Origin of the sequence: Streptomyces sp. NPDC028635 (genome assembly GCF_040637635.1) — a bacterium.
Lineage (GTDB): Bacteria > Actinomycetota > Actinomycetes > Streptomycetales > Streptomycetaceae > Streptomyces.
Map to the genome: position 1 here is coordinate 1 of NZ_JBEZWX010000003.1, position 113,659 is coordinate 113,659.

Consider the following 113,659-nt stretch of genomic DNA (forward strand, 5'->3'; position numbering starts at 1 on the left):
CGCGCTCCGCGCGGGATGCGACGGGACTCCGTCCCGTCGAACGGGCCCACTCCGTGGTCCCGTTGGCCCGGCACAGCCGGGCGGGTTCTGTACTGGACTGCTCCGCAGTCCGGTACAGAACCTGACGCGCGCTCCGCACGCGTCAGGGCTGGCGGGAAGGCTGGGTGTCTGGGGGTTGACGGCTTGTCACCTTGTCGGCTGGTCGCTCCTTTGACTCGCACGTGCCGATGGGATGGCAGCTTGGTGCGTCATTTTCGGATGGTGCTTAGTTCTGGGATAATGACTGGGTGTCCCTCCCCCGGCTCGAGCCTTGCCGGGGAAGATCCCGGCTTTCGTAGCCGGTGCGGTTTTTCCGGTGGTGTGCCTGGAGAGGTGAGCAGTGGGAATGAGTGTCATGGAATTGCGTCCGCATCAGGTTGAGGCAGTGGACGGCGTGTTGAGGGTTCTCGGCACGCCGCCCGGTGGGCACATGCCGCCTGAGGGGCTGCGGGCGCAGGTGATCTCGGCGACGGGCTCGGGGAAGACGCTGATCGGTGTGGAGTCGGCGCGCCGGCTGTCTGCCCGCCGGGTGCTGGTCCTGGTGCCGACGCTGGACCTGCTGACGCAGATGGCCGGCGCGTGGCGGCGGGCGGGTCGGCGTGGGGCGATGGTCGGTGTGTGCTCATTGCGTGCTGAGGAGAGTCACGGGGTGCCGTGCACCACCGATCCCGACGAACTGGTCGAGTGGACACGGGGCGTGGACGTCGTCACGGTGTTCGCGACGTATGCCTCGGTGGGGCTGGGCCTTCTCCAGCGGGCGCATGCCGGCGGTCTGCCGGTGTGGGCCCTCATGCTCGTTGATGAGGCGCACCGTACAAGTGGGGATGCGGGGAAGCCGTGGGCGGCGGTGCATGACCAGCAGCAGATTCCTGCGGTGCGGCGGTTGTACATGACGGCGACGGCGCGCGTGTGGGAGTCCGACGGCGGGGGTGCGTCGCGGCTGGCGGCCAGCATGGACGAGGACTCCGCCAGCACAAGCTGACACCAACGCGAGAACGGGTGGCAGGCGGTGGCTTGTGGCGCTCACGCGGCGGCATGTCGCCCGCTGGCACCAACACCTGGGGCGGCCGGCATAGCCCCGGCCGCCCCAGGTGAACGCCGGGAAGGTGGTGGGTCAGACGCGCCCGAAGAAGAGGCTGCCGGGAGCGTCCGGGTCGTTGGAGAGGAAATACTCACGCACCGTCCGGATGAACTCCTGGCGTGAGATCGCGCCGTCGCCGTCGATGTCGATCATGGAGAACACATCCATGGCATCGGGTGCGTCGCTCTTCCAGACGTCCCTCAGGAAGCGGGCGAACTCGTCCTTGCTGATCTCGTTGTCGCCGTCGACGTCGATGACGTCGAAGATCGCGTGGCCGCCGCCGTCGGTGATGTTGAGCCGACTGGTGTCGATAACTGCGAGACGGTTGGCTGTGACGAACTCATCCTTCGTGAGTCGGTCGCCGTCCACGCCCGCGTGACGCAGCAGTTCCAGCCAGTAGATCTGGCAGAAGCTCTGGATGGCCCTGGCCCGCCGGTCGTCTTTGCTGAAGCCGTAGGCCTGGAGGTAGCGGTCGCCGAGCTTCTGGTAATCCGCCCACTCCAGGTAGCCGTTGTGGTTGGCGTCCATGGCATCGAAATTGCGCTCGAGCTTGATGGTGATGATGTCCTGCACCGTGGTGGTCATGAGCCGACCTTTCATGATCTTGTCTTGCGGGCTTCTCCAGCATGGGACTGATCGCGTGCAAGGCCGGCCCATTTGCGCGCATGACACCCGATCCGGTGATCGTCTTGCTGTGGCTGCCGCGTGAAGTACTGCGGTCGGCTAAGCGGAGTCGCTGGATCCGAGCTGTCGGAACGGATCACCTCGCGGCGGGCCGAGCTGGATGAACTCGCAACGGATGGCCAGGCGGCTGGCGGAGGTGCGGGACGAGCTTGATGGGCTGCGGGCCCGTCAGTCGGTATCAGCGGTCACGAACGGCACGGCGGACGCGCTCGCGCATGGGGTACGGGCGGTGAGACGTGATCACCATGCCGTTGTGCTGACAGCCGTTCTTTGGTCCTGGCAGTGTCGTTGCGCTGAAGGACCAAGGCGTTGCCTGGGAGGGCAACAGGCCACGAGGGATGGGGCGATGACGGACGCCGCCGCAAGGGTGGGCAAAAGCCGGACATGGCTGTCTCGGGGGCTGAACGCCCAGGGCAGCTCCAAGGACGTCGCGCAGATGTCCAAGCGGGACTTCGTCAAGCGCGTCCTGGATGCGTGCGAGGGTCAGCGACGAGGTGCGTGAGCGGACCCAGCAGCTGTACATGGAGGCGCTGGCCACGGTCGATGAGGTGCAGCACGCCGCCTACCAGGTTGCCGACCGGACGGCGGCCGCGGAGGGCCACGCCAACGAAGCGCAGCGGGTGATAGAGGATCTGCGCGCACGCCTCACACAGCAGGAGGAGCAGCACGCGCGCGAGGTAGCCCGCTGGAAGAGCGAGGCGGAGCAGCACGCGCGCGACGTTGCGCGGCTGGAAAGTGAGGTGGAGCGGCGAGAGGAGGAGAGGGCTGCGGATCTGGGCGCAGCGCAGGCCAGGATCGGTGAGCTGACCGGGCAGCTCGCTGCTGAGCGTCGTGAGCGACGGGTGGACCAGGGGACGATCGCGCGTTGCGTGAGCAGCTGGAGCAGGCCCAGGCCACGATCAAGGAACTGAGGGAGGGGCCTTGTCGGCATGACCGTGAGGAGGCCGTCCTGGCCGAGGCCATCGCCATCACCGAGCAGGCTCTGGCCGCGGAGCAGGAGCGTGGCTGCACCCATCGCATCGCTGTCCGGCGCGCCTTCGGAGCCGGGTAGCGGTACTCTGGCCCATTGTCCGGGGTGCGATGTAGTTCTCCCCGTTGGATGGTGGAGTCATGAACCATCGCCATCAGTCCCAGCGGACGATCGAGATCAACACTCGGCTCATCACAGCCGGTGCCGTGCTCACTGCGGCCGGTGCCGTGGTGGCGGGCGCTGGCATGGCCCTCGCGGCCTCCGCCGTATTCGCAGCGGGCCGGCGTCTGATCCGCGACATGGACGTGCCCCCGTCCCAGCAGGCGGCCATGAAGTGGCAGCAGGCCAAGGAGGCGTCCCGAGCGGGCATGAAGGCGTGGCACTCCGCGTCTGACGCCCACAGCTGATCGCACCCGGCTTCGCTGAGCCGCGGCGCCACTACACCGCTCCTCCACGATCGGCCTGCGGGGCACTGGCCGACGCTCAGCCTGCCGCTGGCCCCGGTTGTGCCGCATCCGGCTCGCCGGCGCCCGCATCGCCTCGTACAGAGCGCCTCGCCCACCAGGCCCAAGCCATCTCCCCCCTGCCGACCACCCCCGCCCGCGCCACCGCCGGCCTCTACCTCAACCTGCAGCCACACCTCCACCTGCGCCCCACCGACCACACCTGATCAGGAGGCTGCAGCGTCTCCCCCGCACGGCGCGCGCAGCAGGAACACCCGGCGGCGAAACGTCCCACGAGCCACAGCTGGCCGCTGGGCGCAGAACTGACGCTACGGGCTGCGGTGCTGGCCCCGCCAGCTGGTCGCTTGGAGAGACGGACGTAAAGCAGATCGAGGAGGGATTGAAGCGCGCGTTGCGCACCCGACCCGTTCCTTCCAGCGCCGAGGCACGCCTGCGGACGGCGGATGGTGGGCGGGGGCGGTGTGCGGATGCAGCACGTCGTCGTGCGGTCGAGAACCACCATGACGGGCGGCAGCGGCGGGGCGGGGGCATGGGCGGCGTGGTCAGGCGAGGCGGCTGAAGGCCCAGCGCAGTAGCTCCGGGTCAACGCGGGCGCGGCCAGTGCGGTGCGGGCGTGGGCGGTCAGCTGGGCCCAGGCTCCGAAGTTGCCGTGGGTGGCGCGGCTGTCGGCGAAGGCGATGTCGTCGGGTCCGGCACTGTGGCCCCGGGTGTGGTTGGCGCGGAAGCGGCTGCCGGCCCCCGCCGACGGTGACGCCCGCAGGAGTTGAATCTCCCCTAAGAGGAGAACCTACCGTCCGGGCTGGTCACAGAACCGAGTGAAGGAGCCGACCATGGCGACGTTTTTGCTGGTGCCGGGATTGTGGATGGGTAGCTGGGCGTGGGATGCCGTGTCTGCGGAGCTGTCCGCGCGGGGGCACCGGGCGACAGCGGTGACCCTGCCCGGCCTGGGGGAGGCCGACGAGGACGCCACCGAGATCGGGCTGGCCGATCACGTGGATGCCCTGACCGAGCTGCTCCGTGCGCAGGAACAGGACGTCGTGCTGGTGGCGCACAGCTACGCCGCCTTCCCGGCGGTCGGTGCCGCCGACCGTGTGCCCGAGAAGGTCGCGCGGCTGGTGTTCGTGGACACGGGGGCTCCCGAGTCCGGTGAGTCGGTGGTGACCCAGATGCCGCACCTGCTGGACCTGGCCGACGGCGGGCTCCTCCCGGTGCCGGGCGGGATCGACGCGACGCACGGCGTGCCGGACACCGAGTGGGAGCGTTACCGACGCCTGGCGAAGCCGCATCCCCTGCGCACTGTCACCGACCCGATCACACTGACGGGCGCGTGGCTGAAGGCGCCGACCACAGGCGTCTTCTGCCTGGCGGGCAGCCGCCTGAGCCTGGAAGTCGTCCGTGCCCTGTACGTCACGGGCGACCCCAGGTTCGCCAAGCTGGCCGAACCCGGGGTGACCTTCTTCGAACTGGCCACCGGTCACTGGCCGATGCTCTCCACCCCGACCGAACTGACCGACGTACTGGTGCGTGCGGCCGCGGGCGAGGGCGAGAGCCTCTTCCACGAGGACTAGGGGGAGTCCCGCCAGGTAGATCCTGGCCGTCTTCTCGCAGCGGGTGGCAATGCCGCGCCACTGCTTCAGGCGGTTGAAGCACCGCTCGACGGTGCTGCGCTGCTTGTAGGCCTCGCGGTCGAAGGCCGGCGCCTGCCGCCCCGGCTGCCGCGTCGCAGCCGGCGGCCCGCTGATCTGCTGGAGCCGGGATCACGCCCGGATGGCACCCTTGCGCAGGTGGCCGCAGATCGCGCGGGAGGAATCGGCCTCGTCCGCCAGGACCATGTCCGGCCTGGTGCGAGGGCATCCGCGATGCCGGGGAACAGGCAGGCGGGCCATGACATCGGCGAAGGCCGGTGCACCGCCTGCTGGTCCGGTGGTGAGAAAGACGACGTGCACGATCGTTGCCTGCCCATGGATATCCCCTGACCGGAACTTCAGGACTCGTACCGGCAGCGGTAGCCGGCGGCAGCCAGGTGCTGGGGTCCTGGTCCGCCTTCGACCGGTGCCGGAGTCCCAGGCCTCCGCGAGCGGGACCAGGTGGTCGATGTCCAGGCCGCGGGGGCCGTCGATGTACCGGTCGTCGTACCGGGAAGTACCACTCCCCTCCGGTCAGCGTGCAGCGCGGGCCCTCGGGGGGCGATGACGGCCTCGGCCTTGAGGACCTCGGCGCGGGTGTTGTAACCGTCCTTGTCGGCATCCACCCAGTGCTTGACGCACAAGGGCGAGACCCGCGAGGAGCGGCTGACGGAGTTCCTGGGAGAGAACGGCGTGCCGGTGCTCGGCCTGCGGGAGGGCTCCTGGCTGCGCGTGGCCGGCGCGCGCCACGATCGGGGGCGAGCGGGACGCGCGGCTCTTCGCGCGCGGTGCGGTCGCGCGGGAGGTCCCGGTCGGCGCGGACGTCTCGGAGCTGCTCACCGTGCCGGGGCGGTTCGGCGCTCCCGCTTAGGCCCTGGCTGCCGCCGCATATATTTCAGGGCTAAGATTTCTGTGCAGGTCCGTACTGGCCGGTCCGTGGAGGCGGGTCCGTACAGGCCGGACAGTAGGGGCGGGTCCGTGTGTGCGGTGAGGTCAGGAGGGGCGCTACATGGCGGGGAAGAAGGCTGCGGTCCAGCGGGACGCCGTCGCGGCGATCATCGACGACTGGGCCCGGGAGCGTCCGGAGCTGGACACCTCCCCGCTGGAGGTGCTGGCCCGGCTGCACCGCACCTTCCTGCGCTACCAGACCGGGCTGACGTCCGCCATAGAGCGGCACGGGCTCGGCGTGGCCGGCTTCGACGTCCTGACCGCGCTGCGGCGGGCCGGGAAACCGTACCGGCTCACCGCGGGGCAGCTCGCCGACTCGGGGCTGATCTCCTCGGCCGGCGTCACGCTGCGCATCGACCGGCTGGAGAAGGACGGCCTGATCGTGCGCGAGCGCGACGCCGACGACCGCCGCGTGGTGTACTCCCGGCTCACCGACGCCGGTCTCGCCAAGGTGGACGAGGTGTTCGCCGAACACCTGGACAACGAGCGGCGCATGCTCGCCGAGGTGTCCCCGGCGGAGCGGCGCCAGCTCGCCCGGCTGCTGTCCAAGCTGGAGCGGTCCATCGTGCACGCGGCGGAGTCCGGGGAGGACGCACCACCGGCCTGAGAGGCGCCGCGCCTCCTCTCAGCGCGCCGCCTGCTGCTCCGCCTGCTGCCGGAACAGCCGGCGCAGCCGGACCACGCCCAGGTCGTGCTGGTAGAGGTTCTCACGCTGGTCGGCGTCGGCCGGTATGGCCTCCAGCATCACTCGGTCCTGCTCCAGCACCTGCCAGTGCCGTTCCTCGATGAGCGTGCGGTACAGGAAGCGCCAGGTGTCGCGCTGCCAGCCGGAGACCTTGCGGTAGCGCCAGAAGAAGACGCCCGTGCGCCCGGCGTCCACCGGGCAGGCCATGCCGACGATCCCGAAGGCGCCGCCGGGGCCGGCCGAGGGCGGGTACGGAATGGACAGGTCGACCCAGTCGACCCCGGTGCGGCACAGCTCCACCCAGTCGAAGTTGACGCCCCGCTGGTCGGTCTTCTCGAAGAAGTAGCCGCGTTCGGTCTCCCGGATGCGGAAGCGGGCCCGGGTGTCGCCGTCGTACATGGTGTGCGACTCGTGGTGCAGGAAGGCTCCGTGCATCGGGTCGAGGAGGTTCTCCATGGCGAACCGCCACGGCACGTTCCACTCGGCGTAGCACAGGAACGAGGCGGTCTCCGGATCGGTCAGCGGTTCCGGCAGCGTGAGGTCGACCGGCTCGGGGTGCTGCTCGTCGCCGAAGTAGGCGAGGATCGCGCCGCCGACCTCGCGCACCGGCAGGGAGGTGACGAGCCTCTTGCCCTCCAGGTTGCAGCCGGGCAGTCCGGGCACCGACGTCACGGTGCCGTCACCGCCTACCTCCACACCGTGGTACCAGCAGGCGACCCGGTCGCCGAGGTGCTTGCCGAGGGAGAGCGGCGCGCCGCGGTGCGGGCACCGGTCGGTGAGCAGGGACAGGGTGCCGTCGGTCCTGCGGAAGAGCAGCCAGTTCTCGCCGAGGGCGGTGACCTTGCGCATGCCGCCGGGCGCGACGAAGTGCGAGGGGACGACGGGGTGCCACTGGTTGCGCAGGCCGTGGGCGTAGACGTGGTCGGCGGTGACGTCGGTGGTCAGGGTCATCTCAGGCTCCCAGGCGGTGCATCTCGGCGCGGAAGGTGTCCTCGGTCCAGGGCGTGCCGTCGGGCGTGCGCACCTGCCGGGCGTTGAGGCCGGCGACCACGTCGGCGAGTTCGTGGCCGTCGTTGGTGAAGATCTCTTCGAGGGTGCGGGCGAGCTTCAGCTCGTAGGGGGTGGGCTCGTGGGCGCGGGACTGGTGGGGGTCGAGGAATGGCCGGTCGGTGGTCATCGGGGCCCTTCAGAAAGTCACGGTCGGGGGGTTCACAGGTCGAGGACGAGCCGGTCGGAGGCGCAGCGCGAGACGCAGATCATCATGGTGGCGCTCGCGGAGTGCTCCGCCTCGGACAGCAGGAGGTCGCGGTGCTCGGGGGTGCCGGCGAGGACGCGGGTCTCGCAGGTACCGCAGATGCCGTCGCGGCAGGAGGAGGGGACGGCCACGCCCGCCGCCTCCACGGCGTCCAGCACGGAAGTGTCCGCGCCGACGGTGACGGTCAGTCCCGACCGGCGGCACTCGACCTCGAAGGCGCTGTCGTCGCCGGTGCGTTCCACGGCCGGCGCGGCGAACCGCTCGAGGCGCAATTGCTCTCGCGGGCAGCGCTCCTGTACGGCGGTCAGCAGCGGCTCGGGGCCGCACACGTAGACGAGCGCGTCTCCGGGCAGACCGGCGAGGGCGGCCTCCAGGTCGATGTGGCCCTGCTCGTCCTGCGGGACGAGGGTGACCCGGCCACCGGTGAGGGCGTCGAGTTCCCCGCCGAAGGCCATGGAGGCGCGGGAGCGTCCGCCGTGCACCAGCCGGTACGGGATGCCGTCGCGTTCGGCCCGGCGGGCCATGGCGAGGATCGGGGTGATGCCGATGCCGCCCGCGATGAAGACGTACGACGCGGCCGGCTCCAGCGCGAAGTGGTTGCGGGGTCCTGCGGCCCGGATCCGCTCGCCGGGGCGCAGCCGGGTGTGCACGTGGCGGGAACCGCCGCGCGAGGAAGCCTCGTTGAGGACGCCGACCCGGTACACGCCGAGGTCTTCCGGGTCGCCGCACAGCGAGTACTGCCGCACGTGTCCGGCGACGTGCAGGTCGATGTGGGCGCCCGGGGTCCAGCCCGGCAGGGGCTTGCCGGCGGGGTCGACGAGTTCGACGGACAGGACGCCGTCCGCCTCCCAGGTCATGCGGCGCACGAGGAGTTCGAGCTGCTGCTCTTCGGTGACGCTCATGGGGCGGCCTCCCTACGCGGTGGGGATCTTCACGGGTGGGGTGAACGGGGTCTTCATCGGGCCGAGCGCGGCGAGGTCCACCTCGACCAGAACCGGCCCGTGAGAGGCGAGCGCGTCGCGGATCACCGGGTCGGCGTCGGCCTCGGCGGCGATGCGCGCGTACGGCAGGGCGCAGGCGGCGGCGAGCTGTTCGAAGTCGGGGGTGAACAGGTCGACGCCGCTGCGGCGTTCGCTGTAGCGGTCCTGCGTGTTGCGCAGGACGCCGTAGCCGCCGTCGTTGAAGACGAGCAGCAGCAGGCGGGGCCGCTCCTGGGCGAGGGTGAGGAGTTCGCCGAGGTGAACGGCGAGCCCGCCGTCGCCCGCGATGACCACGGTGGGCTCCTCGGGGCGGGCGAGGGCGGCGCCGATGCCCATGCCGAGGCCCTGGCCGATGCCGCCGCCGCGCGGGAAGACGTTGCCGCGCGGGTCGTGCATCGGCAGCAGCCTGTTGCCCCAGGTGGAGGAGGGGATGGTGACGTCGCGGGCGACGACCGCGCCGGGCGGCAGGGCCGCGGCGAGCGCGTCACAGATCGCCGCCTGCGGGCCGACGGCGTCGCGCTGGGCGGCACGCACCTCGTCGCGTACGGCGGTGACGCGGGCGCTCCAGCCCGGTTCGGCGGGGACGGCCGCCGTGGTCAGCTCCGGCAGGACTTGGGCGGCGTCGCCGTGCAGGCAGTGCGTGGCCGGGTGGACGCGGCCGAGGGCGGCGGCGTCGATGTCGATCTGGAGGTGTGCCCCGGGCAGACTCAGCGTGTAGTCGGCGGTCTCGTTGGAGCGGAAGTGGGTGCCGACGCTGACCAGGACGTCGGCGTCGCCGAGCAGGGCGCGGACGGCGGGGGTGGTGGCGAAGTTGCCGATCACGTGCGGGTGGTCCTCGGGGACCGTGCCCCGGCCGGAGTTGGAGGTGATCAGGCCGGCGCCGGTCTCGGTGAGCAGGTCGTGCAGGGCCTGCCGGGCGCGGGTGGCGCCGCCTCCGGCCCAGATCAGCGGGCGGCGGGCGGCCGCCAGCAGCTCGCGAGCGGCGGCGAGTTCGCCCGGGTCGGGAACCGGTACGCGGGCGCTGGGTGCCCCGTCGGTGTCGTCCTGCTGGGCGGCGTACTGCAGATCGATGGGCCACTCGAGGCTGGCCGGTCCCCCGGGCGCGGTCAGGGCCGCGGCGGCGGCCTCGCGCAGCAGGCTGCCCGCGCTCTCGGTGTCCGGGACGGTCGCGGCGTACGAGGAGACCGCGCGGAGCATGCCGAGCTGGTCCTTGGTCTCGTGGATGAAGCCGCGTCCGCAGCCGAGGTACCGGCTCTCGATCTGCCCGGTGACGTGCAGCACGGAGGTGCCGGCGGCGAGCGCCTCGATGAGGGAGCCCGCCGCGTTGCCGGCGCCGGTGCCGGTGGAGGTGAGGGCGCAGCCGAGGCCGCCGCGGGCGCGGCCGTAGCCGTCGGCGGCGCTGACGGCGGTGGCTTCGTGCCGCACGGGCACGAAGCGCAGCTCGCGGTCGACGGCCTCGACGAGGGGGAGGTTGTGCACGGACACGATGCCGAAGACCGTGTCGATGCCGAGTTCCTTCAGGACGGCGACGAGGAGGTCGCCTCCGGTGCGGTACGTCATGCGTGCCTCTCAGTGCCTCTGTGACCAGTGGCTTCAGAAGACGCCGCGGCTGATCCCGCCGCAGACGTCGATGGCGGTTCCGGTGATATAGGAGGCGCGCGGCGACAGCAGGGCCACGATCGCGTAGGCGACCTCTTCGGCGCGGCCGAGGCGGCCCAGGGCGACACCCCGGTCGGCGGCGAGTTCGGCCTGCCAGTCCTCGTAGGACAGGCCGGTGTCCGCGGCGGTGTGCCGGCGGGTCCACTGGCCGGTGTCGATCAGGCCGAGGCAGACGGAGTTGACCCGGATGCCCTCGGGGGCGAGTTCGGTGGCGAGTGACTTGGAGAGGTTGAGGATGCCGGCCCGGGCCGCGCTGGTGGTGATCAGGCGGGTCTCGGGCTGCTTGGCGAGGACCGCGTTGACGTTGACGACGCTTGCCGCGTCCGAGGCGCGCAGGTGGGGGCGTGCGGCGGCCAGCGGGTTCAGGACACCCGCGAACTTCAGCTCCAGTTCGTCGCGCCAGTCGGCGGAGGTGGTGTCATCGAGCCGCTTCATACGGGACTGGCCCGCGTTGTTGACCAGTGCGTCGAGCCGGCCGAAGTGTGCGGCGGCCCGCTCGGTGAACGCGGCCGTGGCACCGGCGTCGCGTACGTCGCACGCACCGGTCAGCAGCCGGTCGCCGGCGCCGAGGCGGGCGGCGGCCTGGGCGAGTCGGTCGGCGTCACGGCCGCACGTGGCGACGTGTGCGCCTTCGCCGAGCAGCGCGCGGACCGTGGCCAGGCCGACGCCCGAGCTGCCGCCGGTGACCAGGACGGCCCGGTCGGCGAGACCCAGATCCATGAGGTTCTCCGGTTCTTAAGGGGGGATCAGTGCATGGTGAAGCCGCCGTTGACGGCGATCACCTGTCCGGTGAGGTAGCGGGACTCCTCGCCGAGCAGGAAGGAGACGACTCCGACGAGGTCGTCCGGCTGCTGCGGGCGGGAGATCGCGCGGTGGCCGGCGTACAGGGCGTGCCGTTCGATGGGGACCGTCTCGGTGGCCTCGCACTCGGTCAGGCCGGGCGCGACCGCGTTGACGGTGATGCCCTGCTCGCCGAGTTCGCGGGCCATCGAGCGGGTGAGGGCCAGCACTGCCCCCTTGGAGGCGACGTAGTGCGCGAGGCGCGGCGAGCCGTACAGGGCGGCGTCGGAGGCGATGTTGACGATACGTCCGGGCCGGGCGAGCAGCGGGTGCAGTGCCTTGGTGACGAGCCAGGGGCCACGCACGTTCACGGTCATCAGACGGTCCCAGGTCTCGATGTCGATGTTCTGGAACTCCTTGCCGCCGACGCCGTTGGCGAGGGCCGCGTTGTTGACCAGTCCCCATACGGGACCGAACTTGCGTATCTCTTGGACCAGTTGCTCGACCGAGGCGGGGTCCGCCACGTCGCAGTGCACGTAGTGTGCCGCGCCGCCCGCGGCTCGGATCGCGGCAGCGGTGCGCTGGCCCCATTCGGCGTTCAGTTCGGCGACGACGACCCGGTGGCCGTCGGTGCCGGCCCGGCGGGCCATGGCCTCTCCCAGGCCACGGCCCGCCCCGGTCACGACGACCGTGCGCGGCACGTCAGTCACGGGTGACGCCGTACAGCGGTGAGTACTCGGGGTAGGTCGGCACCTGCGGCTTACGGGTGCCGATGATCACGCAGAACAGCGCGTCGGTGTCGCCCTCGTTCTTCAGCGAGCGGGTGACGCCGGCCGGGACGACGATCATGTCGCGGTAGCCGAGGGTGCGGTACTCGACCTCGTCGGGGCCGCGGTGGATACCGACGCGGACCTGCCCCTCCAGGACGAAGAAGGCTTCCTCCACGTCGTGGTGGGTGTGGGCCGGGCCCTCGGCGCCGGGCGGCAGCAGCATGTTGGAGAAGGTGAAGCCGCCGGAGGGGATGATCCTGTTGTCGTTCTCGTGATTGCCGGTGGCGCCGGAGCCGATGTAGCGGATCTGGGCGCGGCGGTACTGCGGTCCGGCCTTCTCCTGGAAGGACAGGGTGCCCCAGTCGGGCTCGCGGGAGTCGCGGCTCGCAATCAGCGCGTCGGTGTACTGGGCGAGGTCGCCGCCGTTGTCGTACTCGGTGGTGGTCAGTGGCATGGCGGGTCAGCCTTTCGTGCGGGGGTTGGTGACGATGTGCAGATGGGCCAGGACCCAGGCGTTGAAGTGCTCGGGCTGTTCCTGGTGGGCCAGGTGGCCGGCGTCCTTGACGACCACACCGGCACTTCTGGGCAGGCCACCGGCCAGGGCCTGGGCGGCGACCGGGCCGGTGACCCGGTCCTTGTCACCGCACAGCACGAGGGTCGGTGCGGTGATGCGCGGCAGGTCGGCGCGCAGGTCGGCGCAGGCCATGGTCTCGGCGGCGTACGCGTAGCCGGGCAGGCGGACCGCGTCGGCCATGGTGTCGACGACCCGCTGGACCAGCCGTGGGGGTGCCTCGGCGGAGACCAGGCGGGGACCGCGCTGTTCGGCGAACGCGCGCGGACCGAGCCTGTCCAGTTCCGGCACGCGGGCCCGCATGGCGGCGGCCTTGTCCGGGTCGGTGCCGGAGCCGGGGCTGGAGTCGGCGACGATCAGGGAGGCGACGAGGTCCGGGTGGCGCAGGGCGAGCCGCAGGGCGATGACGCCGCCCCAGGAGACGCCGAGCACATGGGCGTCGCCGCCGCGGCCGCGGATCACCGCGGCCGCCGCGTCCGCGTAGCCGTCGAGGTCGAGCGGACCGTCCGGGTCGGGTGAGCGGCCGTAGCCGGGAGCGTCCCAGGCCACGACCCGGAACTCGTCGCCGAATGCGGCGAGTTGGTGAGCGAAGGAAGCGGAGGAGGACCCGATGCCGTGCAGGCACAGCAGCAGCGGTCCGTTCGCGCCGGCCTCCTCCACGTGCACGTCGGCGGCGGTCACAGGATCTGCCCCGGGCGCCCGGCGATCGCACCGAGGGAGCGCAGCACCGCGTACGGCACGACCCTGCTGGTGGCCGGGTTGTCCGCGTCGGGCGTGTGGGCGGCCTCGAACCGGTACGCGCCGTGCGGGCCGGACGCCTCGATGACGTGCCGGGTGCGTACGGCGGCCGGGTCGGCGACGACACGGACCTGTACGGCGTCCAGGTCGCCGACTGCGAGCGCCACGGAGGCGGCGACGTTCGTCGAACGGGGGAACTTCACGGGGATGTCCCGCGCGGTGCCGCTGAGGACCTCGATGGGGCCGGTCGCGGTACGCAGCCGGTGCAGCAATGCCTCGTCCATCCACGCCTGTTCGAGGGTGGCGGGGAGTTTGGTGGTGGTCAGCCGGACCTCGTCGAGCGGCCCGAAGGCGCGGACGGCCTGGAGTAGGTCGAGGCCGCCGACCGCACCGCCGGTGAAGTAGACACGGCCCGGTCCGGCGGCGAGGAGCCGCTTGGCGAGGTCCTCGTCGGTGAGGGCGCCGGTGGAGGCGATCAGCAGATCGGTGCCGGAGGCGAGAACCCGCTCGCCCCAGGCCCGGACGACACCCTGACCGGCGGCCTCCACGATCAGGTCGCAGCGGTCTACGGCGTCCTCGAAGGGCACTTGTGCGGCGGGGACGGCGCCGCCGAGCGGGCGGTTGTCGACGACGCAGGCGAGGGTCGCTCCGGGGACGTCACCGGCGGCGAGGGCGGTGCCGACGACGCGGCCGATGGCGCCCCAGCCGACCAGGCCGACCTTGAGCGGGGTGGGGTTCATGCGCAGGCTCCTTGCGGGGCGGGCTCGGCGTCGGCCGACGCCGTGAACAGGCTGCCGTCCGCGGTGGCGTCGACCGGCGGCACGACGGGGCTGCCGTCCGGGGTGCCGGCCATGTGGGCGCGGATCAGCTTCGAGGGCGGTCCGGCGGTCCCCCACAGGTCGGACAGCTCCGGGACGCGCCGCCACACCTTGCAGATCCAGCGGTCCTCGACGACTTGGGCGACCTCGGAGGTGTACTCGCACACCAGGCCCGTGGGGTCGGTGAAGTAGGAGAAGGTGTTGTTGCCGGGGCCGTGCCGCCCGGGGCCCCATTGGGGGGTGACGCCATGGTGGCGCAGGCGCCCGATGCCGCGCATGAAGTGGTCCAGTGAACGCATCTCGTACGCCACGTGGTTGAGGGAAACCCAGGGCGCCTGGTTGAAGGCGACGCAGTGGTGGTCGGCGTTGCAGCGCAGGAAGGCCATCTGGTGCTCGGACCAGTCCGAGACGCGCAGGCCGAGCACGTCGCGGTAGAACGCGACGGAGGCGTCGATGTCGGGGGTGTTGAGGACGACGTGGGTGACACCGACGGGCACGGCGGAGTCCTGGCCCCGCGGCGGGACCGCCCAGGTGTCGGCGGACAGTTCGATCAGGCGGCCCTCGTGGTCGTGGAAGCGCAGGCCGTAGCCGCCGCCGACCTGGTCGAGCGGGCCGGGCCCGGTGAGGGCGCGGATGCCGTGACGCTCCAGCCGGCGGGCCGCCTCGTCGATCTCGGCGGGGGTGGCGACGGCGAAGGAGAGCGTGCCGAGGCCGACGCGGTCGGCGCGGGTCAGCTTCAGGGAGTGGTGTTCCTCGCCGGTACCTCGCAGCCAGCTCGCGCTGTGGCCGGCCTCGACGACCTCCAGGCCCCAGGCCTCCTCGTAGAAGTCGGTGGCCTCGCTGAAGTGCGGGGTGTGCAGTTCGACGGAGCGCAGGGCGCGCAGGCGGGCGACGGGGGGTCCGGGCGGGGCGGTGGGGTGGGACATGGGTACTCCGGTGGGGTCAGCCGGCCCAGGGCAGCGGCGTGGTGGAGGTGCCCCAGTACAGGGACTTCTGGCGCTGGTAGGCGCGGATGCCGTCGCGCCCCTTCTCGCGGCCGAGGCCGCTGTCCTTCATGCCGCCGAAGGGCGTGGAGATGCTGAACTGCTTGTAGGTGTTGATCCAGACTGTGCCCGCCTCGATCCGGCGGGCGATCCGCCAGGCGGCGCGGTGGTCGCGGGTCCAGATGCCGCAGGCGAGGCCGTAGACGGAGTCGTTGGCCTGCTGGACGAGGTCGTCCTCGTCGTCGTAGGGCAGGGCGACCAGGACCGGGCCGAAGATCTCCTCCTGGCAGGTGCGGGTGTCGTTGGGCAGGCCGTCGAGGACGGTGGGCAGGTAGTAGGCGCCCGAGTCGTACTCGGGGCCCTCGGGGGCGGCGCCGCCGCACAGCACGCGGGCGCCTTCCTGGCGGGCGAGGTCGACATAGGCGGCGACGCTGTCCCGGTGCTTGTGGTGCACCAGGGGGGCGACCTGGGTGTCGGGGTGGGTGCCGGGGCCGACGCGCAGCTTGCGGACGCGTTCGACCAGGGCGCCGAGGAAGTCGTCGTAGAGCGGACGGGCGACGAACAGGCGGGATCCGGCGATGCAGGACTGGCCGCTGGAGGAGAACACCCCGTACATGACCCCGGCCAGGGCCTGCTCGACGTCGGCGTCGGGCAGGACGATCGTGGGCGACTTGCCGCCGAGCTCCAGGGAGAGCGGCATGAGTTTGTCGGCGGCGGCCCGGGCCAGTGCGCGCCCGGTGGAGGTGCCGCCGGTGAAGACGACCTTGCCGACCCGCTCGTCGCGCACGATCGCGTCGCCGACGACGCGGCCGGGTCCGGGCAGCACCGACAGCAGGGCCGGGGGCAGTCGGTGCTCCTCCAGGGCCGTGGTGATCAGGCGCCCCAGGGCGAGGGAGACCAGCGGGGTCCATTCGGCGGGCTTGAGCAGGACCGCGTTGCCGGCGGCGAGTGCCGGGGCGAGTTTCTGGGCGTCGCTGGCGACCGGGGAGTTCCAGGGGTTGATCGCGCCGACGACGCCGAGGGGTTCGTGCACGCTCATCGTGACGTAGGCGCCGCGGGAGGGTGTGAGGGCGTCCTCGGCGGTCTCCAGCGCGGCGGCCGTGTAGCGGAACGTGGCGGCCGCGCTGGCCACCAGGGCTCGGGTCTCGGTGAGGGCCTTGCCGGTGTCGGCGGTCTGCAGGGCGGCGAGGTGCTCGGCGTGCTCCTCGATCAGTGTGGCGACACGGTGCAGGAAGCGGGCCCGCAGGTGCGGCAGCAGATCGCGCCAGCGGGGGTCGGCGGCGGCCTCGGCGGCGGCGCGGGCCGCCTCGGCCACCTCGTCCGGGGTGACGGCGTGCACGGTGGCGAGCGGGGAGCCGGTCGCGGGGTCGAGGGTCCGGGTCGGGGCGCCGCCGCCGCGCCGCCACCGGCCCGCAACGAGTGCCTCGTCCGGGGGAGTTCGGAGCATACGGGGCCTCCTGAACGCAGGGTCGGGGGGGCTACTTGAGTAAGCGCTAGAAATCTAAGGGCTTAAATATCTGGGACGCAAGAGGGTGAGGCTGATGGATTCGGCGGTTAAATCGCTGCTCCAGCCCTTGACGACGTCCGGGCGTCGGGAGATACAACTTAAGCGCTTAGAAGCTTGGCGCTTATCTGATGTTGCGGTCGGCCCTGGTGCGGCTCCGGTGCGCTCTGCGACACTGGCCCGCGTCGCCGGCCGGACACCCCTTCTCCTCCCCATCCGCTCCCCATCCGCGCTTGTCGTCCCCCTGCCCCCGTGACCAGCGGAGTTCCGCATGACGACCGAAGCAGTACCCGACAGTTCGCTCAGAGCCTCCATCGCCGCCCGCTTCGAACGGCTTCCTCTCTCCCGCTGGCACGTCACCGTGCGGCTCGTCGTCGGCGCCGTCACCTTCTTCGAGGCCTTCGACCAGCTCCTCATCGCCTACGCCCTGCCGGAGCTGCGCTCCGACTGGCACCTGACCACCTCGGCCGCCACGTTGCTGCTCACGGTGGGTTCGATCGGGATGCTGGTCGGCGCCCTGGTCTCCGGGCGGGTCGCCGACCGGATCGGCCGGGTTCGGGTGATCGCGCTGTGCGTGGCCGTCTCCAGCCTCGCCAACCTGGCGCTCGCCCTGTCCCCCTCCCCCGATGTGTTCATGGCACTGCGGTTCGTGCAAGGCCTCGCGATCGGCGGGGAGGTGCCGGTGGCCGCCACCTTCATCGCCGAGATCACCCGCAGCCACCGGCGCGGCCGCTTCGTCCTGCTCTACGAGCTGGTCTTCCCCGCGGGACTGACACTGGGCGCGCTGGTCGCGGCCTGGGTGGTGCCGCTGCTGGGCTGGCGGTGGATGTACGGCCTCGCGGCGCTCCCCGGCCTTCTCGCCTACGTCGTGCACCGCGTCGTACCCGAGTCACCGCGCTGGCTCGCCGATCGGGGCCGCACCGAGGAGGCCGCGGCCGTGATGACGAGGATCGAGGCCGCCGTCGAGAAGGGGACCGGCTCGCCGCTGCCGGCCGTGCCCGACCGGCCCCCGGCCCCCGCGGCGGCCGACGGGAGCGAGCGCTTGTCGGGGCTTCGGGGTCTGTTCACCGGCCGTTACCGCCGCCGCACCCTGGTCGTCGGCGTCCTGTGGTTCGCCGGGTACTTCGTGAACTACGGCATCACCTCATGGCTGCCGACCATCTACAAGAACCGCTTCGGCCTGTCCCTGTCCGACGCCCTGCTGTACTCCACGGTCACCTCCGTCGCGGGCCTGGCCGGCTGCCTGGTCGCCGCGCTCACCGTCGACCGCCTGGGCCGGCGCCGCGTGATCACCGGCTGCCTCGCCGGTTCGGCCGCCGTGCTGTGCGTGCTCGCCTACCTGGGAGCCGGTACACCGGTGCAGGTTCTGGTGTGGACGTCCCTCGCCGCGGTGTTCTTCTTCGGCTCCAACATCAGCCTCTACCTGTACACACCCGAGCTGTTCCCGACCCGGATGCGGGCCTTGGGCAGCAGCGTGGGCGGCGCCCTGAACCGGCTCGGCGTGATCCTCGGCCCGATCGCCGTGGGCGCCGTCTACGCGGGCGGTCACATCGGGACGGTCTTCCTGACCCTGGGCGCCGTCTCCCTGGTCGGCGCCGTCGTCGCCGGTGCGGGCGCGGAGGAGACCGCGGGGCGGCGCCTGGAGGAGGTGTCGCCGTGACACCTGCGGCACTCCCGGCCTGACGGTCCGACCTGCGTGAGCCCCGGCGTGTACGACGCCGGGGCTCACGCAGGTCAGCAGCCGCCGCAGTTGTGACAACCATTCAAAGAGACACACTCTGGCCGGTGCTCAGGGGCCGTGCGTTCCTGCCAGGCCAGCCAGCAGGCGTGCAGGCGGGCGACAGCGACGGGGTGTTCACACCACAGGTGGCACCAGCGGGCGTCGGCCCCGGCTTGGCGGAGGTCTAGTCGAGGCGCTGTGCCGCCGCGAGGAGTTCCTCGAGCGCCGCCAGTGTCAGCGTCGCCAGTTCACCGGGGGCGTCGTCCCGTGCCGGGTCGGCCCAGCGGGTGAAGCCCAGCTTGAAGGCCAGGACGCCGAGTTCGGCCGCGACTTGGGCGGTCGCCTCGGGGACGTCGCGCTGCTTCAGGGCGCCCACCATCGCGGCGGCCATGCCTATGATCTTGAGCGCGTTGCGCTCCTGTAGCTCCTCGTTCGCCTCGATCGCCGCGTGCAGGAGCGGACTGAGCTCACGGTTGAACGAGGTCATCTCCCCCGAGGCGCGCTCCAGGCCCGCAGCGACGGCGGCGATCGGCGACGCGTCCGCGGGGGCGTCGGTGATGCCTTCGACCAGGAGGCGACTGAGGGTCTTCTGCCCAGCCGAGAGGATCTCCCGCTTGTCGGTGAAGTGCCGGTGGAAGGTGCTGCGGGTGAGGCCCGCGCGCTCGGCGATCTGGGCGACCGTCGTGTCGTCGTAGCCCTGTTCCGCGAACAGGCTCAGCGCCGCCACGACCAGGCGTTGCCGGGCGTCCGGCTTCCATCTCGGCATACGACCACTCTAAGTGATGCGACACGTGTCGCATCATCGGGTGTAGCGTGGCGAGTGATGCGACATCTGTCGCATCACTTGTCCCCTCGCACCCTGGAGTCCGCCATGCGCGTCTTCATCACCGGCGGCACGGGCCTGATCGGCTCCGCCGTCGTCGCCGAACTGCTCTCCGCTGGACACACGGTCACCGCCCTGGCCCGCTCCGACGCCTCCGCCGAGAAGGCCCGGGCGGCCGGCGCCGACGTGGTCCGCGGCGGACTCACCGACCTCGACGTGCTGCGCGGCGAGGCGGAGAAGGCGGACGGCGTCGTCCACCTCGCCTTCAGCAACGACTTCAGCTCACCGGAGGCGCTCGCACAGGCCGTCTCCGAGGAAGGCGCCGCGCTCGGCGCGCTCGGTGACGCCCTCGTGGGTAGGGGCAAGCCGCTCGTCACCGTCTCCGGCACGCCCCTTGCACAGGGACGCCCCGCCACCGAGGAGGACCCGCTGCCCACGGACGGGCCGGTCGGCGGGCGCAGCGTCTCGGTGGAGCGCGCCCTCGGCCTGGCCTCGCGCGGCGTGCGCAGCTCGGCGGTCCGGCTGCCGCGCACCGTGCACAACGAGGGCGACGGCGGGTTCGCCGGGCTCCTCACTCAGATCGCCCGTAGCACGGGCGTGGCCGGCTACCCGGGTGACGGCACCCAGCGCTGGCCCGCCGTGCACGCGCTCGACGCCGCCGTGCTGTTCCGGCTCGCCCTGGAGAAGGCCCCGGCCGGCACCGCCTGGCACGCCGTCGCCGACGAGGGCGACGCCGTACGGGACATCACCGCGGTCATCGGGCGGCGCCTCGGCATCCCCTCGCAGTCCGTGCCGGAGGAGAGCTTCGGCACGCTCGGACCGATCTTCGCGGCCGACCAGCCGGCGAGCAGCGCACACACCCGCGCGGCCCTCGGCTGGCAGCCGACCCGACCGAGCCTCCTGGAAGACCTGGAGAAGATCCAGCCCTGAGGCACGGCCAACTCCCTCAGTCCCGCGTGCCGTGCAAACTCGGCGGCGACCGCGCGTAGCCCCCGTAGCCAATCCCGATGACGGTCTCGGCCTGGGGGACGACGTGCGGGGGTGTGGTTGCCGGGGAATGCCGGGGCGCGGCTGCGCCGGGGCCTCGCCCTCGAACGCGGCGCAGCGACCAGGCCCGGCACGACCAGGACCACCTCCAGCTCCGTCCTCGACCTCGAGGACGTCGTGAAGCGCACGCCCTCCCACACGTGCCCCGGCCCCGCCGGCCGCAGGCGCCCGGCCAGCTCGCGCGCAGCGTCCGGGCGCAACGGCGTGCTCGCCCCACCGGCGAAGCCTGCCGGCATCGTCGTAGCGGCCCAGGATGAGCGTCCCCGCCTCGCCCGGGCTTCCGGTGACTGCACCGACGACCGCTTCGGTACAGTCCCAGCGGCGCACCTTGTACAAGAAGCGGCGCCACGCAGATACCGCTGCTCCCTCCCCCGGATGATCAGCCCTTCCACGCCGCGGACCTGCGTCCAGGACATGAGCCATTCCTGCGCCGCCGCCGGGTCGCCCGCCTCCGGGCACAACATCCAAGCAGCGCGCAGATCACGGTCGGTGAAGAACTGCTCCAGGCGGCGGCGCTCGGCATGCGGAACGTGCAGCAGCTCCTCACCGCCGACCTGCAAGGCGCCGGACACGATCAGGCGCGCGGGCGACTCCTGCGCGAGCTGTGGGGCACGCTCCGGGGCCGACGGCCACGCGCCCCTGCAACGCCTAGAACCGCATCCCCTCCCCCGCCCACACGACCAGCTCACCATCGAAGATCAAACCCTCAGACAGAGCCGGGGCCGCGTCCACCAGCTCGGGAAACCGGGCCTGAACACGCTGCCCGCCAGGCAAGCAGGCTCATGCGAGCCGTTGCCGCCGCGATGCCCGATGAGTAATGCCGCCATGCCGGGCCTACAGCACAGTTGAGCCAGTCTGGATCGAAACGACAGGAGGTCGAAGTGTCCGCATCAGTGCTCGACATGTCGATGTCACTCGACGGAGATATCGCCGATCCGAACGATTTTCCAGGCGGCGAGGATGGCGAATCGACTGCACAAGTGGGCAGGCCTGGAGGCCGAGTCCGGCCCGCCGTCCGGGCCGGCCGCGCGATTCCAGGACGAATGGAACACAGCCGGTGCAGTGCTCGTGGGACGACGCACTGCCGAGCTCATGGATCACTGGGGCGGTGATCACGGTGGTCTCCCGATCTTCGTGCCCAGTCACCGCCCGCCCGGCCCCGCCGCTCGCTGGGGCTATCCGTTGGTGACCTCGGTGACCAACGGGATCGAAAGCGCGATGACACAGGCCAAGGCCGCCTCCGGAAACAAGGACGTGCAGGTGCGTGGCGCGTACACGGCGCAACGGGCGCTTGAGGCCGGAGTGCTGGACGAGGTGCAGATTCATCAGATCCCGGTGCTGCTCGGCGATGGCCGTCGCCTGTTCGACGTCTTGGCGTCGCCGATCGAGTTGGAGATCATCCGGGTGATCGACACGCCGGAGGCCACTCACATCCGCTACCGCGTCCGTCGCTGAACTCATCGCCGACAGGTACGGACTGACGCGGCTGCTCGGCCGGGGCGGCACGACCAAATACGAGGTCAAGGGCCGCTCTCGCTGTTCTCAACTCTTAACGCGGAGGCGGTGGGACTGACCCCACAGTGACATCGCCGCCACGACGGTGTTCAAGATCGCTTCGAATGGGTCATGAGTAGAAGTTCGCCCAGTACTCCTCGTGACTCCTGGTGAAGTCGGCTGGACGTTCCCGTCGCAGCACCTCGTAGCGGGCGACGTAGGCGTCGAGGGCTTCACGCAGAGAGCATTCGCGATGCTCACGTAGCTCCATCAGGCCGAGGATGATGCGCCCGGCGACGATCATGTCGTCGGCGACCCCTGCCTCCGTCTCGCTGTCGCCAGGACCCATGGGGTGATCACACCCCAGCCCCCATGGCCAGGTCAACGCGTTATCCCGTGCTGCCCGCTGGGCCGTCCCCCGGCCGTCCGAGGCCGCTCAACGGCGACCGGCAACGACCACTACCGACAGTCGTTGCAGCCGACAGCCGCATGACCAAGCCCCCGGAACAACCGCCGCCGCGTCGCCCGCGCGCTCTAGGCGCTGTTTTCGGCGGGCCGTTAGGGTGCCGTCATGAGCAGGCGGACACCGACCCTGGAGGACGTCGCACGCGAGGCCGGGGTGTCGCGGGCGACGGTGTCACGGGTCGTGAACGGCGTGCGCAACGTCGATCCGGCGATTCAGGAGCTGGTGCACCGGGCGATCGAACTCACCGGTTACGCCCCCAACAGGGCCGCCCGGTCACTGGTGATCCGGCGCGCCGAGACGGTCGCCCTCGTCGTCTCGGGGGTGGGGGACGTCGCGGACGAAGACTCCCGCAACGCCTTCGCCTCCCGGGTCTTCACGGACCCCTTCTTCGGCCGGGTCGTCGGCGGCGTCGTCGGGTTCCTGCGGCCGCGGTCCATGCATCCGGTGCTGATGTTCGCGGAGTCGCCGGAGGACCGGCAGGAAGTGCTGACCTATCTGCGCCAGGGCCGGGCCGACGGTGCGCTCGTCGTCTCGACGCATCCCGACGACCCGCTGCCCGCCCAGCTGGCGGGGGCGCGCCTGCCCGCCGTGCTGTTCGCCCGCCCGGCACGGCTGGTCCCATTGAGCTGCGTCGACCTCGATCACCGGGCCGGCGGCCGCCTTGCGGCGCGGCATCTGCTGGCGCGTGGCTGCCGCAGGCCGGCCACGGTCACCGGGCCGCTGGACGTGCCCGCGAGCCGTGAGCGGCTGGCGGGCTTCCAGGAGGCCTTGGCCGAGTCCGGCGTGACGGACGCGCCCCTCGCCGAAGGGGGTTTCACCCTCGCCAGCGGAGCTGAGGCGATGGCGGCGCTGCTCGCCCGCTGCCCCGACGTCGACGGCGTCTTCGCGGCCAACGACCTCATGGCGCAGGGCGCGTGCCGGCTGCTCCAGGAACGCGGGAGGCGCATTCCCGAGGACGTCGCCGTGATCGGCTTCGACGACAGCGGCGTCGCCGCGGCCTGCCGCCCCCCGCTGACCTCGGTCCGTCAGCCGGTGGAGCGGATGGCCGAGGAAATGGCCCGTCTCCTGGACGCGCACATCCGCGGCGAACGCACCGAACCGGCCTCGGTCGTCTTCGACCCGCAACTGGTCGTGAGGGACTCGGCCTGACGGGCGTCGTCCAGGACGCGGCTCGATGACCGTCGCAGGGAGTCAGCCGGACCAACGTCGCCGAGCCCCGGGGCCCGGCCACCACCGCCAGGCCCCGGGCCCGACCACCACCGCCAGACCCCGGGCCCGACCACCACCGCCAGGCCCCGCCATCGGGACCCGCCCCGACCACCGCCCCGGGGAGACCCAGCCCGACCACCCCCGCCCCGTCAGTCTCCTCCCCTCACGCCAGCCGTCGGCCCGGCGCCTTCCACGGCGGGGCCGGCTTCCGGGGGTTCGCCGGGTCCGTGCGGCGTCCCCCGTGGGCGAAGAAGTCGACCAAGGGCAGGGTGGCGGCTCCGACGGTCACCGCGTCCGGGCCGAGGTGGCCGAGTGCGATGGCCACGCGGGCTGCGGGGTGGCCGGAGCGCGTGGGCCAGGGCGTACGGCCGCACCAACGCCTCGCCGGGCGCGAGTTCGCGGCGGGGCACCAGGTGCACGGGCCGCACCGAGTCGAGGGTGGCGCACGCCACCTGCAGCGGCGGGTCGACGTGCACGATCGCCGGGTCGTCGGTCCGCCGGGGGAACTCCCCGTCGATCAGGGCCCGTCCGTCGACGGCCAGCGTCATCCGGCCGAAGCCGCCCACGCCGAACGTCCAGGCGCCGGTGGTGTGCGGCCGCAGCGGCGTGCTGATCTCGACGGTGCGCGCGCCGGGGACCGCCGCCGGCTCCAGTTGGCGGCCCGACAGCCGTCGTTCGGCGTGCAGTTCCCTCCCCCGCGCGTCCAGAACGCGGACGAGCACCCCGGGCGCGCCCGAGCGGCGTTCGGTGCAGCGGTCCGGGTCGACGGGGCCGGGGGCGCGCCGAGGGACGGGCTGGGAACGCGGACGACGCGGGCGCGTCCGCGCAGCCTGCTGCGATGCCGTCCAGTGGGGTGACCGTGCCCGTCGGGTGGACGCCTGCGCTGCCGCCGCCCTGGGTGCGCGGTGCGGCCGCGTGCGCCCCGATCACGGCGACCGTGGACAGCGCGGCGGGGTCCAGCGGCAGTGCGCCGCCGCTGTTGCGCACCAGGACGCAGGCGGCGGCGACGGCCCGGCGCAGCAGGGCCCGGTTGCCGCGTCGCCGTGCGGCCGGCGCCCGGCGGGGCCGGTACGGGCCGAGGGCGCCGACGCGTGCCGCGAGCCGAAGCAGCCGCCGTACCTTGTCGTCGACGCTCTTCTCGGGCACCCGGCCCTGCTCGACCGCCTCGGTCAGATGCGTCGCCCAGGGGCTGTGCGGGCCGGGCATCGCGAGGTCGAGGGCGGCGCGGGCGGTGTCCTCGGCGGTGCGGACGGCGGCCCAGTCGGAGACGGCCACCCCGTCGAAGCCCCACTCGTTCTTCCGTACGTCCTCCAGCAGCGGACTGGCGGTCATGGTCGTGCCGTCGACGCTGTTGCAGGCGGCCATGACGAGCCACACGCCCGCCCGGACGGCCCGTTCGAACGGGGCGAGGTACACCTCGCGCAGGGCGCGTTCCGGTACCCGGACGTCGACGGTGAGCCGCTCGGTCTCGGAGTCGTTGGCGACGAAGTGCTTGGCCGTGGCGGCGACGCCCTGGGACTGGATGGCGCGGATCAGCGCGGCGCCGGTGCGGCCGATCAGTTCCGGGTCCTCCGAGAAGCACTCGAAGTGCCGGCCGCTCAGGGGGCTGCGGTGCAGGTTGAGCGTGGGGGCGAGACCTTGCCTGACGTGTCGTTCGGCCCCGCCCCGTGCTTCATGGACGGCGGCCGGGCGCGCCGAGGGCCCGGCCGTCTCGCTCCCCGTGCGGGACGGCCGGGCGGTGGCACCGGTCCGAGCTCAGGGCAGCCGGTAGTCGCTGTTCAGCGTCGCTCCCGCCTCCGGGTGCGTCTGGTCGTAGCCGCGGGCGTCGCACTGCAGGCCGCCCACGATGCAGTGGTCCACGAGGGCCTTCAGGGTGCGGTCGTCCCACGCGTTGAAGAAGTCGTAGTGGAAGGAGTAGCCGCGGCCGCTGGCCAGCCGCACCTGGGACATGTCGCCGTTGACCGGGAACGCCATCTTGAACTCGATCATGGGCAGCGCGACCGGGTGGTCGGCGGGGCACATGTTGTCGTTGGTGCCGGGCTTGACGACCGGATAGGCCATGTGGCTCTTGTGGTCGGGAGTGTCGAGGTACTTGCCGTCCCAGCAACTCGGCGCCTGGAAGCGGATGTTGAGCTGGACGTCGGCGCGGTTCGGACAGGTGGCGGGGAAGTCGACGTTGAAGTAGCTGTCGCCGCACTCCCAGCCCTCGACGAAGCCGCGGTGGTGGCGGAACTCGTCGGCGCTCTGCATCGGGCTGCCCACCACGAACCGCAGCCCCTTGGGGAAGGGACGCACGCTGGTGTAGTCGGTGACGCCGGCCTTGTAGTAGATCGTCTGGGGTCCGACCGGCAGGATCTTCTGCTGGCCGTTGTACAGCGTGGGCATCCAGTAACCGGACGCGTCGGCGGGCGCCTTGCAGGTGGTGGCGCCGCCGCTGAGGGAGGCCGTGGTGCTGTTGGCGTCGGTCGAGGTGTTGCCCATGAAGGTGTGGTCGTGGGACTTGCCGGGCTGGCCGGGGTAGACGATCGGGTCGTCGGGGGCGGTGTGCGTGACCGAGCAGTTGGCCTGGAACTCGTGGAAGTAGCGCGGCGGCGGAGTCGCCGTCGACGGGGTGACGCCGGTGACTTGCGGGACCGCCGGGATGTAGCCGTCGCCGTCCGGGTCGTCACCGGACGCCTGGGTGGACACGGCCATCGTGTGTCCCGCGTGGGCGGCGTCCGACACCGTGACGGCATCCCGGCCGGCGCCGGAGTCGGTGGTGGCGGAGGCGATGGCGCCGACGCCGAGGGCGCCGGCGATCAAGGCGGTGCCGAGGAGCAGTGCGGGAAGCCGGTGCGGATTCGATCTCATGGGGTCTCCTGCCGGGGGTAGGGAGAGGGCCGCGCGGCCGGGTGCCACGCGGGTGGTGCTGTTGGTGCGGTGGCGGCGCGGCGGGTTGCGGGCCCCGCCGCCACCGGATGCCGGACGTGGAGGTTAGACGTCGATGCCGGAGGCGGCCGACTGGCTGGGTCGCCGGGGCGTGGCCCCCGGTCAGCCGTAGATGCCGATTTCGTGCAAGGAGTAGCCCCAGCTGGTGCCGCGTGCCGTCAGCTGCAGACGGACGTAGCGTGCCGTGGCCGAGATGCCTAGGGTGTCGACATCACCGTCGCCGGTGGTCGTGGAGTACACCGAGCGCCAGGTCGCGCCGTCGTCGGAGACCTGCACCGTGTAGGACTTGGCGTAGGCCGGGTCCCAGACCAGTTGGAGGGTGCGCAGGGCCTGGGCGGAGCCAAGGTCGACCTGGATCCACTGTGGGTCGCTCCAGTCACTGGCCCAGCGGGTGTCGGTGCGGCCGTCGACGGCGAGGCCCGGGGTGCAGGGGCAGTCGCCGTAGGAGGCCTGGAAGGAGGACGCGGTGACCGAGCGGTTCAGCGCCAAGTTGGTGCCGCTGACCGGCGGGGCCACCACCTTCACGGACTTGGTCTCGATGCCGGCGTTGCCGTGCCCGTCCTCGGCCTGGAGGTACACCTTCCACACGCCGAGTTTCTGCGGGGCTGTGACGGCGAAGGTCCCGGCTCCGGTGGAGCGCCACTGAGCCGCGACGAGGCTCTTGTCGCCGCCGGCGTAGTTGCCGCTGAGGAAGACCTTGTACGTGACCGGGTCGCCGTCGGGGTCGCGCACGTCGGCGTGCACGGTGAACTCGCCGCCGGCCGGGGCCGAGGATGCGGGGCTGACTGTCATGTTGCTCATGACCGGGGGTGTGTTGCCGACCGCGGTCGCCCCGGTGTAGGCCCGTTTGACGGCGTAGTACGACAGCCGCTTGAGCCCGTCGGGCAGCAGGTTGAACCAGACGCCGCCGAAGTCGTGCTCGGTGCCGTAGTGGAAGAGGGTCGCGCCCAGGGCCACGCCCTGGTGTGCGGTGACGCAGTTCCACGCCTTTGTGTAGCCGTCGGCCTTCTTCACGTCGGTCGGCTCGTCGGGGACGCCGTTGGCGTCGTTCGGCACCTCCCACTCCCCCGCCGGGCCGGTCTCGGTGATGATGTACGGCTTGGTGTAGCCGCCGTCGATCCAGTCCTGTCGGACCTTGCACACGTTGTTGTAGGAGTTCATCGCGTACAGGTCGAGGTCGGGCGCGTTGCGCTTGTAGTACGGCCAGGCGCCGGTCCAGGCATCGGTGGAGGTGACCGGGTGGTCGGGGTCGATGCTGTGGATCTTCTTGGCGACGTCGTTGACGAAGCTCGTGTAGGCGTTGCGCTCGGCCTCCAGTTGACTGCCGCTGTAGCAGTTCTGCAGTCCGAGTACCGACTCGTTGCCTACGTTCCACATCAGCGTCGCCGGGTGGCTCTTGTAGGCGTCCACCCACTTGGCGAACTCGTTGAGCGCGTTGGTCTTGTACGTGGAGTCCGTGACGTAGTCGACACAGCCACCCGCGCCCGGACCGCCGCCCGGCTGGAGCCAGAAGCCGTTGATGACGCGGATGCCGTTGGCGGCCGCGCTGTCCAGCAGGGGCTTGGTGGAGGCGTCGGTGCCCCAGGTCCGGATCGTGTTGGCGCCCATGGCCTTCACGTCAGGCATGTAAGTGGCGGCGGCGGAGACCGCGGGGCCCCAGGTCACGCCCTTGACGGTGTACGGCTGCCCGCCCACGGTGAGCCGCCAGTCGCCCTGGCTTCCCTCGACCTTGACCGCGCCGCCGGACGGGGGCGGCGGGGTGGTGCCGGCGTCCGAGCCGTAGACCTGGAACTCCCACAGCGAGTACCCGTATCCGCCGGAGCGGGCGATGCCCTGCATACGGACGTAGCGGCCGCTGCCGGACACGGCGAGGTCGTCGGTGCCGCCGTCGCCGCCGGTGACCGTCTTCAGGGTGCGCCAGTCGGTTCCGTTGTCGGACGCCTGGATCGCGTAGTCCTTGCCGTAGGCGGCTTCCCAGGTCAGCACGACCCGGCTGAGGTCGGCCTGTCGGCCGAGGTCGACCTGGATCCACTGCTGGTCGCTCCACTGGCTGGCCCAACGGGTGGTGGTGAGGTTGCCGTCCACCGCGGCGGCGGCCGCGTAACCGTCGCCCTCCTGCGAGGAGGCGGTGGCGGGCCGCCCCTGGGACAGCAGGGTGTCGGCGGCGTGGGCGCTCGGGGCCAGCGCGAGGGTGGTGAGGGAGGAGGCGAGAAGGGCGCCGAGCGCGAGCAGAGCCGAGCCGGCGCGGTGGCGACGGGGTGGGGGGACGGTGACGGACGGTCTGGGCACGGGTGCTCCTGACGGGTTGGTTCGCCGAAGGGAGAGCGACGTGCGCGGGGGGGCGTGTGCTTCGCCGGCCCTGATGGTCCCGTTCGACGCGACGTCGGCCTGGCGGCCGGGGCGGTTGCCGGAGGCCGTGGGATGGCACGGCCGTTGGAGAGCGCTCTCCGAACCATGCCCGGCGACGCCGGGTCGGTCAAGGAGAGTGAAGCATTTTTCTCATGCCTTGATTCAAGGCCTGATCCTCCATGCGCCGACGCCCAGGTGACGAGACATCACCCGCCCGCAACTCCCGGCGGCCGTCCCGCAATTCCCCGGACCCTTTGCATGCCGGGGTCTTGTCACCCGGATGGCATCACTAGTTAACTCAAGCTTTGAACTAAGCGCGCGGCAACGCCTCCCCGCTGTGCTCGCGTGCTCGGCGCAGTCAGTCCTGCCGTGTCGGCGGCACTCGACCGGCCTTCGTTGCCTGCGCTCGTCCACCCCCACCCGCAGGGACTCGTATGAGACTCAGATCCCTGGGCGTCGCGCTCGCCACCACGGCCGCGCTGAGCGCCCTGCCCTCACCCACACCGGGGCCTTCGCGGCCTCCGCGGCCGACACCCCCTTGTCGCAAGGGAAGACGGTCACCGCCTCCTCACAGGAGAACAACGGCACCCCCGCCGCCTACGCGGTCGACGGGAACACGGGGACCCGCTGGTCCTCGTCCGCCACCGACGACCAGTGGCTCGAAGTCGACCTCGGGGCCACGGCCTCGGTCTCCCAGGTGGTGCTGAACTGGGAGGCGGCCTACGGCAAGGACTACAAGGTCCAGATCTCCGCCGACCACAGCACCTGGACCGACCTGAAGTCCGTCACCGGCGGTGACGGAGGGCTCGACACCCTGGACGTGTCCGGGCAGGGGCGCTATGTACGCATGCTCGGCGTGCACCGCGCCACCCCCTACGGCTACTCCCTCTGGGAATTCCAGGTGTTCGGCTCGGCGGCCGGCGGCACCCCGTCCGCCTGCGGCACGGCCGACTCCGCACAGGGCAGGCCCGCCTCGGCCTCCTCCACGGAGAACGCCGGCACCCCCGCCTCGGCGGCCTTCGACGGCAGCACCTCCACCCGCTGGTCCAGCCAGTCCGCCGACCCGCAGTGGATCCAGGTCGACCTCGGCTCGGTGCAGGACCTGTGCAAGGTGGACCTGAACTGGGAAGCCGCCTACGGCAAGGACTTCCAGATCCAGGCCCCGGGCTCGATCGACACTCCCATGCGGTCGCCGACATCGTCCGCGCCGTCCGCTGCCGACGCTGACAGTCCCGAGACGGCAAGGAACTCGACGGTCACGTCCGCGATGACCACGTCGGCGCCCTCGCGGTCAACCGGCGGACCGTGAAGGAGGGGGATCCGCCGTCGGATGGAGCTGTTCGCGAGTGGCTGTTCGGAGCCGATGCCTTGCTCAGACGGTTCGGACAGTGCCGCCGTCAATGACGTACTCCGCGCCCACAACGGATGAGGCTCGATCCGAAACAAGGAAGCCGACCAGGTCCGCAACCTCTTCCGTCGTTGCGAACCTTCCGAGTGGAACCCCTCCGAGGGAATCCATCAGGCTCTGCTTCGCCTCCTCGCGGGTCAGTCCGTTGCCCTCGGCGAGCTGGTCGATGAAGCCCTCATACGCCCCGGTCCGAATGCCTCCGGGGCTGACGGCGTTTACTCGCACTCCTCGTGGCGCCACTTCGTTCGCAAGACCCTTGCTGTAGGTACGCAACGCACCCTTCGCTGACGCGTACGGCAACGTCGCGTCGTGCAACGGCATCTGACGCTGGATCGACGTGACGTGGACAACTACTCCTGATCCGGCCTCCACCATTGCCGGCAGCAGCGCTCGATCCAGTCGGACAGCTCCCAAGAAGTTCAGGTTGAGTTCCGCCAGCCAATGCTCCTCAGTCGCTGCCGCGAACCCGCCAGGCGGGGTCGACGACCCTCCGACAACGTGCACCAGGATGTCCAGCGCACCTCCCTCAGAGATCTTGGACACCACAACCTCTACACCGCCCACCGTGGAAGTGTCCGCCTCGATGAATCGGTCGGGGCGCTCGTAGCCGCCGGGCATCGTGCGTGCCGTGGTCCACACGTCGGCACCCATCTCTCGCAGTCTCTCCACGACGGCCTTGCCCGAGCCCTTCGAACCGCCCGTGACCAGCGCCCGGCGACCGTCGAGGCGATCGCGATCTGAACTAGACATTTTTCTCTCCACTGAAGATCGAGGTGGTGCGGGTTCGGTCAGGCCGGGTGGTTGGCGATGACGAGTTCGGCGACGAGGTCCTCCCGCAGCGCGAACCGGTAGTCGAGCTCGGCGACGCCCCCCGGGAAGGTGCCTTCGAGCCGCACGGTCACCACCCAGTGGGCGTCATCGACGCGGTGAGCGCCGATCTGCTCGGTCGTGTATGCGAACTCGGATCCGGCGTCCCGCAGGAACGCATAGGTCTCCTCTCGGCCGCGGAAGGTTTCGTCCTGGTCGACGATCACCGCATCCTCGGCGAGGAACGACGAGGCGGTGTCGGCATCGCGGACGATGTGGGCGGCGAAGAACTCGCGCACGGCGGTCGGGAGCAGATCGGACGGAAGGTCGGTGTGCTGTGTCATGAGCCCACCGTGTGACCTCACGGGGCAGGAGGGTCAAGCCGTGGACTCTCCCCCAGGGAGAGGGTTCAGAATGAGGGGGTGCTGACCATCGGAGAGTTCTCGCGGCTGACCCACTTGAGCGTCCGAACCCTGCGCCGGTATCACGAGGCGGCCCTGCTGGAACCCGCCGTGGTGGACGAGACCACCGGATACCGCTACTACCGCGTCGACCAGATCCCGACCGCGCAGGTCATCCACCGGCTCCGCGAGCTCGACGTCCCCCTGAGCGATGTGCAGCAGATCCTGCGAACCCCCGACCCCGGTGTCCGGACGGCCCTGGTCACAGACCACCTGCAACGCCTCGAGGACGAGCTCGACCGCACCCGGGCCGCGGTCGTCTCACTGCGCCGCCTGCTCCAGCCCGACCCCGCGCCGATCGACGTCGAGCTGCGCGCGGAGCCCGCCCGGACGGTTGCGGCGGTCGAGGCCGTAGTCGGGCATGGCGACATCGCGGCCTGGTACGCAGGCGCGATGGCCGAATTGGAGGCGGCCGTCGGCGCCGCCGTGACCGGACCGCCGGGCGGCAGCTACGACAACGCCCTCTTCGAGCAGGAACGCGGTCACGCGCTCGTCTACCTGCCGACCGCTGCGCCACCTCGCACCGGGCGCGTGCACCCCGCGACCCTGCCGGCCGCAGAACTGGCCGTCACCACCCACATCGGCGAGCACGACGGCATCGAGGTCACGTACGGCGAACTCGGGACCTGGGTGGTGGAGAACGCGATGTCGGTGGCCGGGCCGGTACGGGAGGTCTACGTCGTCGGCCCCCGTGACACGAGCGATCCCGCCGCGTGGCGCACCGAGATCGGCTGGCCGGTCTTTCGTGTCACCTGAAGCGGTCATTGCGGTGCGGTGTCTTGGAACGACGGAGCGCACGCCTTAACCTCGATCTTTCTCGAGGTGGGCTGTCCGCAGGTTGATCAGAAACACAGAAAACGCGCTTGACCTGCAACGTAGGGATTGCTGAGGGTCCTGTTAGTTGCGAGGGAAAGACCACTTTCCGGGGGAGAGAGCCTATCGCTTCGTACCCACGTGTCCGTGTCCAAGGGGACGGCCGCCAGGTGGTCTCGCAGGCCGGCTCGGTCCTCCTGGTGGAGACGGTCCGCCGGACCGACCTCGACCAGTCGATATCCGCGGCACTGGCACCGTGGCGCAGACCCCGGGCCGTCCATGATCCGGGCAAGATCCTCCTGGACGTCGCACTGGCGGTCGCGTTGGGCGGGGACTGCCTGGCCGATGTCGGCATGCTGCGGGCCGAGCCCGCCGTGTTCGGGCCGGTCGCCTCCGACCCGACGGTCTCCCGCCTGGTCGACGCCCTTGCAGCCTCCGGAGAGCAAGCTCTGCGGGCGATCCGTGCCGCGCGGGCCGAAGCCCGCGAGCGGGTCTGGCAGTTGGCCGGCCGGGAAGCGCCCGATACGGGCGGGACGACGGTGACCGTGGACCTCGACGGAGTGCTGGTGATCGCGCACTCGGACAAGGAGGACGCCGCACCGACGTGGAAGCGAACCTATGGCCACCACCCGCTGATGGGGTTCGTCGACCACGGACCGGGCGGCACCGGTGAACCGGTCGCGGCCTTGCTCAGACCAGGCAACGCGGGTTCGAACACGGCCGCCGACCACATCACCGCCACCCAACTGGCCCTGGCCCAACTGCCGAAGAAATACCGGCGCGGACGTCAGACCCCGTGGTTACTGGGTCTCGGGACCTCTACGTTCGCAGACCGTGGGACCTGCAGGGACAGCCGCACAAGCCGTTGCCATGGTCGTGGAACGGCTGCCGCCCGGATGCGGTTTCGCCTTTCACGGCACGCCAGATGAACTCGCCGTCCACGAAAAGGGCGCAACCGAGTGCCCCGTCTTGATCGGGGACGCCCCCTCTGCCGCCAGACCGCGTAGTCGCGGACAGGACCTACGCCACCCGCGGCCTCCGTGCCTACCTGCGTAAGCGCGGCATCTCACACACCATTGCGGAGAAGCGCGACCAGCAACACCATCGCCGCAACCGGGGCCGTGACGGCGGCCGGCCTCCCCGGTTCGACCGAGAGATCTACCGTCAACGCCATATCGTCGAACGCTGCTTCAACCGGTTAAGGACTTTCGGGGCATTGCTCCCCGATACGTCAAGACCGCCACCTCTTCTGAAGCAGCGGTCTCGCTCGCCTCGTTCCTGCTCTGAGCGAGATTCGTTAGAAGACGGACCCCAGCTCGCTCAGAGCGGGAAGAGCATGCAGCTACTGGTGGCGTGGGCGAGAAGGCGGTCCTCGGAGTCGAGCAGGTGCGCCTCGGCCAGAGCGGTGCGGCGGCCGTGGTTGAGGACCCGGCCGACGGCACGGACCTTGCCGCTGTCGACGGTGACCGGGCGAAGGAATTTCACGCTCAGGTCGAGCGAGGTGTACCCCGTCCCCGCCGACAGTACGGACTGCACGGCACAGCCCGCGGCCGAGTCGAGGAGGGTGGCATAGACACCGCCGTGAACGCTGCCGATGGGGTTGTAGTGCTGCTCACCCGGTTCCAGGACGAAGACCGCGCGGCCGAACTCGACCTGCTCCAGGGTGAACCCGAGGGTCGCGGCGATGGGCGGGGCGGGCAGACGCCCGCTCAGCACGCTCCGCAGGAACTCCAGACCGCTCTCCTGGCCGACGGCGGCCGCTGAGATTTTCGGATCCTGCCACTCGACCGTGCGTGACCTCGTCATCCGCTTCTCTTCCCTCCACTGGCTTCTGAAATCGAAGCTAGCCGGGCGGGCCTCTGGCTGTCAATGCCGAAGCCAGCCTACGATGGCTGTATGACGTGGCTGGAGACCAGCACAGAGAACTGCACGGTGCAGCGCACCCTCGAACTGATCGGCGAGAAGTGGTCGCTGCTGGTGTTGCGGGACGCCATGAACGGCGTGCACCGATTCGACGACTTCCGCCGGCACGTGGGCCTGTCCGAGGCGGTACTGGCGGACCGGCTGCGCAAACTCGTCGCCGCCGAAGTCCTCCAGACCGTCCCGTACCGCGAGCCCGGCCACCGCACGCGCCACGAGTACCGGCTCACCCGCAAGGGCTGGGACCTGTGGCCCGTGATGATCGCGCTCAAGCAGTGGGGTGACCGCTACACCGCAGACCCCGAGGGACCGCCGCTGGAGGTGCGTCACCGCGACTGCGGCGCGCCGGTGGAGGCCGTCGTCGTCTGCACGGGCGAGCATGGACCGCTCGTGCCACGACAGGCCTGCACCCGGCCCGGCGCCTCGGCGCGCCTCAGGGACTGATCATTTGTCCCGCGAGGCCGTACAGCGCGTTGTGCACCGCTTCGCTCAGCACGCGACCGGGACTCGAAGTACATACCGACCTGCGATGCCGTGCTGACCGACGCCGGCCTGGCGGACCGTGGGTGCGGCTGGTCATCCGGAGGGAGACTTCGGGGCCTCTCGGGGAGTTCCTGCTGCCGAGCCGACCGAGAAGGAACGCCACTGGCACGGAGATCAGTTCCGGGGTGCGGACGAGTACCAGTTGAAGCTCGACCCCGGCGCCAGTGCGTACGCGGAACCGGACACCGTGGGTGAGAAGGTCGTGAGGACGGTGCACAGAAGCAGCCCCCCGTAGACGGACCACAACAGCCCTCTTCGGTTGAACCCCCACCAGAAGAAGGAGTGGACCAGCACGGGGGCTACACATGACGCTGCGACGCTCATCGCTGCGGACGGCGTCAGGGCGACGGCACCCAGTGCGCCGATGGCCAGGCGCGCGACTCGCACTTCGTGGGTGGCGGTGCGAGGGCCATCGGCTCGCGCGGACACATCGTGAGCGAGGGAGGCGGCGGCCACCGCAGGCGTGCGCGACAAGGCTCGTGCCTTCCACCGCACCGCGCCCCTCGGATCGCGGCCACCTCGACGCCCTCCACGCCCACCTCGGCGTACTCCACCTGCGCATCGACCGGCTCGCCGCGGCGGCAGGAGACCGCACCAGGCAGCGGCCCTCACTCTTTTCAAGATCACCGCAGTGTGTGTCATGCCCTCGCGGAGAACGATCCGGCCGGCGTCGTGTGGCGCTATAGTGCGGCGGTGGATTCAGGATGGCCGCTGCCGAGCCGACGTACCGCTGAGCTGATGCAGGACATCGCCGAGTCCCTCCTGGCTTCGACGAGCGTGGCGGTCGACGAGGTCGTGGCCGCTGCCCACCGGGGGGCCGAGTACCGGGCACTGCTGGATGACCCGCAGCTCGCGGCGGCCGACCGTCACATGAGCAAGGCGTACTTCAGGCACTGGCTGTCGGCCACCCTGCAAAGCCCTGGGGCGCGAGTCGCACCATGCGTCGACCCGGAGGTCCTGCAGTTCGCACGCGACCTGGTGCGACGTGGCCTGGACACGCACGACCTCGGTTCGTGGCGGGGTGCCCAGCACGGGGCGTGGGAGCTGTGGGTCGACGCCTGCTTCGCTGCGACCGCCGAAGTCGACGAGCTTCGCGACTTGATGAAGGTGTCAGAGCGGGCGATGGCGACCTTCATCGATGATTCGATCGCAGCGCTCGACGAGTACGTAGAACAGGAACGGGCGAGTCTGGCGCGCGGCGCCAGCGCTGAGCGGCACGCCACTGTCCAACTCCTGCTCGAAGGTGCGCCGATCGGCCGCGCGCTGGCGGAATCGCGTCTCGGGTACGCGCTGGCGGGCAGTCACCTCGCCGCGATCATCTGGAGCGACTCCGCCGACCAGGCCGGGGGTCTCGACGCGGCGGCCGAGGCGGTGACGAGGGTATGCGGAGCCTCATGCCGATTCACCCTGAACGCGAGCGCAGCCTCGCTGTGGGTGTGGGTCCCGGCGGACGTGGTCCCGTCGGCCGAGGCGGCGGAGGCCGCCCTGGCCGACCAGCCGGGAGTCCATGTCGCGTTCGGGCGGTGCGGGCGGGATGTCGACGGTTTTCGCCGTAGCCACCTGGACGCCTCTGCCGCGTATCGGCTACTGACGCGGATGGGTTCGGCGCGCCGTGTCGTCCGGTACGAGGACGTCGCGTTGGTGTCGGTGCTCACGGCCGACATGGCGCAGGCCGATCAGTTCGTGACCGATACTTTGGGCGACCTCGCGACTGCGGACCCGGTGCTGCGCCAAACCGTGCTGACCTATGTTCGGGAACGGTTCAACGGCTCGGCCGCCGCGGAGCGGATGTTCACGCACCGCAACACCATCGAGCGACGGCTGGCCCGCGCCGATCAGCTGCTGCCGGTGCCCCTCGCCGACAACGCCGCGAGCGTGGTAGCAGCGCTCATGCTCGTGGAGTTGCGGCACTGAAGCCATCGCCTCCGGCGGCGCTCGTGAGGGGCTTGGGCTCGTTCCAGGGCCGATCACAAGGGCAGATCCGGTGAGTCGACCCCGACGACTCGATCTCCGCAGAACACGCGCACCGATTCGGCAGGCCCGTGCCCGCCGATGCCGGACGGGCCCCAGAAACTCTGGGCGGACTCGTCGCCGAGATCGGCCAGCTTCGCGCCGTTGACCCGCACCTCGCCGGCCACGATCCGCGCACCGATCGCGATCGCGCGGTCGGTGTCGGTGCCGAACACATAGGCGTCCAGGCCCGACGGGTGCGCGTTGGCGGCGCGCAGCGCGTCCTCGTCCGAGTCGACGCCGTGCAAGGAGACGACCGGCCCGAACAGCTCGGCGGTCGTGCGGTCCGGGTCGGATCCGGTGGCAAGCGTGGGAGACAGGAAGAAACCCGCCAGGCCGGGCAGCTCCCCGGGCTGGTCGATCTCGGCACCGAGCGCGCGCAGGCCCTCGATCCGCTGCATAAGGTTCCGGTGGTGCGGTTCGTTGGCGATGGGGCCGATGTCGGACTCGACGTCGAGCGAGTGCCCTATCCGTAGCCGCGCGATGCGATCGGCGAGGGCCTCCCGCAGGGGCCGTATCAATCGGTGCGGTGCAAAGATCTTGCCCGGCCCCTCGCACCACTGGCCGTTCAAGTTCGTCATGCCGGTCAGGATGCCGTCGGCGGTTACGTCGAGGTCGGCGTCGTCGAGCACGAGGACGGGGTTGTTGCCACCGAGCTCGAGCTGGAGGACCTTGAAGTCCTCGGCCGCGGCGCGGGCAATGGCCCGTCCGGCGCCTGGGCCGCCGGTGAAGGACACCACCTTCACCCGGCGGTCGCCCGTGAGCGCGGCGCCGATGTCACCCGCGCCGTGGACGAGCTGCAGCGCGCCCTCGGGCAGGCCGGCGTCGACGAAGCACTCGACGATCACCTGCGCGCTTGCGGGGGCGTGCTCGGACGGCTTGAGCAGTACGGGGCAGCCCGAGGCCACCGCACTTGCGATCTTCGCCGCGGGGATGAAGCTGGGTCCGTTCCACGGCGTGAGGATCGCGGCGGGCCCCCAGGGGACCCGGTGAAGCCGGACGTCGCGCCCGCCGGCGGCGAGCGCGGTGACGCGGGGGATCCGACGCGCCTCGCCGGCGGCGGCCCGGATCCGGGCCGGGAGGAACGCGGCGAGCTTGCGGGTGGCTGTGATCACCGTGCCGCTCGTGATCGCGTCGGTGCGGGCGATCTCCTCGAGCCGTTCCTCGACGTTCGCAGCGGCCCGTTCGAGCGCCTCGGCCCGCAAATGCCGGAAGTCGTCATGCGCCCAGTCCAGGGCGTCGTGGGCGCGCTGTGCGTGCTGCAGCGCGCGCTCCAGGTCGGTCGGCGACGTGGTCACCGTGCAGTGGAGCGCCTCGCCCGTGTTCGGGTCGACGTTCCACGCGTCGAGCTCCTGGCATCGCACCCACTCACCGGCGATGTAGCTCACCGGCTGCGCAAGAGACGTTGTCGGCGTCGTAATCTTCATCGGGTCTCCTGCGCGGGTGGGTTGTCGGAATGGGTCGGCATGGCGACGACGATGCGGGTCACCTCGCCGGACTTCATCGCCTCGAAGCCCTCGTTGATCCGGTCGAAGTCGATGACCTCGGTGACCATCTCGTCGAGCAGCAGTCGGCCCTGCTGGTACAGCCGGGCGAACTGGGTGATGTCCTCCCGTGCCTGGCCCGAGCCCATGTATGAGCCGATCAGGCGCTTCTCACCGAAGAAGAAGTCGGACGCGGGCAGGGTCAGCTCGGTGCCCCCGGGAGCGATGCCGACGAGGCAAGCCGTGCCGGTGGGGCGCACCACGCCGAGAGCGGCTGCCGCGGTGCGGGCGGATCCGACGGCCTCGAAGGAGTAGTCGGCGCCGTCGCCCAGCAGGTCACGCACCGCAGCGGCCACGTCGTCGATGCTGCCGTTGAGAGTGTGGCTCGCACCGTAGCCGCGGGCGGCGCGCAGCCGTTGCTCGTCGATGTCGATCGCGACGATCGCGGACGCGCCGGCGAGACGCGCGCCCTGGATGATGGCCGAGCCGACGCCTCCGCAGCCGATCACGGCCACGGTGGAGCCGGGCCGCACCTGCGCCCCGCGGAACACCGCGCCGACGCCGGTGACGATGCAGCACGACAGCAGACAGCCGACGCGGGTGGACACGCCGTCGGGCAGCTTCACGGCTGCGTTCGCGCGCAGCAGCATGTGCTCGGAGAACGCGCCCAGGTCGCCGAGCCGGGTGACTGCGGTCCCGTCGGGCAGGGTGTACGCGGGCCGCGGGCGGCGCCGGATCTCGTCGAGCCGCTGGCACTGCGTCGAACGGGCCGTGTTGCAGTTCGCGCACTGGCCGCACGACGGGGTGAGCGCGCCGGCGACGTGGTCGCCGGGGCGCAGGTCCGTGACGGCCGAGCCGACGGATTCGACGATGCCGGCCACCTCGTGACCGACCACCACCGGCAGGTCGGTGGAGACGGTGCCGGTGATGTAGTGCAGGTCGCTGTGGCACAGTCCGACGTGCGTGACGGCGATGCGCACCTCGTGCGGCTCGGGCTCGTCGACGTGTATGTCGGTGAGGTGCAGGGGTTCGCCCACCTTCGTGAGCACGGCCGCGCGGGTGTTGATCATTCGTTCTCTCCGGTCGTGGTGGCGGGCTTCTTCGCGTTCCAGAAGCCGGCGATGCCCGCGGTCAGCGCGCCGCTGTTCCACGTCGCGTCGGCCGCATCGTCCTCCCGCACGAAGGCGCGTTCGATCTCTTCGGGCGAGGGCCGCAGCAGCGCGAGGTGCAGTGCCGTGTTGTTGCCGCTCTCCGGTGTCCAGGCACGGACGATGTCGATCGCGCGGTCCAGCAGGTCGTCCCGTTCGACGATCTGGTCGAGCAGACCGATCCGCAGCGCTTCCTCGGCGCCGATGCGCTCCGAGCCCAGTACCATCCGCATCGCGTGATTGCGGACGAGCCGAGGGAGAAGCACGCTCGACGCGTTGGAGATCGTGAGACCGCGGGCGTTCTCCGGCTGAAAGAACGTGGTCTGCTGTGTGCCAAGCCGCGCATCGCAGCACAGCGTGATCTCCGAGGCGCCGCCCACTGCGATCCCGTTGATCGCCGCGATCACGGGGACCCGGGTCTCGATCACCGCGCGGGTGACGTCGTGGAAGGTCTCGAAGGTCTCGCGCATCTCGGCGAACGTGGTCGGCGGAGCGCTGAGGTCCTCGCCCGCGCTGAACGCGCGGCCCGTACCCGTGATCACGATTCCCCGGGCCCGCTCACCGGTGCCGTGTTCGCGGATGAGCGCGGCGAGGCGCAGGCGCATCCCGACGGTGAGGGCGTTGAGCTTCGACGGGCGCCGCAGAGTGATCACGGCGACATCGCGGATCACGTCGACGAGTACGTGTTCGGCCGCCATGTCCGACAGGGCCGGGACCGAGGAAGCCGCGGATGTCGATGGGGTCCCGTCGCGCAGGTCGAAGGTGGTGCCGGGGGCCTCGGCCGCCCGGGCCATGAGCGCGGGCTTCGACACCCGCTCCGACGGGGTTCGGGGGAAGTCCGCGACGAACTCGACGTACCGCGGCACTTTGAACCGCGCGAGCTGCTCCGCGACCCGGGCGATGATCGCCTCGGCCGTCGCCCGGTCGCCGGTGCCGCCCACCGCGAGCTGGACGAAGGCCTTGACCTCCTCACCGAGCACCTCGTCGGGCTCGGCGACGACCGCGGCCGCGACGACGCGGTCGTCGGTTTCGAGCGCTGCCTCCACCTCGGCGCTGGCCACGTTCTCGCCGCCGCGCCGCACCATGTCCTTGATGCGGCCCACCAGACGGATCTCGCCCCGGTCGTCGGCGACCGCGAGATCGCCGGTGTGCAGCCATCCGTCCCGCAGCGCCCGCGCGGTCTCCTCGGGCCGGTTCCAGTAGCCGAGCATCATCGGCGCGCCGTACAGGGTCAGTTCGCCGGGTGCGCCGACGGGGACCTCCGCGCCGTCGGCGTCCACGATCTTGACGCGCTTGGTGGGTACGGGCCGCCCGATGCTGCCGCTCCCGACGGCCGCCGCGTCGTCGAGTGGGCTGATCAGGTCGATTCCGCTCTCGGTCATGCCGTAGACCTCCCGCCACGGCGCGCCCCAGCGGTCCTCGAGCCGGGCGTGCAGTGCCGCGGGGATCGCGGAGCAGAAGACCGAGCGCAGGTGGTTGTCCCGGTCGTCGGCGGCGGGCGGCTGCTTGAACAGCAGGGTGGGCATCGATCCGAGGACGTAGCAGAAGGTCACGCGGTGGCGTCGCACGTCGGCCATGAACCCCGACGCGGAGAACCGCGGCAGCACCACCAGCGGTGCGCCGGTAGTAAGGGCGAGCACCGTGTTCCACTGCGGGTCCATGTACGAGTACGGCTGCGCCGTGAGCAGCACGTCGTCGTCGCCGAGGCCGGCAGCCGCGGCGCAGCCCCAGGCGATGCGGGTCCAGTAGTCGTGGGTCAGCATGCACGCCTTCGGGAATCCGGTGGTGCCCGAGGTGTACTGCAGGTTGGCCAGCGTGTCAGGGGCGATCGCGACTTCAGGGGCAGTGGCCGGGAAATTCGTGTCGGCGAGCTCGGCGACGTCGACGATGCGGATGTCCGCGAGGGCGGCTTCGCCGGATGCCACCTCGCGCACCAGCGGGAGATGCTCGGTGTCGGTGACGATGACTCTCGCACCGGAGTCGCGCAGCACGAACGCCAGATCGGCCGCGCGGTACGCCGAGTTGACGGGTACGGCGACGGCGACGGCCTTGAGCACGGCGAACCAGGTGAGCGGCCACTGCGCGACGTTCGGCAGCATGATCGCGACACGGTCGCCCGGCGCCACACCATCGTCCTCGATGAGGCGGTGTGCCAGCCGCGACGACGATGCGTCCGCCTGCTCGTAGGTCCACGAAACGTCGCCGAACCGCAGCAGCTCGGCGCCGGGAGTGCGGGCGGCACCGTCTGCCAGCAGGCCGGTGACGGTACGCACCCCGGGCGTCTCCCCCATCCGGTCGAGCGCGACGGCGGGGCGCCGCGGTGTTTCGTCCCCGGGTATGGTCACGGTTGTCATGTCAGCGGGCATATCCCGGCCTCCTGTCGTTGTCTCGCTTCGTCGACGATCCAGGCCAGGGCCGGGTCGTCCCGTTCCATCAACTCGGGGTGCCACTGCACCCCGAGGATCGGCGCGCCGGGAGCCTCCACGGCCTCCGCCACCCCGTCGGGCGTGCGGCCCGTGACGACGAGCCCCGCGCCGCACCGGTCGACGGCCTGGTGGTGCCACGAGTTGGTCACGGCGCTGGCGCCGAAGAGCCGCGCGGCCGTCGAGCCGGGCTCGAAGGTGACGAGGTGCTCGGCGTCGCCGTCGGTGGGCGCGGCCAGCGGTGACGAGTGCGGCACGGTTCCGGGCGGCAGGTCCGCGATGAGTGTTCCGCCCAGCGCCACGTTGAGCAGCTGCATCCCGCGGCACACCCCCAGCACGGGGATGCCGCGGTCGATGGCGGTACGGATCAGGGTGACCTCGTAGTCGTCGCGTTCGGCGTCGTGTGCATGGGGGTCGAGCCGAGGGTCGACGCCGCGGACCACTGAGGTGTCGCCGCCCCACCGGGCCGGGTGCACGTCCTGCCCGCCGCTGATCACCAGCCCGGACATCCACTCGCAGACGTCCACTGGGTGGGCGTCGTAGGGCAGATGCACGGGCACCCCGCCCGCCTTCGCCACGCGCGTCGCGAAGTCGGACATGAACGAGTCCACGTACGGTGTGGTGTGGCGGTCGTCCGTTCCGGCGACCAGGCCCAGCCGGAACCGGCGGCCGGTGATTCCGACCAGTGGCTTGCCGCTCATGAGAACTCGAAATAGCGACGGCTCTCCCACGCGGAGAGCTCGGCGTACGGGTCCCCGCCCTTGGTGTGGAACTCCATCCACTCCCACCGGCGCGACGCCACCCAGAAGTCGACGAACTCCTCGCCGAGGTACTCGCGGAGTATCTCGTCACCGTCCAGCGCGGCGATGGCCTTCGTGATCGAGTCCGGGATCCGTCCGACCCCGCTGTCCTCGGGCAGGCACCACGCCATGTCGTCGACCTGCGGCGGTGCCGGCATCCGCCGTTCGATGCCGGCCACAACTCCGGCGAGCACACCGGCCAGCGCGTAGTACGGGTTGACGTCCGAGCCCGGTAGCCGGTACTCGAGCCGCGAGTACGTGGGGTGCCCGACGATGGCCCGCACCGCCGCGGTCTTGTTGTTGACTCCCCAGCTGATCGTTGTCGGTGGGCCGCTGATGTCGACCAAGCGCCGGTAGGAGGTGATCTGCGGCAGGGCCAGCAGGGTGTTTCCCGCCATCGTGGCCAGCAGCCCCCCGACGCTGTGCAGCATCACCTCGGACGGTCCGTCGGGTGCGAAGAACTGATTCTCGCCGTCCCGGTGCAGCGAGAGATTGATGTGCGCGCCCTGCCCGAATCCGGCGGTCGGCTTGGCCATGAAGGTCACCGACCGGTCCTGCTCGAACGCGACTTCACGCATCACCTGCTTGGTGCGCACCCACGAGTCTCCGAGCGACACCGGATCACTGGGTGCGAGGTTCAACTCGGTCTGGCCGGGTGCGGCCTCGTCTGTCCACGCCTCCCAGGTGATGTCCAGCTCGTCGAGCCGGTCGGTGACGGCGTGCATGTAGTCGACCCAGTCCTTCGACCTCGCCAGGTGATACGTTGCCCCGCCGCCTCCCCCGAGCGGGGTGAGATCCCGGTAACCGCGGGCGCGCGCCTGCTGGACCGACTCCTCGAACAGCGTCGTTTCGATCTCCACCGCGACCTTCGCGGTGTAGCCGAGCGCCCCCAGGCGCTCGACCAGCCTGCGCACCATGTTGCGCGGGCAGATCGGCACCGGCCGCCCGTCCCGCAACCAGTAGTCACCGATGACGGCTTCGAGGCCGGGCTTCCACTGCACCAGCGTGTCCATGTCGGGGATCATCGCGATGTCGTAGAGGTTGCCGCGCCAGTCCGGGAACGCGTCGCCGAACACGAACGCGTCACCCAGGTCGATCGCGAACAGGATGTCGGCGAAGGCGAAGCCCGACTCCTTGCCGGACGCGAACTTCGCCGGCGTGACCGTCTTTCCCAGGAAGCTCCCGTCGTGGCCGGTGGCCTCCAAGCGGACCGCTCTCGTGGCTCCTGTCTCCGCGGACCTGATGGATGCCGACCGGGGGATTTCAGACATCGAATCGAACCTTCCACGAGGCGGCCGTCATGACGGACATCTGCGAGAGCGTCCCCTGGACCCGCAGGCCGGACTCCAGGGAGGTGAGCAGGTAGTCGGCGCCGGTGAACACGCCTGCCAGCGCGTCGGGCGTGCCGACCATGCGGTACGTGGTAGGGCCCGCACCGAACCTGGCCTCCTGAGGGCCGTCCGGTTCCTGCGCCACCGCGACGAGGACGTCGGGGATGCCGCGGATGCCGCGGGTCACGTCCCAGAAGTGCGCGGCAGCCTCCCGCCACGAAGGCAACGCGGGCCGTAGGGCGTTGAGCATCCCGTCGGCCAGTTCCGCGTCACCCTCCGCATCCCGCGTGGGCGCGAAACGGGATTCCAGGTCGACGACCAGCGTGGCGTCGGCCGACGCGAAGACGCCGCCGGTGACGGTGACGACGCGGTCGTGGAGCGCAATGGTGGCGGACTGCGGGGTGTTGTGCGAGCAGACGGCGACCGTCCCCGTGCCGCGTTCGAGTACCTCGCGGGCGTGACCGGTTCGGACCGCGTCGCGCAGGGTCCGGCCGAGCAGCCGGACGACGGGCGAGGCATCGTCGTCGATCTCTATCCGCACCGGCGCGCGCTGAGCCACCCGGCCTGTTGGCATCGTAGGGGTTTCCGTCACTGTTGTACCTTTCGGTGAAGGGCGTGGTGCCGCTGTGCTGTGGGCGGGGCAGTCATTCGAGCGCCGCGTAGCTTTCCGGCCGACGCCGGCGCAGGAGCGCCGCCCACACGAGGCCGCCGACGAACGCTGCGACGACGACTGCGAGGAAGACGTTCGCTCCGGTCCGCGACCCGATCAGGAGCTGGAAGTTGCTGATGACGAGCCCGAGGATCGTTCCGAGCGCGCCGAGCGCCAGAGCGGGCGCGACGGTGCCCGTCCATGCGGTCGCCGTGCGGACTCTGCGGAAGTGCACGACGATCGCCGCGGAGGTCAGGGCCAGGAGCACGATGAGCCCGAGGGTCCCGGCGCCGCCGAACCAGGCGTAGATCTCGACGACGGGCTCGAGGCCGGCGATCGCCGTGGCCGCGAGCAGGGCGCCGATCAGCCCGGAGGTGAGCAGAGAGGCCACGTGCGGCGACCGGTGCGCGGAGTGCGCCGAGCCGAGCGAAACCGGCAGCGCGCCCTGGCGGCCGAGGGCGAAGAGATAGCGGGCCACGACGTTGTGCGCTGTGAGCACGCAGGCGAAGAAGCTCGTGACGAGGAGAAGCTGCATGACGTCGTGGGCGGCACCCGACAGATAGCGGGTGGCGAGCCCGGGTGCGAGTCCTTCGGGGTCGCGCGCCGCGAGATCGACGGCATGTGCGACGCCGAGGCCGTTGATCATGGCCCAGGACGAGAAGGCGTAGATCACGGCGATCAGGACGACCGCGATGTAGGTGGCCCTCGGGATGGTCCGGTCAGGGTCCCCGGCCTCGGACCGGAAGACGGCGGTGGCCTCGAATCCGACGAAGCCGAACACGGCGAACATGATCCCGGTGCCGGTGGCGCCGCTGGTGAACGCGTCCCAGGTCAGCGGGTGTGCGGACAGGCCGCGGTCGCCGCCGTGCAGCACGATGGCGAGGTCGACGAGGGCGACGATCCCGACCTCCGCGATGAGCAGCGCGCCCAGCACCCGCGCGCTGACCTCGACGTTGCGGTATCCCAGGTATCCCACAGCGGTGAGCCCGGTGCCCGCGAGGCACCACCACGGCACCGGGACGTCGAAGAAGGTCTCGATCACATTGCGGGCGGCGGCTCCGAGGTAGGCCGAGACCGCGACCATGAGGAGTGAGTACGTGACCAGGGCGAGCGCTGCGGCGCCCAGCCCGGCGCCGGTGCCGAGGCCGCGTTGGACGTAGGAGTAGAAGGCACCGGCGTTGCGTACCTCGGGGGTCATCGCCGAGTACCCGACGGTGAACAGCATGAGCACCAATCCGACGATCGCGAAGTCGATCGGCGTTCCGATGCCGTTCCCCGAGCCGAGCATCAACGGGATGAGGCCGGCGAACACCGTGAGCGGCGCGGCCATCGCCACGACCATGAAGACGATCTGCCGCACGCCCAGTGTCCGGTCCAGGCCCGTACTGAGTTCTTGCGCCCGCTCTTCGCGCTGCTGACTCATGACAACTGCTCCGTTCGGTGGTGCTCTCCCGTGCCGGCGTCGTCAACGCAGCAGCCACACGGCGATATCGCGCGCTGTCGCCCCGATGAGTGCCGGTCACGCCGAGAGGGTCGGCCTGCGGCGACGAACACCTACGCAGGGGCGCACTGTGGGGAACGGGCAGGGCGACGCACCGTTCGCGGCACTGATCCGCTACCGACGCCGACCGCGCTCTCGTCGCTGCGCTCGAGTGGCACCGGTTCGGGGGTGACGGTGCGTCGACCTCCCACGAATGCGCCCGCATGGGCTTTCGGCCGTGTGCGCTTCGCGACGGGGGGAGATGTCCAGGGGGTGTTCACGTGGTCTACTTCATGGCTTTCCGTCGGGTCAGCCGGAAACCCTGACAGGAGCGAAAGCCAGAACTTCCTCGGCGGCGCGCTCGGCGGCGCGGACCGCACCGTCGAAATAGCCCTGGTTGATCGTCGCCGTCTCCGTGCCGGCCCAGTGGATACGACCGACCGGCCGGCGATCCGCATCCGTGTACTGGGTCAGCGAGCCCGGGGCGCGGGAGCCGACGCAGCCGTTGATCCACGGCTCGTGCGTCCAGTCCTTCTCGAGGTACGCGGTCGGCTTGGCCGCTTGCGGCCCGAACAGCACAGCCAGGTCGGCGAGGAAGGCGGAGCGCCGCACCGCGGGGTCGTCGAGAATCGTGTCGGGCCAGTGCCGGCCGCTTCCGGCCCCGGCGGTGCCGAGGAAGGACAGCAGGATCCCGACGCTGCCGTCGGGCGGGGAGTTGTCGATGACGAACTGGGCCACCGGCAGATCCGTGACCGCTTGGCCGCTCAAGCCCTGCTCTCGCCAGAACGGGCGGTCGTAGACGGCGAAGAGCTTGCTCTCCGCGCCGCTGCTCCAGCGACGCTGCAACATCACGCGGCGGGTGGGCAGGCCGGGCGTCACGCGGATCCCGGCGGCGTCCGCCGGCGACATCGCGACGATCACCCGGTCCGCGCGGACGTCGGCCCGCGCCGACCGGACCGAGACTCCGCCGCCGTCCTGCGCGATCTCGACGACGGGCGAGTCGAGCAGCACGGCGTCCCCCAGCTCCTCGGCCAGGCGCTCCGCGATCCGGACCGTGCCACCGACCACCCGCGACTCCTGGGCGCCTTCGGGGACGTTGAGCATGTGGTCAATCCCGCCGGCGCCCCGGATTCGCGCCAGCTGCACCAGCAGCGACGTGCAGTGCGGGTCCTCGGCGTTGGTCACCGAGAAGGCGACCGTGAACACCTCCTTGGCCTCTGCGGTCGTCGCGTTCGCATCGAGCCAGTGCCCGAAGGTCGTGGCGTCCCAGGAACGGGCGCGGCGCGCGGTCCACGGGGCGTCGAGCGGCACCGTTTTCGCCATCCGCTCCAGCCGCAGCTGCAACTGGGCGAAGTCGGCGAGCGCGAGCGGGTTCAGCGGCGGGATGAGGCCGTCGTACCGCTTCGTGCGGCCGCGGCGGTGGTAGATCGACTCGCCTGCGATGTGAGTCTTGAAGGTTTCCAGCCCCAGCTCGTCCAGAAGCGAGAGGACCCGGTCCTGGCCCGGTCCGACCCACTGGCCGCCGCCTTCGGTGATCACACCGTCGGCGACGTCGAGGTTCATCGTGCGGCCGCCGACCCGGTCACCGGCCTCGATCACCACGACCGACCGGCCGGCCTGCGTCAGCCGCCGAGCCGCGGTCAACCCGGAGATTCCGGCGCCGATGACGACGACGTCCGTGGTGCGTAGCTCGGTCATGCTGATGCCCTTTCGAGGTGTTTGACGACGTGGTCGGCGACGAGGGGCACGACCGCATCAGGCAGGTGATGGCCCATTCCGGGAATCACGACGTGCCGCGCACCCGGGATCGCGGCCGCGGTGGCGTCTCCCCCGGAGGGCGCGACGATGAGGTCGCGATCGCCGTTGATCACCAAGGTGGGAACCGTGATGCGGGCGATCTCAGCCGTCCGGTCGCCCGAGGCATGGATGGCCTGGACTTGCCGGGCGGTCCCCGCCGCACCGTCACCGGCCGTGCGATCCCACGTCTGCACGGCGTGGGCCGCTTCCTCGACCTCGTCGATCGGGAACTCGGTGCCTGCGAGATGCGCCGTCATGCGAAGGTGCGCACGCACGGCCTGCACCCGGTTCCGCGGCGGCGGGGCGGCGAGCAGCGCCATGGTCGACGCGGCCGGCCGGCCGACCTTCGGATCGCCCGTGGTGGAGTACAAAGAGGTCAGCGACCTGATCAGTTCGGGGTACCGCGCCGCGACGGTCTGCGCGATCATCCCACCCAACGAGCGCCCGACAAGGTGTACCGGTCCCAGAGCGAGGTGCTCGATCAGCTGCGCGGCATCCGCCGCCATGTCGGCCAGCGTGTAGGCGTCCCGACGGGGCCGGGCGAGCAGTTGCCGTAGCGTGCTCGGTGGCGGAGTGGTCGCGTACGTGGAGCGGCCGCAGTCGCGGTTGTCCATGCGGATCACCTGATAGCCGGTCGTGGCGACGGCGGAAACGAATCGCTCGGACCACGTCGTCAAGTCCTCCGCGAGGCCGGCTATGAGCAGGACCGGCGGGGCGCTCGGCTCTCCGCTGATGCGGTAGCAGACACGTGTGCCGCCCGGAAGGGTCGCGAAACGGTCCTCGGGGTGGTCAGGCACGGGACGCCTCTCGCGCGGTCGTGGTCACGCTTTCACCCCTGGTGGACCCGAACTGCAGCGCGTCATCCAGCAGGGGGCCGCGCAGCGACTTGGCGTCCTGCGGGTAGGACATCGACATCTGCCACCGGCCCGTGCCCTGCTTCGGGGTGGTTTCGCGAGCCCGTTGCGCGTAACCCGCGCTGAGGTCCATGACCGGTCGCGTCTCCATGGCGGGATCGGCTTCGACGACGACGCTGTCGTAACCGTGGGCGTCCATGTGCCCGACCAGTTGACAGAAGTAGCGGCACAGGATGCCGATCTTCAGTGTCCACGACGAGGTCGTGTAGCCGATGGCGATGGCGAGGTTGGGAACCCCGGAGAGCAAGGTGCCGCGGTAGACGACGCGGTCGGCGAGGTTCACCGGCACACCGTCGACCACCAGGTCGATGCCGCCGAGCAGGCGCACGTTGAGGCCGGTCGCGGTGACGATCACATCGGCGTCGAGGTGCCGGCCCGAAGCGAGCTTGATGCCCGACTCGGTGAAACGCGTGATCCGGTCGGTGACGATCGAGGCGCTGCCGTCGCGCAGGACGGCGAAGAAGTCGCCGTCAGGGGAAAGACACAGGCGCTGATCCCACGGGTTGTAGGGCGGGTTGAAGTGGGTGTCCACGTCGAAGCCCTTGGGCAGCAACTTCTTGTTGATGCGCCGGATGAGCGCGCGGCCCAGGCGTGGGAACGTGCGCAGCGACTTGACCACGCCCCGATCGATCCAGATGTTGTTGAACCGGGTCATCGCGTAGCCGCGGTGTTCACCGAAGAGCCGGGTGAGCAGGAGTGCGAGGGAATCGACCTTCGGCCATGGCATCACGTAGGTGGGGGTGCGCTGGAGCATGGTCACGTGGGCGGCGGCGCCCTCGCCGTTCAGCATGGACGGGATCAGCGTCACGGCGGTCGCGCCGCTTCCGATGACGACCACCTTTTTGCCCGCGTAGTCGTAGCCCTCGGGCCAGTGCTGCGGGTGGATGATGTCGCCGGCGAAGTCCTCACGGCCCTCGAAGTGCGGGGTGTAGCCCTCGTCGTAGTTGTAGTACCCGGTGCCTGCGAAGATCCAGTTGGCGGTGACACGCTTGTCGCCGTCGGCCGTGTGCACGTCGATCGTCCAGCGCGCGTCGGCGCTCGACCATTCGGCGCGCTGCACGCTGTGCCCGAGGCGGATGAGCCCGCCCAGGTTGTTCTCCTCTACCGTCTCACGCAGGTAGTTCAAGATCTTGGGGGCCTCCGCGATGGCGGCGCGGTCCCTCCAGGGCTTGAACTCGTAGCCGAAGGTGTGCAGGTCGGAATCGGATCGGATACCGGGGTACTTGAAAAGGTCCCAGGTGCCACCGATGTTGTCGCGCCCCTCGAACACGACGACACGTTTGCCGGGGAACGCCTCGACGAAGTACCGCGCGGCGCCGATGCCGGAGATACCGGCACCGATGATGACGATGTCGAATTCTTCGGGTCGGTGCTTCGATGCGTTCATCGCGCCGCCTTTCCGTCTTTGCGTGGTGATCACGTCGATGTGTGATTCCACGGTGCCCGCCACGGCGGCCGGGCCTCTACACCGCAATGCCCCGTCCTGCAGAACGGGGCGGTGCACAGTGCACTGCCCGAGCAGCGGCAACGCCCTTCGTACGGCGCCGCCGGGGTGCAGTGTGTTGCGGCGGTCGTGACACCTGGGTGCACGTCGGCGTAGCGCGAGTCCCCGCAGGCACGCCACCGTGGGAGGCGCACGAGATCACGGTCACCCTCAAGGAGGCGCTGCCATGCGCGACGTAATGTTCGCCGCGTCGGACATCTGGATGGTCGCAGTCGGCCTCATCTGCGGTGTGCGGTTCATTCGACGCCATCACAACTATTTGATCGGCCTCGAATGGATCATCATGGGGGTATCCGGAACCAATTTCCTGATCTACGGGGTCACCAAGGCCGGCCCCCAGTCCCCGATGCACCACATCGCCTTCTTCCTGGACGCCTTCTCGCGCTCGATCGGGTTCACGCTGATCCTGATCCTCGGGTTGCTGGTCGTCACACACAGGTACGAGCCCACGCTCCGGGCCGAGGTGGGCGCCTTCGCCCTCGCCGCGATCCTCGGCTTCCTTCTCTCCGAGTTCGCTGAGGAGATAGGCACGCCGGGGAAGGTATTCTTCCTCGTCACTGCGCTCGCGACCTCCGGCTTCCTGTGCTATTTCGCGTTGCGCCTGCGGAAGTTGGGCGTGCGTGGCCACGCCGCGTGGGTGGCCGGCGCCACAGCACTGAACGTGGTCGTCGCGTCGATCTACGACTTCTGGCGCATCCCCGGCGACGACGCCGACCACACCCGCTTCTACATCCTCGCGCTGTTCACCTGGGGCCTGGCGATGCTCGTCATCTACCGGGCGTACGCAGCCTTCGCGGCCCACACCAAGCGCAGCGGCACACGCATCGCCCCGGCCTCCGCTTCCCCTGCTCAAGGACTTGACCTCGTATGAGCACCACCGCGAACACGACCTACACCACTTTCACTGGATGGATCGATCCGCCCGCCAACGTCCGCCCGCCGCTGACGGAGAGCCTCACCTGCTCTGTCGCGGTCATCGGCGGCGGACTCGCGGGCATGGCGACCGCGCTCCGCCTCGCGGAGCACGGCGTCGACGTTGTCCTGCTGGAATCGGAGTTCTGCGGATACGGCGCGGGCTCCCGCAACGCCGGCCAACTGGCGAGCGCGCCCGGCGGTGACATCCAGATGCTGAATCTGCTGTACCGCAAGCGCATGCCGGCGATCATCCGCCTCACCGAGAACGCCGCCGGCCACGTCGAGAGCCTGATCGGGAAGCTCGGCATCGACTGCGACTACGAGGCCACCGGCAACGTCTTCGCGGCCGTCTCCCGCGGCCAGCTGGGCCGAACGCGTCGCATCGCGAAGATCCTCCGTCGCGCCGGGGCCCACGTCGAAGAGGGAACGGCTCGCGAATTGGGCATCCCGCACGGCTTCCTCGGCGGCATGCGCGAAATCCAGGGCGGAATCATGAACCCCGGGAGGTTCCTGCGTGGCCTGCGGAGCGCCGTGCTCGCCTCGACCGTGCAGGTCTTCGAGCAGTCGAAGGTCGTCGATGTCGTTCATGGCGACGGCAATGGCGGCGTCACCGTCAACACTGCCCACGGCGTGGTGCGGGCACGGAAGGTAGTGCTGGCCACGAACGCCTATGCGGGCGAATGGAACATCACGCCGAAACGTCTGTCGTCGCCCATGTGGGTGACCGAGGTGGAGACCGAGCCGATCGCCCCGGAGCGTCTCGCCGCTCTCGGGTGGACCAGCCGATCCGGGCTCATCACCCAGCACAACATCATGGAGAATTACCGGCTGACCTCGCGCAACACCATCGTGTTCGGCGTACGGCGAATCGAACGTGCCGCGAGCTATCCGCTCCCCGAGCGCAGTCCCGACCCGGCGGTGGTCGCCGAACTCGCGGGTGCGTTCGCGCGGCGCTTCCCGCCGCTGGCGGACGTCGCGATCGACCGTGCGTGGGGCGGCTGGATCGGGATCACCTCGACCTGGCTGCCGGTGGCCGGGACGATCGGCGACGACGTCCACTACTCCCTGGCGTGCAACGGCCATGGACTCGCGCAGGCCACCTATATCGGTTCACTCATCGCGGATCGGATCGCCACGGGCATCACCCCAGACGATCTGCGCACCATCTGGGTCGACGAACCGAAGTTCGGCCGTGCGGTCCCGATGATCATGGGGCGCCTCGGGTTGCGCGCGGCGTGGGCCACGGACAGGTTCAACGATGCGATCAACGGCAGTAAGGGAAACGCGCGCAAAGGATTCGCCGCTGCCCGTCGCGGCGGACTTCTCCTTCATGGTGATTAGAGCACTGCGCGGCGAAACAAATGCCGTTCATCGAGCTGCGCGGTCGCTGCGGACCGGTCTCGTCTCGCCGCTCCCCTTCTGATGGCGGGGAATCCGACGCCTACATACCTGCTCGCCGTATGGAGCCGTGATACGTGCGGTGGTTCTCCACGGAGACAGACTGAGCGGGGGCCAGGGGCCCGTCGTGCTCCAGGTCTCCCGACAAGGTCAAGGGCGGTGGCCAGGGTGGTGCGCCGGGCGTCCAGCGTTTCGCCGGCGGGGTAGAAGCGGACGATGTCCCTCCCCCCCCGGCGTCGCACCACACCCGCAGGCGCCTGCGCACCATGTCCTCGGTGCCGATCAGAGTCGCACCCAGCACCAAGTCGTCCGTGACGAGTTCGGTTGCGCCGTCACGGTCCCCGGCCTGCCAACGCTGCCGCACCTCGGCCGCGGCATCGGCCCAGCCCTGACGGCTGGAGGCATCGTTGTAGAAGTTCCTGCTCGCCGACCCCATCCCGCCGAGGCTGAAGGCGAGCCCCTTCTTCCGCGGGGCGACCATCGCACGCAGTTCGTCCTCGTCCTTGGCGAAGTTGACCTCTGCGCCCTGACACACGTCCAGGTCGGTAGGCAGCTGGGCACGGCAGCTCCACCGCCCAATGACACCTCTTCCCCCGCAGGCAGCCTCGACGCACGCCAAGCCGACGTGCTCGTTTCCGCGCCCGGTCGTGCCCGAGCGGTTAGGCGCCGGAAGGCCGGGAGAACCGGCACCACCGGTTGTCGTCGGGATCGCCCAGCGCCGTGCGGAGCGCGATCGAATTACCACTGCGGACAAAGTCCAGATCGTGGAACTCCTTGCCGAACTTCAGGTCGAGCGTCTGCCGAGCGTCACCCTTGACCCCGGCGAAGAGGTACCAGGTCCCATGCCCAGCGCCGACCCGCTGCACCGCACCGGTGGCGAGCGAGTAGTCCACGGGAAAGTCGGTGGCGGTGAAGGTGTGGTCCGCCGCCACCGTCAGTGTGGATCCGCAGTCACCCGACCAGTGCCCCACGACCTGCGCCTCGGTGACGGGCGGCGTCGCCTTGGGGGCGCCGCCTCCGCAGCCGCCGACCAGCAGGGCCACCGCCGCGGCGCCCAGGGCACTCACCACTCGAACTCGGACCATATCCCACTTCCTGAACTGACCCTGGCTGTCCAGGGCGCGACCACCGCCGTGGACGGCGGTGGGGGCACGGCTCCCGGCGGGCGTCCGGTGGGACGCCCGCCGGGGGCCTCGGTGTGTTGACGGCACCCTACCCGGGGGCTGAACGCCGTCCGGCCGGGCCGGATGACCTAGAAGATGCCGAACAGTACCGCCAGTGCCGCGGCTCCGGCGGCCGCCGCCACGGCGACGGTCGACGCTCCGCCACCGGACGATCCCCCGTACGATCCTCCGGAGGACCCCCCCGACGAGTACGACGGGCTGCTGAGGCTGAAGGTCTCGGTCCATGTGATCGTCTGAGTCTTCAGCGACATGACGCCGCTGGTACCGAATGCGGAGTTCAGCGGCTTGGCGATGTTCACGTCCCACCAGTTGCTGTAGCCGCCCAGGGACGGGGAGGTGTGTACGGCCGAGTTGATCGTGCTGCGGTTCTTGACCTGGAAGGTGACGGTCACGCTGTTGTCCCGCTTGTCGATTTTCCCGACCGTGTACTTCAGGGTGTAGGACCCCAGGAACGCACCGGACATGTTGGACGTGAAGTCGCTGTACAGCTTCTTCAGACTCTCGATACCGCCGCCCTCGCCCAGGCTGTAGTTCTGCGTGCCCTTCGAACCGGAGTGGTACTCGCCGCTCAGCACCTTGGCAGCGATCTTCTCCCGTGCCACCTGAACGTTGGAGTGCTGCTGCAGCGACTGGGTGAAACGGTCGCCCTTGGAAAGGTCCCGGTGACCAGGGCCGGTGCCGGTGGCCCACTCCCAGCCGATGCCGATGGCCGTGGGGTCGGACGGGGTTCCCATGACGCTCTCGGGCGCCACCGCGCGGACCACCGGGTCCATCAACAGCAGCGTGTTGCCCACCGCGTGCCCGCCGACGTCGACGGCGCCCACGAACGAGGCCGCGAAAGCCTTCCCGCCAGCGTTCAGTGCGGCCTTTCCAGCGTCCAGCAGGTCCGAGACACCGAACAGGCCGCTCGGGTCGGAGACGTTGACCGGGTTGTTGTCGGCGTAGCTGTACGCGTTGAAGGTGGTCGGATCGTACGGCGCGGTGAGCGGATCGGCGCTGAGGAATCGTCCCAGGACCGGGTCGTACGGCCGGGCGTCAAGGATGGACAGGCCGGTCGAGTCGTCCTCGGTCTTGCCGAGGAAGCCGCGGTCGCTGCCTGCGTCCAGCCCGGTCGTGCCGCGCTGGGCCCCGAAGGGCAGATAGCGGCGGCGGGTTGCGGTACCGGTGGCGGTGTCTACGGTGAGCTGCGTGGAGGCCTGCAGGTCGGAGATCAGCCAGGAGAGCCTGCCGGTGCCGGAGCCGGTGGACACCCGCATGGCGACGGTGGTCGCGCCGGCCTGGTAGTACCGGGTGGCGGCCAGGGTGGTCGGCGTGCCTGACCTGTGGATCTCCTCGCTGCCCAGGTAAAGCACGCTCTCGGTCGGGCTGATCCGCTCGAGCAGCGAACCGTCCGGCCCATAGACGTACTTGGTGGTCTTGTCACCGCCGGTGGTATGGGAGGTGTACTGGGTGAGCTGGTTCAGCGCGTTCCACGCGAGGTCTGAGGTGACACCCGCGACCGTGCGGTGCTGGGCGCGGCCCGCGTTGTCGTAGCTGTAGGTGTCGGGCGACGCCTGCCCGGTGACGTTGATGCCCGTGACCGCGTGCGGCCACTGGGCGCCGGCCGTGTAGGTCGACTGGTCAGCGGAGTAGCCGGGGTAGACATAGTCCCGGACGGTGCTGCCCGTGGCGGTAGTACGGGTCTCCTTCTGCAGGTTGCCGATGCCGTCGTAGGTGTAGTCGAGCTGGTACGGGTCGAGCGCGGTGTTGCTCAGGTCGGGACTGAACGCTCCGTCGCAGCCCGTGGCGGTCTCTGTGGTGTAGGCCCGGGTCAGCCGGTCGAGCTCGTCGTACGTGAAGCACTGCCGCTGGCCGAGGACCTTGTCGTTGATGCCGGTGATCTGGCCGCCGGCGTCATGGGCGTAGTCGTCGTTCTGGACGGCACCCTTGGTGCTGGTCGTCGTGGTGACGTTGCTCAGCCAGCCGGTGCCGTTGGCGTCTTCGTAGCTGTAGCTGCGGGTGGCCGTGGTCCCGGTGGTGCCGGTCGTGCCGTAAGTGCGGCTGCTGAGGCGGCCGAGGGTGTCGAAGCCGGTGCTGCCCACATAGGTGGCGAGCGGGCTCGACAGCGTGTCCAGGTAGCCGAGGTTGTCATACCCGGTCGTCACGGTCTCCCCGGCCAGTCCCCCGGCGTCCGGGTACGTCACGCTGGTCGTGTGGTCCGCGGCGTCATAGCCGTAGCGGAACGTGTAGGAGCCGCCCAGGCCGGATCCGTCGTCGGGCACCGTGTAGGTCCTGCCCTGGACCCGCCCGCGGGCGTCGTACCCGGTGACACCGGTGGTGTACGCAAAGCCGCCCGCATAGGAGGTGGACGAGGCGAGCTTGCCCTTGCCGCCGGCCGCGGTGTCGTAGGTGTTGCTGGTGAGCGTGGTCGTGCCCTGGCTCACCTTGGTCGGACGGTTGAGGTAGTCGTACTCCGTCGTGATGGTGGCGTTGGTGGCGTCCGTGGTGCTGACCGGATTGCCGTTGCCGTCGTAGAAGGTGGACGAGGTGCCGGTGTCCGGGTCGGTGGTGGAGGTGCGCTCACCGAGCCAGTTGTAGGTATAGCGGGTGATGTTGCCCTTGGCGTCGGTGATCTGCGAGAGCTGACCGCTGCGGGTGTAGCCGTAGGTCGTCGTGTAGTTGGACGACGGCCCGTGCTCGACCACCTTGGTGATCTGCCCGAAGACGTCCGTGTAGGTGTCGGTACGCTCGCCGACGGCGGGCACGGTGGTGGTGTGGTCGCCCTGGTACTCGGTGAAGGTGCGGCCCTGCGCCTGCGCGTCGCCCTTGACCAGGATCTGGGTGCCGGTGGTGCGACCGGCGTAGTCGATCAGCAGGTCGGTGTAGGAGGGCAGATCGGCCACCGTCGGGTTGACCATGCCGGACCCGGCGGCGTCGGCGTTGTAGAACGCCGCGGACGTGCCGGTCGTGTTGCCCGAGGTGTCGTAGCGGGTCGAGACCACCGTGCGGCCGGTGCCGCCCGGGGCGGGCTGCTGCACCTCCCGTGTGCGGCCGAGGCCGTCGATGTAGGTGTAGGACGCGGTGTAGGTGCTGCCGCTCTGCAGCTGCTTGCTGGTGATCCGCGGCGCACCGGTGACCAGGTTGGGCACACCGTCGCTGTTGGTGGCGGTGTCGATGGTGTAGTCGTACGCGTCGGACCAGTTGCTGTCCGGGTAGGAGGCCACCTCGGTGGGGCGCCAGACCTTGGAGATACGGCCGACGGAGTCGAGCAGGATACGTGTGGTCTGGTTGTTGGACTCGTCCCACACCTTGTAGGCCTCACCCCACAGCCGCGAGTACCACGTGGTGGTCCTCAGCGCGGTGCCCGGGCCGGAGCCGTCCGGGTCGGGCGTGGTGACCTCGACGCCGTTGACCGGCCAGGAGGTGGGCGGGTTGTAGGAGGTGGTGGTGGTGTGCTCCCTGCCATCGGTGGTGCCGGTGACCCGGCCGGCCTGGTCGTAGGTGTACGTGACGTCCCGGTAGTGGGTGGCGTCACTGTAGGACCGGACCAGCGTGGGATTGCCGTCAGTCGGCTTGTCGCTCGCCACGTCGGTCGCGTTGTCGTACAGGGTGTAGGTGTAGGAGTCCTGGTTGGAGGCGTCCCGCGAGGCGCAGTCGGCGTCGTAGTGGCGCACCTCGTCCTGCAGCACCATCCAGCGCTGCACCTGCGAGTTGGGGAAGTAGTCCGTGTTGTAGGCCCGGCCGTACGTGGTGCACCGGTTGTCGTCGACGCCGGTCTGGCCCCAGTCGTTGGTGCGCAGCGGCAGGCCGTAGACGGTGCTCGTCGTGGAGGTGTTGTCGAACTCGTTGTTGACCACGTGCTCGCGCCAGCCGCTGGAGGTCAGCTCGTCCGTGGTGGTCTTGCTATTGCGGACGAACCGGGCATCGGGCAGCCCGTCGTACTGCGCGGTGTCGTACACCCAGTAGTCCTGCCAGACCCGCTGGTGCGAGTTCTCGCTGCCGTCGCGCTGACTGGTCTCGATGATCTTTCCGCTCAGCCAGGCGGAGTCGGTGTAGTGGGTGCCCTCACCGTCGGTGACCTGCACGCTGCGGGCCTGGGAGGAGTCGGTCTTGGACGTGCGGTCGCCGTCCAGACCCCGGTAGAGCCAGTAGTAGGTGCCGGCCGAGTTGCTCTTGGTTCCGGTGTGCACCTCGACCTGCTGGTAGCCGCGCCAGTCGGACCACGACTCGTCGCTGTCGGGGACGAGCGGGTCGTTGGGGAAGGCCCACGCGGGAGTGCCGACGTAGTCGTAGGTGGTGGTCATCACCGGGTCACCGTCGTCACCCGCCCCCTTGCCCACGCCGGGGTCGACCTCGACCTTGGTCACCACGTACTTCTTGAACCACCCGGTGGACTGGGTGCTCGAGCCCTCGGGCGTCCACTGCTGCTTGAAGCAGTCCTGGTGGTCGTCCGACTCGCTCGGCGGGTTGTTGATGTCGCAGGCGTCGGGCTGGCCGTACGTGACGTTGACGAAGGAGCCCAGGTCGCCGTGGACCTGGTTGACACGGCGGAAGTTCAGCAGGCTGGAACCGACCTGGTTGTCCAGCCACTCGCCGTTGAAGTTGATCGTGGGCAGGGTGATGTCGGCGCCGTCGCCGTAGCCCTTGCGTTCCACGTAGTCCAGCCACAGCATGCTGCCCACGTCACCGCTGGGGTTCGGCAGGCCGTACTTCATCTGGTACTGCATCGCCGGGTCCCACGCAGAGCTGTCGTTGTCCCGGACGAAGGTCTTGATGTCCCAGTACATGTCGGTACTGAAGAACGTCGGGTAGTACGTCTTGCCGGCGCAGTAGTCGTCACTGGCCGAGCCGTCGCACAGGAGGTCGGTCGGCACGTCCGGGTAGGAGCTGGGGTTGGTGGAGAGGGCCGGGCAGGCCGGGGGCTCGTCCTTCAGCGGGTCCGCGTAGCTCATGCGTTCCACACAGCGGCCCACATGGCTGATCTCGACCTTGGCCGGCAGCTGGGCGCCGGGGATCTGGGCGGCCCAGCCGTACTCGATCCGCGTCAGATAGGCAGCGGCGTCGTAAGCCCGCGCCTTGTCGGTGTTGGCCACCGACCGGTAGTGGTTGACCTGCTTGTCGTAGAAGTAGGCATTCTCCGTCTCGTCGGGGTCCACGACCCGGTCGACCATCCACCGCCAGGCCTGGGTGCACGGTTCGGGGAACTGTCCATGGCACGGCTCACCGGTGTCGTTGCCGACCACCGGGACCGTCAGCACCGAATCGGTCGCCGAGCTGGTGCGCTCGGAGCGGCCCCAGCCGAAGTAGTACCGCATGCCGTCCTGGGTGGAGACCACCCAGTACTCATCGTCCGCGCCGTGACCGCCGGTCAGGTGCTGCACCCGCCAGCCCGGGTCGTCTTGCAAATGGTAGGAACCGGTACCGGTGTTGTCCTGGATCAGCTGAGTGTTGTGACCGTTGAGATTGATGACGTAGACCGCGCCGTCCGGCTCCTTGCCGGAGTTCGGGGAGTCCCAGCAAAGGTCGCCGATGTGCGTCAGGCCGTCGTCAGCGCAGTTGCGGTACCGGCGTTCGATGTAGCCCACCGACAGGTCCCAGCCCATGCCCAGCGGAGACGCCTGGTTGTTGGTGGCCGACGTCCGTCCGTCCACGGACTGGGAGTTGTACTGCAGCGACAGCTCCGGAGCCACCCCCGCCGGCGGCTTCGGGATGTCCACGGGCAGGCTGTAAGTGAAGGCGCCCGAGCCGACCGAGACGTTCCAGGAGCCGGAAGGGCTCAGCACGGAGGCCCGGTAGTCACCGGCGTCGGAGGAGGAGCCGGACGCCAGCGTGTACACCGTGCTGCCCGACGTCGCGGCGGCGGTCATCACCGAGGGCTGGAAGGCGGTCGTGCCCCGGCCGCCCGGCTGGTAGAGGGAGACCTTGGGCCTGGGATCGCCGTCGACCGGAACGGTCGCAGTGATCGTGCCCTTGGCCAGGTTGTTGCTGACCGGCAGCTGCCGGGCGGCGGCCGGCGAGCAACCCTTCGCCTTCGGCTTCGTCAGCGCACAGGCCGGCAGGGCCACCACCCTCAGCCGGGCGGCGAAGTTGCCGCCGTAGGCGTTGCGGAAACCGGAGTAGTCGAAGGTGAGGTTCACCGGGCCGGGGGTGCCCCGGCCGTCGCGCCGGGTGAGCTGGGCTCCCACCCCGATGCCGCCCACCCGCCGCACCTGCGTGTGGTCCAGGACCTTGACGTCGACGGTCGCGGGCGCCGGTGCGGCGATCGCCGGCCATTGCTTGGCCAGGGCCTTGGCAGGAGCCGGGCCGACGTGCACGACGGCGGCACCGGTGCTGCCGCCGGGAGGCGTCACCGGCAGGCTCCGGCCCGGCTTCAGACCGGACAGGGCAAGACGGGCATGCGCCACCACCGGCCAGGACGATCGGACGGGCTTCGTCTGTGTCGGCTCTGCGGCGTCACGCCGCGCGCCGCCGGACGCCCGTCCGGACACGTTCACCGAGTGCTGGCGCCCCGCCGCGGCCGCCTTGACCGTACCGGCCGCCTCGGCGGCCGGCGCGGCCAGCAGCGATGCCGCGAGTGCCACGGCCAAGGCCCATGGGGCGCTTCTTCCCTGTCTGCGCGCGAATCGCACGGACCATCCCCAACCCAAAGAAGGCCGGGACCCAGCCCGGCACGCCTGCAAAGAAAAGGGCCATGGCATCGGGTCGTTGGTGATGCGCCCACCAGGTCGGGGCCAGGCCGAAGGCGCACGTTAAGCGGCAGGCACCCGGCAGGGACAGCCCCTCAAACCGGACTGATCCACAAGAACCATCTCTTCACCACGCGCTCACAGGAGTAATTTTGCAAACCTGTTGCCTGGCGTTGGCAAACCATGTCGTGACCTGCGGAAGCCGTCTGGCGCACGGGCGTCCCGAGTGGTTGAATCCTGCGGCGCACACAGCGTGAACATGTCCTCTGCCCTGCTGCCTCAGGTCGATGAAGGGTCCCGAAAAGACACATGAAGCGCGAGACACCCAGCCACCTGACCCGGCGGCAGATACTGCGACGAGCATGCGGAATCACCGCCACGGCCCTCGTCGGTTCCATGGCCCTCACCCAGGCCGGCACCGCCTCGGCGGCCGTGGCCGCCTCGAAGCGCTTCGACCTCACCGACGCTTCCACCGAGTGGTTCCGCGAGATCCTGCTCAACGAGACTCGGATTCTTCAGTCGTTCGCCTTCGACAACATCAACAAACACCTGTATACGGCACAGTTGGTACAGGATGGGCGCCTCCTGCCCGGTGAGACGCGCGCCTTCACGGGGGCCGACCGTTCCACGAACGGTGACCTGTGCATCACCCGCCTGGACTGGCAGGGCCAGATCATCGGACGGATGTACCTCAAGGGATTCGGCCACGGTGTGTCCATCGGCGCCGAACCCTCGGGCAACGGCACCTACGTGTGGACCGAAACGAATTCGGTTCCCGACGGGAACAACGACGGATACGGAACGAAGGTCGCCCGGTTCAAGTTCACCAACGGGGCGGTCCTCCAACCGGACTCGGCGCAGGTCACCCGGTACGACCCTGTGCCCGGCTCGGACCACAACACCGTGGCCGTCGACCCCGTCAACAACCGCATCGCGCACCGTTACCGGCTCAGCGGCACCTGGAAGTACAGCCTGTACGACCTGGCCGCGTTCAAGGCCGGCACGTTCACCGCGCTGGCCACGATCACCCAGCCCTCGGTGCTCACCGGCCCCACCTTCCAGGGCTACACCACCATGGGCCAGTACCTCTACACCCTGGACGGGACCGCCTACACCTACGACAACACCGGCAAGCAGACCAGTACCAGCAACACCTACGTCACCTCGATCGACTGGAACACCGGCACCGTCTACGAGCGGCGGCTGAGCAACGCCGGCGAGAGCCTCTTCTACCGCGAGCCGGAAGGGCTGGCCATTCAGATCCCCGACACCACCAACCCGGCTGCCGCCCGGCTCTTCCTCGGCTTCGGATCCGAGGAGTCCGTCACCCGGACCGACAAGAAGGCCAGCTTCTACTACAAAGATCTCCTGGTCTGAAATCGCCGTGGGCGACTGGCACCCGCCGGCCCACGTCCCACCCCGTCAAACGCGGGCCAACGACCCCCTCGACTCAAAGGCAACTCCATTGGCCGTCGCAGGGTGCCAGCCGCACCGGGCGGAGCGGCCCTCCCCGGCGGCTCGTCGTGGCGCGACCGTACCTCACGCGCCGTCACAGCAAACCCGGCTGACGGGCAGTGGCCGGCAGGCATGCAACCGCGCGGCCGCGGACAGTGGCCGCGCAGCTCCTCCGTGAGGCGGGGGGACTGCGGTGGCCGGCGGCCGCGCGCCGCTGCACCGCCGCGAACGACATCCCCTCCCCCGCCCACACGACCAGCTCGCCATCCAGGACCAGGCCCTCGGGCAGGTCCGCAGCCGCGTGCACCGGCTCAGGGAAGCAGGCCTGGGTCCGCGGTCGGTCGGATTCGGTCCCGTCAGCTGCCCCCTTCGAGGGCCCGGACGCTGACGGAGTCATTCGCGCACCGCAACAGTGCAGCTCACCTCTGGCACCGAGCTCGTCCAGGACCGGGCGGTGCAGCTTGGCCCACACCCGAGCGTCCGTCCACTCAGTGAACCGCCGGAAGGCAGTGACCCCCGAAGGACCAAAGCCCGGGGGCAGTTGATTCCAGGTGCAACCCGAGGTGGCCACGAAGATGATGGAGCCAGCACCTCCCGGTCCCCTCGCCGACGGTGCCCTCCCCTCTGCGGGCGAACCCGCGCCGACGGCACCACCCGCTGAACAACGCCCACAGGTCATCCGGCGCCATCCGCTCGACAAGCGCAGCAGTCATCACCCCAAGACTGCCGCAAGATCACGCCAACTGAAATGACTTCTAAACCCCGGGATGCGGCCGCAGGAAGCGCCAGAGCGCCGAACGGCGCGCGGCCGGGGAATCGGGTGTGAGCGCTGCTGGAGAGCTGTCACAGGCGCGTATGGAAGCGTTGGAGGACATTGACCCCGGCTGGGCCGGTATGAGACATCGGCTGGCAGAGGTGCTTTCGGCTCATGCTCGCGCACGTCCAGGGCGGCAGGACACTCCCCCAAACCGCGGGCGAAGTGATCGTGCGAGGCGAAGACCTCGGCGCGTGGGTGCGGGCGCAGCGGGCGAGCTGGACAAACTGCGGCCGGCGCAGCAGTGGCTGCTCTCCGGTGTGCTCGGGATCGAGCCGCCGGCCGAAGGCGAGACGGCGCGGCCGGTACGGCGCAGCCAAGACGAACGCTGGGCCGCCAACCTCACCGCTGCGCGGCACTACCACGCCCACGAAGGCCATCTCAACGTTCCCCGTAAGCACGTCGAAAGCGTGGGCGGCGTCGAGTACAAACTCGGGGCATGGCTTGACAACGCCCGACGCCGAGCCAACCCACTCACCCCCGAACGCCGCACCCAGCTCAACCAGCTCGGCATGCGTCGGAAGTAGTTCTGGTGACCGTTGTGCCAGAGAGAATGGAGTGACCTCGCGCGGTGACTGTCACAAGGCCCCGGCGTCCCGGGCAGTCCAGACGCTTGGATAGATCGGACGGAAGCCGAGCTCCCGGCGGATGCGCTGGTTGGACATGATTCCGAACCATGGGTCGGGGTCTGCGAGGTCGTAGAGTCCGGCGGGCATCTCGACGCCGTTGAGCCGGTACAGCTCGAGCGTGGTGACGGGGGCGTCATCGGCGATGTTGTAGATCCGGCCGGCGATGCCTGGCGCGTAGAGCAGACGCATCAGGCCTTGGGCGACGTCTGCGTGGTGGGCCATCTGCAGGCGCTGGTGCGGCGCCCAGCCGGCGGCCCAGTGCAGGGAGTTGGCGAGGTGCGGGTCGCCCTCGCCGTAGACGAAGGGGAGCCGTCCGATGCGTACGTCCAGGCCCTTGAGGGCGAGCAGTTCGCGCTCAGCCTCGGCCTTGGAGGCGGGGTAGGCGCCCCACATCGCGCCGCCTGGCCGGCTCTCGTCCTCCTCGGTCAGCGGGCGGCCCCGGCCGGTGCCGTACACGTTGCCCGTGCTGACCTGGACGAACCGCTGCACGCCGGAGGCCTGTGCGGCGCGGCCCAGGTGCACGGCGGCATCCCGGTTGACGGCCCACGCCTCCTCGTCCGGCACCCCGCGGAAGGAGGCGGCGATGTTCACGACGGCGTCCACGTCGGCGAGTGCCTTGCCGAGTGTCTCCTCGTCGCGCATGTCTCCCACCGCGACCTGGGCGCCCAGTTCCGCGAAGCGCTCGCCGCGGGCCGCGTCCCGGACCAGGACGCGCACCTCCTCGCCCGGCTGCCGCTGCGCCAGCAGCCTCGGTACGAAGCGGCGTCCGACCTGTCCCGTCGTGCCGGTCACCAAAGTCAGCATGATGTGCTCCTCACGCATTGCGTGGCCTGTCGTCGGCCTCCAGCCTCGGTGGATGCGGTGACGGCCGGGAGAGACCTCCTTATCGGGGGATCGGGAGTCCCTGGATAAGCCGGCCGGCGTCCCGCACCCTGGAGGGGTGGACCGAGCCGAACTCGCCGACTTCCTGCGCCGCGCTCGCGCCCGCCTGGACCCCTCCGACGTGGGGCTCACGGCCGGCGCCCGCCGCCGTACGCCGGGGCTGCGCCGCGAGGAGGTGGCCCAGCTCGCGGGCATGTCCGTGGACTACTACACGCGCCTGGAGCAGTCCCGCGGCCCGCGCCCGTCCCGCCAGATGCTCACCGCGCTGGCCCGTGCCCTGCGCCTGACGGAGGACGAACGCGATCACCTCTTCCACCTCACCGGTGAAGAGCCGCCGCGCCGGCAGGCGACCAGCACCCACGTGCGCCCGGGCCTGCTCCTGGTGCTGGACCGGCTGCACGACACCCCGGCCATGGTGGTGACCGACTGCGGTGACGTCCTGGCCCAGAACGCGCTGTCCCGGGCGCTGAGCGGAGACGTCCTCGCCCGCCCGCCCCGGGGACGCAACATGATCCGCCGCTTCTTCCTGGACCCGGCGGCGCAGGAGCTGTTCCCGCCCGAGGACCGCCCGCAGCGCGCCCGGGAGCAGGTCGCCGCCCTGCGAGCGGTGTCCTCAGCCCGTCCCACGGACCCCGAACCCGCCTCGCTTATTGCCGAACTGCGCTCCTTGAGTGAGGAGTTCGCTCACCTGTGGGACGAGCATGAAGTCGCGGTACGCCGCGCCACCACGAAACGCTTCCGGCACCCTGCGGTCGGCACCCTCGAACTCGACTGCGAGGTCCTCGTCAACTCCGACCACAACCAGCAGCTGGTCATCCACACGGCCCGCCCGGGCACAGAGTCGTACGAGCGCCTGCAATTGCTGCGGGTGGTCGGCCTGCAGGACCTGACTCCGACGATCCCGTGAACACGCCCGCGCCACCCGCTCTTCTTCGAAGACCGCGTTGGTGCTCACTTGCTGTGCGCGTCACCGGGCTGGGAGGGTCGGTGGCACCAGGCCGAGGCGGACGCTGCTCAGGTGGTGGTGCTCTGCAGGAGGCGTTCTGCCTGTGCGGCCGCGACGCTGCAGGCGGCGCGCACGAAGGCAGCGACGGCCGGTGATCGGGCGTCCTGCGGCCAGGCGACCGCCAGGGTGGCGTCCGGGAGGTCGCTGACCGGGCGGTAGATGATCCCGGATCGCGGATAGCGTCGGGCTACCGAGGCGGGCGCGAAGAACACGATGCTGCCTGTCTCGACGAGACTGAAGATCTCCGACAGGTTCGATGCCGGCCGCGCCTCCCCGCGCTGAGGGGCGTGCTCGACAGGCCGGCCGTGGTCGGCCGGTGAGCCGTCGGGGAGCTTGCGGCCGGCCAGGTCGTCCAGGCACAGCCGGGTGTGGGCGGCCAACGGATCGGCGGCGGCCAGGGCGACCAAGACCGGCTCTGTGAGCAGCGGCTCGCTGTCCAGGCCGCGGCTGTCGAAGGGGCACAGTACGAGTCCCACGTCAGCGAGGCCGTCGCGCAGTGCCTGCGGCTGTTCGCCGAACCCTCCGAGGACCAGCTCGGCCGGCAGGGACGCGTCGTCGGCGCCGTAGGTGTCAAGGATTTGCGGCAGCAGACCACCGTCGACGTCTGCTTTGAGGGCGACCCGCAGCCGCGGCGACGCACTGCCTGCCTGCCTGGCCCGGTGAGCGGCGGCGGTGACCGCCTCCAGGGCGGTACGGGCATCGCGCAGCAGGACCTCCCCGGCCGCGGTGAGCTTCACCTGCCGGGTGGTCCGCTCGAACAGCGACACACCGAGCTGCCGCTCGATGTCCCGGATGGTGCGGGACAGAGGGGGCTGCGCCATGCCCAACCTGGCGGCGGCGCGTCCGAAGTGCAGTTCCTCCGCGACCGCGACGAAGTACCGCAGCTGGCGCACCTCAAGGTCATTCATATCCTCAGGGTATCAATGGCGACCAGGTCGGTCCTTCAGCTGCACTTTCGCGCCAGGTTGACTGTGAAGCAATCGGCACGGCCTCGGGGTGCCGCCGTCGACCGTCTTTCACGGAGGAATTCATGATCGTCATCACCACACCGACCGGCGATATCGGCCGACAGGTCGTGGACCGTGTCCTGGAGGGCGGCGAGCCGGTCCGTGTGATCGTCCGTGACCCCTCCCGGCTGCCGGCGCACGTGCGCGCACGGGCCGAGGTGGTTGAGGGCTCCCACGCCGACGCCGACACGATCACGAGGGCGCTCAAGGGTGCCGACGGGATGTTCTGGCTCGTGCCGCCGGCCGGATTCCACGATGCCGGCAGCGCACGGAGTCACTACCTGGAGTTCACCCGGTCCGTCTGCCGGGAAGCCGCAGCCCGGGGCGTGCGGGTGGTGGGCGTCACCTCTCTGGGCCGCGGGTACCAGGGCGAGGCCGGACTCCTGTCGGCCGCGCTGGCCATGGACGAGCTGATCGAGGCCAGCGGCGTTCCCTACCGGGCGCTGGCCCTGCCGTTCTTCATGGAGAATCTGCTCCGCCAGGCCCCGGCGATCAAGGAACACGGGACATTCTCCATGGCGAACGCCGCAGACCGGCCGCTGCCGACCGTCGCCACCCGGGACGTCGCCGCCGCCGCGGCAGCGCTTCTCCTCGACAGCTCCTGGAGCGGGCAGGCCCGAGTCCCCCTGGCCGGCCCCGACAATCTGACCCCCGACGCCATGGCCGAGGTCATCTCCGACACCCTGGGCCGCACCGTCCGGTACCACCAGATCCCGCTGTCGGACTTCCGGACCGCGATGGTGCAGCGCGGCGCCAGCCCGGCATTCGCCCAGGACATGGCGGCCATGGTTGAGGCGCAGAACAACGGGATCTACGACACCGAACCCCGCAACCCGGGCTCCGCCGCTGCCACCGGTTTCCGCCAGTGGTGCCAGGACACCCTCAAGCTGGACACCCGGCCCTGACATCACGCTGATCAGCGTGCGGTGCAGCGCAGGAACGCACTGCCCCGCACGGCGATGGCGGCGGTCGGCGCCGAACCGGTTACCCACTCCAACCCCGCAGTCTTACGGCATTGACAGCCTGGCCGGGCGCCGTTCAGGACGGGGGCGAGCAGCACGGCGGCCGGTGTGAGCAGCAGCAGGGGCACGGAGGGCCGATACAAGGGCAGGTCAACGGGAGGCTAGAAGGCCGTCCACCAGGGCTCGCAGCCCGTCCTGGTAGGTGTCCTCAGCGGTCAGTGGTGACCAGCGGTCCGCGACCTGCGCCAAGCGGGGTAGCTCGCTTGGGTCGAGCTCTGCGAAGACCCGCTCGCGGTAGGTGGGGCGGTCGTCGTCTGTGCGCCTGCGGGCGGCTGTCGCACGGACCACGATTTCTCCGGCCGTGTAGTACCAGATCGCGCGATAGCCGTGTACGGCCCGCTCGGGGGTCAGCCCGCATGCGACCAGGCCATCGACGATCTGCTCGACGAACCACAGGGCGGATGTGGCCATCAGATCGTCGGCGGTCAGCACCTGAACGATCCAGGGGCAGGCTGCGAGTGCCTCGTGGATCGAGGCGGCGGCAACGACGATCCGCTCGCGAGGCTGAGCGGGCAGTTCGGGTCGGTGCAGCGTCCGCGCGGCGTAGTCGTCCAGCAGCAGGACGAGCAGTTCTTCCTTGTTGCGGACGTGGTGGTAGAGCGCCATCGGCGTACTGCCGATCTCCGTGGCCAGCCGCCGCATGGTCAGCCTGTCCACGCCTTCCGCGTCCACGATACGACGGGCTGTTGTGACGACCTCCTCGCGGGAGATGCGGGGAGGTCGGCCGAGGGTTTTGCGCGGTGCGGACGGTTGCGGCATGCCCTCATCATCCCCCAGGTGTCGACAAGGCCGATCCCTTGGCGCTACTTTCCTTACATGTATAAAAACTCGCGAGGGCGCCCCGGAACGGTGCTGGCAGCCGCAGCCGTCGCCCAGTTCGCCGTCGCCCTGGACTTATCCGTGGTCAACGTCGCCCTGCCCGCGATCCGTACCGCGCTGGGGTTCGCACCGCTGGACCTGTCGTGGGTCGTGCACGTCTACGCGCTCACGCTGGGCGGATTCCTGCTGCTGGGAGGCCGCGCGTGTGACCTCTACGGCCGACGGCGGTTGTTTGTGCTCGGCTTGGCCGTCTTCGGACTGTGCTCACTGGCCGGCGGGCTCGCCCAGGCGCCCTGGCAACTGATCGCCGCGCGCGCCGGCCAGGGTCTGGGGGCCGCCGCGGCCACCCCGGCCACGCTGGCGATGCTCACCACCGCCTTCCCCGAGGGCCCGCAGCGCGTGCGCGCGCTCGGGGTGTGGAGTGGGGTGAACGCCGCGGGCGGAGCGCTGGGCGTGCTGGCGGGTGGGCTGCTGACCCAGTACGCGGGCTGGCGCTGGGTGATGCTGATCAATCTTCCCATCGTCGTGGTGGCTCTCGCGCTGGTCCGCGCAGGCGTGCCCGCCGAAGCGCGTCCGGCCCGAAGCGAGCGGCTGGATGCGCTCGGCGCCGTCCTGGCCACCGGTGGAGTCGGGCTGCTGGTGACCGGAGTCGTGCGCACCGACGCCGAAGGATGGGACTCCCCGGCCACATGGACGATGCTCGTCGCCGCAGCCATCCTCCTGGTTGCCTTCGTCGTCACCGAATCCAGGGCTTCCGCACCATTGTTGCGCCTCGGCATGCTGCGCAACCGCTGGGTCGCCGGCGCCAACGTGCTGGTCTTCTTCTCCACGGCCGGGCAGTTCGCGGCGTTCTACTTCGTGTCCTTGTACATGCAGCAGGTTCTGGGCATGAGTGCCGCGGCAACCGGTGCCGCGTTCCTGCCCTTTTCCGCAAGCCTGGTCGCGGGCAGCATCGTCGCGACCCGCGTCACCGCGGCACGCACCCCCCGTGCGTCGCTGGTGCCCGGCGCCCTCCTCGCCACCGCGGGCCTGGCCTGGTTCACCCGCATCAGCCCCGACGGCGGCTTCCTCACCGACGTGCTCGGCCCCTGCATCGTCACCGGCATCGGCGTCGGACTGGTCATCGCCCCTACCGTCGCCGCCGCAACCACCGACGTCGCCTCCCATGAGGCCGGCATGGCCTCCGGCCTCATGAACAGCTCCCGCCAACTCGGCGGCTGCATCGGCTTGGCCGCCCTCGCCACCATCGCCGCACACCGCACCGGCGCGGCCACCGGCCCCGCCGCGCTCAACGACGGCTACGCCCTGGGCCTTGCCGTCGCCGCCGCCCTCTTCGTGATCGCGGCGATCGTGGCGATCGGTGTGCTGCCCCGCCGCCGGACCGAAACACCTGGTCCACGACCTGCCACCCCCGCAGAGAACCGACTGGAAGGAACGCCTTCATGACGACGACTCCCCTCTCACCCGTGGATCTGTTCGCCGCGGCGCTGCACATCCACCCCGACGGCGACGTCCGAGCCGCCGAACGGCGGATGACAAGCAACGAATCGGGCGCCTGGCAGCTCGCGACATTTCACGTGGAGACCGACGCCGACGTTCACGCAGACCACTGGGAGATGCACCCGCAGGCCGAGGAGGCGGTGTGCTGCCTGACCGGCGGTATCCGCCTCTACTTCCGTCCCGCCAGGCCCGACGACACCGAGGAAATGGTGCAGTTGCAGCCGGGCACCGCCGTGATCGTCCCCCGCGGCCGCTGGCACCGCCTTGAGCTCGACGCCCCCAGCGACCTCATGTCGATCACCCTTCGCGACGGCACCCGCCTCGAAAAACGCACCGGCACTCGCTGACAGCGGGGTGGCCCGGCCGGGTCTACCGCCGGGCCACCCCATGGCACGGTGACTCTTCGCCCGTACGCCATCCGTGCGAGGCGAGATGACAGCCGCCGTCGCGGCGGGAGCGATCGCTGCCCGGCCACCCGTGCCGCCGAGCCGATCCGGCACCCGCCGCGGCCAGGCCTGACTGCTGTCTTCACCTCGACCGGTCCGACGTATCGGTAACTCCGCCCCGCGTCCTGATGGGCTGCGGCCGAGGACATGGTCCGTGGTCTTCACGCGACCCGTGTCCCCTCCAACGCCTCGGGCGAGGGACTGGACGGCGGCTTCGCCTGATCCGTCAGGGCGGGGTAGTCGTTGTAGCCGGTGGCTCCGCCCACATACATGAAGTACCGGTCCCGGACCGGGTTGAGCGGTGCTCCGAGGCGGAGGCGGGTGACCAGGTCGGGGTTGGCGAGGAAGGGGCGGCCGAGCGCGACCAGGTCGGCGCCGCCCGCCAGCATCTCCCGTGTGGCCCGGGTGACGGCCTGCGTGGTCAGGCCGGTCAGGTCGGGGTTGCCGATCAGGATGCCGGGCCAGTCGGCGCGGATCCGCCGGTACCAGCCGGTCGCCGGGTCGGCGCGCACCAGGTGCAGATAGGCGAGGTCCAGCCCTTTGAGGTGGTCCAGGAGTGTGGCGTAGAGGCTGTCGGTGTCCTCTTCCAGGACACCGTTGACCGTGCTCGCCGGGGAGATACGGATGCCCACCCGGTCCGCGCCGATCGCATCGGCCACCGCCTCGGTCACCTCCGCTGCGAATCGCACCCGCCGCTGGACTGAGCCGCCGTAGCCGTCGGTGCGGCGGTTGGTGTTGTCCGCGAGGAACTGGTGCAGCAGCATCCCGTTGGCCGAATGCACCTCCACGCCCTCGAAGCCCGCGTCGACGGCCCGGCGTGCGGCGGCGGCGAAGTCGGTGATCGTGGCCCGGATGTCGTCGGTCGTCATCGCGTGCGGGACGGCGGCCTGCCGGTGGCCCTGTGGGGTGAAGATCGTCTCCGGCAGCGGGACAGGGGAGGGTGCGAGGGGCGTGAGGCCGGTGGTCGCCGGGTGGCTGACCCGGCCGCCGTGCTGGAGTTGCAGGAACATCCGTCCGCCGGCCGCGCGGACCGCATCGGTGACCCGCCGCCATCCTGCGGCGTGCCGGTCGGTGTAGATCGCGGTGATGTCGGGGTACGTCTGTCCGGCCTGGTTGGGCGTCGAGCCCTCGGCGATGATCAGCCCGGCAGAAGCCCGCTGAGCGTAATGGGTGACCATCAGGTCCGTCGGGGTACCGTCGACCGTCGCACGGTTGCGGGTGAGTGGGGCCATCACGAGGTGGTTGGGGAGGGCGAGCCGGCCGAGCCGGGCGGGGGCGAGGAAGTCGGTTGTGCGCGTCATGCCGGCACGGTAGAACTTGACATTGATGTGAGGTTCAAGCCCTCTTCTGTCGGAGGCCGACATGCGGATCGGTGAACTGGCCCGGCGCACCGGCGTGAGCGAGCGGTCGCTGCGCTATTACGAGACCCAGGGGCTGCTCACCGCCGAGCGCACCCCGGGCGGGCACCGCGACTACCCGGAGACGGCCGTCGACCGGGTCATCCGCATCCAGGAGCTGTACGCGGCCGGGCTGCACAGCGAGAAGATCCGGCAGTTGCTGCCCTGCATGCGCGACCGGGACGGCGGGCCCTCCGCGATCGCCACTCCCCGTCTGGTGCAGGATCTGAGCGCCGAACGCGACCGGATCGACCGCATGATCGCCGACCTGCGCCGTTCCCGGGAGACCCTGGACGAGGTCATCCGCACGGCCCGGAACGCCTGACCGGCTGTCCTCCGGACCGGCTCGTGCCGGGACGCCGGACCACTCCTCCGGACCGGCTTCTGCCGGGACGGCGGAGTGCCGGGGGCGCGGTGCCGGGCGCGGTGCCGGGGGCGCGATGCCGAGGCGCCCGTATGGCCGTCGAGAGAATGTGCGCGGGGATGTCGATCCAGCCAGGCTCTGTACGACGCAGGGGTGAGAGAACGACATCAGCACGAGAGGCGAAGGCCATGCCGAAGGTCCGCGTACACAACGTGACGATCTCCCTCGACGGCTTCGCGGCCGGCGCGAACCAGCGACTGGACGCCCCGTTCGGCGACGGTGTCGGCTGGGGTGACGACCTGCACAACTGGTTGGTCTCCGCGGGGGCGGATTTCGCCGCGGGGAAGACCGGAATCGACGTCGACTACTTCGCCCGCGGCGAGCACAACATCGGCGCCACGATCATGGGGCGGAACATGTTCGGCCCGCAGCGCGGGCCGTGGGAGGACGAGTCCTGGAAGGGCTGGTGGGGCGACAACCCGCCCTACCACCATGACGTTTTCGTCCACACCCACCATCTGCGCCCGACGCTGGAGATGGCCGGTGGAACGACCTTCCACTTCACCGACGAGCCGCTGGAGACGGTGCTCCAGCGCGCGTTCGACGCCGCGGGCGGCAAAGACGTCCGGATCGGCGGCGGCGCGGCGGTCATCCAGCAGTATCTGCATGCCGGGCTGATCGACGAGTTCCACGTCGTGATCGCGCCGCTGCTCATCGGGCGCGGGGAGCGGCTGTTCGACAGTCTGGCTTACGGGATCGACGGCTACCGGGTGTCCGAGCTGGTCGGCTCGCCGACCGTCACGCACGCGGTGCTGGTCCGCCGCTGATACGGGGCCAGGGTTCGCGGAGGTGAGTGTGCTGCCGTGCTCACCTCGGCGGACGGCGTATCGCGCGACGTTGCGGACACCGCTCCCCCAAGCCGGCGACCGTCAGACTTCGTTCGCCGGCGCCTCCCACCGACAGGGCACGGCTTCTGATCACGCTGCGGGTGGAAGCTGCTCGCGCACCCATCTGGGATCGGGGTTGGTGTGCGGCCGGCCGGCCACTATGACGGTCGGCACGGTCTCATTGCCGTCATTGGCTGCCCGCACTGCTGCGGCTCCTGCTGGGTCACGCCAGATGTCGACCCAGTGCAGCCGGCGGGCGCTGCGTCCCAGCCGGATGCGCAGTCGCATGCAGTACGTGCAGCCCGGCCGCCAGAAGACGACCGGTCGGCCGTCGGCCGCGCTGCGGGCTTGTGCCTCCAGCGCGCTGATCGACCGCGGGAAGATCAGGGGTGAGTGCACGACCGCGAGCACCACAAACACCGGGAGGAGTGCAGCGGCTGCGTCGGCGTTCCCCTTGAAGATCAGGCTCGTCGCGACAGCTGAGCCGCAGAGCACGAACAGCACAGGCAAGATCCAGGCGCGCCTCATGGTGACGCAGGCTATCGAGAAGCTGACATGCTCCTCGAACCTGGGGTTGTCCCGTGACCACGCCAGCATTCGTACAACGACCGCCGCAGCGCGACGGCCGACCCGGCGCCCGGACCAGCTTGCACCGCTGGCTCTCCTACGGCAGGCAGGGCGGCGGGCGCGGTTCACCGCGGGCACCGTTGTCACACAGCGGGCGTCACGGGTGCCGCGTCTTCCCCCGGGCGCTCGGCGGGGTCGTGGACGAAGGCGTGCGCGGCCGCCAGCTCGGCGCGGTTCGCCGCCTCGACCGCCTGCAGGAAATCGTAGGCGTCCGCGCCGATCGGTACGCGCAGTGGTGCCGTGGGCGACGCCACCAGGCGCAGGACGTGGTGGGCGAAAACCTCGGGCCGGCTCAGCCCTGGGTTGTCGGGCATGCCCCGCAGGCCCGCCTCGACGTCTCCCGTGCTCTGCGCGTAGGCCTGGATGCGGCCGGCGGCCTCGGCCAGCGAGGTGCCGTAGTGGGTGGCGAAACCGCCGGGCTCGACGGCGTGCACCCGGATACCGAAGGGCGCGACCTCCGCCGCCAGAGCCTGACTCATGCCTTCCAGCGCGTACTTGCCCGCCACATAGGCCGACAGGCCCGGCAGCCCCATCCGTCCGGCGATCGAGGAGACGTTGACGATGTGCCCGAAGCCCTGGCGGCGCATCAGGGGCAGGACCAAGCGGGTGAGCCGCCACGGCGCGACAGTCAAAACCTCCAGCTGCGCGCGTAGTTCGGCGTCGGACACCTCCTCGACCGCGCCGAACAGCCCTGCCCCGGCGTTGTTCACCAGCACGTCGACGCCGCCGAAGCGGTCGACCGCGTGGGCGACCGCCGCCTCGCACTGGTCGGCGTCACACACGTCCAGAGCCACCGCCGAGACCCGGTCCGGGTACCGGTCAGCCAGGTCACTCAGGGTGGCGGGTCTGCGGGCGGTGGCGACCACCCGGTCGCCGACTTCCGCGGCGGCGCCTGCCAGCGCCCGCCCGAGTCCTGAAGAGCACCCCGTCACCAGCCATCGCCGCGTCATGCGTCCCCCGGTCGCCGTGTCCGTGACCGCGGCCGTCAGCCGCGCAGCGCGATGATGGCAGCATCATGTTCAGGCCAGTAGAGGCGCGCGGAAGCACAGGCGGCGCGCATTCAGCCGCATCGGACAGCCCCGTGCTCCGTGACGTGCGCCGCACGGGTCAGGAACTTGTCGCAAGCGGGCCGGTCTGCCCCTTCGGGGCCCGGCTGGGCTGCCGGTCGTGGTCATCGCGTGGGCCGGTAATAGGACGCTACGGGATCACGGGCCTCCTGGTGGAGGGCCGGACCGTCGTGCGGCACGGTCGGCCAGGCGCCCGACGGGGGGTTGATCGCGACGAGTTGCTCGGTCGACAGGGCGTAGACGACCCGGCCGATGCCGGAGCGGACGATGCCGCCTTCGCACATGCCGCATGGCTGGCAGCTGGTGTACAGGGTGGTTCGGACGGCGATGTCCGGGTCGAGTTCGCGGGCCGCCCAGCGGGCGATCTTGAGTTCGGGGTGGGCGGTGATGTCGTCGTCCCGCCGGACCGTGTTGTGGGCCTCCGCGAGCACGGTGCCGTCCGGCCCGGCCAGGAGTGATCCGTACGGCGCGTCGCCCAGGATGACGGCGTGGGCGGCGATGCCGATGGCTCGCCGCAGAAGGGCCTCGTCGGCCGAGGTGATCATGATCGAGTGCTCCAGTGAGTGGCCACAAGGGTCAGTGCCCGCCATGCCGCGTCTGGCCGACGTGTTTCTTCCGGGTCCCCGTGGTAGGGGTCCAGTACGACGGTGTCGGCGCCCAGCAGGCGCAACTGGTCGAGGTCGTCGAGGATTTGCTCGACGGTGCCGACGCCGGCGGCCCGGTCGGAGGCGTCGACCGGTGCGCCGGTGATACGCAGGGCGATGCGGGGCGCGAATGCCGGCAGCGTGTGCCGTCGCAAGGACGCGCGCATGTGGGCGACGGACAGGCGCAGCGGATGCCAGGCGTCACCGAATCTCACGGCGCGCCGCAAAGCCGCCTCACTGTGGCCGCCGATCCACACAGGAACGTCGCCCTCCTGGCGCCCCGCGTTCCTGGCCTCCCGCAGGATGCCAAGACACTCGTCCGTCAGCCGGCCACGTGCCGTGAACGGTACGCCCAGGGCCTCGAATTCCTGCCGGGCCCAGCCCACGCCCACGCCGAGGACGAAGCGACCGCCGCTCAGCTGATGGAGGTTGGCGGCCATGCGGGCCACCAGCAGGGGGTGGCGGTACGGCAGGACGAGCACGGTCGTACCCAGCCGCACCCTGGTGGTGAGACCGGCCAGCCACGACAAGGTGGTGAACGGCTCGTAGAACGGCTCCGGATACCGCTCGGCCACGTCCGGGGTGACCGCCACATGGTCCGACACCATGAGGGCGCCCAAGCCGAGCCCTTCGGCGTGCCGCGCCCATTCACGCAGGATGCCGGGGTCGGTTCCCGGGCCGAAGTTCGGTACGTTTACGCCCAGTTGCATGACTCGAGGCTATCCCGGCAATCATGGCGCAGGGAACTCACTTCTCGCTGTTCAGCTGCTGATTCTCCGTGAATTTGCTGGTAGTTTCGCCGCATGGCCGGCAATCTTGACCACGTCGACTGGGCGATCATCGAGCAGCTGCAACGAGAGGCCCGCGTCTCTCTCAGCGAGCTGGGCCGCCGCGTGAACCTCAGCCCATCGGCCACCACCGAACGCGTCCGCAATCTGGAGGCCTCGGGCGTCATCACGGGCTACCGCGCCGAGATCGACCTGGCCAAGGTCGGCTATCCCGTCCTCGCCGTCGTCAGCCTCAAATACCCGGGCAACCGCCACGAGCCCCTGCGCCGCCTGCTGGCCGAACGCCGCGAGATCCTGGAGTGCCTGCGCACCACCGGCAACGACTGCTACACCCTCAAGGTGGCCGCGACCTCCATGGCACACCTGGAGACCCTCATGGACGAACTCGCCGGCTTCGGCAGTACCACGACGAGCGTCGTCTACAGCCAGACTCTCCCCTACCGCGGCCCCGTCTCCCCGACCTAGCTCCTCCGCTCAAGGGCCGCCGCGCGAGGCGGCCCTCCCTCCGCGGGGCGGGCTCGCCACCCGCGGAATCGTCGAAGTGGCTGGTGCCGCTCTCGGCGGGACGCGGAGGAGCACCGCTAGGACGTGGTTGCTGATGTGGGAGCGAGTCGACCGCTACGGCCAGATCCGGACCCGCACGAGCTGCGGGTCCTCCCCCACCACGAGCATCCGGGTCATGAGTGTGTGCGCCTCTTGTCGTGCCGTAGGAAGCCGGCGGTGCCGGGGCATCCCCCGGCACCCCGGCACCCCGGCACCCCGGCACCCCGGCACCCCGGCACCCGCGACGGTCACGTCAGGCTGTCACGTCCCGGCCGTGAGGTTCCGCAGCGCGATGTTCAGTTCCAGGACGTTGACCTGCGGGTCGCCGATGAAGCCGAGGGTGCGGCCCTGCGTGTGGTCCTCGACCAGTTTCTCCACCACGGCGACGCTGAGACGGTTGCGCGCGGCGACCCTGTGCACCTGGAGGGCCGCGTACTGCGGGGAGATGGCCGGGTCGAGGCCGGAGCCGGAGGAGGTGACCGCGTCCGCCGGGACGTCGGACGGGTCCACCCTGTATCCGGGGACCGAATTGTCCCTCACGACCGCGGACTTGGCGTTCTCCACCTGCTGGATGAGGTCCTTGCTGTCCGCGGACAGGTTGGTGGCGCCGGACAGGATCAGCTTGTACCGCGTGTTCACGGTGTTGGTGCCGAGCCCGTTCGCCGGGCGACCCTGGAACCACCGCAGGTCCGGGTCCGCGGTGCGCTGTCCCTGCTTCAGCGGCAGGTTGTACGACTGCCCGATCAGGGAGGAGCCGACGACTCTGCCGTCCGCCTGGATCTCGGAGCCGTTGGCCTTGTCGTGGAAGAGGCCCTGGGCGATGCCGGTGACGACCAGTGGGTAGATCACTCCGGTCACCAGGGTCAGCACGAGGAGGGCGCGCAGGCCCGCTCCCAGCAACCGGGCCGTGTTCACAAAGGAGGTGTTCATGTCCTTCACCCGATTCCGGGGATCGCAGAGATGAGCAGGTCGATGAGTTTGATGCCGATGAAGGGGGCGACGAGGCCACCGAGGCCGTAGATGCCGAGATTGCGGCGCAGCATCTTGTCGGCGCTCATCGGCCGGTAGCGCACGCCCTTCAGGGACAGCGGCACCAGCGCGATGATGATCAGCGCATTGAAGACGACCGCCGACAGGATCGCGGAGTCGGGCGAGGACAAGTGCATGATGTTCAGCTTGTCCAGGCCGGGATAGACGGCGGCGAACAGCGCCGGGATGATCGCGAAGTACTTCGCGACGTCGTTGGCGATGGAGAACGTGGTCAACGCGCCCCGGGTGATCAGGAGTTGCTTGCCGATCTCGACGATCTCGATGAGCTTGGTCGGGTTGGAGTCGAGGTCGACCATGTTGCCGGCCTCCTTGGCGGCCGAGGTCCCGGTGTTCATGGCCACGCCGACGTCGGCCTGGGCGAGGGCCGGGGCGTCGTTGGTGCCGTCGCCGGTCATCGCGACGAGCTTGCCGCCGGCCTGTTCCCGTTTGATGAGGGCCATCTTGTCCTCGGGGGTGGCCTCGGCGAGGAAGTCGTCGACGCCGGCCTCTTCGGCGATGGCCTTGGCGGTCAGCGGGTTGTCGCCGGTGATCATGACGGTCTTGATGCCCATGCGGCGCAGTTCCTCGAACCGCTCCCGCATGCCGTTCTTGACGACGTCCTTGAGGTGGATGACCCCCAGGACGCGGGCGCCCCGCTCGTCGTCCACCGCGACCAGCAGCGGGGTTCCCCCTGCCTGCGATATCCGGTCGGTGAGTTCCTGGGCGTCGTCGGCGACTTCGCCGCCGCGCTCCTGCACCCAGGCGACGACGGAGGCGGCGGCGCCCTTGCGGATCCGGCGGCCGTCGATGTCGACGCCCGACATGCGCGTCTGGGCGGTGAACTCGATCCACTCGGCGTGCGCCAGCTCGCCCTGGTGACGCTCGCGCAGGCCGTAGTTCTCCTTCGCCAGGACGACGATGGAGCGTCCCTCGGGTGTCTCGTCGGCCAGCGAGGAGAGCTGGGCCGCGTCGGCCACCTCCGCCTCGGTGGTGCCGCGCACCGGTACGAACTCGGCGGCCTGCCGGTTGCCCAGGGTGATGGTGCCGGTCTTGTCGAGCAGCAGCGTGGAGACGTCACCGGCGGCTTCGACCGCGCGCCCGGACATGGCCAGGACGTTGCGCTGGACGAGGCGGTCCATGCCGGCGATGCCGATCGCGGAGAGCAGCGCGCCGATCGTGGTCGGGATCAGGCAGACCAGCAGGGCCACCAGCACGACCATCGTCAGGTGCGTGCCCGCGTAGCCGGCGAACGGCGGCAGCGTGGCGCAGGCCAGCAGGAACACGATCGTCAGGGACGCGAGCAGGATGTTCAGGGCGATCTCGTTGGGCGTCTTCTGCCGTGCGGCACCCTCGACCAGGTTGATCATCCGGTCGATGAAGGTCTCACCCGGCTTGGTCGTGATCTTGATGACGATCCGGTCGGAGAGCACCTTGGTGCCACCCGTGACGGCGCTGCGGTCACCGCCGGACTCACGGATGACCGGGGCGGACTCGCCGGTGATCGCGGACTCGTCCACGGACGCCACGCCGTCGACGACGTCGCCGTCACCGGGGATGACGTCACCGGCCTCGCAGACCACCAGGTCACCGATCTTCAGGTCGATGCCGGGCACCTGCTCCTCCGAGCCGTCACGCCCGAGCCGCCGCGCGACCGTGTCCGTCTTGGCCTTGCGCAGTGTGTCGGCCTGGGCCTTGCCGCGCCTCTCGGCGACCGCCTCCGCCAGGTTGGCGAAGATCACGGTCAGCCACAGCCAGGCGCTGATGGTCCAGCCGAACCAGTCCCCCGGGTCCTTCAAGGAGAACACCGTCGTCAGCACCGAGCCGACGAGGACGACGAACATCACCGGTGACTTGACCATCACCCGCGGATCGAGCTTGCGGAAGGCGTCGGGCAGGGACGTGAGGAGTTGCCCCGGATCGAAGAGGCCCGCTCCGACACGGCCCTCGGACGGGCTGTGACCGGTGGGGACGTCGCTGTGCGGCGCCCGGGTGGGAGTGGCTGTGGACATGGAGTCCTCTGACTTCTCTGTCTGCTCGGTCTTCTCGGTACGGGTGGTCATCACGCCAGTCCTTCGGCGAGCGGGCCCAGCGCGAGGGCGGGGAAGTACGTGAGACCGGTGATGATGAGGATCGCGCCGACCAGCAGGCCGGTGAACAGTGGCTTCTCGGTGCGCAGGGTGCCTGCGGTGACCGGGATCGGTCGTTGCCCGGCGAGCGAACCGGCCAGCGCGAGGACGAACACCATCGGCAGGAAGCGGCCGAGCAGCATCGCGAGTCCGGTCATGGTGTTGAACCAGTCGGTGTTCGCGTTCAGGCCGGCGAAGGCCGAACCGTTGTTGTTCGACGCGGAGGTGAAGGCGTACAGGACTTCGGAGAAGCCGTGCGCACCGGAGTTCAGCGTGGAGTGCGGCGGAGTCGGCAGCGCCATCGAAGCCGCCGTGAAGACCAGTACCAGCGCCGGGGTGATCAGGATGTAGGCGGCGGCCAGTTTCATCTCCCGCGCGCCGATCTTCTTGCCCAGGTACTCCGGCGTACGGCCGACCATCAGCCCGGCGATGAACACCGCGATGACCGCCATGATCAGCATGCCGTAGAGGCCGGAGCCGACGCCGCCGGGCGCGATCTCGCCCAGCATCATGCCGAGCATGGTGATGCCGCCGCCCAGTCCGGTGAAGGAGGAGTGGAAGGAGTCCACCGCGCCGGTCGATGTCAGCGTCGTGGTGACCGCGAAGATCGAGGAGCCGCCGATGCCGAAGCGGACCTCCTTGCCCTCCATCGCGCCGCCCGCTGCCTGGAGTGCCGGGCCGTGGTGGGCGAACTCGGTCCACATCATCAGGGCGACGAAGCCCAGCCAGATGGTGGCCATGGTGGCGAGGATGGCGTAACCCTGCTTCACCGAGCCGACCATGACGCCGAAGGTGCGGGTCAGGGAGAACGGGATGACGAGGATCAGGAAGATCTCGAGGAGGTTGGTGAACGGGGTGGGGTTCTCGAAGGGGTGGGCGGAGTTGGCGTTGAAGTAGCCGCCGCCGTTCGTGCCCAGTTCCTTGATGGCTTCCTGCGAGGCGACCGCACCGCCGTTGAACTGCTGTGTGCCGCCCATGAACTGGCCGACCTCGTGGATGCCGGAGAAGTTCTGCAGGACACCGCAGGCGACCAGGATCACTGCCGCCACGGCCGCGATCGGCAGCAGGATCCGCAGGGTGCCGCGCACCAGGTCGGACCAGAAGTTGCCGAGTTCACCGGTGCGTGAGCGGGCGAAGCCCCGGACCAGGGCGACCGCGACGGCCATGCCGACGGCCGCGGAGACGAAGTTCTGCACGGCGAGTCCGGCGGTCTGCACCACGTGCCCCATGGTCTGCTCGCCGTAGTAGGACTGCCAGTTGGTGTTGGTGACGAAGGAGACGGCCGTGTTGAACGACTGGGCCGGGTCGACCGAGGAGAAGTGCAGCGAGCCGGGCAGGACGCCCTGGAGCCGCTGGAGGAGGTAGAGGAAGAGGACACCGACGGCCGAGAAGGCGAGGACCGCGCGCAGGTAGGCGGGCCAGGTCATCTCGGTGTCGGGGTCGGCGCCGATGCCCTTGTAGATCCACTGCTCCACACGCAGATGCCGCTTGGAGGAGTAGACACGGGCCATGTAGGAGCCGAGAGGGATGTAGGCGAGGGCCAGTGCGCCCATGAGGGCGAGCAGCTGGAGCACGCCGGCCGGAACGGGACCCACGGCTCTCAGAACCTCTCCGGGAAGATCAGGGCGAGGACGAGATAACCCAGCAGGGAGGCGGCGACGACCAGGCCGACGACGTTTTCGACGGTCACAGCTTCGTCACCCCCTTGGCGACACAGGCCACCAGCGCGAATCCCGCGAGCACGGTGACGACGAAGGCCAGATCGGCCATCGCGAACTCCTGGAGTGAGGTTCGATTGAACGGACGACTAGAGGAAACCGCGTGTCCGACCGGTTCCGGTCGTCCGTTGACGGCTCTCTTACGGGGGCACGTACGGCTTTGACGGGTCTCTTACGGCCCTGTCCCGCACCGTCGCCGCCCTCAAATAGAAATGGATACCATTTTCATGTAACGTCTCTCCTCGTTCATCGACTCACCCGGCTCACCCGACCCATCCCCTGGAGGCCCCCCATGGCCGTGCCCAAGCGGAAGATGTCCCGCAGCAACACCCGTCACCGCCGCGCACAGTGGAAGGCCACGACGCCTCAGCTCGTGCCCGTCACCATCGACGGTGTCCCCCATCTCGTGCCGCAGAGGCTGGCCAAGGCGTACGAGCGCGGGCTGCTGCGCCCCGAAGGCTGAGTGCCGTGCCGTACGACCGACCTGATCGTCTCCCCGTCACCGTCCTGTCCGGCTTCCTCGGCGCCGGCAAGACGACTCTGCTCAACCACGTCCTCGGCAACCGTGAGGGCCTGCGGGTCGCCGTCATCGTCAACGACATGAGCGAGGTCAACATCGACGCCGCCCTGGTGCGCGGCGGTGAGGCCGCCCTGTCGCGCACCGAGGAGCGGTTGGTCGAGATGACCAACGGCTGCATCTGCTGCACCCTGCGCGACGACCTGTTGGAGGAGGTCGACCGGCTGGCCCGCGAGGGCCGCTTCGACTACTTGCTCATCGAGTCGTCGGGCATCTCCGAGCCCATGCCGGTGGCCGCCACCTTCGCCTTCGCTCGCGACGACGGGGCGACGCTGGACGCCCTCGCCCGGCTGGACACCATGGTCACGGTGGTGGACGCCGCGAACTTCCTCGCCGAGTTGGACAGCGGGGACGAACTCGTCGAGCGCGGCCTGGACCAGTACGAGGACGACGAACGCACCGTCAGCGACCTGCTGATGGACCAGATCGAGTTCGCCGACGTGATCGTGCTCAACAAGCTGGACCTCGTGGGCACCAAGGCCGCCGACGCGCTTCGTGCGACGCTCAGCCGCCTCAATCCGGCCGCCCGGATCGTCCCGGCCGTCCACGGCCGGGTGCAGGTGGACGCCGTGCTCGGTACCCGGTTGTTCGACCTGGAGCGGGCCCAGCAGGCGCCCGGCTGGGTCAGGGAACTCAACGGCGACCATGTGCCCGAGACGGAGGAGTACGGGATCTCCTCCGCCGTGTTCCGCTCCGCGGTGCCCTTCCACCCGGGCCGGTTGTGGGCGTTCGTGACCGAGGAACTCGACAGCGGAGCCTACGGGAGGGTCCTGCGCTCCAAGGGCTTCTTCACCCTCGCCAGCCGACCGCACGTGACCGGCCTGTGGTCGCAGGCCGGCTCCGTGGCCCGCTTCGAGCCCTCCGCCGCCCGTGACCCGGGCAGTTCCCATGCTCAGGAGCTGGTCTTCATCGGCACGGGCCTGTGCGCGGACGCGCTCCGAGCCGCGCTGACCGACTGCCTCATGGCGGGCGGCGAGGTCCTGCCGCCCGTCGACCCGTTCCCCGCCTGGGACACTTACGGCATCGACGACGCCTGCGAACACGAGCATCCGACACTCGTAGCGGGGCCCTGAAAGCTCCGGGCCGGGCGGTGGTCGCAGCCACGGCACCGCCCGGCCCGGGTACGTACCCCGACCCGGCCAGGACCTCTCGCGCTGCTCAGCAGTTTTCCCTGCCCGGATGCTCTTCATCACCCGCGATCGATGTCGCCGAGCAGAGGATCCGGGATCGACGTCCAACCGAGTGGTCCCAGCGACAGTTCCTGGTCGGTGAGCAAAGCCTTGTCGAGCGCGGAGCGAACCGCCTCCTGGTCCAGCCCCACTCCGGTCAGCGTGATCTCGCTGCGGCGTTCGCCGTAGTAGTCGTGCCAGTACCACGAGGCCAGCATCCGCCGCTGCGGGGAGGCGGCCGCCCAGCAGCGCGGGTCCTCGTCCAGCCATCGGTCCGCCTCGCGCAGTTCCAGATATGCGCCTGCCGACCGCCAGGCCACGACCACGTCAGGCCGGCTGCACAGCCACAGATGCCCGCGCCCGCGCACGACACCGGACATGACGACGGCGAGCGCCTCGGCCAACCGCTCGGGATGCAGCGGACGGCGGGCGCGCCAGCACAGGGTGCGCACCTCACCACTGCCGCCTCTGCGTGCACGCGGTGGCCCCACCGGCTCCAGCCGGGACCGCCACCCCTCGTCGGCGCCCGGCGGGAGGCGGCGGACGAGCGACGCAGGAAGCTCCCCCTCCGCACCGTCCGTCCCGGCAGAGGTCAGCAGCAGGGAGCTGTAGTTGAGTTGACCGATGAGTTCCACATCGCCGGGCTCGAAGGCCCGGCCCGCCGGCCGCGGCACGACCAGGATGTCGGCCGCCTCCACCTGGCGGGCGGCGGCTTCGGCGCGCGTCACCGACTCACCGCGGTCGCCCCCGCTCCACAGGAGTTGCGTCCGGTGGACGCACCCGATGTCCGCCAGGAACGCCTCCGTGTCGACGGCGACCACGAGCGGGGCCGCGTCGTAGTGGTCGCCCAGGGATCCGCTGCTCACCCGGGGGCGCCACAGTTCCACCATGAGGGACAGGACGTCGACGTCGCCCGGGACCGCCAGGACGACGTGGCTCGCGTCCGCGGAACGCCGCAGCGACAGCAGATCCTGGCGCAGGATGACGACCGGGTCCCCCGTCGCGCCCGGCAACGCCGTGCCCGCAAGCGCTGTGCCGCTGCCGGAGAGGAAGCGCTGGACCGTGGGGTACCCCTCGCCCTGCGCCTGGATCGACACCGCCAGAACCACGGCACGTGGAGAGAGCTTCAGTAACCGGTCGACCACAGCGCCGCGAACACAGGGCGTGTTGCCGGTCACGGCGCTCAGCAGACTTCTGCTCACGCCGCCCCCTCAGTTCAGGTGCGCGACGCGCTGAGGGGCGGGCGCCGCCCGCAGCCTGTCGGGCAGAGTGCCGTCGTCCGGCATCCCAGCCCGCAGCCACGCTCCGACCGCTTCGGCATCGGCCGTGGTGACGAGCGGGCCGAGACACACGAGGGCTCCGGCGGGCCTGCGATCGGCCGTGCACGGCTGTACCGCGGCATGCACGCCGCGTCCGCCCGGGCAGTGGACGATGTTCCGCAGGCATCCTGCGGAGATCATGACCCCGTGGCGGCTGTCCCGAACCGCCCGGCGCAACTCATCCATCACTTGCTCGGTCGCGGCCTCACACGAGGCGCAGACGACAAGGGTGAAGGGACGGCCACGGTGGCCGTGTGCGGCGTCACTCATGTGTGCACTCCTGCCGGGTCTCACGGTCGACGGCTTGCATGGCTGCCGTACCTCGCGCATCCGCACGGACAACGGCCACGAGCGCGCCCGTTGCTTCGGGTTGCTCGTTCTTCCTCGGGCGAGGGGCACGGCCCGGGCATGAGCCCTGCCCCCCGCCTTGACACCCCTCCGTCAGCGCGGAAGGGCTGCCGTCACCAGGACGACTTCGTCACTCCGGGCAGGAAGCCCGCGTGTGCCTGCTCCCTCACCCGGACACGGGAGAGCCCGAACTTGCGCAGGTGGCCCCGTGGACGGCCGTCGACGCTGTCGCGGTTGCGGACCCGGGTGGGGCTGGCGTCGCGAGGCTGGCGGCGCAGTTCGGCGACGGCCGCGCCGCGCTCGGCCTCCGTCGAGGACGGACGCCGGATGATCTCCTTCAACTCGGCGCGCCGGGCGGCGTACCGCTCGACGACGGCCTTGCGCTTCTCGTTCTTCGCGATCTTGCTCCGCTTGGCCATCAGACCTTCCCTCCTCGGGCGCGGATGCGCGCGACAGCCGCTTCCACGCCGATGGTGTCGACCGTTTTGATCGCGCGGGCGCTCAGCGTCAGCCGGACGTACCGCGACTCGCTGGGCAGCCAGTACCGCTTGTGCTGGATGTTCGGGTTGAAACGGCGGGACGTGCGCCGGTGCGAGTGGGAGATGGTGTTGCCGAATCCCGGCTGTGCGCCGGTCAGTTGGCAGTGGGCGGACACAGGATGACCTGCCTCTCACTGAAGAAACGGGTTGTCGATAATGACAATCGTTCCCATATAGTAGCGGTCATGGCTCGCAACGAACTCCGCCCGGTCATCAAGCTCCGCTCCACCGCGGGGACCGGCTACACGTACGTGACCCGCAAGAACCGCCGCAACGACCCCGACCGCCTGGTCCTGCGCAAGTACGACCCGGTCGCCGGCCGGCACGTCGACTTCCGCGAAGAACGCTGACCCGATCACCCCTCGCTCGAAGGAGCACGCCATGAAGCCCGGCATCCACCCCGCCTACGGTCCCGTCGTCTTCCGCGACAGGGCCGCCGACTTCGCCTTCCTGACCCGTTCGACCATGACCAGCGACAAGCGCGTCGAGTGGGAGGACGGCAACACCTACCCCGTCGTGGACGTCGAGATCTCCTCGGCGAGCCACCCCTTCTACACCGGCACCGCGCGGGTCCTCGACACCGCGGGCCGCGTGGAGCGCTTCGAGCGCCGCTACGGCCGTTCCGGAGGCCGCTGATGAGCGGAGAGGACCGACTGCCTGTCGTCATCGTCGGCGGGCTGCACGCCGACGCCCGCACCCAGGTCGTCGACCGCCTGCTGAAGGCGGTGCCGGGGAGCATCGCCCTGCATCACGACCTGTCCACTGCGGGCGAGGGAACCGTACGACGTCTTCTGCGCGACGCGTCGGGCGTGCTCGCTTCGGGGCAGGCCCCGTTGGTCAACGACTGCGCCTGCTGCGCACTGCGCGAGGACCTCGTACCGGAGCTGGAGCGGCTGGCCGGCCACGGTCTGACGCGGCTGGCGATCGTGGAGCTGTGGGACTCGGTCGAGCCCAAGGCCATGGCGGAGGTCGTCGCCGCGCACAGTGGTGAGGAGTTGACGCTCACCAACGTGATCACTGCCGTCGACCCGGCTCTGGTCCTGCCGTACCTCTCCAACGGCGACGACCTCGCCGAGGCGGGACTCGCCGCAGCGGCGACGGACCAGCGCACCGTCGGCGACACCTGGGCCCGGCAACTGGAGTACGCGCCCGTCCTCGCTCTCGTCGACAGCGAGAACGCGGACGAGCAGGACCACGCCCTGCTGAGGCAGCTGCACCCCACCGCCCGCCGTGTCGACGCGGCCTCGGGTGAGCTCGCGCACCTGGCGTTCGCCGGATTCGACGTGGAGGCGGCGGCCACGGCCCAGCACCCGGCCTGCGCCCTCCTGCCGCACGACGCCGACGAAGCGGGCGTCACGACACTGGTGTGGCACAGCAGCACCCGCCCCTTCCACCCCGAACGTCTCTACGACGCACTGGAAGACCTCTGCTGTGCGGCGGCGCGCAGCAGAGGGCGGTTCTGGCTCGCCGACCGACCCGACACGCTGCTCGCCTGGGACGCGGCCGGTGGCGCCCTGTGCGTGGAGAGCGCCGGGCCGTGGCTCGCCTCCCTGCCCGACGCGGCTTGGGACCTGGTCCCCCCGGTACGGCGGGCGGCCGCCGCTCTGGACTGGCATCCCGAGCACGGCGACCGCTGCCAGCATCTGGTCTTCACTTCCCCAGGTCTCGACCGCTCCGGCGTCGAGCAGCTGCTCGACTCCTGCCTGCTCACCGACGCCGAGTACGCGGCCGGGCCGGAGGGGTGGCAGCGCCTGCCCGCGGCGTTCGACGCCCTGCTCGACGCCGCCTGACCCGCCGACGCGTGCAACTGCCAACCCCATCACTGAGATTCGAGGAATCCGCATGACGCGACGCATCAACGCCCGCAAGCCGGTGAAGTCCCGCACCAACCCCCTGGTAGCGGCCGGCATCACCTACATCGACTACAAGGACACCACTCTGCTGCGCAAGTTCCTCTCCGACCGGGGCAAGATTCGCAGCCGGCGCGTCACCCATGTCACGGCCCAGCAGCAGCGCCAGATCGCCGCGGCCATCAAGAACGCCCGCGAGATGGCCCTGCTGCCCTACTCCAGCAAGCGGGACTGACACCTCGCGAAGCCTGCCGGGCAGGCGCGCCTCGGCTCCACAGGGCCGTCTCCCAGCGAGGCGACATCGACACCCACCCGGCCGGATCCGCTGCGGCCGGCCGCCGCACCAGCGCGCCGGACCGGTTCGTCTTGTGCGGGTGGAACGCCCGGCCGGTCAGGTGGGAACTGCGGTAGACGATGTGGAAGCGGTCGGTGTTCTCGGCGACCCCTCCGGCGTCTCGGGGCCGGGCCGGCCTGCCTTGCCGACGCGCCCGCATCGGCAAGGCAGGTGCTCTGGACGCCCACGGTCAGCCCGGCGACGCCGAGGCTTGCCGTCCATGACGGCAAGGCCCCGCCGAACTCGACGCGCTCGGCATGCGCTGGAATTGACCATTGTGAGGGCCTGCGGTCGGGTATGCCGGGCGCCGTGCCGTGCACCTTGGGTGAATTCGATCGTTCCGGTGCCTTTCCCTGGAATCCTTTCCCCAATGGCGTCTCATCGCCGGGCAACTGCTTGGCCATGCTCTGGCAAAACTTCGGCCGGTTGTCCTCAACTTGCCTGGTGGGGCGTGGTGTTGAGGCGGTTCCCCTACCGAGCGGTTGTGATCAAGTCGTGACTGATGAAGATGTCCAGTGCCTCCTTCTTTAGCTGATCTTCGCGCTATATCGACCTCGCTAGCTTTTCCCGCTCAACGTCTTTCTCTCGTTCGACGAAAGGCTGGAAAAGTCCGAATGAATCGCTACCAGCCGCCCTCGCCCTGGGCGAGACGGCGGCTTTGGCGCGACAGACGCATGCGCTACGTGGCCGGCAGTCTGGCACTCGCCCTGTCCCTGACCGCTCTGGACGGCGCCGCCGCGTCGGCGCAGGCCCCGACCGGGTCGAGCTCCGCGATACACGGCCCCGCACAGGCCTCCGACGAGGCGTCAGCGCTGCTCATGGCGCGCCTGCAGAAGCGCAACATCGAGGTGCTGTCGGCCCGCACGGAGCAGTCCACCACCTGGGCCCTGCCGTCAGGCGCTCTGCAGACGTCGGTCTATGCGGGACCGATACGCACCCGCAAGGACGGTGCCTGGCAGGACATCGACACCTCGCTGCGGGACACCGGCCCCTCGGTGGAGCCGAGAGCGGCGGCAGCGGACGTGCGGCTGTCCGACGGCGGCGACGACCAGCTGGCCTCCGTGACCAAGGGCAGGACGAAGTTCGGTCTGGGCTGGCAGAGCAAGCTCCCGGCACCCCGGCTCAAGGGCTCCACCGCCTCCTACGACCTGGGGCGCGGCCAGACGCTCGAGGTCACCGCTCTGGAGCAGGGCTTCTCGGAGAACGTCGTCCTGGCCCAGGCACCGGATACCCCGGTGTCGTACCGCATCCCGCTGCACCTGGACGGCCTGAGGGTGTCCAAGGCGCCGTCGGGGCATCTGCTGCTGAAGGACGACGCCGGTCGGCTGGTCGCCGAGGCCCCTGCGCCTCGGATGTGGGACTCCTCCAGGGACTCCCGCTCCGGTGAGTCGAAGAACGTGGCCCCGGTCGGCACGAAGATCGAGACGGCCGCCGACGGATCGCAGACCCTGGTCCTCTCCCCGGACGCGCACTACCTCGCCCGCAAGGACCTGAAGTACCCCGTCACGGTGGACCCGACGTCGACGCTCGCCGTCACCACCGACACGTGGGTGCAGACGCCGGACTACCCGGACTCCCAGGTCTCCTCGCCCGAGCTGAAGTCGGGGACGTACGACACGGGTGCGGACAAGGCGCGCTCCTACCTGAAGTTCGACGTGTCGGCGTTCAAGGGCAAGCACATCCTGGACACGAACCTCGCCCTGTACTCGTACTACTCCTCGACGTGCGCCACGACGGGTGCCGGTACCGAGGTGCGGCGGGTGACCGCCGACTGGAGCTCCTCCGCCATCACCTGGAGCGCCCAGCCCGCGACCACGGCCACAGGCGCGGTGGTCAACAAGGCTGCCCTGGGCTACAGCTCCAGCTGCCCTGGCGGCACGATGAACTTCGACATCGACGCCATCGTGCAGGCCTGGGCGAACGGCTCGGCCAACTACGGCCTGCGGATCGCCGGTGCCGACGAGACCGACCCGACGACCTGGCGGCGTTTCCGTTCGGCCAACTACATCAGCGGTGACAACTCCGTCGAGCCGCACCTGACGGTGACGTACAACTCGTACCCGGCCGTCCCGGCCAGTGCGGCCATCTCGCCGAGCGCCGCGAACGCCTACAACGGCAAGCGCTACGTCACGTCCCTGACGCCGGTCCTGTCGGCGAAGACGAGCGACGCCGACGGCAGCACGGTCAAGGCCCAGTTCGAGGTGACCCCCGACCCCGCGTACAACGACACCACCTACGCGTACACGGCCACCACTTCGTCCGTGGCCTCGGGTGGCACCGCGCAACTCACCATTCCCTCGGCCAACGCCTTCCCGGCCGGTGCGCACCTGCGCTTCCGGGTGCGCGGCTACGACGGCACGGACTACGGCTCCTGGACGGGCTACACCACCTTCGTCCTCAACACCGCCAAGCCGGTGGCGCCGACGGTCTCCTGCACGCCGTACGCCAGGGACACGTGGACCGCGAAGGCGGCCGGCGGGGCCCAGTGCACCCTGGACACGTCCTCCACCGACGGGCAGGGCTACTACTGGGGCCTGGACGACCCGAACGCCCCCAACCGGGTCGACGACACCACGGACGGCAGCGGCGGCGACCCGCTGACCGTGACCGTGCAGCCGGGCGACGGCTGGCACAGCCTGTACGCCAAGACGATCGACTCCGGCGGCAACCTGTCCACGACGACGACCGAGTACCGGTTCGGCGTGGGCGCCGACGGGGCGGCGATGGTCTCGCCGCGTGACGGCGACCGACCGGCTCGCCGGGTCGCGCTCACCTCGACGGGCCGCACCAGCTACACCGGTGTGACGTACCAGTACCGCCGTGGCGAGACGGACACGTGGCAGAACGTGCCGCTCGCCGACGTGAGCGTCAACTCCAACGGTGCCGCGATCAGTTCGTGGCCGCTGGCCGCGCCGAACGGCGCTCCTGCCGCGCTGACGTGGAACATCACCACCTCCATCGCGCAGGACGGCCCGATCGACATCCGTGCCGCGTTCACCGACGGCACGGCCACGGGCTACAGCCAGCCCGTCACGGTCACCGTGGACCGTGAGGCGGGCGACGCGCCCACCCAGGAGGTCGGTCCCGGCGAGGTGAACCTGCTGACCGGTGACTTCTCGCTGACGGACAACGACGCCGGCGGCTTCGGCCTGACGGCCTCGCGCAGCACCTCGTCCCGCCGGGCGACGACCGACGACGGCATCGAGGGGCAGGCCGCGATCTACGGCCCGGACTGGATCTCCGGCATCACGGCCGACGGCAGCGGGTCGGACTGGACCAGCATCAGCAAGACCTCCGCGACCTCCGTGGAGCTGGTCGACGCGCAGGGCCGCGGGATCGGTTTCACGGCGACGAACGCCGGTGGCTGGAAGCCGGAGCCCGGTTCGGAGTCGCTGACCCTGACCGGTTCGCTGACCGGCTCGTTCACTCTGAAGGACACCGCCGGCACCACCACGTCGTTCGCCAAGGTCGACCCCGCCGCGACGACATGGCAGGCGACCACGTCGTACCGGCCGACCTCCAACTCGACGACCATGGTCGTCTCGGAGAAGGTCGTCTCCGGCACGCAGACCCTCGCCCGGCCGAAGTACGTGATCGCGCCCACCTCGGCGGTGTCCGCCGACACCTGCGCCACGACGCCCGCCACCAAGGGCTGCCGGATGCTGGAGTACGTCTACGCGTCGACGACGACGGCCACGTCCTCGGCGTTCGGTGACTTCGCCGGCCAGGTGAAGGAGATCAGACTGCGCTCCACCGCGCCCGGCGCGTCCTCGTCGACGGCCGTCGCGGTGCAGACCTTCGCCTACGACACGGCCGGGCACCTGCGCGAGGCGTGGAACCCGCAGATCACGCCGGCGCTGAAGACCGCCTACGAGTACGACGGCGCGGGCCGGGTCACCAAGCTGACGCCGCCCGGTGATCTGCCGTGGACCTTCTCCTACGGCAAGGCCGGCAACGCAGCGACCGCCGGTGACGGCATGCTGCTCAAGACGTCCCGTCCGGCCCTGCACCAGGGCAGCGCCGACGTCACCGAGGGCACCGCGGACACCAACGTCGTCTACGACGTCCCGCTGACCGGCACCACGGCGCCGTACGCCATGGGCGCCACCGATGTGCAGGCCTGGGGGCAGACGGACGTTCCGACGGACGCCACGGCCATCTTCCCGGCCGATGTCACGGCCGCGTCCAATGACGGCCGGACCCTGTCCGCCGGCGACTACAAGCGCGCCACCATCTCCTACATCGATGCCTCCGGGCGCGGGGTCAACACGGCCGATCCGGGCGGTCACATCGACGTCACGGAGTACAACGCGCTCGGCAACCAGGTGCGTGAGCTCACCGCGAGCGATCGCCGGCTCGCGCTGGCCACCTCCGGTGACGACCTGAACCGGCTCACTTTGCTGGGGATCAGCGATGCCTCCCCGGCCGAGCGCGCGCAGCAGCTGTCCACCTCGTACGTGTACAGCGGCGACGGCCGTCTGCAGCTGGAGGAGTTCGGGCCGCTGCATCTGACCACCCTCACCTCGGCCCTCAAGGCGGGCACGGGCGGCACCGACCTGCCGGCCGGGACCGAGGTCGCCGCACGCACGCACACCGTCACCGCCTACGACGCGGGGCGCCCCACCGACGGATCTGCCAACGCCTCCGACCTGCCCACCCAGGTGAGCGTGGGCGCGCATGTCGACGGCTACCCGTCGGACGCCGACGTCCGGGTCGACAAGACCACGTACGACTGGGCCACCGGTCTTGAGACCTCCACCGTCAAGGACGCGGGCGGTCTGAACCTCACCCGGACCACCTCCTACGACGCCCAGGGCCGGGTGATCAAGGCGACCCTGCCGAAGTCGAACGGTTCGGACGCCGGGGCGACGGTGACGACCTACTGGTCGGCCACCGGCACGGGTGCCTGCCAGGGCCGCCCGGAGTGGGCCGACCTGCAGTGCTCCACCGCTCCCGCCGCCGCCATCACCGGAGGCGGCTCCAACCCGACCCAGGCGCCCACCCGGACCGTCGAGTACGACTGGTGGGGCAACCCGGCGAAGGTGACCGAGTCCGCCAACGGCGTCACCCGCACCACCACCCTGACCGCCGACAGCGCCGGCCGCACGGTCAAGGCGTCGCTCACCGGCGGCGTGGGAACCGCGGTGCCGGACACCACCAACACGTTCGACCCGGCGACGGGGCGCACCACCACGGTGACGTCCAACGGCAAGACCATCACGACGGCCTACGACAAGCTCGGCCGGGTCATCTCCTACAACGACGGCGCCGGCAACACCCGCACCGCCGAGTACGACGTCCTGGGCCGCCCGCTGAAGGTCAGCGACTCGTCCCCGTCGACGACGACCTACGCCTACGACACGACGAAGGAACCCCGCGGGCTTCCCACGTCGCTGACCGACTCCGTGGCGGGCACCTTCACCGCCGCCTACGGCCCGGACGGGCAGCTCACGACCGAGACCCTGCCCGGCGGCTACACGCTGAACCTCGGCTTCAACGAGATCGGCGAGAACACCTCCCGGATCTACACCCGTGACACCGACAGCGCCATCGTGCTGGCGGACACCGCGGACTACTCCGCGCACGGGCAGATCGTCCACCACAACGGCACGGCAGGAGACACCACCGAGCAGGACTACCTCTACGACAACGCCGGACGGCTCACCCGCACGGACGACACCGCCGCCGACCAGACCTGCACGCGCCGCGTCTACGCGCTGGACGGCAACACCAACCGCACCGGTCTGACCACCAGCGTCAGCGCACCCGGAGACGGCTGCACCGACACCGGCGCCACCACGGTGACCAGCGCCTACGACAGCGCCGACCGGCTCATCGGGACGGGCGTTGCCTACGACGCCTTCGGCCGGACCACCACCCAGGCCAACGGCACCACCATCGAGTACTACGCGCACGACCTGGTGCGCCGGCAGACTGCCGGCACCCAGCGTCAGACGTGGGACCTCGACGCGGCCGGACGCCTGGCCTCGTGGACCACGGAAACGCAGAACGCCGACGGTACGTGGAGCCAGACGGGCCAGAAGACGAACCACTACGGCTCGGCCGACGACAGCCCGGACTGGGTGACGGAGAACTCCTCCGGGCTCATCACCCGCAACGTCCACGGCCTGACCGGCAAACTGGAGGCGGTCACCGGCGCCTCGGGAGGCGTCGTCCTCCAACTGGCGGGCCTGCACGGCGACATCGGTCTGACGCTCCCGCTCGACACCACCCAGGCGCCGACGGTGCTGCGCCAGGACGAGTACGGCAACGCCGTCGCCGGCACCGCCTCCGCCCGCTACGGATGGCTCGGCAGCGAGGCGCGTTCCGCCGAGACACCGACCGGTGCCGTGCTGATGGGCGTTCGCCTGTACGACCCCACGCAGGGACGCTTCCTGTCGATGGACCCGGTCCCGGGTGGCAGCGACAACGCCTACGAGTACGCCGGCGCCGACCCGGTCAACCAGGTCGACCTCGACGGCAAGTGGCACCGCTGGCGCACCAAGCACTACTTCTTCGGCAAGGTGGTCGGCCACTCGTGGCGCTACTGGGACTACTGGGGCTGGGACGCGGGCCTGCACATCGGCTCCTCGGTCCGCGTCTACTTCAACTGGTGGGCGACGAAGAAGATGGCCAACGAGGGCCCGTACGCCCTCACGGCCTACGGCTTCATCGCCGCCATCATCGCGTGCATCAACGTGTACGCGGGCGCCGTGGCCGCCATTCTCGGTCTGTACGCCGCGCTGATCGTGTGGGCGGCGTACCGGGCCAAGGAACGGGGCAAGTGCCTGAAGCTGTTCAGCACACAGAAGTGGGTCGGCACCTATCCCGTGGGTTACGTGTCCTACGCGTACGTCCGCTGCTGACCGACTGACACCACCGCGAAGCGGTGAGCCCGTCCGGTGGCCGCTCCCGGCCACCGGACGGGCACTCCCCACCCCCCTCCCCCTACACCCCTCAAGGACCCACGATGAAGCGAGGACCCGCTTTCGGCGCCGCCTCCCTCGTCCTGTTCGTCTTCGGATCCGTGTTCGCGATCCTCTATGTCGCTGACCTCACGACGGGCGGCGACGGCCCCAGGGCCTTCATCGAGTCCGCCTGCGCGCTGCTGGCGGGATCCTGGCTCGCCGGGCTGCTGCACACGCGTCAGGCCGCCGGGCGGCGCCGCTGATCCGACGCGGCGGTCACGGCCTTACCCTCCGACCGGGAAAGAACATGCGCAAAATCGCCCTGCCTCTGCTCGCCTGCGCGCTGGCCCTCGTCGGCTGCAGCGCCAACAAGACCTCGCCCACCGGGGGCGACAGTCACCGTCCCCTGCCGGCTCCGACCGTGTCCGTGGCGCGTCGGCCGGTACCGCCCGTGGTGCACACCGACGCCGTGCTGCCCGAGGTGAGCGGTGACTTCGGGAAGAAGCCGGTCATCACCCTCCCCGAGGCGGGCCCGACGGGGAAGTTCGTGGTGACTCCCGCCCTCAGGGGTCGCGGCCGTGTGGTCGCCGACCACGACATCGCCGTCGTCCACTACGCGGCTCGCGCGTGGAAGACCGGCAAGGAACTGCCCTCCACCTTCGCCGGGGGTGGCAAGCCCGCTCACCCCGTGCTCTTCACGGTGGGTACCGGTTCGGTGCTGCCCGCGCTGGACCTGGCCGTGCGCGGGCAGAGCGTCGGCAGCCGCGTCCTGGTGGTGGCGCCGCCCTCGGCCGCCTACGGCACTTCGGGCAATCCCGCCCTCGGGGTGTCACCGACCGAGACGGTGGTCTTCGCGGTGGACATCGTCGACGCCGTGGCGGCCAAGGCCACCGTCCACGGCCGGCAGCACGGCGACGGCGCGGGCCTGCCGAGCGTCCGCGCCGGCGCCTCCGCCCTCTCGATCGGCGTGCCCGACACGGCACCGCCGGCGGGCCTGGTCGTACGCCGGATCGTCGACGGCACCGGGCCACGGGTCCGCGCGGGCGGCACGGTGGTGCTCCGGCGAGCCGGTGCGGTCTGGAACAGCAACCGGGGAACGAACGACGCGCCTTTGTTCGACGCCTCCTGGACGACCGGCCCCACCCCGGTGGTCGTGGGCCGGCACAACCTCATCGAGGGCCTCGACCGGGCGCTCGTGGGGGCGAGTGTGGGCAGCAGGCTGCTGGTCGTCGTGCCTCCGGCGCTTGGCTACGGCTCCCAGGCGCAGCAGGGGATCCCGGCCCGGTCCAGCCTGGTCTTCGTCGTCGACGTCCTCGCCGCGAGCTGACCGGCGGCGGGCCGTCGTGGGTGCTCTTTGCGGCCGAGCTGGTCCGGGCCGACGAGGACACCGTCCGTGACGCCGGCAACGGCGGCCTCAGGTGATCCGCCGGTTCTCGAGGCCGCCCGTCAGCGGACATGTGCGGCGATGGCCCGCGCGCACTCCATCGACTCGGTGTGCGTGGTGTCCACCTCCAGGTCGTAGACCACGCCCCGGTGGACCAGGTCCGCCTGGGACGCGGCCATCCCGATGACCCGGTCGCCCCGTGCGACCTCACGGCCTGCGGCGACCGCACTGTCGCATCGGACGCCGACCCACAGCACCCGCAGGTCGCCCAAGGTCTGCTGCCATCGCCGCTGCGAGTCCGCTCCGCCGAGGAAGACCTCGTCGACGATGACGCGGGCGCCCGCACGGGCCATCGCGGTGATCCCCTCGATCCATGCCGCTTCCAGCGTCCGGAACTCGGGCCCGACGATCACCTCTCCGTCGGCAGCGAACTCGATCCCGGCATCCGACGCCCGCATGGACGCGGGCATCGCGTCCACCAGCGTGTCGGTCCCGAGAGCCAGCCACGGATCCGGCAGGAGGGCCTGCAGACAGCGGGCGATACCGGACTTGCCCGAGCTGGAACCACCGTTGAGAACAATCACCGCAGTCGTCACCGCGCCACAGTAGAGACACCGCAGCAACCCTCGAAACTCATTTCCCACAACGGCTGGGCCGGGCCGAGGACTTCTGGCCGGCTGCCGGTGCCCTCGACCCGGCCCGTCCGTTCGCTTCCGTCAGGGGGTCAGCAGGGGAAGGTGCCGCTGTAGAGGGCGTGTCCGTAGGAGGAGCTTCCGGAGCCGAAGCCGTAGACGCCGTCATCGCTCCAGACCGCTTCGCGCAGTCCGTTGACGCAGGTCGACGCGGGCGCGATCGCGAAGCCCTCCAGGTTGTCGATCGGCATGACGGCCGCGTTCGTGTAGGTCACGTCCGGCACGATGGTGCCGGCGGCGTCGATCTTCATGAAGGTGTGCGTTTCCCCGCAGGTGTTGTCGCAGGTCGCCACGATGCGCTGGGTTCCGGCGTCGAACGTCACGTCCATCACGGACGACTTGCCGGTCGGGATGGTGCCGAACGTGGTGAACGTACCGTCGGAGTTCAGGCCGTAGGCGTGCAGCGACCCGTCCCACTCCAGGGCGGCGAAGTACAGGCCCGACCCGTGCAGCGGGTAGTTCGCGGGGTTGTAGGCGGCCCCGGTGAGCGGGTCGACCCAGCCGTTCGCGGTCAGCCAGCTGTCGGGGACGTAGCCGACGCCCTCGAAGCCCAGGTTGGCGTCGTCCTTGCTGCCCGTGTCCAGCTGAGGGAACTGCGACGTCATGTCCCACTGGTGGAGGGGCGTCAGCGTCGATCCGGTGGCGGCCGGGTCGAACTCCATGATCGTGTTCTTGGGGACCGTGTTGTTGGCGTTGTCACGCTCGGACGTCACATAGATGTGGCCGTTGCCGCCGACCGTCACGCCCTCGGAGTCCGGCTGGCCCGTGCCGCCCGCGAAGCGGATCTGCTTGCCGCCGGCGCTCCACGAGGGGTCCGGTGTCCACTTGCCGTTGCTCTTGACCAGCTTGTACAGCCAGTTCTTGTTCTTGGCGGCCCACAGCACCGACGGGTTCGCCGGGTCGAACGCCAGCCCGCTCACGTCGCGGCCTTCCGGGCCGGTGGATGTGGTGAACGCGCAGACGTTGTCGGAGATCGTGACGTCGAGCCCGCCCGGCCATGCCAGGGTGCCCGCAGGGGTGGAACCGGTGCCGGAGGGCGCCTCGGTGGTGCAGCCGCTGGTGAGTGAGCCGCCGCCGCCCAGCAGATGACCGGTCTGGCCGCCACCGCCACCGCCACCGTTCCCGCTGCCGGAGCAGGAGTTGGCGCTGCCCGGTGTGGCAGTCGCGGACGTCCGGAACCATCCGGTGCCGTTGGTGCAGCGCTCGTCCGACGGCTTGGCGCCACCGGCGGCCCAGGTCACCGAGTCGACCGTGCTGCCGTTGCCGTCGAGGAGGAACAGCGAGTCGTTGTCGCCCAGCCCGAGAGTGGAGTTGAACGTGACGTAGCCGCCCGCGGGGATGCTGGTCGCGCTCGGCGTGGAGGACGAGACCGAGACCGGGGAGTGGCCGGTGTCACTGTCGACGTACTTCCACGATCCGATACTGACCGCGCTCGTTCCGCTGTTGTACAGCTCCACGGTGTCGGCGCCGTCCGAGGTGACCTCGTTGATCCGCACCCGGCTTGCCGCAGGGGCGGAGGTCGGGCAGCCCGAGGTGTTCGGCGCGCCGAACGTGGTCGCCGCAGTCGCGGTCACCCACGCTCCCGTGCCATCGCTCTCGCAGCGCGCCATCGCCGGCTTCGCCTTGCCGGTGGCCCACTCGACACGGTCGACCACCGTGCCGTCGGCCGTGTAGATCACCAGCTTGTCGGACTCACCGAGTCCTTTGGGTGAGTCGAAGGTGACGTAACCGCCGGCGGCGATCGTGCTCGAGGACGGGGAGAACGACTGCGGCGAGAAGCTGTCGTCGGACATCTTCCAACCGCTGAGACTCACCGCGGTCGAACCGGTGTTGTACAGCTCCACCGTGTCGTTGTTCGAGGAGGTGACCTCGTTGATGCGGACATTCTGATAGCCGGCCGGGTCAGCGGCTGCCGCGGGCTGGGCGACAACCAGCCCGGTGGCGACCAGACCTGAGAACGTCAAAGCCGCGGCGCATACCGAGGCGACGCCGACGCGCGAGTGTGAAGTAGGCACGAGGCGGAACTGTGCAGAACCGACCTGGAGACAGCGTGTACTGCGGCTGAATGCCGGCTGCTGCCTACCGGAACGGCAGGCGCGCGCATCGCGGCGGCAGTCTCAGCATCACAACCGCCAGGTGCCCGGCCCCCTCAGTGTGCGGCGTCCAGTTTCGCCCGTTGGTCCTGGGTGAGGTCGAGGTCCGCCGCCGCCAGGCTTTCCTCCAGCTGAGCCACCGAGGACGCGCCCACCAGGGGGATGACGGGAATGTCGCCGCCGATCAGCCAGGCGAGGACGACCTGGTTCTGCGTCGCCCCCGTCTCCGCGGCGACCTCGGCCAGGGCGGCGAGGCGGGTGGCCGTCCCCGCGTTCTGGTATCCGGGGTCGAGGGGCTTGTCCGTCCGGCCGTAACTGCCGTTCAGGAGCGGGGAGTACGCGACGAGGGAGAGGGACGGGTCCTCACGGAGGTAGCTGAGGTGGTCGCCGGAGGTGACGCCCAGGTCGCCGTCGGGAGAGCGGAGCGTGGGCTCGTCGGTGCGGTGGCGGAGGTAGCTGTGGTGGTACTGCAGAACCTCGTAGCCGGGCAGACCCGCGGCTGCCGCGAGGGCGCGGGCCCGTTCCAGGCGCCAGACACGGTGGTTGCTCGCGCCGAGGAGGCCCACCGTGCCGTCGGCGACGACTGCGGCGAAGCCGTCCACCGTCTCCTGGAGAGGGACGCGGGGATCCTCGATGTGCGCGTACAGGAGATCGAGCTTGTCCACGCCGAGGTAGTCGCGGCTGCGTTCGGCCGACTCCCGGATCGTCTTCGCGGTGAGGCTCTCGACGTCCTTGGTGAAGGTCGAGGTGGGGTGGTTGGGGCGGCCGCCGAGCTTGGTGGCGATCGTGATCTCGTCGCCGACGCCCCGGCTGCGCCGCCAGCGCCCCAGGAGCTGTTCGCTCTCTCCGCCCTGGGTGCCGTTGACCCAGAACGCGTAGTTGTTCGCGGTGTCGATGAAGGTGCCGCCGGCTTCGACGTACCGGTCGAGGATCGCGTACGAGGTCGCCTCGTCGGTGGTGGTTCCGAACCGCATGGCGCCCAGGCTCAGGACGCTGACCTTGCGGCGGGTGTCAGGATTCCGGCCGATGGTGCGGTAGCGCATACGGGTGCCTTCCGAAGGGGGTGGCTGGGGCTTCGGCGGCGAGTCTGCCTGTTGGAGTGCTCTCCAGGTCAAGGGGCGGCGAGGGCCGGGGGCGGGGCGGGCACCTCCACGTCATCGAGGGCCCGGTCGTCGCCGGGCCGCGCAGGCCGTCGCCGAGGCCTTGGGACGCACCTTGCCCGAGCCGCTTCGGGTTCAGCCGGGCCTGATCACGTGCATAATGGCGGTGCCGAGCGGCCCCTGTCCCCCCGTCAGCGGGCCGCTCGGCATCAGCCGACCTGATCACCGGCCTCGTCTCCGACCGGATCGTCCGCCAGGACCACGGCCGCCACGAGCCGCTTGCCCACCGGTTCGCGGTGCATCTCGACATCGCGGCAGACCGCCGTCACGATCTCCAGGCCGTGCCGGCCGACCCGGCCCGGGTCGGCAGCCTGGGCCACGGGCAGGCTCGGCTCGCTGTCCCACACCGTCACCTCCACCGCACCCTGACGGAGCTCGAGGGTGACAAGGCAGGGCCCGGGAGCATATTTGCGGGCGTTGGTCACCAGCTCGCTCACCACCAGCTGCACCATGCCCTTGGCGTTGTCGGACACCGGCACCCCGTGCACCCTGTGCACGTCTGCCAGGAACGATCGGGCCAAGGCCCGGGCCGCGGCGATGTCCTCACTGCCCTCGAAGGCCGCGGACACCATGAGCAGGCGATCCGTGGACACCCCACGGCCGCCGTTGTGGACAGGCACTTCCATGCCGGCCGCCTCACTTCCGAAGCGTCGACTACTGCTCCGCCACCCCTACCCCGAAGACACCAGGCCTCACATACATGAAATGATTTTCCGGCATTTGCTCCATGGCAACTATTCGTGGAAGGCAACCAGCACGGGGCGGGAGCTGCCCGACGCGCGTCGCCGGCCGGCGCCCTCGTCGCCCGCCTCAGCGCGGGCTGGGCGTCGGCCGTTGCCTCGACCGCGGAATAGTTCGCCGGGTCGGTGGGAGGAGCGGTGGGATGGGCTGGTGACGTGCGTTCCGAGCGGGGCAGGTGTGGTGCGCCGAGCCTGTGCGGTTGCGTACACCGACCGGCCCCGCCATGACCACAGAGCCAGGGGAGAGGAACAGCACCCGTGCATGACTGGCAACTGTCCGAGACGTACCGCAGCACCTCGGGGGATGTCCGCTGGGGCACTCTCGGAGATCCCGGCCGGGATCCGGTCGTACTCCTTCACGGCACGCCCTTCTCCTCGTACGTCTGGCGTGCCGTCGCTCGTGCGCTCGCCCGCCGCCACCAGGTGTTCGTGTGGGACATGCCCGGTTACGGCGCGTCGGAGAAATCCGCCGGTCAGGATGTGTCGCTGGCAGCCCAGAGCCGGATCTTCACCGGACTGCTGGCGCACTGGGGCCTCGAAGAACCGTCGGTGGTGGCCCACGATTTCGGTGGTGCCGTCTCCTTGCGGGCACATCTGCTGCACGGAGCTCGCTACCGTGCGCTCGCCCTGGTCGACCCGGTCGCACTGGCCCCGTGGGGTTCGCCGTTCTTCCGGCTCGTGGGCGAGCACTCCCACGTGTTCGAGCAGCTGCCGCCCGCACTGCACCAGGCCCTGGTACGCGAGTACGTGAGCTCGGCCAGCAGCCCGGGCCTGCATCCCGCCGTCCTCGGCCGGCTCATGGAGCCCTGGGCCGGAGACCTCGGCCAAGCGGCCTTCTACCGCCAGATCGCCCAGGCCGACCAGCTCTACACGGACGAGGTGCAGGACCGGTACGGGGAGATCGATTTCCCGACGCTGGTGTGCTGGGGCGAGGACGACACCTGGATCCCCGTGGCGAAGGGAAGGGAACTCGCCGCCCGTATCCCAGGTGCGCGGCTCGAAACGATCGCCGGGGCCGGACACCTCGTCCAAGAAGACGCACCCGCCGAGCTCACAGCTGCACTGCTCGCCTTTCTCCGGCAATCAAGGCCCTGAGAGCCTCTCGATCGGTCGGCCCTGTCGCAGCAGTCGTGCATCAGCTGTGGAACGACCTTGTCGGCCCGGACGCCACCCGGAGCACCCGCAGCGCCCGGACAAGGCGGTGGTCGTGTCGCACAGGTCCGAGCGTGGCGGCCTGTGGGCCACGCGGCGACGCGGGAGGGCTGGCACACTGCTGTGCGGTGTGCCGGCCCTCCCGTCCGCGCGTCACGACGACGAGGGCTGACCGCGGCTGCCACCTGAACCGATGCCGGTATCGCACGGCCCAGGGCGGGTACCGCGGGTTCATCAAGACGTGTGCACAGAACCCGGGAGCTCTCGGCGTGAAGTTCGTTTTGCCGGCCTGGCTGACCAGGGCGGGCGACGGTGAAGCCGTGTCCCCGCTCGGCCCTGAGCGCTGCCCGCGTCCGTCCGGCGCGCCTCAGGAGGCCGGACTGCAGGTGGCGCCCGGGAGGCGGTGGTGAGCGGGGGGCCGGGGCTGCCCGGCGCGCTGGCCCATCTCGAGCCGCTGCTGGACAAGGGCGGTTACGCGGCGCTGGCGCTGCTGGTGGGTCTGGACAACATGCTGATCCCCGTCCCCGGGCAGACGATGCTGATCGTGGCCGCCGTCTACGCGGGGACCGGCCGGATGAACGTCGTCGCCGTCGCGCTGGTCGCATGGGCGGCCGCCACCGCCGCGGCCGAAGCCGCCTACCTGCTGGGACGCCGCCAGGGCAGCGCGCTGATCGACCGATACGGGCCTTATGTGCGTCTCACCGCGGACCGCTACAAGCGCGCGGAGAGTTTCTACCGGCGGCGCGGCGTCGCCATCGTCTGTGCCGCCCGCTTCGTGGACGTGCTGCGCCAGACCAACGGCCTGCTCGCCGGCGCCAACCACCTCCCTCACCCACGGTTCTCCGCCGCCAACGCGGTGGGCGCCGCCGTATGGGCCGGTGCGTGGACGGCGCTCGGCTACGGCGCCGGCACGGACATCGGCCCCCTCTACCACCAGGCGGTGCGCTATCAGCTCCTGCTGCTGCCCGCCCTCGCCCTGCTCCTCGTGCTCTTCATCGCCCGTGCGTGGTGGAAGCGCCGACACCGAGAGCCGGACCGCGCGCCGGCCTCGCGGTGAGATCACAGGGTTCGCAACCGTTTCTCCAGCTGCCGGGGTGAAGCGGAGGAGCGGTTCGGCCGATCTCTCGGGTATGGCTTCCGAGAGCGCCTCCCCCGCCGCATCGCCCTCCCCTCGTCCTGCCGAGTCCGAGCGACACGCCTCATGGCTGGAGTTGTTCTTCGATCTGATCGCCGTGGCGGGCGTGGCCCAGCTGGCGCACCTGCTGCACGGCGCCCCGGGCGCCGCTGACCTGGGCTTCTACTGCCTGCTGTATCTGGCGTTCTGGACGGCGTGGATGTGTTTCACGACGTACGGCAACGTTGCCGCGGACAAGGTGCACACCCGAACCGTCCTGATCGGCATGTTCGGGCTCGCCGTCATGGCCGCCGCCGTTCCCGGTGTCCGTACGGACCACGCACGGGCCTTCGCTCTCGCGTACGTGCTGGTACGGGTCCTGGCGTCGCGGGTCTGGCAGCATCGGGGAGAGATCGTCGCGGACTGGCCGGTCGCGCAGCTGTCGGTGGGGGTCGTCCCGTGGCTCGTGTCCGTGTGGGCCGAAGCGCCGATCCGCTACTGGCTGTGGACGGCCGGACTCGCCGTCGACCTGGGACTGACGTTCGTGCTGTCCCGCAACCGGCTCCTGGCCCGAGCCCAGGAGGAATGGGAGGAGCATGCTGCGAGCCACGAGGGGAAGGCCCGCCCGAGGCCGGCAGCCGTCCGCTTCGACGCCCGGCATCTCGACGAGCGGCTGGGACTGTTCACCCTGATCGTGATCGGCGAAAGCGTCGCCCTGAGCGTGGAGGCCTCCTCGGAAGCCGAGTGGACCTCACGCCTCGGTTCGATGGCGGTCGGCTCCTTCGTCCTCCTGCTCGCACTGTGGGCTCTCGCGGTGCGCCGCTCGTGCGGGGTGCCGCTGCTCGGCTTCGGCGTGCTCGCTCCCCGTTTCGCGTTGCCGCTGCACTGCGTGAGTACGGGTGCGCTCGGTGCGCTCGCCGCCTCCCTCGGCGGGGCCGTGGAGCACGTGGAGGGGCGGCTGCCGTCGGGGATGCGTTGGCTCATGTGCGGCAGCGTCGTCGTCTTCCTGTCCATCGGCTTGGTGGCAGGAGTGGTGTCGGGCCGAGGCGCCCGCTGGGCTCTGGGAGCCGGCGGGCCCATGGTCGTGGTGGCGATCCTCCTGGGCGCCTTCGCGGGCCGTGGGTCCCCGGCCGCCCTGGTGTGGGCACTCGTGGTGGTGGCCCGCTGGCCCTGGTTCTACGAGAAACTGGCCACTCGTCGTAGCGAGCAGCGCACCGCGGCGATGTGACATCGGCTGCCGCCTACCGTCGGTGATCGTCCAAGGGAACGGAACGCAACGCGACGCTGTGGCGCCGCCCGGCGCTCGCCCGCGGCGTGCTCAGTCGATGCAGAACTCGTTGCCCTCGATGTCCAGCATCGGGATGCACGACTCGTTTTCCTCATCGGCATACAGGGTGCGCACATGCGTCGCGCCGAGTGCGACCAGGCGGTCGCACTCGGCTTCGAGCACGGCGAGACGCTCGTCCCCCACCAGGCCGGTGCCGACCCGGACGTCGAGATGCACCCGATTCTTCGCGGTCTTGCCCTCGGGGACGCGCTGGAAGTACAGGCGCGGGCCCACGCCTGAGGGGTCACTGCAGGCGAACCATGCGTCCTGCTCCTCAGGAGGCAGGGTGCGGTTGAAGTCGTCCCAGGTGGTGAATCCCTCCGGCGGCGTCGGTATGACGTACCCCAACACCTCGCACCAGAAGCGAGCGAGGCGCTCGGGTTCTGCGCAGTCGAAGGTGACTTGGAACTTCTTGATCGCTGACATCGGCGCACCATACCGCGCACCAGGGGCGACCTGCCGCTCATTTGTCCAGCCGAACCGCCCCGCCCTCTGCCGGCAGAGCGTGCGCCTGCGGCGCGTCTCAGGTGTCGTGCAGTGCCGTCCTGAGGAAGTCGACGGCGAGCTTGCGGGCCACGTTGGCGGCCCGGGTGTCGCGCAGGCTGTCCAGCAGCATGAAGTCGTGGACCATGCCGCCCACCCGGACCGAGGTGACGTCCACGCCCGCCTCGCGCAGCTTGTTGGCGTACTGTTCGCCCTCGTCGCGCAGGACGTCGGCCTCGTCGGTGATGACCAGGGTGGTGGGCAGGCCTCTCAGCTGGTCGAGGCTCGCCCGCAGCGGGGACGCGTGGTGCTCGGCGCGCTGGGCGGGGTCGGTGGTGTAGGCGTCCCAGAACCACTTCATGCCGTCGCGGGTGAGGTAGTAGCCCTCGGCGAACTGGAGGTAGGACGGGGTGTCGAAGTCGGCGTTGGTGACGGGGTAGAGCAGGCACTGGGCCTTGAGGTCGATACCGCCGCGCTCCTTGGTCATCAGCGCGAACACCGTCGACATGCAACCGCCGACCGAGTCGCCGGTCACGGCGATGCGTGAGGCGTCCAGGCCGTGCTCGGCGCCGTACTGACGGATCCACCGGCCCACGGCGTAGTTCTGCTCGACCTGGGTGGGGTACTTCGCCTCCGGGGCCCGGTCGTAGACGGGGAAGACGCCCGCGGCGCCGGCGCCGACGGCGAGTTCGCGGAAGAGGCGGTCGTGGGTCTTGTCGTCGCCGAAGACCCAGCCGGCACCGTGGATGTAGAGCAGCACGGGCAGCTGCCCCGATGATCCCTCGGGCCGGATGATCCGCGTGCGGACAGTGCCCCACTCGCCCGCGTCCACGTCGACCCATTCCTCGTCGACCTGCGGGCGCGGCACGCCGGGGTCGGACTGCAGGCCGAGCAGGATGTCGCGGCCCTTCTCCGGGGGGACCTCGTAGATCCGGGGGTGTGGGTCGGTGGCCTCGCACAGCTCCTTCGCGGCGGGCTCGAGGTAGGGGGTGATCGGCGGCGGAAGTTCCGTCATGTCGACTCCGTCTCGCGGGGTGTGCGGGCGCCGTTGAGTGTGGCCCCGACCGGCCGAGATCAGCACCGGCCTCCGGGCTGGACATAGCCGGTTTCCATCGTTCGTGTCGCGTTGGGGACGCGCAACTTGGCACGGTGGTTCCTTCTGCGGTGAGCACCCGGAAGGGGCCGCTCTTGGGATGGGCCGAGGCTGAGCCGGTGGCGGCCGGCCGGCCTGGCACCGGCGGGGCGGCTCCGGCTACCGGCTGCCGTTGCCGGTTGCCCCGTTGCCGGTTGTCGTCGGACGTCCACAGCCCGTGCTCTGCGCCTACGTGGTTCGGCGGGCCATCCAGGTCACGGACTGGCGTTCCCGCACAGGGATGCAGCCGGCCTCACTGGTTCCAGCTCTCGTCGTAGGGATCGCGTGGGATCGGTGCCGGTTTCGCCTCGGTGACGCGCAGGTACGGGATCGGACGGTTGTTCACCGGGTCCCGGGTCTGCTGCGGGGTGTAGGTGCCGGTCACGCTCAGCCAGGTGTCCGGTTGCAGAACCGGCGGGGTGTCGCCCGTCAGGGCGAGCTTCACCGGCTGGGCGTCCGCGGCACAGCAGTTCAGTGACATGCGGACCAAGTAGGGCGCGCCCTTCGCGTCCAGGGCGACGAAACCCGTGATCCGTACCTTTCGGTGGCCGAGTGACCGGCCGTGGTCGTACACCGCGCGGCCCGCGTAGTCGGCCAGGCCGATCGGCAGGGGGTCCGACGCCGGGAGCTTCGCGTAGCCGTACGGCTGCTGCAGCGCCGTACCCGCGCGCATCGCGCTGAAGGAGCCGAGCGCCGGCGGCGCCACCAGGATCAGCGCGAGGAGGGGGATCAGGAGCAGCCATGCGACGAGGGGTTCACGGTGGCCATGACGGTCGCTGTCACGTCGGCTCTGTCGGTCGTCGTCACGACGGCTCTGTCGGTCGTCGTCGCGATGGCCATGATGGTCTTCCGTACGGTGGTCGCGTCCTCTGCGGCTCTTGACCTCGTACCACACCGCTGCCGCCGCCGCGGCCATGAACACGGCACCCGCCGCCAGCAGCAACGGCCGCAACCCCGCCTTCACGTACCGCAGGTACAGGTCGGTGCACCCGGAATGCACGAGCACCGCACCGACCAGGAACATGACCACCGCCTGGGCCTGCCGGTTCACCAGAGCACCGCCCCGGTCAGGACCGCTCCCGCGATCGCCAGCATGAAGGTGACCGGGGCGAAGCGGAAGGCGAAACCGCGGCCGAAGGTACCGGCCTGCATCGCGAACAGCTTCAGGTCGATCATCGGGCCGACGACCAGGAACACCAGCTTCGCCGTCAGCGAGAACTGCGTCAGCGAGGCCGCCACGAACGCGTCCGCTTCCGAGCAGATCGACAGCAGCACGGCCAGGACCGCCAACGCCCCCACCGCGGCGAACGGGTTGCCGGCCGCCGTGCGCAACCAGTCGGCCGGGGCCACCGCCTTGAGCGTCGCCGCCGCCATCGCGCCCAGAACCAGGAACCCGCCCGCGTGCATGACGTCGTGCCGGACCGAGTCCCAGAACGCCGCGCCCCTGCTCCGCCCCTCGCCCCCCGCGTGTACCGGCGGTCGCAACCAGTCCGTGCGCCCCAGTCGCTGCCACAGCCAGCCCATGACGCACGCGACGAGCAGGCTCGCCACGAGACGGCCCAGCACCATGTCCGGATGGCCGGGGAACGCCACTGCCGTCGCCGTCAGCACGACCGGGTTGATCGCCGGCGCAGACAGGAGGAACGCGATGGCCGCCGCGGGCGTCACGCCTCGACGCACCAGTGCGCCCGCCACCGGGACCGACGCACACTCGCAGCCCGGCAGCACGGCGCCCGCCACGCCCGCGACGGGCACGGCGAGCCAGTCACGGCTGGGCAGTGCGCGGGCGAAGAACGAGGAAGGGACGAAAACGGCGAGCGCCGCGGAGAGCAGGACGCCCAGCACCAGAAACGGCAGCGCCTGGAGTACCACGGCGACGAACACCGTCATCCAGCTCTGCATCACCGGAGCGGCGAGCGCCCTGCGGATCGGGCCCTGCACCATGACGGTCAGGAGCAGGGCCGTGACCAGGACCAGGGAGGAGTTCCCGTGGCGGCCGCCACCTGCCCTGCGCTCCTCGTCGGCACGCTCACCCGCGGTCTGCGCCGGCCGACCGGGGCCATCGGGCGCCCCTGCTTTCACGCACCGGTCGTCCGCCCCGGTGGTGGGGGCTGGTCTCGTGGTGGCCACGCGTCTGACACCTCCGGCGGGCTGTGGTGCAGAGATACCTCCCCCTCACTACGGCGGCCAGAGCCCAGGTGTTCAGCCCGCGCTCAGATCGTGTGCACCGTGTCCCCGGCACAGCCGCCAAGCCGCCCGAAGCGGTCACTGATTGTGTTCGGTGCGTCACCGGGCGTGCCGTGTCGACGCACGGCACTTGACCACGTGAGCCCAGACGTCCCAGGCCGTCCGCGCTGCGCGCTTGGTGCGGGAGGATGGGGTGGTGATCCGCCACGACCCTGAGATACTGGCTCTGTTCCGCCGCTATTGCGCGCCGGGGCGCCGCTACCTGAAGCTCGGCGGAGCGGTACTTCGTATGTCGCGCGAGGAGTACGAGCCGTTCGTTCATGCCCTGGCCGCCGATGCGAAGGCTGTCTCGGACGCCGAGCTCACCCTCCTCTTCCAAGGCAGTTGGCGCGAGCGGCGGACCGCGGCATGGCTCGCCGCCATCTCGCGCCGTGACCAGTTCCGGGAGTGTCTGGGAGCTCTGCTGCTGGAGAGCGAGGTCTGCTGCGCGGGCGTGGCCTACTGCGTGGCGCTGGCGAGTTTCGGCACGGCACGGGACGCCGACCTGCTCGCCGCTTACCTGGATCGCTATCTGCGCCGGCCCGACCTCGCCTACGACCAGCCGACGGCCATGGGCGCCCTGGCGTACACCGACTCCGTGCTCGACGACGACCGGGCCGGCCGGCTCCTCCACGAGGGCGGGCTGTGGCGGCAGTGGTTCCGGGACGCGCCTCACATGCGCGGCGACGGCGGCATCTCCGCCTACGTGGGCGGCATCCGCCTCGCCTGCGCCCTCGTCGCCGAATGCGCCGACGCCTGAACCCCATGGCTTCGTCCCACGGCTGAGCCGGAGCACGACTTCCGTCGGGGACGAGGGCTACGACACCGTCATGACCGGCAGCCGCACTGCGAGGCGCTCTTTGCCTCGGAGACGGTCAGGGCCGGGTGCGCGGACTTCTCGGCCGGGGTGCAGCAGGCGTTGACTCCGCAACACACGTCGGCCGCCTCCTCCGCCGCCGCCGAGGTGTCGGCCGGTGCCGGCTTGGCCGCTCGGACGATGGCGGAGTGCATGCCGTCCGCGACCGGATGCGTCGGGGTGATCGAGACGTCGGTGAATCCGGCGGTCTCCAGACCCGCGCGGTATTCGGCGAAGGACAACGCGCCGGCGATGCAGCCGACATGGTCGCCGCGCTCGGCGCGCTGCCGGGGCGTGAGGGTGTCGTCGGCGACGACGTCGGAGACGCCGATCCGGCCGCCGGGCTTGAGCACGCGGAAGGTCTCGGCGAAGACGGCGGCTTTGTCGGTGGACAGGTTGATCACGCAGTTGGAGATCACGACGTCGATCGTGTTCGCGGGCAGCGGGATCGCCTCGATGGTGCCCTTGAGGAACTCGACGTTCGTCGCACCCGACCGCTCGGCGTTGGCCAGGGCCAGAGCGAGCATCTCCTCGGTCATGTCCAGCCCGTAGGCCCTGCCGGTCGGTCCGACGCGGCGGGCGGACAGCAGGACGTCGATGCCGCCGCCGGAGCCCAGGTCGAGAACGCTCTCGCCGTCGCGCAGTTCGGCTACGGCGATGGGGTTGCCGCAGCCGAGGGAGGCGGCGAGGGCCTCCGCGGGGAGGGTGTCGCGATCATCGGCGGTGTACAGGGTCGATCCGAAGTTCTCGTCGACCTCGACCGGCTCGGATCCGCAACAGGCCGTGCCGCCCCCGGTGACCTTCATTGCCGCCGCCGCGTACCGCCGGCGGACGTCTTCGCGCAGGTCTGTGGTCTGTTCACTCATGTCTCGCTCCCAGGCGACAGGCCGCGGAGGGGACCCGAACGGCCTGTATCGATGTTCATTGATACAAGACTGCGTCTTGGATCGAAAAACGTCAACATAGAGAGATGTCGAATCCGCGGTGGTCGGCACCGGCGGTCAGGCCGCCGAGCCGAGCTGAAGTGGATCACGGGTACGCCGCGGCCCGCCCCACCCGCCCCCGGCCCCGGCCCCGTAATGACCGGTACACGAGGGCACTTGGGCAGCGATAACGCAATTTCGACACCGGCCGCCGAGACGGCTACCTTCACCTGGTCCTCGGCAATTGCCCACGGCCACAGGGGATTTCCCTCCTCCGCGCCCCGCACCAGGCACCCCGAAACCAGGGAGAGACGCATGCCCCGTCTTGCGCTGTACACCTTCGGCGTACTTAAGTCACCTCTCGCCGATCCCGCGCCTCTCACCCACGAGTTCTACGACTTGGGTGAGGCCGTCTACCGGACGATCAGTCAGCAGCCCGGGTATCTCGCGCGTGCCGAAACGGCAGGCGGTGACCGGGGGATGCTCTTCGGGGCGGACTGGGGTGCATGGGGAGAATTCGCCGTGCCGACCTGGTACGACAAGGGCCGCACAGCGGAAACCACCGCCCTGGCCGCGACCCTCTCGCTCTGGACCGACCTGCGCTCCGCCTTCGACGCCATTTACACCGGTCTGCACCGTGCGGCGCTGAACAGGCGTTACGACTGGTTCGAGCGGGCAGAGCACCCGAACTACGTGACCTGGTGGCTCTCCGGCGACGTAATACCCACCTGGCAGGACGGGGTTTCCAGGCTGGAGCATCTCGACGACCACGGGCCGGCGCCGCACGCCTTCACCTTCCACCACTCGTTCGCCCCGGACGGAACTCCCGTCAGGATCAGAGACATGGGGCCGAAGAACGCGCCCGAGGTCGCTGACAAGGAAGCCTGAATGACTGTTTTCACGGACGTTCGAGTCCCGCGATCCACAAGGTAAACACCGCGCCATTTTTCGCCTGCACCCCTTCTGTGCCTGTTGTGCTCACGCCAAGATCCCCTCTGCGTCCCGGACACCCCCATCCAGGGACGCAGGGAGGAGAGGGCATGCTGCCCCCAAGACATCAGCGACGGTTAGTCGCCTGCACCGTCGTGGCCGCCGCGTTCGGACTGGTGAGCACCCAGTCGTTCGCGGCGTCGAGCGACACCGGACCCCGGCCCTGGCAGGCGCGCCATCAAGCCGCGATCGGCCGGCAGCACATCAAGGCGGTGCACGCCGGTGACGCCCTGTCCGCGTTCACCGCTGAGGGCGACGAGGACGGCGCCGACGAGGCGGAGAACTCCGCCGAGGCCACCGCCCAGTTCACCGAGGCCCGCACCGCGCCCGGCGTGGTCGCGCCCGGCGCCTACGGTGCCGCCTGGCAACAGCTGCAGTCCATGCGGCACACGTCCGGCAGCTGGGACCACGTCACCAAGAAGCCGTACGACTCGGACGACCCCCGCTACCGCGATGTGAACTCCAACTCCAGTGGCGGCGCCGGGCAGGTGACCGGCCGGATCACCGGGATCGCCGCCGACAACCAGGGCTATGTGTACGCGGGTGGCGCCAACGGTGGTGTCTTCCGGTCCACGACCGGCGGCGGACACTGGAAGCCGATCGCCGACAAGCTGCCCTCCCTGTCGACCGGCACGCTCGCCCTGGACGGCGGCAACCGGCTCTGGTACGCCACGGGCGAGTCCAACACCGGTGCCACGTCCTTCGTCGGTACGGGTGTGTACGTCCTGAAGGACCCGCGCCACGGGCAGTTCCAGCCCGGCGACCGGGTGGGCGGCGCGGAACTGGAATCCACGGTCATCCACGCCCTGCGCTTCGCCGGCACCACGGTGTGGGCCGCCACGAGCACCGGCGTCTGGTCCCACTCCACGACCACGCTGTCGGGGCCGTGGAAGCGGGAGTTCGCGCCCAACCCGGAGTATCTGCCGGGTGGTTCCAAGGCCGACGACCCGAGTGCGCCGTACAAGAACATCGCCAACGACATCGCCGTCGACCCCAAGGACCCCGGCAAGGTCCTGCTCGCGGTCGGCTGGCGCGGTGGCGACACCTACAACGGGCTCTACACCCGGCAGGACGGCGGCAGCTGGAAGCCGGTCAGCGGCCTCGGTGACCTGCCCACCGGCAGCGACGACGTGGGCAACATGACGTTCGCCGCGGCGGCCGACGGATCGCGCCTGTACGCCATCGACCAGTCCCCGGCGCAGACGGCCGCCAACCCGGACAGCGGGCTCAAGGGCGTGTATGTGTCCAGGAACGGCTCGCCGTTCGGCCCGTGGACGCTGATCGCGGACTACACCAAGCTGAAGGCGTCCGGCTCAGCCCTCCAGGGCGACGGCTACCAGCCGGGCATCCAGTCCTGGTACAACCAGTTCCTCCAGGTCGACCCGGCCGACGCCGACCACCTCTACCTCGGTCTGGAAGAGGTCTTCGAGACCAGGAACGGCGGCTCCAGCTGGACGACCCCGGGCCCGTACTGGAACTTCCCCTTCCCTTGCTGGAGCATCGACCCGGCCAAGCGGACCGGCGACTGCTCCCCCACCACGCACTCCGACCAGCACGCGGTCGCGATCGGCAGCTACCGGGGCAAGACCTGGGCGTACGTCGGCAACGACGGCGGTATCTACCGCCGCCCGCTGAACGGCGCCGTCGACTCCGGCGGTCACGCCAAGGACTGGCAGTCCCTGAACGACGGCACCCTCGACACCCTCCAGTACTACTCGGTGGGCGTCGGCAAGGACCTCGCGGGCGGTGGTGTCTCGGTGACCGGCGGCCTGCAGGACAACGGCCAGTCGATCCTGCGCGGCCGCGACAAGGTCATGGGCTCCGACTTCGGCGGCGACGGCGGCGACACCATCGCCGACCCCGCCAACGGCTGCAACATCGCCGAGGAATACGTCTACCTCGACATGTGGGTCACCCAGAACTGCGGTGTCAACGACGGCTCCTGGACGACCGACCCGGCCAAGGCCACCGAGTACGAGGTCGCCCCGCCGGACAAGGACGAGGGCGGCGCGGGCGCCCGCTTCATCGCGCCGATCACCGCCGACGCCAAGAACACCGGCACCTGGATCGCCGGCGGCCGGCACGTGTGGGTGAACACCAAGGGCTTCGCCATCCGCTCCGGCAAGGAGTGGACGAACGCCTACGATCTCGGTGACGGCCATGTCGCCACCGCCGTGGCGTCCTCCGGTGGCACGGTCTATGTCGGCTGGTGCGGCCCCTGCAACAACCAGGGCTTCACCCGCGGCATCGCGGTCGGCAACGCCGACGGCAGCGGCTGGCACCAGCTGCACCTGCCGGTCGACGGCACCCTGCCCAACCGCTACGTCTCCGGCTTCGACATCGACCCGGCCGACGCCCAGCACGTGTTCGTGGCGATCAACGGCTTCTCCCGCAAGTGGACCGAGGGCCCCGGCGCGGGCTTCGGCCACGTCTTCGAGTCGCGGAACGGCGGCGCCGACTGGACGGACGTCTCCGCCGACCTGCCCGACGTCCCCGCCAACACCGTGAAACTTCTCCCGGACGGCGGCCTCGCCGTCGGAACCGACCTGGCCACCTTCTACCGCCCGGCAGGGGCCACCCGGTGGGAGGTCCTGGGTCACGCCCTGCCGAGCACGGCCGTGATGCAGCTGCGCCTCGGCCCCGACGGCAAGCTGTACGCGGCCACGCACGGCCGCGGCATCTGGTCCTTCGACGTACGACGCCTCAAGGGCCGCAAGGACTGATCACCACGCCTTCCCGGTCGCAGGCGGCCGGTGTGCCTCTGTCGCGGAGGCGCACCGGCCGCTCGACGTCCCGGGTCCCATGATCCGGGATCGCACCGATGAGTTTGCGGCGGTCGTGCGGTCTACCTGCCGACGAAAGGAGCGCACCATGCGCCAGATCATCGTTTGCACGTTCCTGACCCTGGACGGCGTCATGCAGGCGCCGGGCGGACCGGACGAGGACGTTCAGAGCGGTTTCGAGCACGGCGGCTGGCAGAAGCCGGTGTCCGACGACGAGGTCGGCGCGGCCATCGCCGGTTGGTACGAGCCCTCCGATGCGATGCTGCTGGGCCGCAAGACGTACGAGATCTTCGCGTCGTACTGGCCGACCGCCGATCCCGCCAACCCGTTCACCCACCGGATGAACAGCATGCACAAGTACGTGGCGTCCCGGACCCTGACGTCGCTCGAGTGGGAGAACTCCACGCTGCTGGAGGGCGACGTCGTCGACGCCGTACGCAACCTCAAGGAGTCCGACGGTGGCGACATCAACGTCGTCGGCAGCGGTGACTTCGCCCAGACCCTCATGCGGCACGGCCTCGTCGACGAGTACCGGCTGACCATCCA

95 protein-coding genes and 15 pseudogenes (1 of these 110 cut by a window edge) are annotated in these 113,659 nt (G+C 70.2%); 45 read left to right on the forward strand and 65 right to left on the reverse strand.

Annotation, left to right across the window (positions count from 1 at the left end; all coding sequences use genetic code 11):
* Positions 1-385 precede the first annotated feature (385 nt).
* Positions 386-1,003: pseudogene (locus tag AB0E88_RS04085) on the forward strand (DEAD/DEAH box helicase family protein); the annotation flags it as partial.
* A 150-nt stretch (positions 1,004-1,153) separates the two neighbouring features.
* Here the strand turns inward: AB0E88_RS04085 and AB0E88_RS04090 are convergent.
* Positions 1,154-1,705 (reverse strand): EF-hand domain-containing protein, encoded by a 552-nt coding sequence (locus tag AB0E88_RS04090; protein WP_361623424.1) that lies wholly within the window; start codon positions 1,703-1,705, stop codon positions 1,154-1,156.
* A 620-nt stretch (positions 1,706-2,325) separates the two neighbouring features.
* Here AB0E88_RS04090 and AB0E88_RS04095 point away from each other — a divergent pair.
* From AB0E88_RS04095 to AB0E88_RS04110, 4 genes are all read left to right on the forward strand, one after another.
* Entirely contained in the window at positions 2,326-2,715 is a 390-nt protein-coding gene (locus AB0E88_RS04095; protein WP_361623427.1) for a hypothetical protein, read from the forward strand.
* Positions 2,670-2,855 carry a hypothetical protein gene (locus tag AB0E88_RS04100; RefSeq protein WP_361623430.1) on the forward strand — a complete coding sequence of 62 codons (186 nt, stop codon included), beginning with the start codon at positions 2,670-2,672 and terminating at the stop codon, positions 2,853-2,855. Before AB0E88_RS04095 ends, AB0E88_RS04100 begins: the two co-directional genes overlap by 46 nt.
* A gap of 59 nt (positions 2,856-2,914) precedes the next feature.
* Complete coding sequence (locus AB0E88_RS04105) at positions 2,915-3,181, forward strand: hypothetical protein (RefSeq protein ID WP_361623433.1); 267 nt, start codon at positions 2,915-2,917, stop codon at positions 3,179-3,181.
* An 887-nt stretch (positions 3,182-4,068) separates the two neighbouring features.
* Entirely contained in the window at positions 4,069-4,806 is a 738-nt protein-coding gene (locus tag AB0E88_RS04110) for an alpha/beta hydrolase (protein ID WP_361623436.1), read from the forward strand.
* On the opposite strand, the pseudogene AB0E88_RS04115 reads toward AB0E88_RS04110, so the two are convergent.
* Positions 4,804-4,926, reverse strand: a pseudogene (locus AB0E88_RS04115) (transposase); the annotation flags it as partial. The gene AB0E88_RS04110 and the pseudogene AB0E88_RS04115 sit on opposite strands and share 3 nt — an antisense overlap.
* A gap of 319 nt (positions 4,927-5,245) precedes the next feature.
* Positions 5,246-5,498, reverse strand: a pseudogene (locus AB0E88_RS04120) (HNH endonuclease); the annotation flags it as partial.
* A gap of 1 nt (position 5,499) precedes the next feature.
* Here AB0E88_RS04120 and AB0E88_RS04125 point away from each other — a divergent pair.
* Together AB0E88_RS04125 and AB0E88_RS04130 are read left to right on the forward strand one after the other, a co-directional pair.
* Positions 5,500-5,734, forward strand: a pseudogene (locus tag AB0E88_RS04125) (dipeptidase PepE); the annotation flags it as partial.
* 138 nt (positions 5,735-5,872) lie between these two features.
* A complete protein-coding gene (locus AB0E88_RS04130) occupies positions 5,873-6,418 on the forward strand; it encodes a MarR family transcriptional regulator (protein WP_361623439.1) in 546 nt (181 codons plus the stop codon).
* A gap of 18 nt (positions 6,419-6,436) precedes the next feature.
* On the opposite strand, the gene AB0E88_RS04135 is transcribed toward AB0E88_RS04130, so the two are convergent.
* Genes AB0E88_RS04135 through AB0E88_RS04185 form a run of 11 tightly spaced genes read right to left on the reverse strand, consistent with a single transcriptional unit; the run spans position 6,437 to position 16,497 of the window.
* A complete protein-coding gene (locus tag AB0E88_RS04135; protein WP_361623442.1) occupies positions 6,437-7,447 on the reverse strand; it encodes an aromatic ring-hydroxylating dioxygenase subunit alpha in 1,011 nt (336 codons plus the stop codon).
* A gap of 1 nt (position 7,448) precedes the next feature.
* The gene (locus AB0E88_RS04140) at positions 7,449-7,673 is read right to left on the reverse strand and encodes a recombinase-like helix-turn-helix domain-containing protein (RefSeq protein ID WP_361623445.1); all 225 of its coding nucleotides are present in this window, start codon (positions 7,671-7,673) and stop codon (positions 7,449-7,451) included.
* A 32-nt stretch (positions 7,674-7,705) separates the two neighbouring features.
* A complete protein-coding gene (locus AB0E88_RS04145) occupies positions 7,706-8,653 on the reverse strand; it encodes a PDR/VanB family oxidoreductase (protein ID WP_361623448.1) in 948 nt (315 codons plus the stop codon).
* Positions 8,654-8,665: 12 nt separating this feature from the next.
* Positions 8,666-10,291, reverse strand: coding sequence for a thiamine pyrophosphate-binding protein (locus AB0E88_RS04150; RefSeq protein WP_361623451.1), 1,626 nt, complete (start codon positions 10,289-10,291; stop codon positions 8,666-8,668).
* 33 nt (positions 10,292-10,324) lie between these two features.
* Entirely contained in the window at positions 10,325-11,110 is a 786-nt protein-coding gene (locus tag AB0E88_RS04155; RefSeq protein ID WP_361623454.1) for an SDR family oxidoreductase, read from the reverse strand.
* 26 nt (positions 11,111-11,136) lie between these two features.
* Positions 11,137-11,880: an SDR family oxidoreductase gene (locus AB0E88_RS04160; RefSeq protein ID WP_361623457.1), complete on the reverse strand. Its 744-nt coding sequence runs from the start codon at positions 11,878-11,880 to the stop codon at positions 11,137-11,139.
* The gene (locus AB0E88_RS04165; RefSeq protein WP_361623460.1) at positions 11,873-12,394 is read right to left on the reverse strand and encodes a cupin domain-containing protein; all 522 of its coding nucleotides are present in this window, start codon (positions 12,392-12,394) and stop codon (positions 11,873-11,875) included. The genes AB0E88_RS04160 and AB0E88_RS04165 overlap by 8 nt, the downstream gene beginning before the upstream one ends.
* Positions 12,395-12,400: 6 nt before the next feature.
* The gene (locus AB0E88_RS04170; protein ID WP_361623463.1) at positions 12,401-13,192 is read right to left on the reverse strand and encodes an alpha/beta fold hydrolase; all 792 of its coding nucleotides are present in this window, start codon (positions 13,190-13,192) and stop codon (positions 12,401-12,403) included.
* Positions 13,189-13,989: an aspartate dehydrogenase domain-containing protein gene (locus tag AB0E88_RS04175; protein WP_361623466.1), complete on the reverse strand. Its 801-nt coding sequence runs from the start codon at positions 13,987-13,989 to the stop codon at positions 13,189-13,191. Before AB0E88_RS04175 ends, AB0E88_RS04170 begins: the two co-directional genes overlap by 4 nt.
* Positions 13,986-14,993 carry a VOC family protein gene (locus tag AB0E88_RS04180; RefSeq protein WP_361623469.1) on the reverse strand — a complete coding sequence of 336 codons (1,008 nt, stop codon included), beginning with the start codon at positions 14,991-14,993 and terminating at the stop codon, positions 13,986-13,988. The genes AB0E88_RS04175 and AB0E88_RS04180 overlap by 4 nt, the downstream gene beginning before the upstream one ends.
* A 16-nt stretch (positions 14,994-15,009) precedes the next feature.
* On the reverse strand, positions 15,010-16,497 hold the full coding sequence (locus AB0E88_RS04185; RefSeq protein ID WP_361623472.1) for an aldehyde dehydrogenase: 1,488 nt from the start codon (positions 16,495-16,497) through the stop codon (positions 15,010-15,012).
* Between the two features lie 328 nt (positions 16,498-16,825).
* Here AB0E88_RS04185 and AB0E88_RS04190 point away from each other — a divergent pair, with 328 nt between their 5' ends.
* On the forward strand, positions 16,826-18,214 hold the full coding sequence (locus AB0E88_RS04190) for an MFS transporter (protein ID WP_361623475.1): 1,389 nt from the start codon (positions 16,826-16,828) through the stop codon (positions 18,212-18,214).
* 74 nt (positions 18,215-18,288) lie between these two features.
* On the opposite strand, the pseudogene AB0E88_RS04195 reads toward AB0E88_RS04190, so the two are convergent.
* Positions 18,289-18,435: pseudogene (locus AB0E88_RS04195) on the reverse strand (DUF4913 domain-containing protein); the annotation flags it as partial.
* Between the two features lie 23 nt (positions 18,436-18,458).
* Positions 18,459-19,040, reverse strand: a complete 582-nt coding sequence (locus AB0E88_RS04200; RefSeq protein WP_361623478.1) for a helix-turn-helix domain-containing protein — start codon at positions 19,038-19,040, stop codon at positions 18,459-18,461.
* 105 nt (positions 19,041-19,145) lie between these two features.
* Between AB0E88_RS04200 and AB0E88_RS04205 the strand changes: the two genes are divergently transcribed.
* Both AB0E88_RS04205 and AB0E88_RS04210 read left to right on the forward strand, forming a co-directional pair.
* Entirely contained in the window at positions 19,146-20,027 is an 882-nt protein-coding gene (locus AB0E88_RS04205) for an SDR family oxidoreductase (RefSeq protein WP_361623480.1), read from the forward strand.
* 998 nt (positions 20,028-21,025) lie between these two features.
* Positions 21,026-21,599, forward strand: a pseudogene (locus AB0E88_RS04210) (dihydrofolate reductase family protein).
* Between the two features lie 169 nt (positions 21,600-21,768).
* Here AB0E88_RS04210 and AB0E88_RS04215 read toward each other — a convergent pair.
* Positions 21,769-21,987, reverse strand: a complete 219-nt coding sequence (locus tag AB0E88_RS04215) for a hypothetical protein (protein WP_361623483.1) — start codon at positions 21,985-21,987, stop codon at positions 21,769-21,771.
* Between the two features lie 222 nt (positions 21,988-22,209).
* Between AB0E88_RS04215 and AB0E88_RS04220 the strand changes: the two genes are divergently transcribed.
* Positions 22,210-23,253, forward strand: a complete 1,044-nt coding sequence (locus AB0E88_RS04220) for a LacI family DNA-binding transcriptional regulator (RefSeq protein ID WP_361623486.1) — start codon at positions 22,210-22,212, stop codon at positions 23,251-23,253.
* Between the two features lie 223 nt (positions 23,254-23,476).
* On the opposite strand, the pseudogene AB0E88_RS04225 reads toward AB0E88_RS04220, so the two are convergent.
* The 4 genes and pseudogenes from AB0E88_RS04225 to AB0E88_RS04240 all read right to left on the reverse strand — a co-directional run.
* Positions 23,477-23,687: pseudogene (locus AB0E88_RS04225) on the reverse strand (sugar kinase); the annotation flags it as partial.
* Between the two features lie 316 nt (positions 23,688-24,003).
* Positions 24,004-24,930, reverse strand: a pseudogene (locus AB0E88_RS04230) (glycoside hydrolase family 3 N-terminal domain-containing protein); the annotation flags it as partial.
* Between the two features lie 138 nt (positions 24,931-25,068).
* The gene (locus tag AB0E88_RS04235; RefSeq protein ID WP_361623489.1) at positions 25,069-26,163 is read right to left on the reverse strand and encodes a DUF1996 domain-containing protein; all 1,095 of its coding nucleotides are present in this window, start codon (positions 26,161-26,163) and stop codon (positions 25,069-25,071) included.
* A gap of 180 nt (positions 26,164-26,343) precedes the next feature.
* Positions 26,344-28,530 carry a discoidin domain-containing protein gene (locus AB0E88_RS04240; protein WP_361623492.1) on the reverse strand — a complete coding sequence of 729 codons (2,187 nt, stop codon included), beginning with the start codon at positions 28,528-28,530 and terminating at the stop codon, positions 26,344-26,346.
* 494 nt (positions 28,531-29,024) lie between these two features.
* Between AB0E88_RS04240 and AB0E88_RS04245 the strand changes: the two are divergent.
* Positions 29,025-29,752 (forward strand): annotated as a pseudogene (locus tag AB0E88_RS04245) (discoidin domain-containing protein); the annotation flags it as partial.
* A gap of 210 nt (positions 29,753-29,962) precedes the next feature.
* Here the strand turns inward: AB0E88_RS04245 and AB0E88_RS04250 are convergent.
* Entirely contained in the window at positions 29,963-30,748 is a 786-nt protein-coding gene (locus tag AB0E88_RS04250; protein WP_361623495.1) for an SDR family oxidoreductase, read from the reverse strand.
* Between the two features lie 38 nt (positions 30,749-30,786).
* Complete coding sequence (locus AB0E88_RS04255; protein WP_361623498.1) at positions 30,787-31,149, reverse strand: nuclear transport factor 2 family protein; 363 nt, start codon at positions 31,147-31,149, stop codon at positions 30,787-30,789.
* 78 nt (positions 31,150-31,227) lie between these two features.
* Here AB0E88_RS04255 and AB0E88_RS04260 point away from each other — a divergent pair, with 78 nt between their 5' ends.
* The 4 genes and pseudogenes from AB0E88_RS04260 to AB0E88_RS04275 form a co-directional block, all read left to right on the forward strand.
* Positions 31,228-32,022 carry a MerR family transcriptional regulator gene (locus tag AB0E88_RS04260; RefSeq protein ID WP_361623501.1) on the forward strand — a complete coding sequence of 265 codons (795 nt, stop codon included), beginning with the start codon at positions 31,228-31,230 and terminating at the stop codon, positions 32,020-32,022.
* A 182-nt stretch (positions 32,023-32,204) separates the two neighbouring features.
* Positions 32,205-32,870: pseudogene (locus AB0E88_RS04265) on the forward strand (transposase); the annotation flags it as partial.
* 43 nt (positions 32,871-32,913) lie between these two features.
* Positions 32,914-33,135 carry a hypothetical protein gene (locus AB0E88_RS04270; RefSeq protein ID WP_361623504.1) on the forward strand — a complete coding sequence of 74 codons (222 nt, stop codon included), beginning with the start codon at positions 32,914-32,916 and terminating at the stop codon, positions 33,133-33,135.
* Positions 33,068-33,280, forward strand: a pseudogene (locus tag AB0E88_RS04275) (transposase); the annotation flags it as partial. The gene AB0E88_RS04270 and the pseudogene AB0E88_RS04275, both read left to right, overlap by 68 nt.
* A gap of 119 nt (positions 33,281-33,399) precedes the next feature.
* Here AB0E88_RS04275 and AB0E88_RS04280 read toward each other — a convergent pair.
* Complete coding sequence (locus AB0E88_RS04280; RefSeq protein ID WP_361623507.1) at positions 33,400-33,885, reverse strand: PaaI family thioesterase; 486 nt, start codon at positions 33,883-33,885, stop codon at positions 33,400-33,402.
* Positions 33,886-33,975: 90 nt separating this feature from the next.
* Between AB0E88_RS04280 and AB0E88_RS04285 the strand changes: the two genes are divergently transcribed.
* Together AB0E88_RS04285 and AB0E88_RS04290 are read left to right on the forward strand one after the other, a co-directional pair.
* On the forward strand, positions 33,976-34,443 hold the full coding sequence (locus tag AB0E88_RS04285) for a helix-turn-helix domain-containing protein (protein ID WP_361623510.1): 468 nt from the start codon (positions 33,976-33,978) through the stop codon (positions 34,441-34,443).
* An 837-nt stretch (positions 34,444-35,280) separates the two neighbouring features.
* On the forward strand, positions 35,281-36,456 hold the full coding sequence (locus AB0E88_RS04290; protein ID WP_361623513.1) for a helix-turn-helix domain-containing protein: 1,176 nt from the start codon (positions 35,281-35,283) through the stop codon (positions 36,454-36,456).
* Positions 36,457-36,509: 53 nt separating this feature from the next.
* Here AB0E88_RS04290 and AB0E88_RS04295 read toward each other — a convergent pair whose 3' ends face one another.
* From AB0E88_RS04295 to AB0E88_RS04340, 10 genes are all read right to left on the reverse strand, one after another.
* Positions 36,510-37,940, reverse strand: coding sequence for an aldehyde dehydrogenase family protein (locus AB0E88_RS04295; protein WP_361623516.1), 1,431 nt, complete (start codon positions 37,938-37,940; stop codon positions 36,510-36,512).
* Between the two features lie 35 nt (positions 37,941-37,975).
* Positions 37,976-39,106 (reverse strand): Zn-dependent alcohol dehydrogenase, encoded by a 1,131-nt coding sequence (locus AB0E88_RS04300; protein WP_361623519.1) that lies wholly within the window; start codon positions 39,104-39,106, stop codon positions 37,976-37,978.
* The gene (locus AB0E88_RS04305; protein ID WP_361623522.1) at positions 39,103-41,538 is read right to left on the reverse strand and encodes an AMP-binding protein; all 2,436 of its coding nucleotides are present in this window, start codon (positions 41,536-41,538) and stop codon (positions 39,103-39,105) included. The genes AB0E88_RS04300 and AB0E88_RS04305 overlap by 4 nt, the downstream gene beginning before the upstream one ends.
* Positions 41,535-42,308 carry a gamma-glutamyl-gamma-aminobutyrate hydrolase family protein gene (locus AB0E88_RS04310; RefSeq protein ID WP_361623525.1) on the reverse strand — a complete coding sequence of 258 codons (774 nt, stop codon included), beginning with the start codon at positions 42,306-42,308 and terminating at the stop codon, positions 41,535-41,537. Before AB0E88_RS04310 ends, AB0E88_RS04305 begins: the two co-directional genes overlap by 4 nt.
* On the reverse strand, positions 42,305-43,678 hold the full coding sequence (locus tag AB0E88_RS04315; protein WP_361623528.1) for a glutamine synthetase: 1,374 nt from the start codon (positions 43,676-43,678) through the stop codon (positions 42,305-42,307). The genes AB0E88_RS04310 and AB0E88_RS04315 overlap by 4 nt, the downstream gene beginning before the upstream one ends.
* A complete protein-coding gene (locus AB0E88_RS04320; RefSeq protein WP_361623531.1) occupies positions 43,671-44,297 on the reverse strand; it encodes a hypothetical protein in 627 nt (208 codons plus the stop codon). The genes AB0E88_RS04315 and AB0E88_RS04320 overlap by 8 nt, the downstream gene beginning before the upstream one ends.
* 85 nt (positions 44,298-44,382) lie before the next feature.
* On the reverse strand, positions 44,383-45,810 hold the full coding sequence (locus AB0E88_RS04325) for an APC family permease (protein ID WP_361623534.1): 1,428 nt from the start codon (positions 45,808-45,810) through the stop codon (positions 44,383-44,385).
* Between the two features lie 366 nt (positions 45,811-46,176).
* Positions 46,177-47,565: an FAD-dependent oxidoreductase gene (locus AB0E88_RS04330; RefSeq protein WP_361623537.1), complete on the reverse strand. Its 1,389-nt coding sequence runs from the start codon at positions 47,563-47,565 to the stop codon at positions 46,177-46,179.
* Positions 47,562-48,461: an alpha/beta hydrolase gene (locus tag AB0E88_RS04335; RefSeq protein ID WP_361623540.1), complete on the reverse strand. Its 900-nt coding sequence runs from the start codon at positions 48,459-48,461 to the stop codon at positions 47,562-47,564. The genes AB0E88_RS04330 and AB0E88_RS04335 overlap by 4 nt, the downstream gene beginning before the upstream one ends.
* Positions 48,454-50,106 (reverse strand): NAD(P)/FAD-dependent oxidoreductase, encoded by a 1,653-nt coding sequence (locus AB0E88_RS04340; RefSeq protein ID WP_361623543.1) that lies wholly within the window; start codon positions 50,104-50,106, stop codon positions 48,454-48,456. The genes AB0E88_RS04335 and AB0E88_RS04340 overlap by 8 nt, the downstream gene beginning before the upstream one ends.
* Positions 50,107-50,248: 142 nt before the next feature.
* On the opposite strand from AB0E88_RS04340, the gene AB0E88_RS04345 reads away from it, so the two are divergent.
* Both AB0E88_RS04345 and AB0E88_RS04350 read left to right on the forward strand, forming a co-directional pair.
* Positions 50,249-50,953: a transporter gene (locus AB0E88_RS04345; protein WP_361623546.1), complete on the forward strand. Its 705-nt coding sequence runs from the start codon at positions 50,249-50,251 to the stop codon at positions 50,951-50,953.
* Positions 50,950-52,338 (forward strand): FAD-binding oxidoreductase, encoded by a 1,389-nt coding sequence (locus AB0E88_RS04350; protein ID WP_361623549.1) that lies wholly within the window; start codon positions 50,950-50,952, stop codon positions 52,336-52,338. Before AB0E88_RS04345 ends, AB0E88_RS04350 begins: the two co-directional genes overlap by 4 nt.
* A 200-nt stretch (positions 52,339-52,538) precedes the next feature.
* Here the strand turns inward: AB0E88_RS04350 and AB0E88_RS04355 are convergent.
* The 3 genes and pseudogenes from AB0E88_RS04355 to AB0E88_RS04365 all read right to left on the reverse strand — a co-directional run.
* Positions 52,539-52,939, reverse strand: a pseudogene (locus AB0E88_RS04355) (LLM class flavin-dependent oxidoreductase); the annotation flags it as partial.
* A gap of 115 nt (positions 52,940-53,054) precedes the next feature.
* Entirely contained in the window at positions 53,055-53,480 is a 426-nt protein-coding gene (locus tag AB0E88_RS04360; protein ID WP_361623552.1) for a hypothetical protein, read from the reverse strand.
* Positions 53,481-53,647: 167 nt separating this feature from the next.
* On the reverse strand, positions 53,648-60,139 hold the full coding sequence (locus AB0E88_RS04365; protein WP_361623555.1) for an RHS repeat-associated core domain-containing protein: 6,492 nt from the start codon (positions 60,137-60,139) through the stop codon (positions 53,648-53,650).
* A gap of 414 nt (positions 60,140-60,553) precedes the next feature.
* Between AB0E88_RS04365 and AB0E88_RS04370 the strand changes: the two genes are divergently transcribed.
* Positions 60,554-61,621 (forward strand): Tat pathway signal sequence domain protein, encoded by a 1,068-nt coding sequence (locus tag AB0E88_RS04370; protein WP_361623558.1) that lies wholly within the window; start codon positions 60,554-60,556, stop codon positions 61,619-61,621.
* A 277-nt stretch (positions 61,622-61,898) separates the two neighbouring features.
* Here the strand turns inward: AB0E88_RS04370 and AB0E88_RS04375 are convergent.
* Together AB0E88_RS04375 and AB0E88_RS04380 are read right to left on the reverse strand one after the other, a co-directional pair.
* Positions 61,899-62,018 (reverse strand): annotated as a pseudogene (locus tag AB0E88_RS04375) (ATP-dependent DNA ligase); the annotation flags it as partial.
* Positions 62,012-62,412, reverse strand: a pseudogene (locus tag AB0E88_RS04380) (transposase); the annotation flags it as partial. The pseudogenes AB0E88_RS04380 and AB0E88_RS04375, both read right to left, overlap by 7 nt.
* Before the next feature lie 295 nt (positions 62,413-62,707).
* On the opposite strand from AB0E88_RS04380, the gene AB0E88_RS04385 reads away from it, so the two are divergent.
* Positions 62,708-63,040 (forward strand): helicase associated domain-containing protein, encoded by a 333-nt coding sequence (locus tag AB0E88_RS04385; protein ID WP_361623561.1) that lies wholly within the window; start codon positions 62,708-62,710, stop codon positions 63,038-63,040.
* A 51-nt stretch (positions 63,041-63,091) separates the two neighbouring features.
* Here AB0E88_RS04385 and AB0E88_RS04390 read toward each other — a convergent pair whose 3' ends face one another.
* Positions 63,092-63,946, reverse strand: a complete 855-nt coding sequence (locus AB0E88_RS04390; RefSeq protein WP_361623564.1) for an NAD(P)-dependent oxidoreductase — start codon at positions 63,944-63,946, stop codon at positions 63,092-63,094.
* Between the two features lie 136 nt (positions 63,947-64,082).
* Here AB0E88_RS04390 and AB0E88_RS04395 point away from each other — a divergent pair, with 136 nt between their 5' ends.
* A complete protein-coding gene (locus tag AB0E88_RS04395) occupies positions 64,083-64,931 on the forward strand; it encodes a helix-turn-helix transcriptional regulator (RefSeq protein WP_361623567.1) in 849 nt (282 codons plus the stop codon).
* A 107-nt stretch (positions 64,932-65,038) separates the two neighbouring features.
* Here the strand turns inward: AB0E88_RS04395 and AB0E88_RS04400 are convergent, their stop codons facing one another.
* The gene (locus AB0E88_RS04400) at positions 65,039-65,938 is read right to left on the reverse strand and encodes a LysR substrate-binding domain-containing protein (RefSeq protein WP_361623570.1); all 900 of its coding nucleotides are present in this window, start codon (positions 65,936-65,938) and stop codon (positions 65,039-65,041) included.
* A 122-nt stretch (positions 65,939-66,060) separates the two neighbouring features.
* On the opposite strand from AB0E88_RS04400, the gene AB0E88_RS04405 reads away from it, so the two are divergent.
* Positions 66,061-66,942, forward strand: coding sequence for an NAD(P)H-binding protein (locus tag AB0E88_RS04405; protein ID WP_361623573.1), 882 nt, complete (start codon positions 66,061-66,063; stop codon positions 66,940-66,942).
* 207 nt (positions 66,943-67,149) lie between these two features.
* Here AB0E88_RS04405 and AB0E88_RS04410 read toward each other — a convergent pair whose 3' ends face one another.
* The gene (locus tag AB0E88_RS04410; RefSeq protein WP_361623576.1) at positions 67,150-67,818 is read right to left on the reverse strand and encodes a TetR/AcrR family transcriptional regulator C-terminal domain-containing protein; all 669 of its coding nucleotides are present in this window, start codon (positions 67,816-67,818) and stop codon (positions 67,150-67,152) included.
* A gap of 57 nt (positions 67,819-67,875) precedes the next feature.
* Between AB0E88_RS04410 and AB0E88_RS04415 the strand changes: the two genes are divergently transcribed.
* Together AB0E88_RS04415 and AB0E88_RS04420 are read left to right on the forward strand one after the other, a co-directional pair.
* The gene (locus AB0E88_RS04415) at positions 67,876-69,324 is read left to right on the forward strand and encodes an MFS transporter (RefSeq protein WP_361623579.1); all 1,449 of its coding nucleotides are present in this window, start codon (positions 67,876-67,878) and stop codon (positions 69,322-69,324) included.
* Positions 69,321-69,725, forward strand: coding sequence for a cupin (locus AB0E88_RS04420; protein ID WP_361623582.1), 405 nt, complete (start codon positions 69,321-69,323; stop codon positions 69,723-69,725). The genes AB0E88_RS04415 and AB0E88_RS04420 overlap by 4 nt, the downstream gene beginning before the upstream one ends.
* 260 nt (positions 69,726-69,985) lie before the next feature.
* Here AB0E88_RS04420 and AB0E88_RS04425 read toward each other — a convergent pair whose 3' ends face one another.
* The gene (locus AB0E88_RS04425) at positions 69,986-71,125 is read right to left on the reverse strand and encodes an alkene reductase (protein ID WP_361623585.1); all 1,140 of its coding nucleotides are present in this window, start codon (positions 71,123-71,125) and stop codon (positions 69,986-69,988) included.
* Positions 71,126-71,186: 61 nt separating this feature from the next.
* Here AB0E88_RS04425 and AB0E88_RS04430 point away from each other — a divergent pair, with 61 nt between their 5' ends.
* Together AB0E88_RS04430 and AB0E88_RS04435 are read left to right on the forward strand one after the other, a co-directional pair.
* Complete coding sequence (locus AB0E88_RS04430; protein ID WP_361623588.1) at positions 71,187-71,546, forward strand: MerR family transcriptional regulator; 360 nt, start codon at positions 71,187-71,189, stop codon at positions 71,544-71,546.
* A 227-nt stretch (positions 71,547-71,773) separates the two neighbouring features.
* Positions 71,774-72,412, forward strand: a complete 639-nt coding sequence (locus AB0E88_RS04435) for a dihydrofolate reductase family protein (protein WP_361623591.1) — start codon at positions 71,774-71,776, stop codon at positions 72,410-72,412.
* Positions 72,413-72,562: 150 nt separating this feature from the next.
* Here AB0E88_RS04435 and AB0E88_RS04440 read toward each other — a convergent pair whose 3' ends face one another.
* From AB0E88_RS04440 to AB0E88_RS04455, 4 genes are all read right to left on the reverse strand, one after another.
* Positions 72,563-73,000 carry a glutaredoxin domain-containing protein gene (locus AB0E88_RS04440; protein ID WP_361623594.1) on the reverse strand — a complete coding sequence of 146 codons (438 nt, stop codon included), beginning with the start codon at positions 72,998-73,000 and terminating at the stop codon, positions 72,563-72,565.
* 182 nt (positions 73,001-73,182) lie between these two features.
* Entirely contained in the window at positions 73,183-74,049 is an 867-nt protein-coding gene (locus tag AB0E88_RS04445; RefSeq protein ID WP_361623597.1) for an SDR family oxidoreductase, read from the reverse strand.
* 221 nt (positions 74,050-74,270) lie between these two features.
* Positions 74,271-74,711, reverse strand: coding sequence for a nucleoside deaminase (locus tag AB0E88_RS04450; protein WP_361623600.1), 441 nt, complete (start codon positions 74,709-74,711; stop codon positions 74,271-74,273).
* Positions 74,708-75,520: an LLM class flavin-dependent oxidoreductase gene (locus tag AB0E88_RS04455; RefSeq protein WP_361623603.1), complete on the reverse strand. Its 813-nt coding sequence runs from the start codon at positions 75,518-75,520 to the stop codon at positions 74,708-74,710. Before AB0E88_RS04455 ends, AB0E88_RS04450 begins: the two co-directional genes overlap by 4 nt.
* Positions 75,521-75,613: 93 nt before the next feature.
* On the opposite strand from AB0E88_RS04455, the gene AB0E88_RS04460 reads away from it, so the two are divergent.
* On the forward strand, positions 75,614-76,063 hold the full coding sequence (locus tag AB0E88_RS04460) for an Lrp/AsnC family transcriptional regulator (protein WP_361623606.1): 450 nt from the start codon (positions 75,614-75,616) through the stop codon (positions 76,061-76,063).
* 339 nt (positions 76,064-76,402) lie between these two features.
* On the opposite strand, the gene AB0E88_RS04465 is transcribed toward AB0E88_RS04460, so the two are convergent.
* The 4 genes from AB0E88_RS04465 to kdpF are packed head-to-tail and all read right to left on the reverse strand — an operon-like array spanning position 76,403 to position 80,986.
* Entirely contained in the window at positions 76,403-77,071 is a 669-nt protein-coding gene (locus AB0E88_RS04465; protein ID WP_361623609.1) for a potassium-transporting ATPase subunit C, read from the reverse strand.
* Between the two features lie 5 nt (positions 77,072-77,076).
* Entirely contained in the window at positions 77,077-79,230 is a 2,154-nt protein-coding gene (gene kdpB / locus AB0E88_RS04470) for a potassium-transporting ATPase subunit KdpB (protein WP_361623612.1), read from the reverse strand.
* Positions 79,230-80,891, reverse strand: coding sequence for a potassium-transporting ATPase subunit KdpA (gene kdpA, locus AB0E88_RS04475; RefSeq protein ID WP_361623615.1), 1,662 nt, complete (start codon positions 80,889-80,891; stop codon positions 79,230-79,232). The genes kdpB and kdpA overlap by 1 nt, the downstream gene beginning before the upstream one ends.
* Before the next feature lie 5 nt (positions 80,892-80,896).
* A complete protein-coding gene (gene kdpF / locus AB0E88_RS04480; RefSeq protein WP_361623618.1) occupies positions 80,897-80,986 on the reverse strand; it encodes a K(+)-transporting ATPase subunit F in 90 nt (29 codons plus the stop codon).
* Positions 80,987-81,306: 320 nt separating this feature from the next.
* Here kdpF and rpmF point away from each other — a divergent pair, with 320 nt between their 5' ends.
* Positions 81,307-81,477 (forward strand): 50S ribosomal protein L32, encoded by a 171-nt coding sequence (gene rpmF, locus AB0E88_RS04485; RefSeq protein WP_361623621.1) that lies wholly within the window; start codon positions 81,307-81,309, stop codon positions 81,475-81,477.
* A gap of 5 nt (positions 81,478-81,482) precedes the next feature.
* Entirely contained in the window at positions 81,483-82,664 is a 1,182-nt protein-coding gene (locus tag AB0E88_RS04490) for a GTP-binding protein (protein ID WP_361623624.1), read from the forward strand.
* A gap of 116 nt (positions 82,665-82,780) precedes the next feature.
* Here AB0E88_RS04490 and AB0E88_RS04495 read toward each other — a convergent pair whose 3' ends face one another.
* The 4 genes from AB0E88_RS04495 to rpmB form a co-directional block, all read right to left on the reverse strand.
* Positions 82,781-83,962 (reverse strand): GTP-binding protein, encoded by a 1,182-nt coding sequence (locus AB0E88_RS04495; RefSeq protein ID WP_361623627.1) that lies wholly within the window; start codon positions 83,960-83,962, stop codon positions 82,781-82,783.
* 9 nt (positions 83,963-83,971) lie between these two features.
* Positions 83,972-84,349, reverse strand: a complete 378-nt coding sequence (locus AB0E88_RS04500) for a hypothetical protein (RefSeq protein ID WP_361623630.1) — start codon at positions 84,347-84,349, stop codon at positions 83,972-83,974.
* A 191-nt stretch (positions 84,350-84,540) separates the two neighbouring features.
* A complete protein-coding gene (rpsN, locus tag AB0E88_RS04505) occupies positions 84,541-84,846 on the reverse strand; it encodes a 30S ribosomal protein S14 (RefSeq protein WP_361623633.1) in 306 nt (101 codons plus the stop codon).
* Entirely contained in the window at positions 84,846-85,082 is a 237-nt protein-coding gene (gene rpmB, locus AB0E88_RS04510) for a 50S ribosomal protein L28 (protein WP_361623636.1), read from the reverse strand. The genes rpsN and rpmB overlap by 1 nt, the downstream gene beginning before the upstream one ends.
* Before the next feature lie 69 nt (positions 85,083-85,151).
* Here rpmB and rpmG point away from each other — a divergent pair, with 69 nt between their 5' ends.
* From rpmG to rpsR, 4 genes are read left to right on the forward strand one after another with little or no spacing between them, the layout of a single operon-like run.
* Positions 85,152-85,316 (forward strand): 50S ribosomal protein L33, encoded by a 165-nt coding sequence (rpmG, locus tag AB0E88_RS04515; protein ID WP_030801977.1) that lies wholly within the window; start codon positions 85,152-85,154, stop codon positions 85,314-85,316.
* A gap of 31 nt (positions 85,317-85,347) precedes the next feature.
* Entirely contained in the window at positions 85,348-85,602 is a 255-nt protein-coding gene (locus tag AB0E88_RS04520; protein ID WP_361623639.1) for a type B 50S ribosomal protein L31, read from the forward strand.
* Complete coding sequence (locus AB0E88_RS04525) at positions 85,602-86,756, forward strand: GTP-binding protein (RefSeq protein ID WP_361623641.1); 1,155 nt, start codon at positions 85,602-85,604, stop codon at positions 86,754-86,756. The genes AB0E88_RS04520 and AB0E88_RS04525 overlap by 1 nt, the downstream gene beginning before the upstream one ends.
* Before the next feature lie 52 nt (positions 86,757-86,808).
* Complete coding sequence (gene rpsR, locus AB0E88_RS04530) at positions 86,809-87,051, forward strand: 30S ribosomal protein S18 (protein WP_361623643.1); 243 nt, start codon at positions 86,809-86,811, stop codon at positions 87,049-87,051.
* 50 nt (positions 87,052-87,101) lie between these two features.
* Here rpsR and AB0E88_RS04535 read toward each other — a convergent pair.
* Positions 87,102-87,310 (reverse strand): annotated as a pseudogene (locus AB0E88_RS04535) (hypothetical protein); the annotation flags it as partial.
* Between the two features lie 523 nt (positions 87,311-87,833).
* On the opposite strand from AB0E88_RS04535, the gene AB0E88_RS04540 reads away from it, so the two are divergent.
* The 3 genes from AB0E88_RS04540 to AB0E88_RS04550 all read left to right on the forward strand — a co-directional run bounded on the left by AB0E88_RS04540 (position 87,834) and on the right by AB0E88_RS04550 (position 95,385).
* A complete protein-coding gene (locus AB0E88_RS04540; RefSeq protein WP_361623646.1) occupies positions 87,834-94,016 on the forward strand; it encodes a DNRLRE domain-containing protein in 6,183 nt (2,060 codons plus the stop codon).
* Between the two features lie 104 nt (positions 94,017-94,120).
* Positions 94,121-94,321: a hypothetical protein gene (locus AB0E88_RS04545; RefSeq protein ID WP_361623649.1), complete on the forward strand. Its 201-nt coding sequence runs from the start codon at positions 94,121-94,123 to the stop codon at positions 94,319-94,321.
* 44 nt (positions 94,322-94,365) lie between these two features.
* Positions 94,366-95,385: an FKBP-type peptidyl-prolyl cis-trans isomerase gene (locus AB0E88_RS04550; protein ID WP_361623652.1), complete on the forward strand. Its 1,020-nt coding sequence runs from the start codon at positions 94,366-94,368 to the stop codon at positions 95,383-95,385.
* A gap of 119 nt (positions 95,386-95,504) precedes the next feature.
* Here the strand turns inward: AB0E88_RS04550 and cpt are convergent, their stop codons facing one another.
* The 4 genes from cpt to AB0E88_RS04570 all read right to left on the reverse strand — a co-directional run bounded on the left by cpt (position 95,505) and on the right by AB0E88_RS04570 (position 100,013).
* Positions 95,505-96,038 carry a chloramphenicol phosphotransferase CPT gene (gene cpt, locus AB0E88_RS04555; protein WP_361623655.1) on the reverse strand — a complete coding sequence of 178 codons (534 nt, stop codon included), beginning with the start codon at positions 96,036-96,038 and terminating at the stop codon, positions 95,505-95,507.
* 128 nt (positions 96,039-96,166) lie between these two features.
* Entirely contained in the window at positions 96,167-98,098 is a 1,932-nt protein-coding gene (locus AB0E88_RS04560) for a lamin tail domain-containing protein (RefSeq protein ID WP_361623657.1), read from the reverse strand.
* A 185-nt stretch (positions 98,099-98,283) separates the two neighbouring features.
* Positions 98,284-99,270: an aldo/keto reductase gene (locus tag AB0E88_RS04565; protein WP_361623660.1), complete on the reverse strand. Its 987-nt coding sequence runs from the start codon at positions 99,268-99,270 to the stop codon at positions 98,284-98,286.
* A 266-nt stretch (positions 99,271-99,536) separates the two neighbouring features.
* Entirely contained in the window at positions 99,537-100,013 is a 477-nt protein-coding gene (locus AB0E88_RS04570; protein ID WP_361623663.1) for an ATP-binding protein, read from the reverse strand.
* Positions 100,014-100,385: 372 nt separating this feature from the next.
* Here AB0E88_RS04570 and AB0E88_RS04575 point away from each other — a divergent pair, with 372 nt between their 5' ends.
* The 3 genes from AB0E88_RS04575 (at position 100,386) to AB0E88_RS04585 (ending at position 103,621) form a co-directional block, all read left to right on the forward strand.
* A complete protein-coding gene (locus tag AB0E88_RS04575; RefSeq protein ID WP_361623666.1) occupies positions 100,386-101,222 on the forward strand; it encodes an alpha/beta hydrolase in 837 nt (278 codons plus the stop codon).
* Positions 101,223-101,685: 463 nt separating this feature from the next.
* Positions 101,686-102,336 (forward strand): DedA family protein, encoded by a 651-nt coding sequence (locus AB0E88_RS04580; RefSeq protein WP_361623669.1) that lies wholly within the window; start codon positions 101,686-101,688, stop codon positions 102,334-102,336.
* A gap of 73 nt (positions 102,337-102,409) precedes the next feature.
* The gene (locus tag AB0E88_RS04585) at positions 102,410-103,621 is read left to right on the forward strand and encodes a low temperature requirement protein A (protein ID WP_361623672.1); all 1,212 of its coding nucleotides are present in this window, start codon (positions 102,410-102,412) and stop codon (positions 103,619-103,621) included.
* 90 nt (positions 103,622-103,711) lie between these two features.
* Here the strand turns inward: AB0E88_RS04585 and AB0E88_RS04590 are convergent, their stop codons facing one another.
* The 4 genes from AB0E88_RS04590 to AB0E88_RS04605 all read right to left on the reverse strand — a co-directional run bounded on the left by AB0E88_RS04590 (position 103,712) and on the right by AB0E88_RS04605 (position 107,465).
* Positions 103,712-104,146: a VOC family protein gene (locus AB0E88_RS04590; RefSeq protein WP_361623675.1), complete on the reverse strand. Its 435-nt coding sequence runs from the start codon at positions 104,144-104,146 to the stop codon at positions 103,712-103,714.
* A 97-nt stretch (positions 104,147-104,243) separates the two neighbouring features.
* Positions 104,244-105,218 (reverse strand): alpha/beta hydrolase, encoded by a 975-nt coding sequence (locus AB0E88_RS04595; RefSeq protein ID WP_361623678.1) that lies wholly within the window; start codon positions 105,216-105,218, stop codon positions 104,244-104,246.
* 370 nt (positions 105,219-105,588) lie between these two features.
* Positions 105,589-106,386, reverse strand: a complete 798-nt coding sequence (locus AB0E88_RS04600; RefSeq protein ID WP_361623681.1) for a TIGR03943 family protein — start codon at positions 106,384-106,386, stop codon at positions 105,589-105,591.
* A complete protein-coding gene (locus AB0E88_RS04605; protein ID WP_361623684.1) occupies positions 106,383-107,465 on the reverse strand; it encodes a permease in 1,083 nt (360 codons plus the stop codon). Before AB0E88_RS04605 ends, AB0E88_RS04600 begins: the two co-directional genes overlap by 4 nt.
* Before the next feature lie 253 nt (positions 107,466-107,718).
* Between AB0E88_RS04605 and AB0E88_RS04610 the strand changes: the two genes are divergently transcribed.
* A complete protein-coding gene (locus AB0E88_RS04610; RefSeq protein ID WP_361623687.1) occupies positions 107,719-108,321 on the forward strand; it encodes a DUF6000 family protein in 603 nt (200 codons plus the stop codon).
* A 68-nt stretch (positions 108,322-108,389) separates the two neighbouring features.
* Here AB0E88_RS04610 and arsM read toward each other — a convergent pair whose 3' ends face one another.
* Positions 108,390-109,283, reverse strand: a complete 894-nt coding sequence (arsM, locus tag AB0E88_RS04615; protein WP_361623690.1) for an arsenite methyltransferase — start codon at positions 109,281-109,283, stop codon at positions 108,390-108,392.
* Positions 109,284-109,655: 372 nt separating this feature from the next.
* Here arsM and AB0E88_RS04620 point away from each other — a divergent pair, with 372 nt between their 5' ends.
* The 3 genes from AB0E88_RS04620 to AB0E88_RS04630 form a co-directional block, all read left to right on the forward strand.
* Positions 109,656-110,228, forward strand: a complete 573-nt coding sequence (locus AB0E88_RS04620; protein ID WP_361623693.1) for a DUF3291 domain-containing protein — start codon at positions 109,656-109,658, stop codon at positions 110,226-110,228.
* Positions 110,229-110,380: 152 nt separating this feature from the next.
* On the forward strand, positions 110,381-113,053 hold the full coding sequence (locus tag AB0E88_RS04625) for a glycosyl hydrolase (RefSeq protein ID WP_361623696.1): 2,673 nt from the start codon (positions 110,381-110,383) through the stop codon (positions 113,051-113,053).
* 148 nt (positions 113,054-113,201) lie between these two features.
* Positions 113,202-113,659 carry the 5' portion of a dihydrofolate reductase family protein gene (locus AB0E88_RS04630; protein ID WP_361623699.1) on the forward strand. 148 nt of this gene lie beyond the right edge of the window, so only the first 458 of its 606 coding nucleotides appear in the window; it begins with the start codon at positions 113,202-113,204; its stop codon lies off the right edge, out of view.

Bases quoted from the DNA above. Each gene is read 5' to 3' on its own strand.
- AB0E88_RS04525 (WP_361623641.1), top strand. From the start codon at position 85,602: ATGAGCGGAGAGGACCGACTGCCTGTCGTCATCGTCGGCGGGCTGCAC.
- AB0E88_RS04390 (WP_361623564.1), bottom strand. From the start codon at position 63,946: ATGCTGACTTTGGTGACCGGCACGACGGGACAGGTCGGACGCCGCTTC.
- AB0E88_RS04400 (WP_361623570.1), bottom strand. From the start codon at position 65,938: ATGAATGACCTTGAGGTGCGCCAGCTGCGGTACTTCGTCGCGGTCGCG.
- AB0E88_RS04625 (WP_361623696.1), top strand. From the start codon at position 110,381: ATGCTGCCCCCAAGACATCAGCGACGGTTAGTCGCCTGCACCGTCGTG.
- AB0E88_RS04200 (WP_361623478.1), bottom strand. From the start codon at position 19,040: ATGCCGAGATGGAAGCCGGACGCCCGGCAACGCCTGGTCGTGGCGGCG.
- AB0E88_RS04185 (WP_361623472.1), bottom strand. From the start codon at position 16,497: ATGCTCCGAACTCCCCCGGACGAGGCACTCGTTGCGGGCCGGTGGCGG.
- AB0E88_RS04190 (WP_361623475.1), top strand. From the start codon at position 16,826: ATGACGACCGAAGCAGTACCCGACAGTTCGCTCAGAGCCTCCATCGCC.
- AB0E88_RS04520 (WP_361623639.1), top strand. From the start codon at position 85,348: ATGAAGCCCGGCATCCACCCCGCCTACGGTCCCGTCGTCTTCCGCGAC.
- AB0E88_RS04465 (WP_361623609.1), bottom strand. From the start codon at position 77,071: ATGAACACCTCCTTTGTGAACACGGCCCGGTTGCTGGGAGCGGGCCTG.
- AB0E88_RS04180 (WP_361623469.1), bottom strand. From the start codon at position 14,993: ATGTCCCACCCCACCGCCCCGCCCGGACCCCCCGTCGCCCGCCTGCGC.
- AB0E88_RS04435 (WP_361623591.1), top strand. From the start codon at position 71,774: ATGCCGAAGGTCCGCGTACACAACGTGACGATCTCCCTCGACGGCTTC.
- AB0E88_RS04250 (WP_361623495.1), bottom strand. From the start codon at position 30,748: ATGTCTAGTTCAGATCGCGATCGCCTCGACGGTCGCCGGGCGCTGGTC.
- AB0E88_RS04590 (WP_361623675.1), bottom strand. From the start codon at position 104,146: ATGTCAGCGATCAAGAAGTTCCAAGTCACCTTCGACTGCGCAGAACCC.
- AB0E88_RS04105 (WP_361623433.1), top strand. From the start codon at position 2,915: ATGAACCATCGCCATCAGTCCCAGCGGACGATCGAGATCAACACTCGG.
- AB0E88_RS04095 (WP_361623427.1), top strand. From the start codon at position 2,326: ATGGAGGCGCTGGCCACGGTCGATGAGGTGCAGCACGCCGCCTACCAG.
- AB0E88_RS04405 (WP_361623573.1), top strand. From the start codon at position 66,061: ATGATCGTCATCACCACACCGACCGGCGATATCGGCCGACAGGTCGTG.
- rpsR (WP_361623643.1), top strand. From the start codon at position 86,809: ATGACGCGACGCATCAACGCCCGCAAGCCGGTGAAGTCCCGCACCAAC.
- rpmF (WP_361623621.1), top strand. From the start codon at position 81,307: ATGGCCGTGCCCAAGCGGAAGATGTCCCGCAGCAACACCCGTCACCGC.
- AB0E88_RS04130 (WP_361623439.1), top strand. From the start codon at position 5,873: ATGGCGGGGAAGAAGGCTGCGGTCCAGCGGGACGCCGTCGCGGCGATC.
- AB0E88_RS04325 (WP_361623534.1), bottom strand. From the start codon at position 45,810: ATGAGTCAGCAGCGCGAAGAGCGGGCGCAAGAACTCAGTACGGGCCTG.
- kdpB (WP_361623612.1), bottom strand. From the start codon at position 79,230: ATGACCACCCGTACCGAGAAGACCGAGCAGACAGAGAAGTCAGAGGAC.
- AB0E88_RS04350 (WP_361623549.1), top strand. From the start codon at position 50,950: ATGAGCACCACCGCGAACACGACCTACACCACTTTCACTGGATGGATC.
- AB0E88_RS04300 (WP_361623519.1), bottom strand. From the start codon at position 39,106: ATGATCAACACCCGCGCGGCCGTGCTCACGAAGGTGGGCGAACCCCTG.
- rpmG (WP_030801977.1), top strand. From the start codon at position 85,152: ATGGCTCGCAACGAACTCCGCCCGGTCATCAAGCTCCGCTCCACCGCG.
- AB0E88_RS04315 (WP_361623528.1), bottom strand. From the start codon at position 43,678: ATGTCTGAAATCCCCCGGTCGGCATCCATCAGGTCCGCGGAGACAGGA.
- AB0E88_RS04460 (WP_361623606.1), top strand. From the start codon at position 75,614: ATGGCCGGCAATCTTGACCACGTCGACTGGGCGATCATCGAGCAGCTG.
- AB0E88_RS04440 (WP_361623594.1), bottom strand. From the start codon at position 73,000: ATGAGGCGCGCCTGGATCTTGCCTGTGCTGTTCGTGCTCTGCGGCTCA.
- AB0E88_RS04220 (WP_361623486.1), top strand. From the start codon at position 22,210: ATGAGCAGGCGGACACCGACCCTGGAGGACGTCGCACGCGAGGCCGGG.
- AB0E88_RS04595 (WP_361623678.1), bottom strand. From the start codon at position 105,218: ATGACGGAACTTCCGCCGCCGATCACCCCCTACCTCGAGCCCGCCGCG.
- AB0E88_RS04110 (WP_361623436.1), top strand. From the start codon at position 4,069: ATGGCGACGTTTTTGCTGGTGCCGGGATTGTGGATGGGTAGCTGGGCG.
- AB0E88_RS04150 (WP_361623451.1), bottom strand. From the start codon at position 10,291: ATGACGTACCGCACCGGAGGCGACCTCCTCGTCGCCGTCCTGAAGGAA.
- AB0E88_RS04550 (WP_361623652.1), top strand. From the start codon at position 94,366: ATGCGCAAAATCGCCCTGCCTCTGCTCGCCTGCGCGCTGGCCCTCGTC.
- AB0E88_RS04165 (WP_361623460.1), bottom strand. From the start codon at position 12,394: ATGCCACTGACCACCACCGAGTACGACAACGGCGGCGACCTCGCCCAG.
- AB0E88_RS04425 (WP_361623585.1), bottom strand. From the start codon at position 71,125: ATGACGCGCACAACCGACTTCCTCGCCCCCGCCCGGCTCGGCCGGCTC.
- AB0E88_RS04215 (WP_361623483.1), bottom strand. From the start codon at position 21,987: ATGGGTCCTGGCGACAGCGAGACGGAGGCAGGGGTCGCCGACGACATG.
- AB0E88_RS04330 (WP_361623537.1), bottom strand. From the start codon at position 47,565: ATGACCGAGCTACGCACCACGGACGTCGTCGTCATCGGCGCCGGAATC.
- AB0E88_RS04090 (WP_361623424.1), bottom strand. From the start codon at position 1,705: ATGACCACCACGGTGCAGGACATCATCACCATCAAGCTCGAGCGCAAT.
- AB0E88_RS04410 (WP_361623576.1), bottom strand. From the start codon at position 67,818: ATGCCGCAACCGTCCGCACCGCGCAAAACCCTCGGCCGACCTCCCCGC.
- AB0E88_RS04570 (WP_361623663.1), bottom strand. From the start codon at position 100,013: ATGGAAGTGCCTGTCCACAACGGCGGCCGTGGGGTGTCCACGGATCGC.
- AB0E88_RS04430 (WP_361623588.1), top strand. From the start codon at position 71,187: ATGCGGATCGGTGAACTGGCCCGGCGCACCGGCGTGAGCGAGCGGTCG.
- AB0E88_RS04135 (WP_361623442.1), bottom strand. From the start codon at position 7,447: ATGACCCTGACCACCGACGTCACCGCCGACCACGTCTACGCCCACGGC.
- rpsN (WP_361623633.1), bottom strand. From the start codon at position 84,846: ATGGCCAAGCGGAGCAAGATCGCGAAGAACGAGAAGCGCAAGGCCGTC.
- AB0E88_RS04370 (WP_361623558.1), top strand. From the start codon at position 60,554: ATGAAGCGCGAGACACCCAGCCACCTGACCCGGCGGCAGATACTGCGA.
- AB0E88_RS04545 (WP_361623649.1), top strand. From the start codon at position 94,121: ATGAAGCGAGGACCCGCTTTCGGCGCCGCCTCCCTCGTCCTGTTCGTC.
- AB0E88_RS04155 (WP_361623454.1), bottom strand. From the start codon at position 11,110: ATGGATCTGGGTCTCGCCGACCGGGCCGTCCTGGTCACCGGCGGCAGC.
- AB0E88_RS04235 (WP_361623489.1), bottom strand. From the start codon at position 26,163: ATGAGATCGAATCCGCACCGGCTTCCCGCACTGCTCCTCGGCACCGCC.
- AB0E88_RS04500 (WP_361623630.1), bottom strand. From the start codon at position 84,349: ATGAGTGACGCCGCACACGGCCACCGTGGCCGTCCCTTCACCCTTGTC.
- AB0E88_RS04345 (WP_361623546.1), top strand. From the start codon at position 50,249: ATGCGCGACGTAATGTTCGCCGCGTCGGACATCTGGATGGTCGCAGTC.
- AB0E88_RS04450 (WP_361623600.1), bottom strand. From the start codon at position 74,711: ATGATCACCTCGGCCGACGAGGCCCTTCTGCGGCGAGCCATCGGCATC.
- AB0E88_RS04145 (WP_361623448.1), bottom strand. From the start codon at position 8,653: ATGAGCGTCACCGAAGAGCAGCAGCTCGAACTCCTCGTGCGCCGCATG.
- AB0E88_RS04455 (WP_361623603.1), bottom strand. From the start codon at position 75,520: ATGCAACTGGGCGTAAACGTACCGAACTTCGGCCCGGGAACCGACCCC.
- AB0E88_RS04305 (WP_361623522.1), bottom strand. From the start codon at position 41,538: ATGACAACCGTGACCATACCCGGGGACGAAACACCGCGGCGCCCCGCC.
- AB0E88_RS04360 (WP_361623552.1), bottom strand. From the start codon at position 53,480: ATGGTCCGAGTTCGAGTGGTGAGTGCCCTGGGCGCCGCGGCGGTGGCC.
- AB0E88_RS04175 (WP_361623466.1), bottom strand. From the start codon at position 13,989: ATGAACCCCACCCCGCTCAAGGTCGGCCTGGTCGGCTGGGGCGCCATC.
- AB0E88_RS04620 (WP_361623693.1), top strand. From the start codon at position 109,656: ATGCCCCGTCTTGCGCTGTACACCTTCGGCGTACTTAAGTCACCTCTC.
- AB0E88_RS04140 (WP_361623445.1), bottom strand. From the start codon at position 7,673: ATGACCACCGACCGGCCATTCCTCGACCCCCACCAGTCCCGCGCCCAC.
- AB0E88_RS04445 (WP_361623597.1), bottom strand. From the start codon at position 74,049: ATGACGCGGCGATGGCTGGTGACGGGGTGCTCTTCAGGACTCGGGCGG.
- AB0E88_RS04285 (WP_361623510.1), top strand. From the start codon at position 33,976: ATGACGTGGCTGGAGACCAGCACAGAGAACTGCACGGTGCAGCGCACC.
- AB0E88_RS04585 (WP_361623672.1), top strand. From the start codon at position 102,410: ATGGCTTCCGAGAGCGCCTCCCCCGCCGCATCGCCCTCCCCTCGTCCT.
- AB0E88_RS04420 (WP_361623582.1), top strand. From the start codon at position 69,321: ATGACGACGACTCCCCTCTCACCCGTGGATCTGTTCGCCGCGGCGCTG.
- AB0E88_RS04290 (WP_361623513.1), top strand. From the start codon at position 35,281: ATGCAGGACATCGCCGAGTCCCTCCTGGCTTCGACGAGCGTGGCGGTC.
- arsM (WP_361623690.1), bottom strand. From the start codon at position 109,283: ATGAGTGAACAGACCACAGACCTGCGCGAAGACGTCCGCCGGCGGTAC.
- AB0E88_RS04565 (WP_361623660.1), bottom strand. From the start codon at position 99,270: ATGCGCTACCGCACCATCGGCCGGAATCCTGACACCCGCCGCAAGGTC.
- AB0E88_RS04310 (WP_361623525.1), bottom strand. From the start codon at position 42,308: ATGAGCGGCAAGCCACTGGTCGGAATCACCGGCCGCCGGTTCCGGCTG.
- AB0E88_RS04415 (WP_361623579.1), top strand. From the start codon at position 67,876: ATGTATAAAAACTCGCGAGGGCGCCCCGGAACGGTGCTGGCAGCCGCA.
- AB0E88_RS04280 (WP_361623507.1), bottom strand. From the start codon at position 33,885: ATGACGAGGTCACGCACGGTCGAGTGGCAGGATCCGAAAATCTCAGCG.
- AB0E88_RS04205 (WP_361623480.1), top strand. From the start codon at position 19,146: ATGCGCGTCTTCATCACCGGCGGCACGGGCCTGATCGGCTCCGCCGTC.
- AB0E88_RS04255 (WP_361623498.1), bottom strand. From the start codon at position 31,149: ATGACACAGCACACCGACCTTCCGTCCGATCTGCTCCCGACCGCCGTG.